Source organism: Cerasicoccus maritimus (assembly GCA_031296935.1).
Taxonomy (GTDB): Bacteria; Verrucomicrobiota; Verrucomicrobiia; order Opitutales; family Cerasicoccaceae; genus Cerasicoccus; species Cerasicoccus maritimus.
On the sequence record JAVDPD010000016.1, the window covers coordinates 1 to 112,096 of the forward strand.

Consider the following 112,096-nt stretch of genomic DNA (forward strand, 5'->3'; position numbering starts at 1 on the left):
AACAACCAAACGAAAATAGCCTGACACTTTAATCGACCAGACAGCACGATCTGTCAGATCAGATCGTGGCTACTACAATTAAAGGGAGGGGCTACACCAAAGTTTGGGGGGTGGGCCATTTGGCTTAGTAGCCTCATGTCCCCAATCTTTGAAGAGGGGGCTTGAACGCTACGGTGGCCGGTGATTATTATCTGCGCCGTTGTTGGTGCTAGATCGAAACAACGTCGACGATTTCCAGATCATAGCCATCCAGCGCGACGACACGGACGTTGCCGCTGGAGGTAAGCAGGCGAATCTTGCGTAGGCCGAGCTCAGACAGGATTTGAGCCCCCATGCCGTAGTCGCGGAAGTCCATGCCGCGGCGTTGCACGGCCAGTTTGCCTGCTTCGGATTCCACCTTCACGCCGCCACCGGGCTGCTCCAGGTAAACCACAGCGCCGTGGCCTTCCTTGGCAATGCGCTCGAGTGAGCAGTTGAGCGAGTTGAAGCCGCCCATGCCTTTTCCGCGAAAGAGGTCGCCAAGCAGGTTTTCACTGTGCACACGGACGAGGGTTGGTTCTGCGTTGAGCACGCCTAGCGTCAGGGCAATGTGTTGGCGGTCGTCGAGGAGGCTGCGGAACACATGCAGGTCAAATATGCCATACTCACTTTCAAATGTAGTCTGGGCAATGCACTCGACGAGTCGGTCGCGCTTGTGACGGTAGTGAATGAGCTGGGCGATGGAAATCAGCTTTAGCCCGTGTTCCTCCTTGAACTTAATCAGGTCGGGCACGCGTGCCATCGAGCCGTCTTCGTTAAGGATTTCGCAGATCACGCCGCTGGGATGCAGGCCAGCGAGCTGGGCTAGGTCCACGGCGGCTTCGGTGTGGCCGGCGCGCTGGAGCACGCCACCTGGGCGCGCCTGGAGCGGAAAAATATGCCCTGGCGCGACAAGCATCTCTGGCGTGGCTTTGGGATCGGCAAGGATCTTCACGGTCGCGCAGCGGTCATAGGCGCTGATACCGGTGGTGATGCCCTCAGCGGCGTCAACGCTGACGGTGAAATCCGTGCTGTGTGATTCCCGATTCTCCGAGACCATGCGCTGTATGCCGAGGCGACGCAGCTGCGGTGCGGTGGTTGGCGCGCAGATGAGGCCCCGGGCGTGGCGGATCATCATATTGATGTTTTCGGGTGTGGCTTTGGATGCAGCAATGACCAGATCGCCCTCGTTCTCCCGAGACTCGTCATCGGTCACGATTACGGGCACGCCTTTGGCCACATCGACCAGCGCGCTTTCAATCGAATCAAAATGCTCATCCTGTGGGGAGTTTTCCATAAGCCTACGTTGGCACGGTGCATGGCAGGTGTAAAGTCGCGTCCTGCGGTTTCCTTCTTTGTTTTACGGTTGCGCGCTTGGGCTCTGGAGGGATCATCCCACCTGTGCATGAATTCGACGCATACAGATAGACCGCTCGCCGAGAGGATGGGCCAGGACGCTTATCATCGACGAATGGCGGTGGAAGAGGGGTTGTCTGGGCCACATGGGCGACAAGTCGCATTGGCGCGCCGGAGCCGAAAATTGCACCAATTGATTAATTTTTTGATTAGGGTCGCGGGTCTGCGCGCGCGTGGTCGCCACAACTTTCAAAACATCGAACTCGTCACTCGTGAGCTAAAAATCCCTCGCCTCCCAACTGAGTTTGATGGCTTTCGCCTGCTGCACATGGCGGATTTACACCTCGATTTGTGTCCAGAGTTGCTGACTCCGGCGGTCCTGCGTACGCTGGAGCAGGCTGACTTTGATTTGTGTATTAATACGGGCGATTTTGTTTTGTGGCACAAAGGATGGCCATTGGCCCTGGCCGAGTTTACACGCATTGCCGAGGCGATTCATTCGCCGCATTTTGGCGTCCTTGGCAATCACGATTCAGTGGCGCATGTGGCTGACCTCGAAGCAACGGGGCTGCATTTACTGATGAATGAAGCGACGCCGATTCGCCGTGGCGATGCCGAGATCTGGTTGGCCGGGGTCGATGACCCGCATTACTTCAAGAGTTGTGATTTAGAGCACGCCCTGGTGAAGGTGCCTGGTGGGGATGTCGCCAGTCGGGCAGTAACATTGCTGCTTGCGCATGCTCCAGTTTATGGAGATGAGGCCGCGGCCAGTGGGCGGGTAGATGCGATGTTTTGTGGGCATACGCATGGAGGCCAACTATGTTTGCCGGGTGGTGCGCCGATTGTTACGCATTCCGATGGTGCGCGCGACCGGGTGAAGGGCCCTTGGCGTGCTGGCGCTGTGCAGGGCTACACTTCGCGTGGCATTGGCTGTAGCGGGGTTGCCGCGCGGTTCAATTGCCGCCCGGAAATTACCTGTCACATTTTACGAAAGGGCTAAGTGGCCGGTCAAATCAACTCATTGCCTCGTCGCCATCTACACTGGTTGGAATCTTCATGTTATCTCTCTAGCCTGCGTCGTACCGAGTCTCAACCGCATTGCGACCCAAAGACAACCCAGCATATGGAGGATCTTCATGTTTGAAATTTGGCGATAACCTTGACGCTATCGAAGGAGATTTGATTCCTGCCGATCCGATGTTCGCACTGTGCTTGTAGCACAGTTACATTGGACCAGACAATCTGGCCGGTTCCGAGGAAACCAATGCGGACTTTCATCAGTTGCCAGATAGTTTTTCAAAAAATAATGGAAAACGTTCTGAACGAGGTGATATTTATCTTTAACGATTGTTGCTTGTTAAAAATATAAATTAACACTGCGGGGCCTCGCGGGTTCTAAACATAGAAAGACCTGCGAATATGAAAAAAAAGACTCTTGGTTTCACGCTCGTGGAACTCTTAACAGTGGTCGCCATTATTGGAATTCTGTCGGCCATTTTAATCCCGGTTGTTGGCGGTGCCATGAAGAAGGCTCGTCAGATGGCCGCTATGACCAACGCCACCAGCATTGCCGATGCGCATCAGACTTACCTCATTGATTTAGGGCGCACCATGAAGCCTTCGGAAGTGACGTCCGTCGGAGATTTTGCCGCGAAGCTCGCTGAGCGCGGCTATCTCGAAACCGCCGAGCCATTTTTCATCCCGGATGACCCGTTGGCTCCCGATCCGATCCCGCGATCCCTCGCAGCCAAGAGCGGTGATAAGTGGGAGCCAACGGCACAGTTTACCGGTGTGGATGCCTACAGTGTTGATGTGGCCGTGGGGGTTGTCGGGCATCGCAGCGTGAGCACGACGCCGCTGGTTTGGTCGCGTGGACTCACGACCAGTGGAGTGTGGTCCGAAGACGGCGTGTGGGGCAGTGATGAAGGTTTCATTATCTATGGGGACGGCCACTGTGAAATGGTGGATGACTTGGGCTCCGGCGACGAGGCGCTGTTGCTTCACTACGTTAACCGCACGCCGACGAGTAATATTTTGGAAGCTTTACCAAGCCGGGCAGTTGTGCGCGGAAAGGGCGCCGGCTCGCTCGATGGGCAATCAGGTTCAGGTCAATGATGATCGCATAGCAGAAGTAATAGTAGTGCATAGTGGGAGCGGCGCCCTCGGAGGAGGGCGCCGCTTTGCGCTGTTTGCATTGACGAATGGTTTCGCCAGGTGTTTACTCTGCTTTACCAAGTAACTTTGCGTTGCAAAGTAAATTTTAAAACACCCGCCCATCATGACTACCCAGACTTCTCCGCTCGGCGTTCAACGCATTGCCCACGCCTGCATTCACGTGGCAGACATCCACCGAGCGTTGGCTTTTTATTGCGACACGCTCGGCTTCGCCAAGCAGTTCGATTTCATTAACAAGGAAGGCAACTTGTTTGGCGCGTATGTGAAGCTGGCGCCCGACACGTTTCTGGAGATGTTTCAAAATGCGGACTCGCCTAAAGGCCAGTGCCCGGTGAATCACTTTTGCCTCGAAGTGGCGGACATCGATGCGGCGGTGGCGTTTCTCAAGGAGAAGGGAATCGAGCTACAGGTGGATAAAAAGATGGGTGCCGACCACTCCTGGCAGGCCTGGTTTACGGACCCCGATGGCGTGCGCATCGAGTTGCACCACTACACCGCAGAGAGCTGCCAGCTGACAGGTGAGCCTTGCAAGGTCAGTTGGTGATAGGCTTGCCAGAGGCCGGGAGACGCCTCAACTTTGCCCGCATGCCGAAACCGACTGAACTCATTCTCGCCCTCGACGTGCCCGACAAAGCCGCCGCGATCGATATGCTCGACCGCATCGGACCCGACCTCAAGTGGGTCAAGATCGGGCTGCAGCTCTTCGTGAAAGAAGGGCCGGCGCTGCTGGACGCCGTTGCCGCGCGCGGGCAGAGCATTTTCCTCGACCTCAAGCTCCATGATATTCCTAACACCGTTGCTTCGGCGATCAAGAGTCTCAAGGGCAAGCCCGTTGGCCTGCTCACGATTCATGGTGCTGGCAGCAGTGAGATGATTCGCTATGCCGCGGACGCCGCCGCCGAAGCTTTGCCCGACGCCACGGTGCTCGCAGTGACGGTTTTGACGTCGATGAACAAAGAGCTCTTGGCCGATATCGGCATCGACGCCGAGCCGCATGAGCAAGTCCTCCGCCTCGGCAAGCTGGCGCTGGCCAACCGCGCTGGTGGCCTTGTCTGCTCGCCGCAGGAGCTCGCGATGCTGCGCAAGGAACTGGGCCCGGACGCCGTGCTCGTGACGCCTGGCATCCGCCCGGCTGGCGCCGATCTTAACGACCAGCAGCGCGTGATGACGCCTGCCCAAGCCGCCGAGCTGGGCAGCAGCTACATTGTGGTCGGCCGCCCGATTCTCAAGGCCGAAGACCCCGCTGCCGCTGTCCGTGCGATTCAGGCCGAGCTTGGCGCGTAGGCTTGTGCGCTTCGCTTTGGCGTTGAAAACGCGGCGTTAACCCCGCAGTCTATCGACCAATGGCCTCGCGCAGTAAATCCTCGCCCCTGGAGCGCATCCTGGGGCGTCTCGACGACCTCGACACGACGAACCTCACGATTCTCGTGCAGCGTTTGGCGCGCGAGCGCGAGCTGCTGGAGGCGGTGTTTAACACCATTCGCGAGGGCGTGCTGGTCATTGGCAAAAGCGGACTCGTGGAATACGCCAACGCTGCGGCGCTGACCATTCTGGGGCTCAAGGATGAAGACGTCGGCACCTTGCCTGTCTGGAAGGCCGTGCCCGACCTCGCGCGCACGATGAATCTTTCGTCGACGGGGCTCGATGGCTCGGGCCGCCGCGTCCGCCCGGCAGCGATTGCCCGCGAGCTGGAGATCACGTATCCCGAGCACCGCTTTGTGCGGATTTACCTGACGCCGTTTGAGGCGGCCGAGGGCGAGAAGGATGCGCCGCTGTTTACAATGATCCTCACGGACATCACCGAGGACAAGCTCTCGACCGAGCAGCTAATTCAGGACGAGAAAATATCCAGCATCTTCGACCTCGCGGCGGGTGTGGCGCACGAGCTGGGCAACCCGCTGAATTCAATCAACATTCACCTGCAACTGCTCGAACGTCAGGTGAAGAAACTACAGGACGAAGCGGCTGCCAAGAAAATGCAAAAGGCCGTCGATGTGTGCACCAACGAAGTGCAGCGGTTAGACGGCATTATCTCGAATTTTTTGCAGGCCATCCGTCCGCAGCCGCTCGATTTGCAGGAGGTCCTGCTGTTGGACGTGCTTGATGAAGTGCTGAACTTTTTGGGGGCCGAGCTCACGAACCTTGGCGTGAATATCGACGTGACGGTAGACGGCGAGCCACCGGTCGTGCTCGGTGACCGAAACCAGATCAAGCAGGTGTTTTTTAATGTCGTCAAAAACGCGATGGAGGCCATGGACGCTGGTGGCGAGCTGCGCATCGATTCGCGTGAGGACGACGAGTATGTGTTCCTTTCGTTTGCCGACACCGGAGTGGGCATTGCGCAGGAAGACCTCTCGAAAATTTTCCAGCCTTACCACACGACGAAGACGACGGGCAACGGGCTGGGCATGATGATTTGCCGCCGGATCATGCGCGATCACGGCGGGCAAATCGGCCTCGACAGCCGCCCCAACGCCGGGACGGTTGTCACGCTGCAGTTCCCGCAAAAACACCGTCGCATGCGCCTGCTGGAGTCGGGAGACTAGGGACTGTTTTCAAATTAAAGTTGTTGATGGCGGCATGGATTTGAAAACACTCCCTAAAGCAATTTTCATCTAATTTGGCCGAATCAGGTGGGGAAATTAGATGAAGAGTTCTCTAGTTAAAGTGAGATCATGACTCGCTGCCCGAGCGTTGGCCTCGGCTACGGCTCTTAAACGGGGTGCGCGTGGGGAACGGCGCCGGGGACTCAATGCGCTCATTCGATGACTGGAGTCGTTGACAAAGTATGCGGGAAAGGTTCAGGAACAGGCGCGAAGATAAAAACGGATTGTAGCGCTGCAGGTTCTCCAGCTCCGACCAGTTGAGCCGGAGTAGACGGGCATCAGTCGAGGCAATCACGGACGCAGTGCGTTTGATATCGCAGATCAGCGAGACTTCTCCGAACACGTCACCCAGCGTGAGTTTCGTCAGCACAATTTTATTACCATCGATCTTTTTGCTGACCTCCAGTTCGCCATCAATCACGACATACATAGAGTTGCCTACTTCGCCTTCGCGTACGACGAATTCACCGATTTCGCGTTCTTCGAGATTGGCTAGCAGAATGAGCTTTTTGGCCTGCCATTTAGTGAGGCCATCGAACATCGTGGAGCGCTCCAGCAGGGCTTTGCGAAGGTTGAAACCGAGGACGTCCCAGAGGGTGATGAGGCGCGTGGTGGAGAGTAGCACTGGCGTTAGGATGACGTCGGCGATGAGGGCAAGAACCATCACTAATGCGCTAAGGAGGCCAAACTGCATCACCGGCACAAAGCTGGAAAAACCAAGAATAATGAAGCCGCCAGCTAGGCCTAGTGAGGTGGTAATGACCGGTGTGAGTTCGGCTTTGACTGAGGACAGAATCGCCCGGTGCTCATCTTTTAGCCGCTTCAATTCTTTGTTGTAGCGAACCATCATGTGCAAGGTGTCGTCCACGGCGATACCAATCGTGATTGCCGCCACCATGCAGGTGCCTACGTTGAGCGTGACGCCGAAGGCCGCCATGACGCCAAACACCACGACCACCGGAAATAGATTCGAGAGCACGGCCAGGGTTGCAGCGCGGCTGGACACGAAGAGCAGCCCGACGATGGCGAAGAGCAGCGCTGTCATGCTGGACAGGGAAATGACCTGGCCGCTGATAATCTTGTCCACCGCGGAGGCGACCATGACGGACTTGCCGGTGATGCTGTAGCGGTGGCGTCCGTATTCGCCGGAGTTCACGGCTTGTCGAATTTCTTCGACGAGCGCATTGAGTTCGCTGCTGTCGCTGAGATTGCTGCGGATCACGATGTTGGCCGTGCCAAATTTATTCGCGACGTAGGGCTGGAGATCCGAGCTGTGGAAAAAGACGAGGTATTGCGCGATGAGGTTGTCGTTGTCCGGAATGCGACGGTTGTTGAGTTCACCGCCGGTCATGGCCTGGTTAACGAGTGAGATGTAGTCGGCGACGGAGGTCGCGGTGTCGATGCGCTCATCTGCGCTGAGCTTCTCCGTGAAGGCGCGGAGCTTTTGGAGGCTGTCATGCTTCTTGAATTCGCCTTCAGAGCCGTAGAACGTGATGTAAATGACCTTGCTGCCGCTGAGTTGCTCGGCCACGAGATCAAGCTCCTGCACGATGTCGGAGTCGGGCTTGAGGAAGCTGATCAAGTCGTTACTCACGCGGATTTGCGGGATCAGCGCCAGGCAGGGCAGGGCAATCAAGACGAAGCCAATGATGACGTTGCGCGGATGCTTAATGAGCTTTTCGCGCAGGAGATTGATAAACTTTTCACTGGGGCTGTTCGCGGGCGATTCGCCATTGCCGTGGGGGTGTTTCATTGGCTTGATGAAACGACCGAAAATCCGCAACCAGGCCGGTAGAAAAGTCAGCGAAACGAGGAAACGCGAAAGAATCGCGATGGCGGCGACCAGGCCAAATTCCTGCATGATGGCCAGCGAGCTGATGCCCGTAACGGCAAAGCCCAGCGACGTCGTAAGCCCGGTCAGGAAAAGGGTGAGTCCAATGTGCTGAGCGATGAAGACGACGAGATCAGGGCCGGTTTTACCCTGCGCCTTGGCCTCGCGAAATTCATTGAGAATGTGGACATCTTCCGTCGCGCCGATAATCAGGATGAGCGCCGGCACGATGTAAGTCAGCATGCTCAGCGGAATTCCTAAATGGACCATTGCCGCGCCGGTGAATGCCGTGCTGATAATGAAGTTGAGCACTGGGATGATTGCAGCTTGGAAGCTGCGCATCATTGCGCCCAGAAGGATGACTAAGATCAGGCACGCCAGCGGCAGCATGACTTTCATGTCGTCAAAAATATACTGAGCCATCAGCACGTGGAGCGCGGGGCTGCCCACTTGGAAGACGCGGTCGAACTTCGTGGAGTAGTCCACCGGTTCGATGATCTTGGCTTTCTTGGCGGCGATGATGCGCTCGCGGAGTGCGGGGGTGAGTTTTTCGGCACCGGGTGGTAATTCGATGTCCGGCGCTTGATTCCGGCCGAGGAGGATGTTCTGAATACCCTCGTAAACGAGTTTGTCGTATTCGTTTTTCTCCAGGGGCTCGGCTGCGGCCCCGCCTTGTTCCTTGGCTGCTTCTTCGCGCTCGATCTGGATGTCACGCGGGGATTTCAGGTAAAGCGTGATCACGGTGGCTTTGCCATCTTCGGAGATGATGGCGCGGCGCATCAGTGGGTTGTCGATGGCCTGTTGCTTTTTCTGGGCTAGCTTTTCGTCTGTCTTGGGAATCTTGCGCAGTAGGGGAGAGGTGTCGACCCAGCCATTGACCGCGCGAATGTCGTTGACCGTAAATAGAGACTCCACGCGCTGAACCTGCGGCAGGGCTTTGAGCTGCTTGCTGAGGTTTTTGAGCTGCTCGAGCTTTTCCTGTGTGAAAAGTTTTTCATCTTCCACGTAGATCAACGCTAATTGATCGGAGCCAAACTCATCGGTGACCCGCTGATATTCCAGGCGCAGTGGACTATCTGCGGGGATCAGCGACTCGGTTGAGACGTTGACGGTGAGGTTCTGTGCATGCCACAGAGAATACCCCGTCAATGCGAGGATCAGCAAGATCACCGCAAACGCGTAGTCGTAGCAGAATTTAAACAGGCGTTGCACTTGGGAGAAGCATTACTTCTCGGCGGATAAGTTCAATACCAATGCCGCTAAGCCTTCACAAAAGGCGTTCATGATGAAACTAGCTGTCAGCGTTGAACTGATCGAGCAGCGGTTTGTCCATTTCAGGCGTCCAGGCATTGAGCGATTCCGGATCGAATAATTTATCATCCACCGGCACATTCAGGCGGGACTTGAGTAGCGTCATGACGGAGACCGTGCCGTTGGCGTAGTTATTCATGCGCAGGCGGGCTGGGCGGTCGGCGTCGACGTCAATTTCCACCTCGGAATATTTATCGGCCTCTAGCACTTTGACGGGCTGGTCGTTGTTTTCTTCGTAGAATTCGACCTTCAGCACGTTGAAATTCGCTTTGTCAATGTAGAGCAGGCGGTTGGCGTAGCCTGTGGCAGTCTGGATATCGATGTCGGCCGGCGCGGCCATGACCACGTAAACCGGCATGCCGTTGACAGCGTCGTCTTGCAGTCGGTGGTAGCTGTGCTCTTGGGTGTTTTCTTTGCGGAGGTCTTCGAAAGTAAAATCCGACCCCATAAAGTAGCCGCTGCGATTGTCGCCGGCGATTTTGCGGGCTTGGCCGAGAGCCGGCATGTAAAACCACTGTTCGGGGTTTTCGGAGTTGGCCTCGTTGGTCAGCAGGGTGATACCCTTGACGTCGGAGGGGGAGAGAAAGCGGATCAAATAGCGTGCTTCGCCGTCCGGCGTCTTGCTGAAAACACTGATCATTTCGCGGACTTGCGTGTTGCCCTCGTCGTCGATGATGGCCAGTTTGATCAGCTCCAGTTCGGAGTCTGCCTTGTGGCGATTGACCACTTCGTCCATGATTTGAGGACCAGACTTGTAGGTTACTTTCTTAAACCCAGTCTGGCTGACCGTAATAAAAATACAGGCCAGAATGCAGGAAATCAGAAAAGGGCAGCGACGCATCATGCCAGACCTTATGACTTAATTTCGCGATGAGCGCAAAAAAATTATTAGGGTATTTACGGTTTATTAGCGAAATCTGTAATGACGTGCGAACATTGACTTTTGCCAATATTTCAACTGCCAAGGGTTGCAATTGCCATCTCGGGGCCTCATGGTGCAGTTATGCGTAAGTTCACGACCGCTGTTTTCTTGCTCGCCCTGACCCCGGGCATAGCTCTGGCGCACGCCAGCAATGACCTTTCCCACGGGCACGCCCACTACTTGTTTAGCTGGCATCACTTCCTGGGACTCGCGGCATTTGCGGCCATTGGCGCAGGTGCTATCTGGTATTTTACCCGCCCGGAGCACGATCACCACAACGACGATGATGACGACGATCGCGCTCGTGTCCGCGTGGATGACGATCTGCCGCGCCGCTAAAATAGCCGCCCTCTAAGACCGCGCTTTCGCTTGGCCGATGGCGCGGTTTAGTTTGCCCGAAACCAAGCCCTCGGCGTCGATTTCCACGCGGGCAAAGCCAATCGCCGCTAGTTTCGCGGTCAATTCGCCGGACAATGCTTCCAGCCCGGCAACTTCCCCGCTGGGCGCCTCGACCCGCGCCAGCTCGCCGTAGTGCCGCACGCGGCTGACCGGAAAACCCAGCTCCGCCACGGCGGCTTCCGCGGCCTCGATCTGCTTGAGCTTTTCAAAGGTAATGCGCTCGCCGTAGGGCACGCGACTCGCCAGGCAAGGGCTCGCGGGCTTGTCCCAGCACTGTAAATTAAATTCCGCCGCTAGCGCGCGGACGCCGTCTTTGCCGATCTGGCAATCCAGCAGCGGCGAGCGGACCTCGAATTCCGCCGCGGCCTTCATCCCGGGGCGGTAATCGCCGGCGTCGTCGAGATTGGCCCCGTTGAGAATCCACCAGCCCGGATAGCGCGCGCGAATGCCCGCCAGCTCATCGTAGAGCGTGTGCTTGCAGAAATAGCAGCGGTTGTCGGGGTTGTTAAAATAGTTCGGGTTCTCGAGCTCCCCAGTCATGACGACCTCCAGCGGAATGTCGTGCTCGCGAGCAAAGTCCCGCGCCAGCTCGAGGTCGGACAACTTCAGGGCAGGCGAGGCCGACGTCACCGCCAGGCAGCGCGCCTTCCCCAGGAAATGCTGCGCCAAAAACGCAACCAGCGAGCTGTCCACGCCTCCCGAAAACGCGACCAGTGCGCCCGGACAGTCATCGAACCAATTTTTAAGCTGCTCTAAAGGTTGCATCAACCGACCATGTTAGGTTTGCTGAGGGCCATGTCAACCAGCGCGGCTGGTTTGGCAAAAACACACTCTCCTATGCGAACCCTTTTCTACCAATGCCCCGCTGGTATCAGCGGCGACATGAATCTCGGCGCAATGGTCGCCCTCGGCGTGGACCCGACAGTGCTCGAAACCGAGCTACGAAAACTCGGCCTCGACGGCTGGCAGCTCAAGTTCACGCCCGACGAGCGCGGCGGCGTCACCGGCATTCGCTGCGATGTGATCCTGGAAGACGACCGCAGCCAAGCGCACGATCATTCACACGAGCACGTCCATGCCCACGCGCATAGCCACAGCCATGCGCACGATGACGGCCACCACCATCACCACGAGCATGAGCATACTCACTCGCACAGTCATGATCACGATCACGGGCATCACCACCACCGGACGTTCCGCGAGATCCGCGAAATGATCAACGCCTCAACTTTGTCGGACAAAGTAAAGGCGGACGCCATCGCCGTGTTTGAAGCGCTGGCGATTGCCGAAGGCGGGGTCCACGGCAAGCCGCCCGAGGAAGTGCACTTTCACGAAGTCGGCGCGGTCGACTCGATTGTCGACATGGTTGGCGCCGCGATTTGCTGGGACTTGCTTGGCGTAGATCAACTCGCCTGCGGTATGCTGGAGCTCGGCGGTGGCACGGTGATGTGCGCACATGGCCGCATGCCCGTTCCCGCGCCCGCGACCGCGCGCCTTGTCACGGGGCTGCCTGTCACGCTCGGCGGCACGAACAAGGAAGCGACCACGCCCACCGGCGCCGCGCTGCTCGTGGGCAAAGGCGCGAAGTTCGGCGAAGCCATCGCAGGCACGCAAACCGCAGTCGGCGTCGGCGTCGGCCAGCGCAATGATCCCAATCTCGCCAACGTTGTTTACGCCGCAATCATCGACACCGAAACGCCAGCCGCCAAAGCAGAAGACGAAGCCGCTGCCGATCCGCAGGACGTCGTCTTCGAGCTCGCCGTTAACCTCGACGACATGACCGGCGAAGCCATCGCCTTCCTTTGCGAGCAACTGCTCGAAGCAGGCGCGGTCGATGTCTGGCAAACGCAAGCCACGTTTAAGAAAGGCCGCGTCGGCGTGATTGTCTATGCGCTTGCGTCAGCGGAAGTCGTGGCCGAAGTTGAGGACGCATTCTTTGCCCACAGTTCGACGCTCGGCGTGCGTCGCCGGGAGTGGCAGCGCACCATCCTGGAGCGCCAGCTGTTCGAAGTCGAAACGCAGTGGGGGCCGGTCCGCGTGAAGCAGGCCATGCGCGGTGGCGAGGTCGTCCGCCTCAAGCCCGAATACGACGACTGTGCCCGCATCGCGCGCGAGCAGGGGCTGTCCATTTCCGAGTTCTCGCAAATGTTGGCGGGCGAGATTTTTGACTTTAACGACGACGAAGAGGAGGACGACGATGCCTGATATTCACGACATTCTGGCCCGCGTAAAAAGCGGCGAACTCTCCACCGACCAAGCCGCGATCGAGCTGCAGGGCTTCGAAGACCTCGGCCACAGCCGCGTGGATCACAACCGCGCGGAGCGCAACGGCGCGGCGGAGGTCATCTTCGGCCAAGGCAAGACGCCGCAGCAAATCGTCGAGATCATGGAAAGCCTCATCGAGCGCGGCGCCAACGTCCTCGCGACCCGCATCGACCTCGACACCGCGCACTTCATCTGCGGCAACGTCCACGGCGCGCACTACGATAAGTTTGCAGGCTTGATCACCGTCACCCAGCGTGAGATCGAGCCCGCGACGACGAAGGTCGCGGTCGTCTGCGCAGGCACGAGCGACTTGCCCGTCGCCGAGGAAGCCCGCCTGACTTGCGAATTTTACGGCAGCCCCACGCTCAAGGTTTATGACTCCGGCGTGGCGGGCCTTCATCGCCTCTTGGCGCAGCTCGATGAGATCCGCGCTTGCCGCGTGGTAATCGTCGTGGCGGGTATGGAAGGCGCGCTCCCCAGCGTGGTCGGCGGCCAGGTCAGCGCCCCCGTCATCGCCTGCCCGACCAGCGTCGGCTACGGCGCGAGCTTCGGCGGTGTCGCCGCGCTCCTTGGCATGCTCAACAGCTGCGCCAGCGGCATGAGCGTGGTCAACATCGACAACGGCTTCGGCGCCGGCTACCTGGCGAACCGGATTAACCGGCTGTAATCGATAAATATCTAGCGCACATACAGCATCGATTTCTTTATCTCGTCGCCTTCTTTGATGATCTTGTGCCAGCCGCTTTCGTCATTCATGGGAACCCAGCGACGCTCTTCATTGCGGTAGTGCCAGTCCTTGTCGTTTTGATAGAAGATCTGGATCGAGTTACCTTCTAGAATGTTGAGGATCTCGTTGTTGTGGTAGTTGTTTTCGTCGTAGTCAGTTAACGCGATTTGCCCCATCTCCGAGTAGCACTCGTTGAGGTCGAGCAGCAGGTCGTTTACATCGGGGTCCAGTGAATCCACATTTAGCCCGATGCGCTGGGCTTCGCGCATGGTGATCGGATACGAGTGCGAGGGGTATTCCGAGTTCAGGACTTCGCTAATGCGCTTGGCCTCTTCCTCCGACTCGATGTGAAAGGACAGGATTTCTTTGCACAAGCGAATCGATAGCGAGCTGGCGCGGTCGACTGCGCCAATGACCAATGGATGGATGTGGTCGTAGAGAAATTTATAGGGATTTTCGGCCTGCTCGTTTTCCTGCTCGTTCCACAGGTTGAGCAGACGGCTGACTTCATCCAGGCTGACGCTCACCTTGTTGTTATACTTGTCCATCGGAGACAGGCTGTGGGTGATCGAAGTATCAACCGCCGTTAGGTAAGACAGCGGCCCCATCAGGATCTTATCCGAGCCCAAGGCCATCATGGTGGCGGCCGAGGCGCATTCCAACGGGATTAGCACGATGATTTTTTTCGCATAGTTCCGCAGCAAGTTGACAATGCGCAAGGCAACGGTGCCATTGCCTCCATCTGACTTGATGAAGAGATAGAGCGTGTCAGTTTTGCCAATGTGATTGAGGACTTCGTAAAAGCCGATCACGTCGTTTCCGCAAACGGACCCGTTGGTGGAATTCCAATAGGTGAGGAACACTCCGTTCAGGCGCTCCTCAAGCTTGGGGATGAGCTCTTGGGTCTTTTCGAAAAGGACTGGGGGCTGCTTAACTTCAACGTCAGATTTATTCATGTTTGGCTATAAGGTGTGTTGTAATAATTGCCGTGATTGAGGATATTAGTCACTAACAAAATTGACCTGTTGCATCGCTACTCCGCTGTTGCGGCTTGTCTGGAGACTGCGCCCTACCTTGGTCAGTTCAAGTGCCGTATAGGATATTGCCGGTTAGCGGGCACTTCATTTGCTTGGCCCAACTAAATACGCGATAGCCTTCAACCGTCGATGCCGCTTGTGTTAATGGACAGTCGCTCGCCTAGCCGCTTGGTTAAAAGTCACGTCTCATTGGCTTCGTGTCCTTCGCGGTTAAGTAAACGCGTCTTTTGGAGGATTATTGGCCATATATTTAAATGTTAAAATGTTCACTTTTTGACTTGCGCAAAAAGGGCGTTTTGCATATTCTTACGTTCATCGATTTATTGATCATCTAAACGCCATTTCTCCACCATGAATTATCTCCACCCAATTTAGCTTTGCGGGGCGGCGCTTGCGCGCTGTCCCGCCCCGCATCATTTGAAGATGCGCTTTGCGTTGTCGCCACGGCGCGGCTTATTCGCGGATAAAATCCATTCCGCGACGCCGCGCGGCCTAAGCAGTTCCTGAGTCACTTTGCGCTCGGGAGTCGGCAGCGCGCAGCCATCGATGTCACTGATGATGCCAGCGTCCCGCTGGACCGAGTGATTTGCACATTGTGCAAATGGTTTGTGCGATGGCCCGTTGAAGCGGGGGTGCGCAAGTCGGCCCAAGCTCCAGCTTTGCCCTGCGAAAAACCTGCCCGTTTTTTGCCGGGATGCCCCATGTGTTCTTTCTCAGATTTGGCGGCGGTTTTACCCCCCCCCTGGCCCCCCGAGCGGGCATGGATTAGCGATATGGAGTGCGCCAGCCCTCTGGCGCTTTCGCATGAAACGAAGCCGATTCGAACCTTCTCTGTTTCCGCACAATGCTAAAAGCGCCAGAGGGCTGGCGCACTCCATATCGTAAGCTTAGCCTTCCCTTAAGCGAACAAACCTAGCTGCGACAACTCCGCGTCGCCTTCGATAATGAGGTCCGGCGCGAACTGGGTGCGGAACCACTTGCGTTGCTTCGCGATGAGGCGGCGGGTCGAGAGATTGATGTCCTCGGCGAGGGCGTCGATATTGCCCGTGCCAGCGTTGAGCCAGGCGAGCGTTTCGCGGTAGCCAATCGAGTTTGCGGCGGGTGGATTTTCTTCCAAGCCTTCGGCGCGCAGGCGCTTTACTTCGTCCACGAGGCTGGCGGCGAGCATGGCGCGGGTGCGCTGTTCGACGCGCGGGTGGAGCTCGGCGTTGTCGCGGAGCAGGAGCACGCTGCGTTTGGCGTAATTGTCGAACGGGCCGGGCAAATTGGCGAAGTCAGCTTCGAGCGCGGCGAGGGTTTTGTTGGAGATGAGGCAACGCTCCAGGGCGCGGGCCACGCGACGCGGATTGTCGCGGTCGAGCGCTCCGGTGCCTTCGTAGTTCAGCGCGTCGAGTTTGGCGAGCAAGGCCGTTACCCCCCCCTTGGCTTCGAGTTGTTGAACTTCGGCGCGGATCACGGGGTCTGGCTCGATGCCATCGACGACGGGCGCGAAGTAGCTGCGCAGGTAAAAGCCACTGCCCCCCACGACGAGCACCTTCTTGCCGCGGGCGAAGATGTCGGCCACGACGGCCTGCGCGGCGTCCACGTATTCCTTGATGGAGTAGGCGGCGCGCGCGGGCTGGATGTCGATCAGGTGATGCGGGATGCGGGCCATTTCGGCAGCCGAGGGTTTCGCGGTGCCGATGTCCATGCCGCGATAAAAGAGCAGGGCGTCGGCGTTGACGATTTCCGCGCCGTTGGCTTCCGCCCAATCGAGTGCGAGGGCGGTTTTTCCGACTGCAGTCGGGCCAGCGATAATGTTAATTGTGCGTGACACAGGGCTTATGTGCATGACAAACTGTGGAGCATCCCATAGGGAGGGGCTTCAATTTAAGCCAGTTCATGGCGGTAAGGATTTTTTTCAATAGCAAGGCGGAGTGAGCGTCAATAGGCTGGAAGCCTTTGATGCTTATGACAACGCCGCTAATGGGAAAAAGCCTTCCGTCTTTGATGCAGTGAAAATCAAAGTTCGCTTCGTTGGTTTTTCGCTTACGGGCTTCCAGCCCGCTACGCATAAAACCCCCTTGCGCTGCATTGATTTACCCTCGCACCATCAACTGGATTAAATTTAAGTCCCTCCCAATCAACGCCTTTTCTTTTAATTAAGGATCGTTATGAAGCTCGTTCTCGTTACTGAAACGTATCCGCCCGAGGTCAATGGCGTCGCGATGACGCTGGAGCGCCTGGTCGCCAACCTGATCCAACAAGGGCACCAGGTCGAGCTGGTCCGGCCCAAGCAAAAGACCGACGACGAGGCACCCGACTTTGGCTACCCGGTCCACACGGTGCCCGGCATCGCGATCCCCGGTTACGCGGACTTGCAGTTTGGCTGGTTTGCCGGCGGCAAGTTGAAGAAGCTCTGGACGGCCAATCGCCCCGACGTGGTGCATATCGCAACCGAGGGCATGCTGGGCTTTTCGGCGCTCAATGTGGCCAAGAAGCTGGGTATCCCGGTCGTCTCGAGCTTTCACACGAACTTTCACACCTACGGTGATCACTACAATTACAAGTTTGTCGCGAATTGGCTCATGGCCTACCTCCGCTGGTTTCATAACCGCACGCTGGCCACGTTTGTGCCCTCGCAGGCGACGGTGGACGACCTGGAAAAATACGGCTTTAAGAACGTTAAAATTTTCAGCCGCGGCGTCGACACCGAGCTTTTTGGCAAGCACCGCCGCCGCGATGATCTGCGGCACAGTTGGGGCGTGAAGAACGGCGACCCGGTAGTGGTGCATGTCGGCCGTGTGGCGGCGGAGAAAAACATCCCGCTCACCATTGCCGCCTACCAACGCCTGAAGACGCACCTGCCTGACGCCAAGCTCGTGGTGGTCGGCGACGGCCCCGAACGCGCTGGTCTCGAAAAGAAGCATCCGGAGATTATCTTTGCCGGCATGCAGCGTGGTCAGGAGCTGGCCGAGCACTACGCTTCGGGCGACTTCTTCCTCTTTGGCAGCACCACGGAAACCTTCGGCAACGTGCTGACCGAGGCTATGGCGAGCGAGCTCGTCGTCCTCGGCTACGACTACGCCGCCGCGCATCATCACGTGGTGGATGGCGAGAACGGTTTCAAGGTGCCGTTTAAGGACGAGCCTGCGTTTCTCAACTCGGTCGACCGCCTCGTGGCCGCTAAGCCCGAGTGGCCAGCGATCCGCCAATCGGCCCGCGAAAAGGCGCAGTCTTTATCGTGGACGAGCATCATCCAGGGGTATGCAGATGAGGTGGCGGAGTTAGTTGGCCTGAAAGATAACGCGTAGAATCTTTCAAATTCTTCCACTTTGGGCCGGTTTTGATTGATTTTCGCGCCGGGAGCATCATGGTTCGAGGTCAGTATTGCTACTGTTCTATATGAGCAGAGCTTTTCCACACTCTCACAAGGACTACCCATGGACTCCCGATATCCTTCCATCGAATGGCTCGCCGAGCGCGCGCGCAAGCGCATGCCGGGGTTTGCCTACGACTACCTGGCCGGCGGCTGCTTCTCGGAAATCAACCTGGCGCGCAACACGTCGGACATCCGCGAAGTTCAGTTCATGCCGCACTATTTGCGCGACTTCAAGGGTGCCTCGCAGGAGTGTGAGTTGTTTGGTAAAAAGTATGATGCGCCGTTTGGCATTGCGCCGGTTGGCTTGCAGGGCCTGATGTGGCCGCGCTCTTGTGAGATTCTCGCCAAGGCTGCCAAGGAGCGCAATGTGCCATTTTGCCTGAGCACCGTGGGCACCGCGAGCATTGAGACGATTGCCGAGATAACCGAGGGCGACTTCTGGTTTCAGCTCTACCACCCGGCCGAAGATGAGCTCCGCGACAAGCTACTGGAACGCGCCGCTGCCGCTGGTTGCAAAACGCTGGTCATCCTCGCCGACACGCCGACTTTTGCCTACCGCCCGAAGGAAATTCGCAACGGTTTGTCCATCCCGCCTCGCATGACCGCGCGCAATATCTTCCAGATGTGCACGCGGCCAACTTGGTCCTTTAGCCAACTGGCAGCCGGGGCACCGGAGTTCAAGACGATGAAGCCCTACATCCCGAAGGGGCTGAACATGAAGCATTTGGGCCTCTTTATGAACAAGACGTTCTCGGGCCGCCTGACGGAATCGAAGATCAAGGCGATCCGCGACAAGTGGCAGGGCAACCTCGTGGTCAAGGGCATCGTGAACCCCGAAGACGCGGCCAAGGCCATCGCGCTCGGTGTCGATGGCATGATTGTTTCCAACCACGGCGGCCGCCAGCTGGACCCCGGCCAATCGACGATCAAACCGTTGGCCAACCTCGCGAAGGAATTCAAGGGCAAGGTAAAGCTGATGATGGACTCCGGCATCCGCTCGGGCCCCGACATTGCGGCCTCGCTGGCTTGCGGCGCGGACTTCGTTTTCTGTGGTCGCGCGCCGATGTTTGGCGTTTGTGCAATGGGCGACAAGGGCGGCGATCAGGCCCTGAGCATCCTCAAGCGTCAGTTGCAGCAGGTGATGGAGCAGATCGGCTGCGAAACGCTGGAGGATCTGCCCAAGCACCTGATTACAGAATCTTAGGCCGTCTATAGTGCGTTTACTGGTTTGCTGATAGACTGGTAGAAAACGCCTAATATCTTCCACTATCTTTCAGATTCGGGTGAGTTCGCGTTGAATCGTGGCCTTTGAAGTGTCATATTCTCGGTAAAGTTTGTTACCGTGAATACCCTCGACCGCCAAGTTCCCGCCTCTAAATCAATCCAGCTCATGGCCACCTGCCTGTGCGACGCGTTCTTCGACGACGTGGCCAAGGCGACCGTGCAAGTGCTCGAATGGGCCGGCTGCAACGTGGAGTTTCCCGAGGGCCAAACCTGCTGCGGGCAGCCCGCGTTTAACGCTGGCGACTGGAAGGCGTCGCGCCAAGTGGTCCGCCACGTGATGGATGTTTTTCAGGGCGAAAAGCCGGTCGTGGTGCCGTCGGGTTCCTGCGCGGCAATGGGGTTTCATGGCGCGCTATTGGAGTTTGAGAAAGAGCCTGATCTGCCGCAGGTCAAGCAGCTCGCGAGCCGTACCTGGGAGCTGACCGACTACCTCGTGAACGGGCTCGGCATCGAGAAGATCCCGGGCAAGGTTTCGGCGCGGGTGTCGTTTCACCGCAGCTGCCACTCGCGGGGCACGTGCACCGGCCCCTCGGCCGTGAAACTGCTTTCGTCGATCGAAGGCATCGAGCTGTTGCCCTTTGGCGAGCAGGAGCAGTGCTGCGGATTTGGCGGCGCATTCTCGGTCAGCTTTCCGAATATTTCCAAGAAAATGGGCGAGCTGAAGATCGAGCACGTCCTCGCCGACAACCCCGATATCCTCGCCTCGGTCGACATGGGCTGCCTGCTGCATTTGGGCGGCATCATCGACAAGAGTGGGCGGGAAATTCCCCGTAAGCACGTGGCGCAGATCATCCGCGACGCCCTTGTGGAAGCCGGAGAAATCAAGGAGTAGGACCATGACCCCCAAGAGTTTTCAGCAGATCGACAAGTTCGCCCGCGACCTCCCCAAGGAAGTCCGCGCCACCGTTTACGACGGCTCCAAGAGCACCAGCGAGAAGCGCTACGACTCGATCTGGCGCGACTATCCGGAGACGGCCGACGTCCTCCGCGAAACTGCGGGCAAGGTGAAGCAGCATACGCTGGAGCACCTCGACCAGTATCTGGAGCAGGCCGAGAAAAGCCTGACCGCCGCCGGCGCGAAGGTCCACTTTGCCTCGACGGGCGACCGCGCCAACGAGATTGCACTGAAGCTCATGCAAGAGCGCGGCGTGAAGAAAATGGTGAAGTCCAAGAGCATGGTCACCGAGGAAACGCACCTCGTGCCTTACTTGGAAAAGGCAGGTATCGAATGCGTGGAAACGGACCTCGGCGAGTTCATCGTGCAGATCGACCACGACCACCCGTCGCACATCGTGAAGCCGATCATGCACAAGAATCGTCGGCAGATCGCGAAGAGCTTTGAGCGCGAGGGCCTCGGCGATTACAACGACGACCCGGAGACGATTACCCGCCGCGCGCGCGTCCACCTGCGCAAGAAATACTTTGAGGCCGATTGCGGCGTGACCGGCGCGAACTTCGTGTCCGCCGAAAGCGGGCGCATGGTGTTGATCACCAACGAGGGCAACGCACGCTTCTGCATGGCCGCGACCAAGCTGCACATCGCGATCATTGGCATCGAAAAACTCGTGCCGCGCGATCAGGACCTGAGCCTGTTCTTAAACCTGATTGGCCGCTCCGGCACCGGTCAGCAACTCACCGTTTACCAGCAGTTCATCAACGGGCCGAAGACACCCGGGCAGCCCGATGGCCCGGAGGAAATGCACGTTATCTTTGTGGACAACAAGCGAACGGAAGTGCTCGCCAGCGAGTGCAAGGAGATCCTGCGCTGCATCCGCTGTGGTGCCTGCCTGAACGTTTGCCCAATCTACCGCCAAGCTAGCGGCCACGCCTACCGCAGCGTTTACCCAGGCCCCGTCGGTGCGGTGCTGAGTCCGCTGCTGGCGGGGGACAAGTTCCCTGAGCTGGCGGATTTGCCCAAGGCGTCGAGCCTTTGCGGCGCGTGCAACGAAGTTTGCCCGGTGAATATTCCGATCCCAGACTTGCTCTTGTGCCTGCGCGACAAGGGCAAGCGCGAGGGCGCGAAAAACGCCTCGGCCGGCACGCCGCCGATGGGCATGTATGCGATGATGGCCAGCCAACCGAGCGCGTGGAAAGCCGCAATGAGGCTCGGCTACGCGGTCAACATCACCCCGCAAGCAATGATGAATGTCGTCCCCGCCGCGCAAGCCTGGACGAGCGTCCGCCAATTGCCTAAGTGGCGCGGCGGCAAGTTCCGCGATTGGATGGGCGAACACGACAAGGACGCCAAGTAACTGGAGTTGTTAACCACGAATCTCGCGAATGAACGCGAATCTATCTGACTGTTTGATCGAAAATGAGTTTGATTGAGACACTTACAAATCCTGATGTAAGGAAACGTCTTGGGAGGTTTATTTATAAAGTTAACGTCTCAGGTTTGAGTGATTTTGTGTCCGGCTACCAGCTAGCACTAGAGAAGCGAGGGCTTTTTGAGGAACCATTTATACCGAATGGATTTTCCGATTGGCTAACCAAACGTCTGGGTTTCCCTCTGAACAATATGGGGTGGTCTAGAATGATAATTGAACGTTATGGAAACACTCCAGAGGCTGTAGAAAAAGTATATGTGTAAGAGATGAATTCATTAATCTCAATGATCCAGAACATAGCGAGGACTATGACGATATACATCGTGCCGACTCATAGTAAAATCAACCTGAATATTCGTGAAGATTCGCGCTATTCGTAGTTCAAAAATTTATCCCCATGTCTGACGACCGATCCGAAATTTTCTCCCGCATCAAAGGCGCGCTTGAGCCGCTGCCCGAGCGCACGCCGTTGCCTGACTACGCGCGCGACTTGCCGCTGTGCACCGTGCACCCGGACTTCCCGAATGCGTGGGAGCTCTTTGCCCACAAGTCCAAGCAGGTCAATGGCACGCCGCTCAAGGGCCTGGCCGAGTTGGCCAAGTGGCTCATTGCCGACGGCCAAACGCACGGCTACTGCGACCCCGCGCTCGTGGACAAGGTCCGTGCGCTTCCGGAGTTCAACGGGATCACTTTGGAGACCGAATTTGACCGCACGCGCTTCGACGACTTCACCTTCGGCATCACGAAGGCTGCGGGCGTCATTGCGGAAACGGGCACGCTAATTCTCAAAGACCAGAGCACGTCTTCCCGACTCGGAGCGCTGGCGCCTTGGGTGCACGCAGCGATTGTTGACGAAGCCGATGTTTACCCCGATGTGCGCACAGCAATCGAAAACTTCGGCGACGATCCTTCGATCATCTGGGCCACGGGTCCATCAAAGACCGCCGACGTTGAAGGCATTTTGATTGAGGGGGTCCACGGCCCGGGCATCCAGATTGTTTGTCTGGATGCATAGCAACGTGCCGTTGCATCCAGAGATTTGCGCAGTGCGCAAATAGCTTGGGAACTGGATACGAAAACAGCCGGTGCAATGACCGGCTGTTGTTGTTTAAAACTGAAGCGATTACCTTTACTTGCCGGGCTTGAAGACGCGGAGGCGGAAGGGCGTGTCGATGGAGATGTCGAGCTCGCTGATGACCTTGAGCGCGGTTTCGATGTTGGACTCGCTGGCGCTGTGCGTGGTGAAGATCAGGCGTGCGCTGGCGGAGTCGGATTCTTCCTCCTGAATCATCGTGGCGACGGAGATGCTGTGGTCGGCAAATACTTTTGCTATGTTCGCCAAGACGCCGGGCTGGTCCTTGACACGCAAGCGAATGTAATACGGGCTGCTGACCGACTCGGGCCCCGCTAGCTGCACTTCGTCGGCAAGGGCCTTGTAGGTCTCTTCGTCTTCCTCCGAGATCACGGGGGGCGGGGCACCGAGCAGCGCAACGACGGCGTCGGCGATGTCGCTGATCACGGCGCTCGCGGTGGCGTCTTGTCCAGCGCCGCGGCCGACGAGGATTGTTTCGCCGACGACATCGCCAGTGAGGCTGATGCCGTTGAAGACTTCGTCGACCTGCGCGATGATTTCGTTCTTCGCGATGAGGGCCGGGTGCAGGCGCACGGACACGGCGTTCTTGTCGAAGTCGCGGCGGATAACGGCGAGGAGCTTGATCTTGTAGCCGAGGGACTTGGCGTAAGCGATGTCGCCCGTGGTGATGTCGCGAATGCCTTCGACGACCATCTCTTCGAGTTTCACCCAGCGACCGTGTGCAAGGTAGGCGAGGATCACGGCCTTGTGCGCGGCGTCGTAGCCATCGAGGTCGAGGCTTTCATCGGCTTCCACGTAGCCGAGGGCGCGCGCTTGGTCGAGCACGTCGCCGTAGCTGATGCCTTCGCGCTCCATGCGCGTGAGCATGTAGTTGGTGGTGCCGTTGAGGATGCCGTAAATGAGCGAGAAGCGATTGGCCACGAGGCCTTCGCGCAGCGTCTTAATGATCGGAATGCCGCCGGCGACGCTGGCTTCGAAAAAGTAATGCGTGTTGCAGTCGCGCGCGGCGTTGAAGAGCTCTTCGCCGTGTTCGCAAATGAGCGCCTTGTTGGCGGTGACGACGGTCTTGCCGTTCTTAAAGGCTTGCAGCGTGAGCTCGCGGGCGAGGGTGGTGCCGCCGATGAGTTCGCAGACGATGTCGATTTGCGGATCGTTAACGATGCTGAAGTTGTCGTCGGTCAGTTGGCCGGGGCCGACTTGGACATCACGCTGCTTGGTGATGTCGCGCGCGGATGCGCTGACGAGCTCGAGCTTCGCGCCAAGGCGGTATTCGAGCGCGGAGAGGTCGGCTTGCAGGTGTTTCCAGACGCCTTGGCCGACGGTGCCGAAGCCAAGGATTCCGATGCGTATGGTGCGCTTGCTTTTCACCTCAGTAAGGAACGTCGGCAGAGGGAGCCTTGGCAATGCTAAATCTGATCTTGGATAATTAGGCCGCCTAAGTATCGCTAGAATCTAATTTGCTAAAAGATTATTTAATCTCAATAAGCGGTTAATGGTTGCTTGTTGGGCCAATTTGTCTAGGGTAGATTGACTACCTTTTAGTCCTGCTAGATTAACTCCAACTGCTATTCTTAAATTATGAGCGACGGTACAAACGAAGGCGAACTGGTGGATCGTCTGATCGAAGAACTGCAATCTGCCCAGCGAGATAAACGCAATGCTCGCAATATCATGACCGTTTTGGTCCTGATCATTGTAGTCTTCTTCATCTTCCTGGGCATACAGGAAGTGAAAAAATTCCAAGAAGAGGAACTGGATGACTTTGCTACGGCTCTCAGCGACGAGGCAGCCGAATTAGTCCCGGTTCTGGGCGAGGATTTGAGCAACTCCTTCAACCGTTTGGTCCCGGCTTACGAGACGGCTTTTGTGGATGTATTCCAGGAGAACGAAGAGCTTTATTATGAAGTTCTTTCCGATGAATACATTGGCCTACAGGTTCACGCGCAAGATGCGTGGCCGCAGATTGAAGAAGCCTTGGCGGAGCTCGTTGTACAGCAGGAAGAAACCGCCAGCGCTGAGCTTTCCAAGTTCATTCCACGCGATAAGCTTGCCAATCTGAGCGTGTATTATAACGAGGCACTGGATAACTACCTCACCGAATACATGGAAGGTAAGTTCGCGGTTAACCTCGAGGTCAGCCAGGACATTATCAACAAGCTCACGCAGATTGCTGAGGAAGATCAAACCATGCAGCCGACGGATGTGCGTTTCACTTTGGGCCTGATGCTTGAGCTGTTGGGCTTGGAAATCCAGCAGGCATCTGAAATCGAATCCGAATCCTAACCACGGAGCCAACGAATATGAGCAACGAAAAGAAGCTAATCGATTTCATGCGGGAGGAAATTTCTCGCACTCGTAAAGGTGTAGGCCAAACCTACATTTTCGGCATCATTGCCGCCGTGATCGTGGCCGGTTACATGTCTTTTATCCTGACGATGGTTAAGGAAGCGACCGATGGCGAGTTCCTTGCCATTGCAGTTCGTCAGCAGGTAGAAGCTGCCGTGCCTGAAATGATACGCAATGGTGAGGCGACGCTCGCGGATAATGCGCCTATCGCCGCCAAGAAACTGAGCAACCGCTTCCTCAAGCTGGTGCCAGAGCTGGCAGCAACGGGCAAGGAGCAGATCGATATGTCTCACGAGGAAATCATTCCGTTTCTCAGTGACGACTTCTCCCAGCGCATGGTGGAATACATTAACTCACACCAAGAGGCGCTGCGCGAGTTTGCCGCGCAAAACGATTCAGAAGCGTTTGCCGAAGAGTTCACTCGCCAGATGATGACCGAGCTGAAGCTGAACATCGACGCCGAGATGAAAGATGCCACGGGAGCAGGCTTGGACTACTTCAATGAAAATCTGCTGCAATCGCTGGTGGCGATGGACACCAAGCTCGAAGAGCTGATTAATACGCCCGAGAGCGAACTGACGCAGCGTGATCGTTTACAACGCCGGATCCTCGCACGCATGGTGTTGCACGTGACGGCGCATACGCCTCAGTCGTAAAGCGAAACAAACTTTGCATCGCAAAGCTCCCCGCTGTTCGGGGAGCTTTTTTTGTGCGTTGCTTATCGCTACAAAGCCTGATTAAAGCGCTCATTGCGGCGCAGCATGGCGAACATCGCGCTGGACAGGAAAATGCAACCGGCGCTCAGCCAGCCCACGGCCGGCGGCGAAAAGGTGGTCAGCACGAGGTAGCCAATGAACGGCGCACCCACCCCGCGCAGTCCAGTCATCATTGTGTGCACGCTCATGTAAGCCGAGACTTTATCCAGCGGCGCAATTTTGGTGACCCAGAGATTCCAGCCAATGCGGCCACCACCCATGCCCAGACCTAGCAGGACCGAGCCTACATAAACCACCCATAGGCTTGGGCCGTTGAAATACAAAATCATGCCCAGAAAGAAGCAGCTATTCACACACAAGCGCCAGAAGATGAAGTTCATCCGGTCGAAAAGGGCGCCCCAAACTTTTGCGCTCAGTAGCCCGGCGATTTGCGGGATGACCATCGTTGCGAGCAGGACTTGCTCGTTCGTGGCGTTGATGCCGTATTCGGGGTTGGCGAGGATTTCCACTCGGATGGGAATCGTCATCAGGTTGGCAAACCCCATTATCATCCAACTGGCCAGCAGCCAGCCAAACAGGCGGTCACTCCAAGCCAGCTTGATACTACGCAGTGGGTTGCCTGTTTCCTTTTGTTGAAGTGGGCGTGAGGGGATGCGACGCACGAGTAGGGCATTGATCACGCAAGCGATGCCCATGCCGATGAGGATGGTGGGAAACCAGTCAAACTTCCAGTCCAACAGCCGTGAACTGAGAAAGGAAAACGCTGCGCTGCTGCCTGAGCCAATCAGCAAAATAGTGGAGACGCGTTGCCCGCGCTCCTGTGGCGTATAGTTGTTTGAGTAGGCTTGGATCATCATTGGAGCCTGCTGGGCAAAGATAATGTAGGCCCCGACAAAGCAGGCCGTGAAGCCGATCAGGCTACCCGTGACGGACGAAAGCATCAGCAGGCCGCCGCAGATGATCAAATAGAACGCGACAATGCTGGTGGCGCGTGCGCCAGTCTTGCCCGCGATGGCAATGAAGATAGTGGTCAGCAGCAGCCCGATGAACGGCGCGGCATTGAGCAGGCTTTTAATGATGTCGACATTGCCGCCGGCATCAGCGCCAAATCCGCGAATTGCGATTAGCGTAGCAATGGCCGCAGTGGATTCACACACTCCATGAAAAGGGGCGCGCCAGATATCGTAGCGATAAGTTGTCGCTGCTCTGTCTGGGTTTGGGCTCAAGCGTCTAACGATGGGCCGAAGCGCTTTGCAGACAAACTAATTAGCTGATTTTTCCAAAACACGCCCTAGAAATCCACGATCCAGAATCCGCCTTGGGAGACCTGTTCGGCTTGCTCGGCGGGTACCCAACGCTCGGCGTATTGCGGGCCCCAGGAGTCACTGATTGCGATTTCATCGGTTTCCGAATTGTAGCCAATGATCATGCAGATGTGGGCGGTTTCTCGATTTGGTATGAGCTCAGGAGCGCTGCGTAATTTCTCCTTAAGTGCTTTCTTCCAAGCCTCGGCATTGTCGTACTGGCTGCGTGCCTGAGTGTTGCTGTTGGCCAGGTCGTTGAATTCCCGCGTCGAATAAAGCGTCCACAAAATAGGCTGACCGTCGTCGATGTATTTTGCGATGCTGCGTGCCTTGAGCTTGAATTGCTTGCGTTCCATTTCGCGGCCCGCACTTTTCAGGTAGCCTTCGGTGCCATTGATGAGATCGGACACGCGGGTGCCGCCACCGATTTCCGTTTGTCCTGCCATCGCGAGCAAATACATATCTGCGCTGACGCCCATGTACCGCAACACGCGCTCCAGCGTTGCCGGCACGCAGTAGCCTTTGGGGCCTTGGTTGACCATAGGAATGTTCGTAATGACCACATCGCCATTGGTGCGTTTATCGAGGTTGGCTTTTGCCTGTTCGCGGAGGGCAGAGCTAGCGATGCGTTCGGGGCGCCCGCGGTTAGCTGCTTGTTCGGGCGGGATGATGCGCAGCGCAACGTACTCGCCATCTTGGACGGCGAGCGTGAAAACATGCCCGCTCCATTCCCAGATATGCAGGCGTTCCTTCAGATTACGTCCGGTGGCGGTGGTGAGCTGCTCAGGTTCGCCCAGTGCGGCAAGCTGCTTGCTAATGGTATCGCCGTCGCGGGCAATGGCGTCGGCGATTTGTTTGATTGCCTCTTTGCCAATGACGGTGTCTTTGCTGATCGAGTCGCCCTTGTTGGCAAAGATGATCGAAATCATGTCCACCCTGCCATCTTTGCCGTAAAGCACCGAAGAGAACGGCCGTGCGCCAAACAGGCGGTCATTCGGCTTGTTATAAATGCGGTAGCTGGACTGCGTGGCGGTTTGTGATTCCTGGGGCCAGCCGAGGCGCTGAGCAGCGTCGCCGGGGGCATCATCCCAGAGGTTGCCATCGGCAAAAAGTTCGGCACCAACGATCTTATTGATTCGATTTAAATCATTGGCCGTGGCGATTTTTGCAGTGGGTGCCTCGGGCGTTTTCCACTGGCGGATGTAGTCTTGGTCGGCGGCGGAAAGCTTGTTGAGCGGCAGGCTGAATTCCAGGCCGTCACTTCGTTTGATGGTCACGCTGTCACCAGAGTCATAACTAACAATTTCGGCTTCCATCGTGCGGCCTTGTGTGTCGGTAAATGTCCGCGCCTGTAGGGGCGGTGCCAGCGAAATGCTAGTTATGATTGTCAGCAACAGGGGGGATTTCATCTTGCCTGAATCGTCGCGAGAGATGTTTCTCTTGGCAAGGTTTGTACTAAATTGAGATGCGATAAATCATCCTCGTAATGATTACTTGATCGACAGTTTACTGTGCTTGTGGCTTTTCAAGCCAAGGCTCGACCAGACTCAGGTAATCGGGGCCTGGGACGATGACTTCGTCGCCAGGATTCGGTTTGCCCTGCGCGACCCAGAAGCCAGCCGAGCGACCATCCTGCTCACCCGAGGGCAGGAGCACGCCGGTGGTTTCCAGCTCATAATTGCGTGTTACCATAGGCATGTTCGCGCGGATGTAACGCGTTTGCAGCCAGCAGACTGCGATCTCGCGATCCATATCCACAGAGACGAGTTTGCCGATGGACATGTTGGGCGTTGGGTTGATCGGGGCTTCCTCCACCCAGTCTTCAGGGTTGAATTTTTCAACCACGATTTTTTCTGGCGGCTTCGGTGCGCTGATTCGCTTGCCGCGGTTTTTGCTGGAGTAGAAATTGCGGGTGTTGCTTTCAGCCTCTTGTTGCAAGTAGCGCTGAAATTCCGGGCTCTGCTTGAGGGCTTCCATCTCTGCGGCGGTCAGTGGCTTATTCAGATCGATGACGACTTCGTTCTCGCCGACTTCTTCTTCCTCTTCGGAACCAAAGAGGAAATCAAATAAGCCGCCGCTTTTCTTTTCCTCGGTCTTGGCATTATCCGTTGGCGCCTCGGCTTCTGTGGTTTCATCTGCTGCCTCCTGCGCGGCGAGCAGGCCTGAGAAATCCGGGCCCTCGGGGGCTATGGATGCGGGATGTCGATTGGTTGCGGGCGCTTGCTGGGCGGGCATGCTCGCGCCTGCTTTTACCTTCACGCGGAAAAAGGGGACCATGGTTTCCGCTTGGCCTTCGCCGGTGCTGATCTTGCGCAGACCGATGGGAATGAGCTCAATTTCAGACGGTAAATTCGTAACGGACTGCTTGGTTTCTGGGTCGACGATGTCGCCATCGATAATCGTCACGACTTCCGGCCAGTTGCCTCTGGGTGGTGGGGGCGCCGTTGAGGTGGCGGGTGCATTGGAGGCTGTCACACTGGTGTCGGGCACCTCATAGGTTCGGCCATCAGTGGTCTGGACGACTTGCCCGTTGACGATCGTTTTATAGCCCTTGGTGAGGTAGCCTGGCCCGATGAGCATGACTTCCTCTGGTCGTGGTTCGTCGTCTTCTTGCGCGCACAGTGGCCCTGCCCAAATGGTGAGGGCAAGTGTGGCGATGGCGGTGGCGCGCACGGGTAATTGGGGAAACATAAGCAGCTCAGCTTAGGTCACTGCGACAGCGGAATCAAGCAAGGGTGTTGTTTGGAAAGTATAAATTCCCAAGCACTGCCTACGCCTTTTTCCACTCATGCATGGCGCTGTAAACGACGGGCACTACGAACACGGTGATCAGCGCCACCAGCATACCACCCACGGTCGGGATCGCCATGGGGATCATCACGTCCGAGCCGCGGCCGGATGAGGTTAGCACCGGCAGGAGGGCGAGGATCGTCGTAGCGCTCGTCATACAGGCTGGCCCGATGCGACGGTTGGCGGCTTCGAGCACGGCCTCGCGGACACTGGCCTTGTCTTTGGGCTCGTCTTTAAAACGCTCCTGAAGGTAGGTGCCCATGAGCACGCCGTCGTCCGTGGCGATGCCAAACAGCGCCAGGAAGCCGACCCAAACCGCAACGCTCAGGCTGACCGGTTGCACTTGGAAAATCTCCCGCATGTGCCAGCCTAAGAGGTTCACGTCGAGAAACCACGGCTGGTTGTAGAGCCAGATTAAAATGAACCCGCCGGACCACGCCACGAACACGCCGCTGAAGACCAAGAAGCTCATCGCCACGCGCTTGAACTGCATGTAGATCAGCAGGAAGATGCACAGCAGCGCTACGGGCAGCACGAGGCGCATGCGCTCCATTGCGTGCACCTGATTTTCGAACGTGCCAGTGACGCGGAAATAGGCACCAGCTGGTAGCGCAAACGCGCCTTCGGCCTGCCGGTTGTCAAGGATCTCCTCAGTGGTCTGGGCGACATCCACTTCGCTGTAGCCAAGCTCGATGTCGAAGATCACATACGCGGTCAGGAATGAATTTTCGCTCTTGATCGACTGCGGGCCGCGCACGTATTCGATCGTCGCAACCTGCTCCAGCGGGATCTGTGCGCCGTCTGAAGTGGGGATTAAAATTTCGCGCAAGCTCTCCTCGTTGTTGCGCAGTTCGCGCGGATAACGCACGCGAACGGGGTAACGCTCGCGGCCCTCGACGGTGGTGGTGATCGTCTTGCCGCCCACAGCGACTTCAATGATATCGTTGAGGTCCTTGACGGCCAGCCCGTAGCGCGAAAGCTCCTCGCGGTTGGGCGTGATTTCCAGGTAGGGCTTGCCGACGACGCGGTCCGCAAACACGCTACTCGGACGAATGCCGGGAATGTCCTGAAGCTGCTCTTCGAGCGTGAGCGCGGCTTGTTCGAGTTCTTCCAAATTTCCCGCAAATACCTTAATGCCCATTGGCGAGCGCATGCCGGTTTGCAGCATCACCAGGCGCGTTTCGATCGGTTGCAGTTTGGGCGCTGAGGTGACGCCGGGCATCTGCGTAACGCTTGCAATTTCGTCCCAGATATCGTCCGGGGTTTTGATTTCGTCGCGCCATTGGCGGACGAGTTCACCGTCTTCATTGCGGACGTACTCGGGCTTGTAATTGATGATCGTCTCGACCATCGAGACCGGTGCCGGGTCCAGTGGGCTGTCCACACGGCCGATTTTACCCACCACGCTATCAACCTCTGGAATGCCCTTGATGGCGCGATTTTGCAGGGAAAGAATTTCCGTCGTCTCACCAATCGAGGCGTGGGGCATCGTGGTTGGCATGAAGAGGAAGGAGCCCTCGTCGAGCGCGGGCATGAACTCTTTTTGCAGGCCGGGGAACATGCCGCGTAGCGGTCCAGGGCCGCCTAGCCAGCACATGCCGCCCAAGGCGATGATCGCCACGACACCGATTAAAAATGGCGCTTTGAAGCGCAGCAGCACGCTGAGGATCGGGATATAAAAATAAACCAGGGCTCGAAAAAATAACAACACGCCGCCGACTACGACGAAGACGAAGAGCGCATTGCCTACGGTGTGTGTGGGCCCGAGTGGTTGCCAGGTGGCGGATAAAAACAAGGCGACGACGAGTGCAATTGCGCCGTTGAGCAACAGGGTGGGCCAGGGCAGGTTGCGCGAGAAAAAGCTGCGCTTGCTGGGCGTGGCTTCCTTAGGCTGATTGGCGGCGCGCAGCAAGATCAGCGCGAGCACGGGCACCAGCGTGAGGCTCACGATGACACTCGCAATCAGTGCGTAGGTTTTCGTGAACGCAAGCGGCTGAAACATTTTGCCCTCGGCGCCCGTCATGAAGAATACCGGCAGGAAGCCGATCACGGTTGTCATGACGGCGGTCAGCACCGCGCTGCCGACCTCGCTGCTGGCCTCCCAGACGATCTGCAAACGAGGTGCGCCGGTGGTGTCCTGATCGAGCTTTTCCTGTATGTTGCCGCAAAGCACGATACCCATATCGACCACGGTGCCGATTGCGATGGCGATGCCCGCCAATGCGACAATGTTCGCGTCGACGCCGGTCACCTTCATTGCGATAAAGGTGATCAGCACCGCGAGTGGCAGTACCGACGAAATGATGATCACGCTGCGCAGGCGCCAGACGAGGAGGATGATCACCAGCACTGTGACGAGCACTTCGAGGCTCAGCGCGTCTTCGAGTGTGCCGAGGGTTTCGAGGATCAGCCCGGTTCGGTCATAAAATGGCACGATGGTCACCTGACTGACCGTGCCGTCATCGAGCGTTTTGCTTGGCAGGCTACGGGAAATATTCTCCACCTTCGCGTGGATGTTTTTAATGACCTCCAGTGGGTTCTCGCCATAGCGTGCTGTCGCGACGCCGCCCACAGCCTCGTGGCCATCCTTGTCGAGCACGCCGCGACGCAGTGCGGGGCCACGTTCGATTTCGGCAACTTGGTCTAGCGTAATCGGCGCTCCGGCGTGAGCTTTGACGACTGTCTGGCGCAGGTCTTCCAGTGACTGGACCCAACCCAGCCCGCGGATCACATACTCGACTTTATTGACCTCAATGGTGCGCGCACCGACTTCGTCGTTGGAGTTGTTGACCGCGCTGTAGATGTCGTCGAGCGTGATGTCGTAGGCGCGCATGGCGTCGGGATCGACATCGATCTGGTATTCATTGACGTAGCCGCCGATGGAGGCGACTTCAGAGACGCCGTCCGCGCTCTGCAAAGCATAGCGCACGATCCAGTCTTGAATGCTGCGCAGCTCCTGCGGGTCCCAGCCTCCGGCCGGGTTGCCCTCGGGATCGCGGCCCTCAAGCGTATACCAATAGACTTGGCCGAGGCCAGTGGCGTCCGGGCCGAGCGTTGGTTGGACATCGCTGGGCAAAGCGCCGGGGGGGAGGCTGTTGAGTTTTTCCAGGATGCGGCTGCGCGCCCAATAGAAATCCACCGAGTCGTCGAAGATGATGAAGATCGTGGAAAACCCGAACATGCTGTTGCTGCGGATCGCCTTGACGTCAGGCAGGCCGAGAAGCGCAGTGGTCAGCGGGTAAGTGATCTGGTCTTCGATGTCTTGCGGCGAACGACCGGACCATTCGGTGAAGACGATCTGCTGGTTTTCACCAATGTCGGGAATAGCGTCCACCCCCACCGGGTTACGAGTGAGGCCGGGAATTTCCCAGTCAAACGGCGCGACTGTCACGCCGCCGACTGCGAGCATGAGGGCGATGATGCCGACGACGAGCCGGTTATTCAAACACCAGTGGATGAGCGCGTTAATCATCAGGCGAGTCGGCTATTGGTAGTCATCCCAGCGGGCTTCCTGGGTATTCCACACGGCGAGGACTTCGCCGCAGGTGAGCATGTCGGGGCCGAAATACGGATTGGTGACGTCGGGCGTATTTTGCAGCCAGCGTGCACCCGTGTCGCCGTAGACCATCGGGCAGTGCATCAGGTAAAGCGGTTCATCGCCGCGCCATTTAAAGGTCTGCACTAAGGCGATGAGTGATTCAGAGAGGGCATCGATGTTGTTCGCGCGGTTGGCCTGGGCGTCCTGCGCAATGGTCTGCGCGCTGCTTTGGCCGGTGGCCTGAAATTCCATGAAAATGGGCATCTCTTCATCGGAAAGGCCCATCATGGGGATCGCCTTGATCTGCGCGGCGACTCGCTCCGCCTGGGCTTGGGCGTTTACGAATGAATTGGTGTCGTAATCACTTTCCAAGGTAAAGTAGCTTTGCAGCGTTGAGCTGAGCGCGGCGTTAAACTTGTCGCTGGCATCGAATTGTAGCGGGATTTTTTTATGCAGTGAGTAAATGTCGACTGGCTCGCTTTGGGCGGTGTCATCGCTTTGCTCGTGCTGGTCCATTGCCATGCCTTCGTCGGATGGATTCATCATGCTGGGCTTGGCCTTGATCTGCAATTCGCTGTCGAGGCGGAATGCGCCATTGGTAACCACGACATCGCCTTCCTTGAGGCCACTTTGCACGACAAAGTAATCACCTGCACGTGGCCCGAGATTGATCGCCCGTCCGGTGAACTCGCCTTCGCCGGTTTTTAGATATACCACTGCGCGGGCGCCGGTGCGGAGGACCGCAGAAGCAGGGACAATAAGCGGCGGCTCGCCGGGCTCGTAGGCGGCGTAGCCCAGTTGTTCTGCGGGCTCGAGCGCCATGCCGCAGATTGGACAGTCACCGGGCTCGTCGGAGAAGATCTCGGGGTGCATCGGGCTAATCCACTTGCCCGCAAACTCCGGTGCGATGACTTTACCGCCGTCGCCTAGATGGGCCTCAACCTTGCCCCGCACAAACATGCCCGGGCGCAGCTTGCCAGTGGGGTTGTCCACATTGACGCGGACTTTAATCGTGCGCGTTTCGGGATCGAGCATCGGCTGGATGAAGGCGATGGTTCCGCCGAACGTCTCTCCGGGAAATGCCTTGGCGCGAATCTCGACGTGTTGTCCGTAGCGCAGCCAGGGAAGATCGGTTTCGTAGGCGTCGAAATGGACCCAGAGTTTGGACAGATCCGTGACTTCAAACATGCGGCCGCCGGCGCCAACGAAGTCGCCTTCGCGCACGTCTAGCTTGGTGACGACGCCGCCGGCAGGGGAGTCGATGCGCACGCGGTGAACCGGCTTGCGTGTGCTGTCGATGAGGTCGATTTGATCCTCGGGAATGTCCCACAGGCGCAGGCGCTCCTTGATGCCCTCGGCGGACGTCGCATCGCTGTCGTAACGCAAAGCTCCGATGAGCTCACTTTGGGCCTCGACGAGCTCGTCACTATAGATTTCGGCAAGGTGCTCGCCCTTGCGCACTTGGGTGCCAACAAAATTTACAAACAGCCGCTCGATGCGGCCGGGGAAGCGGGCGGTCACGGTGGCCACGCGTGTGTCATCTGGGGCTATCACGCCAAAGAGGTCAATGGTGCGCTCCACCAACTCACGCTTGACCACAGAGGTTTGGATGTCGGCCAGGGCCTGGGCCGCCTCGGAGAGTGACAGCGCACGCGGATCGGCGGCGTCACCTGACTTCATGGGGATCAGGTCCATGCCGCAGATTGGGCAATCTCCCGGTTTATCCTGCTGGATTTGCGGATGCATGGAGCAAGTCCAGATCGTTGGTTTGGCCCCCGCAGATTCCGAATTCGGGGTGTTCTGGCCGCCGCAACCGCTAAAGGTGGCTACAGCAATGCAGGCTAAGCCCGCGATGAAGAATTGAGTGGCTCGATTCATCAGAATGATTTGTCGCAGAAATTGAATCCTGCTTACAGCTGTAGCGCAAACTTTTGTTAGGCCTCGAGTTTCTCGGTGAGGCCGTCGAGTGCGCTGCTGAAATTGCTGAGATCCTGGCAAAGCGCACTGATGCGGTGACGGAGATCGGCATCGGTGATGCTGGGCCCCTCGAAATGTTTGCCAGTGGCGTAAACGAAGCGGGGGACGATCACGGAGCGGAAATCGAGCATGAGGCTATTGGCAACTGCCATGACGGACATGTAGCTGCTGTCGCCGCCCGCGGCGCAGAGGAAGCCGACGACCTTGCCGGTCCAGTGGCGACCGGTCAGCTCAAGCATATTCTTGAGCGCGGCGTTGACGTCGTAGTTGTAAATGGGAGTGGCAATGAGGATACCCTTGGCGGCCTTTATCTTCTCCGCGATGAGCGAGACGTTCTCATGGCCGTAGGCGGCACCGCCATCGCAGAGCGGGAGCTCGCTTTCCGCCAAGTCGAGCCATTCGGCGTTGGCAAGGTCTTCTTGGGCGGCGCGCGCCATGATGCGGCTGCGGCTGCCAGGATTCAAGCTGCAAGAAATAATCAGTAGGGGGACATTATCATCACTCATAGCTGGAGCGTGCTTTCCTTTACGCTGAGTGTCAACTGCCTTGGGCGGATTACCACTCAACAAAAAACCCCGGCGTGTGCCGGGGTTTGTCGAAATAAATTATTTTAAAGACTTAGGCAGGCTCTTCGACATTCTTTGGAGTTGTCTGCTCGGGATCTTCGGAAGGCTGCGGATTGCTTTGCGACGGATCGGTGCCGGATTCATCAGTGATTATCGTCGTGTTGGGCTGCGACACGATAGTCGCATTGTTGGTCACTGTTACCTCGAAAGGAGTTGCACGTTCGATTTGTGCTGCAACGGTTTCAGCTTTAGCGATCGCTTCCGGTGAAGCCGGGCCTGAAGAGCCGCTGTCAGTCACGTTGAGAATGATGTGGGTTTCGCCTTCTGGCACACTGATGGTTTCGCCAGTGCCGGTGATTACGAACACGTCTCCATTAACGTTGGTGGTGGAGAATTGGCCAGTGGCAACATCGTAAGTGACGACCCAAACGGTGCCGCGGATGCCAGCAGATGCAACCGGTGTGTTGATCGTGAAGCTGGAGCCGGCTTCGAGGTCGAGCTTACGGACTTCACCGATGATCTCACCATAGGCGAGGCTGGTATCAGTGGTGGACATGCTTGGGTCCTTTTTAAGACGCAGGTAAGAGCCGAGGGCCGGATCGTAGGCAGCCTGTTCGAAAGTGGTCACGTCGAACTTTGAATTCGGAGTCACGTTGACGGAAGCGCCGTTGGAGAAGAGTAGCAAGGCGGTTGAGTTATCACCGGTGATGACGGTGTAGCCTTCGGAGAATTCCTGACCACGCTTGAGTGGGGTTGCGGCACCGGTATCATTCTCAACCAACTGGACGTTACCCTTAACGAGGAAGGCCTTGATGAGGCCAAGCTTCTCTTGGGCGGATGCAACATTCGCGAGACACAGCGCAGTAGCTGCGAGAGTGATAAACTTTAGGATTTTCATGGTCAGTACGTTAGAAAAATGGGTAATTTTGTGGCTGAAGGTTAGCAGTGTGTGACTGGCTGTTCAAGGAAAATCAACTCATCCCGGCATTAACAGATTGATGCGCGGAGTTGATATAGGTTTGCATTTCATTGAACACCGTTGTCATTATGCCGTCGCTGGTCAATGATTGATTCATCTAAGGTCTGAGATTTTAGCAAATTGTAACCTAAATGAAAGCATTGGGAATCGATGTGGGGGGCTCAGGCACCAAAGCCGCTTTGGTGGATGTGCAAACTGGAGATTGGCTCACCGAGCGGCTGCGAATCGAGACGCCGCATCCGGCTAAGTACGAGGATTTACTTGAGGCTCTGCAAGCGATCATCGCTCACTTTGAATGGTCAGGGCCGGTAGGTTGTGGGTTCCCTGGCGTGATTCGCCAGCAAACCATCTTCACCGCGGCTAATTTGCACAAGTCCTTGGTCGGAAGTCGATTGGGAGAGGCGATGACCAAGGGGAAACAGCCTGCTTGGCTAATCAATGACGCCGATGCGGCTGGCCTCGCTGAAGTTCGTTTCGGACTGGGCAAGGAAAAGCCTGGTGTCGTCCTGTTCCTGACGATTGGTACGGGCATTGGCACGGCGTTCTTTGTGGATGGCAAGCTCGTGCCGAATGCTGAGTTAGGCCATCTGCTGATGCAGGTGGGGAAAGGCAAGGTGATGGAGGCCGAGCATTATGCGGCGGATTCGGCACGCCATCGTGACGAACTTAAATGGCCGGAATGGGCCAAGCGATTCGACGAGTTTTTACACGTGATACATGCGCTCACGCAGCCGGATGAGATCATTATTGGTGGAGGCGTGGCGAAAAAAGGGCATAAATTCTTGGATCACATTGATCCGCCGTGTCCACTTCATTTGGCGCAATTACAAAACCGCGCCGGAATCATCGGCGCGGCTTTGGCGGCGGCTGAGCGAGTTGCCAGTCGCTGATCTCTAAAAGGGCGTTAGACGTTGTGCTCGATCACGAGTACGGACGCTTCACCTTCCTTCTTCTTGTCCTTGTCTTTCTTTTGGCAAGGGCAGGCAGCAGCGATGCTGGCTCCGAAGGCAAAGATGGAAATGATAGCAATGAACTTTTTCATGATTTTGTTTATTGGAGGGTTGCTTGCTTGGTGAGTATTAGGCTGCACCAAAGTCATTTTTGATAAAACAGCAAGTCGCGGAATAAGTTTCCTGAATTTATCGATGCAGGCTTACTTTTATCCTTCGTTGATGAGATCCAGGCAGTCTTCGAGTGGGTAGGACCAGATCTCGCTCAGTGTAGGGTGATACCAATGCACTTTGAGCAAATCCGCCAGCGTGGTGCCCAGGCTAACCCCGACCGCGAGTGCATGAATCAGCTCTGAGGCATCCTTACCAACGCATTCTGCGGCGAGCACTTTGCCAGTTGCCTTGTCGGCCCAGGTCTTCACGTAGCCGTATTTGGCCTCCATGAGGATGGACTTGCCGTGGTCGTCGAACGGGTAATCCGCCGAAACAAAGTCGATGCCGCGCTGGGTCATTTCGGCCTCGGTTAGGCCGACGTGGCCGATCTGCGGGTCGGTAAAGACCACGCTCAGCAGCGTATCGTAATTAACTGGCTCCACTGGCTGCCCGAAGGCGTGCTTAGCGGCGAGCTCACCCTGCATAATGGCGATGTGGACAATTTCGTGCGGCCCGGCGACGTCGCCTGCGGCGTAAATGTGCGGGTTGGTTGTCTGCTGGTTGGCGTTGGTGACGAGGTGTCCGCTCTGGCGCGTTTCCAAACCGGCGGCTTCGATGGCCAGGCCCGCGGTGTTCGGTTTGCGGCCGAGGGCGTTGAAGAGGTGCTTGGCTTCGCGGACAACTGTTTCGCCTGCGTGTTCGAAGGTGACGCGATAGCCGTCGTCCGTTTTTTCGACCTGTTTCAGAGCGGTGTCGGTGATCAGCTCGATGCCTTCGTCGCGGAAGGCTTGCTCGACGACTTTGGCTGCTTCGGGCGAGACTTCTTTTAAAATATGGGGGCTACGTTGGATCTGGGTGATCTTACTGCCAGCGCGGTGGAGGAACTGCGCCAGCTCGCAGGCGACGATTCCGCCGCCGAGCACGATGACCGACTCCGGCAGGAAATCCAGCTCCAGCACGTCGTCACTCGTCCACACGGGCACATCGCTCAGGCCGGGCACGGGCGGGAAATTGACCACCGAGCCCGTCGCCACCATGATCTTGTTGGCCGTGAGGACTGTGCCATCGTCAAGGGTGACCTCGCGTTCGCCGGTGAACTTCGCCTGGTTGCGATACAGCGTGAACCGGTCGCTCTGGAGCTGCTCTTGGCGGTATTCGGAAAACTCGTCGATCATCCGCAACTTGCGCTGATGCAGCTCGGACATGTCGACCTTGGCGCTGGGGATATCCAGCCCGAACCGCTTGCCTTGCTGGGCGAGGTGCAGGACTTCGGCAGAATAAATCAGCGTTTTTGAGGGCATGCAGCCACGCAGGATGCACAGGCCGCCGAGGGTTGCCGCGCCGTCGACGATGGCGACGCGGTCGCTGTGTTCACGGGCTGTGCGCGCTGCCGCGTAGCCTCCGCTGCCTCCGCCAATGACGAGAAAATCGAAGTGGGTGCTCATTGGATGACAGTTGAGCCAGTTTACGAGCAAAAGGCAAGCGGTGCGCTTGATCTTCTCGCGCACGCAGAATCAGGTAAATTTTTGCGATTTTCTGCGGTTTAAGGTCCTGAAAATGCGTTAGTTCTATAAGTTGATGGAAATGAATGACTTAAGGAAAATGGAACTTTAAAACTAGCACTTTTATGCCATTTTTGGGGCTATTTGGGGCAAAAACATGGCATCTAAAGCAAACTTTTGGCCTCGGGAGGTGGCTTTGGCGGTTGATCGAAGTGCCTTTTTTTCAGCTAACCGCATGATGGCTGGCTTGCATGCTGGCGGGGAGATGTGGGGCAGGACGCGACAATTTCTGGGGCTGAGCTTGCTCGCCAACACTTGAATCCAGCTTGTCACTGCTTGAAAAGTCATCAACCATACCTGCATGGGAGACGCCGTTGACGCCGAAAGACCAGAGCTCGCCGCTATCGATGCATTTTTGCGGCACCTCAGCAGCGAGCGTCGGGTCTCTGAATACACGGTGCGGAACTATGGCGCTGCGTTGAGGCGGTTTGCAGATTTCCTGCGTGGTCGTGGGTGGGAGGGCGACTGGAATGCAGTGGTCCCGGCCCAGGCGCGTGGCTACTTGATTGAATCCCAGCGGGATCTCTCGCGTCGCACGGTGCACAACCATTTTTCCGGGTTGCGAACCTTTTTCCATTGGCGGCGCCAACGCGGTGCTACGGCTAATCCGCTGGCGGGCATCAGCTTGCCGAAGCTGCCGAAATCGCTCCCCAAATTCCTCACGGAGAAGCAGATGAAAACCCTGCTCGACGGTCCGATGCGCCTCCTTGATAACGAGTCCATTGAGCCCTTCATGGCTTGGCGCGACCGTCTGATGATGGAGTTGCTTTACGGCGCCGGTCTGCGCGTCAGCGAGTTGGTGTCGCTCAACTACGGCATGATTGACCCGCAGGGTGTCGCGCGCGTCGTGGGCAAAGGGCAAAAGGAGCGCCTGTGCCCGATTGGTAAAGTCGCACTCGTAGTCATGGAGAAATTTAAGCGGGAGTTTGCGCCACGCACTGACCGTGACGCGGCAATCCTGGTCAGCGAAAAGGGCAAGCGCATCACTGTGCGCCAAGTCCAGCTGATACTGAAAAAATACCTTGGGCTGGCCGACTTGCCGATGGATCTTTCGCCGCATAAGCTGCGTCACAGCTACGCCACGCATTTACTCAATCATGGGGCCGACTTGCGCATCGTTCAAGAGCTGCTCGGGCACGCCAGCCTCTCGACCACGCAGATCTACACCCATGTAGGCGTCGCCCGTCTGCAAGAAGCCCACCGACGCGCACACCCTCGCGCCTGAGCGCTGTTCATCTATGTTGGCCGATGAGGCCACAGTGGTTTTTCGCGTCCAGCAAGGTGCCTTGAGCGCGGCGTGCTTCCAGTCAACGGCTCGCGTGCTTGGGGCGTCAAAAAACAACGGGCGCAAACGATTATACAAATACCAGGCGCAGGCGGGTTTTGCGGGAGGTGTATTGGGCGGCGAGCTGCTCGATGTAGTCCTGCGAGTGGTTGTAGGTCTGCTGGCGTTTGCTGGTGAAGTAGCGTCCGGGTGGGCAGACGGTGCGACGCAGGCCGGTGATCAGGATGATGGCTTCGCGGCAGCCGCCGACGGTGCGCAGGGCCTGCATAATGGCCGGGCGCAGGAAAATGGGATCGTTGTCGCAGCCCTTCAGGTCGCAGTGGGCGACGCCGGTGTGGCGGCTGCCCGCCAGGTGGAGGCTGAGCAGTTTTTCGACGACTTTGTTGAGCTCGGTCAGGTCGCTGTCGTTGTTGCGCTGGGCAAAGTCGACCGCGGACTGCACCTGCCGCGCCAGCTCCGCATCGCTCTCCGTGGCCAGGTGGAGCAATTGGTTGAGCGCCTGCAGGTTGATCTCGGGCTCACTGTCTGTTTGGCGTTCTGACATGTTGTTTATCCCGCAGAGGCGCGGAGGCGCAGAGCGGGGTTGGGGCTAGAGACCATTCACACAGCGTGTGATCCCTTCTTTCAAGAGGGATTCATTGAAATTGAGTAGATAGCCAAGTTTGCAACCGGTGAGACGGAGGTAGGTTTGGGTTTGCTTTTTGTGTGTCGGAGAAACCTTCTCCACCGATTTTAATTCGATCAGGACCTTGTCGTTGACGATTAAATCGGCGCGAAAACCTTCGTCGAAGACCACATTCTTATAGCGAATCTTGATGGGGACTTGTCGCTCGGCGCGTAACCCACGTTCAGCGAGTTCACTGGCCAGCGCGATTTCATAAACACTCTCCAGTAAGCCGGGTCCGAGTTCACGGTGAACTTCAATTGCGGCCTCAATGACCTGCGTACCGATGTCGTTTTCGTTCATCCCCAAATCTCTGCGTCTCTGCGCCTCAGCGGGAAAAATTCGTTCGCTGGGCTCGCGTTACTGGACGATTTTGAGGTCGCTGATTTCCTGGGCGAGCTCCTCGATGTCGCGGAAGTCTTTGTAGACGCTGGCGAAGCGGACGTAGGCGATCTGGTCGATTTCCTTGAGGCGGCGCATGATGTGCTCGCCGATGGATTCGCTGGGGATCTCGCTGCCGTGCTCGCGCTCGAGCTCGTCGATGATCTCGACGATCATCATTTCGATTTGTTCGGCTTCGATGGGGCGCTTTTCAGCGGCGCGGCGGATGCCGGCCAACATCTTGGCGCGATCGAATTCCTCGCGGACGCCATTGCGTTTCACCACAACGAGGCCTTCGCGAAGGATTTCCTCAATGGTGGTGAAGCGGTAGCCGCATCCGAGGCACTGGCGCCGCCGCCGGATGGAAAGGTTGTTTTTGCCGAGGCGGGTGTCCAAGACCTTGGTGTCGGCGTGGGTGCATTTGGGACACTGCATGATCTAAACGTTGAGCAATCGGGGATGGCTGCGGCCTGCTCAATTGGCCGATAGTTGTAGGAAATTCTCCAGTAGCTTCATGCCGTGCGCCGTGGCGTAGGATTCGGGGTGAAACTGCACGCCGTAGACGGGCAGCTCCTGGTGGCGCATGCCCATGATTTCGTTGGCGCTGTCGGCGTAGTCGGGGTCGTCCACCCAGGCGGTGACTTCGAGGCAGTCGGGGAGGGTGGCCTTTTCGACCAAAAGCGAGTGATAGCGCGTGGCGGGGAAGTCTTGCGGAATGCCGTTGAAGACATCGCTGTCGGTGTGTTTGACGGGAGACGTCTTGCCGTGCATGAGGCGGTTGGCGCGAATCACGTTGCCACCGAAATACTGGCCAATGCACTGGTGGCCAAGGCAAACGCCCAGCAGCGGGACCTTGCCCGCAAAGGCTTCAATCATCGCCATGCTGACCCCGGCTTCGGTCGGTGAACAGGGCCCCGGCGACAGCAAAACACGGTCTGGCTTAAGCGCCACGGCTTCCTCCGGCGTGATCTCATTGTTGCGGAACACGCGTTGCTCCACCCCGAGCTGTCCGAAATACTGGACCAGATTGTAAGTGAAGGAGTCGAAATTGTCGATAACCAGAAGCATGATTGGAATCGGCTAGACTGCATTCTGCCCCACAAATAGTCAATATCCTACTTTCCCCACTAAATGTAGGGTTTTTGGCGCTGTATTTCCGGAACGCGAAGCTTCAGCGAGTGTTATTTCGGCGCATAGACCCAATTCCTTTGAAAATCTAACTTTGGTGTGGCCCCAGCGCAAACACTCGCTGAAGCTTCGCGTTCCTTTTTATGACGAACTCCTTCCAGCTTCTTCAAGGCGAGGCCAATGGGCCGCGGCGCGGACGCGTCTTTACGCGTCATGGCGAGATCGAAACGCCCATTTTCATGCCCGTGGGCACGCAAGCCACGGTCAAGGCGCTGACGCCGGCGCAGGTGGAGGAAGTCGGTGCGCAGATCATCCTGGGCAACACCTACCACCTGAATTTGCGTCCGGGCTCGGAGCTCGTTGCGCAGTTGGGCGGCTTGCACAATTTCATGAGCTGGAACAAGCCCATCCTCACCGACAGCGGCGGCTTCCAGGTGTTTTCCCTGGCCAAGCTGCGTAAGATTACGGACAAGGGCATCGCGTTTCAGAGCCACATTGATGGGCGTAAAATCTTTCTTGGGCCGCGTGAGTGCTTCGACATCCAGCGCAATCTCGGCACGGACATCGCGATGGTGCTCGACGAGTGTCCGCCGTTCCCCTGCGACGAAAAGGACTGCCGCTCCGCGGTCGATCGCACCATCCGCTGGGCGCGTGAGTTTAAGGAAATTGCCGCCGGTGAAGGCTGGCTCGAGGCCGGGCACCACGCCTTTGGCATCGTGCAAGGCTCTGTTTTTGAAGATCAGCGCAAGGAATGTGCGCAGGCGCTGGTGGACATCGGTTTTCCCGGCTACGCGGTGGGCGGCGTGAGCGTGGGCGAGCCCGAGCCCGAAATGCTGCGGCAGGTCGCGGCGAGCATTCCCGAGCTGCCCGCCGACAAGCCTCGCTACGTGATGGGCGTCGGCACGCCGCCGCAGCTTTTAAAGATGATTGCGCTTGGCGCGGATATGTTTGACTGCGTGATGCCGACGCGTTTGGCGCGCCACGCCAATGTCTTTACGCCCGATGGTACGATCAATTTGCGCAATGAACGTTTCAAATTTGACGAGTCTCCCATCGTCGAAGGTATGGATAATTATACCTGCCGCACGTTCAGTCGCGCCTATTTGCGTCACCTGGTTATGTCGAACGAGTTGCTTGCGCACACGCTCTTGTCGCTGCACAACGTGCATTTCTTCCTCGATTTGATGCGACAGGCGCGGGAGCACATTGAGCTTGGGGATTTTGCTCAATGGTCTGGGCAATGGATTGAGCGCTACAATTTTCCAAGGTAATTCCCCGTCATTAGTATACGTAATTATGCAAAATGTATTAAGGGGTGGACTTTAGGAGAGAATTATTGCAGTTTTGTCATTATCGCCATTCTCCGAAATGTCTCCCATTAGAATACTGATAGTTGAAGGGGTGGAGCTGACTCGCATCGGCCTCCGCACCTTGTTAACGGAGCGAACTGACTACGAAATCGTCGCCGAAACCGGTGATCCTGACGAAGCTCAATCGCTCTACAATGAAACAAAGCCAGATCTGGTGATCATGGATTCCATGCTCCCAGATTGTCGAGGCCTCGAGTTCTGCCGTAATGTGAAGGCTGCTGAGCACCCGGCAAAACTGTTCCTGATTAGTTCCTGCACGGATCGTGGCTGTCTGATTGATACGTTCTCGCTCGGCGTTGAAGGCTTTGTGCTCAAAGATGTTACCAGTGAAGATCTGCTGCTGTCGCTGAGTCAAGTGGTCGCCGGCAAATCCGTGTTGGCACCTGAGATCGCAGAATGCGTCGTAGAGCACATGCGTTCAGGCAGCGGCAAAGGCAGTGGCCAACATGCTCACGAGATTGAATCGCTCAGCGTGCAAGAGCGCCGGGTGTTGGAGCTCGTCGCACGGGGCAAGTCCAACCGCCAGGTAGCCGATCAGTTGGGGCTGAGCGAGAAGACGGTGAAGAATTACTTCAGCAGCGTCTTGAGCAAGCTCAATGCGAATCGCCGCACCGAGGCTGCCGCCATGTTCTGGGACTACCAGCAAAAAGGCAATCCGACCGCCAGCGCTCTCTCAGGCGTTTGCTAATCAGCTCACTTCTGCCCCCGCAGCGCGCCTGCGCTAATAGTCTTTCTTGGAAGACACCGCTTCAATGGCTTACTTATTGGGGTAGGTTTGTGTGTGCCAGTGTGGCACCCGGCAACGGGGTGCGGGGGGAATTGCCAACGGCGTGGAAAGCAGTCTGCTGGCCCATGAGGCGCGTGCACTTTTTTCTCTGAGTGTCGATCAGGCCTTCGCTTATGATCTTGGACAGCGGCCAGTGCTTTCGCCTTCGAATAATTGGGCCGGTATGACGATGTCCTGAAAATAGCTGACCTCGGTTTCATCATAGATCAGGTCACCAGCCACGCGGCCAATTTCTTCAGGGGTAGAGCCCGAGGACGTGATCGATGGCCATTCCGAATCACGCATGCGCGTGTAGTCGAGCGCCGCCAAGCTGATGTCTTTTCCAACTTCATAACCGTGCTTGAGGAGGCAATTGACAGCGCCTCGCGCCATCAGTCCATTAAAGCAAATCCACGCCGTGGGTGGTTTGTTCTTGGTATGTTTGAGCAATGCTTCCGCGCAGTCATAGCCTTCGCGCCGGTCAGCGCCGCCGGTCTTGTCGTCCTCCAGACATTCCAGGGTGAGGTTGCGGCGCTTGAGGGCCGCAATCACGGACTGGTGGCGCACATTGTGTCGCATGGTGCCCGGAGAGCCGCCGAGCCAGGCAAAACGCTGATGGCCGAGCTCGATCAGGTGGTCGACCAGCTTTTCGGAGGCATCGGCGTCATTGGCGACGACGGAATGGCAGACGCCAGGTAAGCGTGCTGCCGCATAAACTACCTTGGGAAATACATCGGACAAGCGCCGGACGACATCTTCTCCGACTTCCCCCATGATGACCAGCCCGCGCATGTGAATGCGGGTCTTGGCGAACTGGGCGTAATCCTTATCGCAAAGGATGTCTTCCGAGCCAAGGAACACCGTTTTGGCACCGTGTTCAGTTAAGCAATCGTGGAGCCCCTGGTGGACATGGCTAAAGAAGTTACTCTTGTTGGCCAGTCGCAGTGGCGCGCGCAAAATGTAACCCACGGTCGCCATGCCCATAGTCAGGCTGTTGGACAGCACGGCGTCCATTTTCATGCCGCGAGGTGAATAGCCGTTGACGAGGGCGTAGTTCCAGATTCGTTCAAAGGATGATTTTGCAATGCCATCGGCGCGGCCATTGAGCACCATGGAAACCAGTGTCTGGGATACGCCTAGGTCGGCGGCAATTTGTTTTTGGGACAGTCGTTTGGGTTTCTTGCTGGGCGTCGTCTTCATTGCTTTGAATAAATATTAAAGCGAATTTAACGACTCATGCAAGGCGCTACTTGCTACGATTGAGATATCCTGGGCTCATCGGTTGTGAAGTCTATGGTCATTGCTTCGCCGTCTGGCAGAGTGAACTTCACGGAATCCGGTTGGCAACTGAGAATCTCTGGTGGATGGTTATCTCCTTTGCTGGCATAGAGAACGGCATAGATGACTGTGGTGTCGGATGCTTTTTCGGTGGTTGCGGTCAGATGATATTGCGGATCATAGCCTTTACTCAAGTACTTGGGGTCGACGGGGGTTGCGAATTGGTTGGAAATGCTGATGTCCAGCGTATTTCCGGGGGATGCCATTGTCGCCAATAGCTCGGCGTTACCTTGTGTAATCTTTATTGTGCGATTATTAGATTCGGGTTGGTCCACACTGTGTAGCAGCCATTGGACTGACTCAGGCTGCGCGGTGTGGATCACGTCGCGGATAACGATTGCGCCAGATTGAAGCATGATCATATCCCTCTGGGCCAGAGCCAAGTTTTTGAGTTTGGGGTTCGCTCGGTAGGCTTCGGTGGCGTCACCGCGCACCCAGGTTGCGTCTTTGCTGCTCTGGTAGTGGGTGATCTTTCCTATCGCGCTGGCGTCTTGTGCTGGTTGACCTTCACCTCCGATGAGCACGGCGTTTTTAGAAAGTGTCTGGCGGGTGTGTGCTTTGTGATGTGGGCTGCGATGGTACTCGCGGTAGCCGGAATTGATTGCGAGTGGCTCGCCAAAGGCGCTTAGAATGAAGGCATTTTGGTCGGCGTGGCTGTGGCTAAATGAGCCATAGGGGCTACTTTTAAATTGCACGAAAATGTCGTTGTCCGGGTTGCCGAGATCGGTGTGGATCGCGACCCACCCAATGCTTTCCAGGTATTTGCTGTGGGGGAGCTCACTGAGGTTTTGAGGCGTGGGCAATGGCCTGTCGTTCACGAGAAAATCGCGTAGCAAGTATTCGATTGGCGTGGGGTATTTGCGCCAGAGCTTGAATTCGAGTTCTTCCTCGGGCAGGGCTCTTCGGTCCACATATTGGTCGGCGTAGGCGCGGAGATAGCCGTCTTGGTAGACCTTGGCGCCGTGCATGATGAAGTCGCGAATGCCGGGCTCCATACCGATTACGCCAGCGACTGGAGTATCGCCAAAAGCGGTTGAGCGCCAAGGCGTCAAGAAATACACAGGGAAATAGAATGTGTTTTTCCAAAAGGGTTGGGCATAGGCTTCGGGCGCATTGATCAGCAGTAGCGCATCTTGAAACGATGCATGCTCAATGACACCGCGCCAGTAGGCCATGCCTTCGGCCCAGCCGCCATCGTCGCCGCCCCAGGGAGAAAAGCGGTTTTCATAAAACTCATAGGCAAATGCAAACCAGTCTCGTGCTTCGGGTAAGTCGTCCCACAGGGCCAAGCCCATCATGCCCAGCATAGGTATGAATCGCACGGGGTGGCTGGAGGGTTCTACGGCGAGAGAATTGCGAACGAGTTGGCCTGTGCGTTTGCGTAATATGTGGTCGAAGCTCGTTTGCCCGCGCCTTTGTAGCATGGCCAGCACTTTGCTTTTTTCTTCTGGGCTAAGATGGTCGCGAATCTGGTCATAAACTTCTGGCATGAGTCGCAAGAGGCGGAAGTTGGTCTCGTCGTTGTACTCGATGCCGGTTGTGCCTTCGGCGTCCCATTCGCAGAGTTTGACGAGAAATTCGCGTGCTTTGTCGAGGTAGCATTGCTCGCCGTTTACACGCCAAATGATGGTGGCGGTCGAGGCGATGCCTGCGACGACATTGCAGGTGTCCTGAGCTTGGCGCCAAGAGTCGATTTTGGCGGAAGTGCGCTTCCTGGGATCGCTGTCGCCGAAGGATTCCGGTTCGGCTGGGAAGGGTAGGTTTAAATACTTTTCATCGAACCCTTCTTTGATACGGGCATAGAAGGGTTGGCCCTCTCCGCTGGTGCAATATTCGCGAAACGCGCTTTGCTGGTTGGCTAAAATCCACGTGCGCGGAGCTTCGGCAGGGACTTCGGGTAACTGTGCGGGGCGTGTCCAACGCTCTTGCCCCAAGGCGGGCAGGGTGGCAATTGCGGCAAGGGCGAGCGTTGCGGCTGATTTTCGAAAGGTTTTAAACATGAGTGGGGTTCCAGTCATCATAAAGGGGGTGGGTGAAGAGTAAACTGTTGTTGTTATTGTGGGCCGTCCATTGGCTGGCTTGTGCGCCGGTGGGGCCAAAGTAAATCAGGCAGGCTAGCGTCGATTTGCCTGCCGCTACTGATGCTTCTGTCGCAGGGATCAGGTGATGCTGGCAGAGGGTGTGGCGGCGCTTTGAGCCGACGCAATCCGGCGTGCTAAAGCAGGTTTGGAAGCCATCGATGGTTTGCAGCACCGACGTCGATTGCAGGCCGGTAATTGCAATGCGATCAACTTGATGGTTGTCAGTCGTCACTGTCTTGAAGTCATCAAAGCCCAGTGCAAATCCGCCCTGCTTCAGGGTGCAGGGGGCGCTTGCATGAATGTTGTGGGCCACATACAGCCAGGGACCTCGCCATGCCAGATGCGTTTCGACAGCGACCATTTCGTCAAACGTCTTGTGTCCGAGGGTGTAGGCGCAGCGGGCGAAGTCAGCCCCAAACATAATGGGGTAGGTCAGGTGACGTCCGAGGCGTAGATCGCCAAACTCGGCGACGAGTGAGAGGTCAAGTGGGTGTGGGTTTTCTTGGTCGGGCAGCACGGTGCCTGCGGATGCGCGATAGGCTAGCTTAGACCATTTGGAGGCGAAGTAGCGCAGGTTCATCAAGGCGATTGCAGAGCCTGTATTGATGATTTCGGTGTCGCCGCTAAAGCGCCTAAAAGTCAGCCCGACACTAGCGACCTGTTGGTGGCCATCGGGGTAGGCTTCAGCTTTGGTTGCCGCTTCTGTTTGCCAGAATGGATGCTCGCGAGGCAATAGCAGTAGAGAAAATCCCTTGGCAGCCCAATAGGTGCTGGATACGCAGGAATAAGTTTCGGCGATGGCGGGATTTTCATCCGTCCACCCAATGCTTAGCCAGCCTTCCGGAGTAAGGACATCTTTTTGAAGGAAGAAGTCGAGGTGGTCTTCGGTCAGGCGGCGAACCTGACTGTGGACGGTCGGGCAGCAATCGAGCATGATGGCTGGACCGTAGGGAGCAATGGTTGCGAAGCGGTAGGTTTGGGAACGTCCAAAGTTTGGCACGCCTCCATCTTGGGCAAACAGGTATTGGAAACCGCTGAGGAATTTCTCGGCGCGGTTAGTCCAGTATTCACACTGTTCGGGGTCGTTGTGGCCATAGAATAAGGCCCAGTTAAGCCCGTAGTAGTGAAAGGCGTAGGCGTTGTAATAATCGGCGGAGTCGTTCAAGCCATCGCGAAACCAGCCTCCACCGCGATACATGGTTTGCAGCTCGCGCAGCCAGCTCTGGATGAGGGTTTTGTCGCCTGGGCGTGCGCGTCCTTCCTTGTGTAAAAACTCCAGTGCAAAAATGCCAAAGAACATATGGTTGTTCCAATGCATTGCTACGCTGCGTGTTGATTCCAGCCAATCCAGGACTTTGCTTTGCGTTGCAAAGTCTAGCTTCGACCAGAAGTAAGGGCGTGATATTTCCAGACTCAAAACCAGTAGCCCCATTTCCACGACATGTTGATGAAAATTCGTGGATGGCCCCCAGTAGGCGGGGTGGTCTTGGTCGGCGCCGTTGCGTAAACACTCGCTAAGCTGAGTGCGCCAAAGTGTTGCTTCGGCCGGCATCTCCTCTCCTAAATGGCCAAGGAGCAAGGCGTATAGGTGAAAGGGGCGGGCAAAGCTCTCCAGTCGATCCGCTCGCGCATCGTGGTCTGAGGCGCGACCTTGCAGGCTGAGCATGGCTGCGTCAGGTGCGATGCGCGTCATGAGTGGGCGAAGGAGCTTGAGTGCTCGATCTGTCAGCCAACTGGAAGCTTGGCACTGGTCAGGTGGCGCGATCATAGATTTCAAGGGTCACAATGCTCTCAAGGTCTTCACCGCGCAGGTAGCGCTCGATGTTGGCCAGGCCGTAGGCGCCGGCGGTCTGGCGCTGGTCAACTGTCGGGCCGCCCAGGTGTGGCAGTAGGAGTGCATTCTCCAATTGGCGCAGGGGTGAATCCAGGGGAAGGGGTTCAGTGGTGTAGACGTCCAGTGCTGCGTGGATATGGCCATCGGCCAATACGCGGATCAATGCGTCTTCATCCACTACGGCGCCGCGTCCTATATTTACGAAGAGCCCCCCGTCAGGAATCATGCGCAGCAAGCGCTCGTTAACGATGCCTTCGTTTTCCGGTGTGTACGAGGCGAGCTCAACGATGATGTGATTCTCTGAAAAGAGCTCTTCGAGGCTATCGCATCGACCGACGCCATACTCAGCCAAGCCTTCGTCGGGGACGCTCGGAGAGTAGGTGGTGATTTCAACGCCGAAGGGTTCCAGGAGGTTTACCAGGCAGCGACTGATCGCGCCAAAGCCATGTATGCCGATTTTGCGCCCAAACAAAGACTGTGTGTCGAGGGCATCGGTTTTCCATAAGCCATCGTGGTGCATGGCGTTGTTCCAGTAGCCTGCTCGTCGTAAGCCGGCGATGATGAGCATCAGTCCGCACTCTGCGACTACGTGGCTGATTGAGCGCCCCCAGTTACTAACTATTAGGCCGTTTTCGATCCAAAGTCGTGGGATGAGTTTGCGTACAGATCCAGGAAGGTGGCAAAGGTATTGGACGCCGGATTCCTGAGCCAGGCCAACCTCAGGTGGAAGTGGTGGCGTACGCCATCCAGTGACTAGTATAGTGGGTTTTTGGCGACTGAATGTTGCTGCCCAGCCTTGCTCTGTGACTTCATCTGGAGTCAGGTAATTAAGGTTTGGGGCAATGCTCTCAAGCCTTTTCCAAAGAGGGGCTGGGAGGAAGTCAGCTTTTTCCCACTCGTTCAAAACTACGAGTAAATTTTCCGTTGACATGCCCTATTTAATTTTTATTAATCGCTCCAATGTCAACGAAAAAGCTTACCCCCTTTGTATTGATTTTAACTGCGCTTGCTTCATCGCCCCTTGTTGCCAATGCGGAAAATCTGCTGCAACCAGCAGGATTTGATAGCACACAGCCAGGCAGTGAAATTGGAGAACCGTGGCGGATTCGCACACGTGGCGAGCACACGGCGATCGTGGCGAAGGCTCCAGATGGAGACGCGTCCAAGGACTGGGCTTACATCAAGGATTTGGATGGCGTTGAAAAGGTCTATATGCAGACGGATTTTTCGCCGATCAGCAGTGGTGTTTTATCATTCCGGCTGTTCTTCCCCAATCCAGATGCAACGGTTGGCATTTACTTGCGCAATAGCGAGCTGGATAAAAGCGCGTGCAACATTGTAGAGTTTAAATCTTTAGAGGGGTCTGGAAATATTTATGTAGGCGCGAATGGAAACCGCCAGCGCTTGCCAGTAAAAATTTCCGGTCCCGAGTACATGCAGTTCGATATCGAGTTTTCTGCAACGGATGCTGGTGAAAAAATCGATGTGTATATCATCGATACATCAGGACGACATTTGATTCATAGCACGACGGAGCCAACCGCGCATCCAGTTGATACTGTCATGATTACTACCGATACGAAGACTGAGCTTACCGAGTTTTACGTAGGCCAGCTCGCACTGAATCGTAGCTGAATTCACCCCAACTAAAAAATATCCCTAACCCTCACATATCCATGAAAAAAACACTACTCACCACCTCATTAGCTGGCCTCTTAAGCGTTGGCAGCGTATCTGCACAGATTCTTTTTGTTGAAGACTTTGAAGGTCAAACTCCCGGAGATAAGCCGACTGCGACAGCGGTCCGTCCATCAACGAATTCGGCGACCGTATTTACAGAAGTTGTTGAAAATGCCGCTAACGGAGCGGGTGGTGGCGCCGGTAATGGCGTTGAGTTATTTGACAACGAATCTGGAAGTGGCGGTGCGTTCGTCTTCGAGAATAATTTTGTCGCAGATACAGCAAGCCAACAGTCTGCTGTGCAAGTAAGCTTTGATTTTGCCTGGCAACAAGATTTGGGAGTCACTGGCTCTTACGGTCGTTTTGGCGTCGGGGTTTATGACGCATCAACTGCGGCGACTTTGAATACCAGCGGTAATATCTTTCTGGAAGTTCGCTTTGGCAGTGACGGCATTTTTCGGGTAGTTGGTAGTGGTGGCAGTACGCCTTCAGTGCTGAGTGCCGGCCAAGCATATTCCTTCGATATGTTCATTAACGATTTGGATTCCAGCACCATTGACTATACCGCACCTGGAGGTGGAACGGTAACTCTGGCTGCTAACAGCTTCGCAGTCTATTTGGATGATGTTTTGATTCGCACCGATGGGCTGAAGAACGCAGCATTGTCGGGTGATTCTAACCTTGGGCGCTTCGGCATTGATTCGTTCACGAGCCACACAGGGGTAGATTATACTTTCGATAACTTTGTAGTGAGCACGGTCGTGCCAGAGCCGAGCACTTACGCCCTGATTGCAGGCGTTACGATGCTGGGCCTCGCGCTAGTGCAGCGTCGCCGCAAGTAGCATCTATTTGGGGGAATAATCACACGATTAGGACAAATGCTGTCCGACTGAAGACGAGGGTTCCTCATCAGTCGGGCAGCATTGCTGTATCCACTATTTTGAATGTCATGAAGCTGACCGCCGTTCTTTGTGTCTTGCTCTGTAGTCCTAATTTTCTGCCTGCGGAAATGTATCAGGTAGGATCGACTGATGAGCTGCGACAACTGCTTAAGTCAAAGTCCATTGTGGCTGGTGATGAGATCGTATGGGCTGACGGTGAATACGATCAGGTGGATATCAATCTTTCTGGTGTAAATGGTGAGCCCGGGTATCCCATTGTTCTCCGTGCAGAAACACCGGGTGGCGTTGTTTTTACTGGTGATAGTCGGTTGAGAATTGGCGCTGACCACGCAGTGGTGTCAGGTTTTCATTTTAAGGCGACATGTGGTTCCACTTTGCCTGACAAAGTTATTGCGTTTCGAGGAACTGGTGGTGATTTTGCGAATTTTTCTCGGTTGACAAACGTTGTCATTGAGGAGGCCGATCCGGGGCATCCGGTTTTGAGAAAGTCAAAATGGGTGGTGCTCTATGGGCAGTTTAATCGAGTAGATCACTGTTACTTTTCGGGTAAGCGTTCGCATGATAACTTGATGACTGTTTACCTGGATGAATCCAGTGAGCAACTGCCCGCGTATCATCAAATCGACCACAATTATTTTGCGAATCGTGCAGATGGCGCGCTTGCCGGGGGCACGACGAATGGATGGGAGATCATTCGAATTGGCGACAGTAAGACATCGCTGCAAGAAGCGCTTTGTCGCGTTGAAGCAAATTACTTTGAGCGTTGCAGTGGGGAGATCGAAGTTATTTCCAATAAGTCGGGTAGTAATGTCTACCTTGGTAATGCATTTGTAGAATGTTCAGGGCAGTTGACGTTGCGGCATGGGTTTGGCTGTTTAGTTGTGGATAATGTCTTTATTGGCTCGCCGAAAAATAGCGCGGAAGAAAGTGGCGTGCGCATCGTTGGCCCGGATCATACCGTTGTTGGCAATGCATTTTTGAACTTGGACGGAGAAGGGACGCGTGGCGCGATCGTGCTCACTGAAGGCGTTCGTGATGGATTGATCAACGAATATGAGCCCGTGACCAATGCGTTGATTCGCGCCAATGTGATCATCGATTGCCGGTCGCCGATCGTGGTGGGCGCCTTGCACGGCCGTAAGGCAAAGCATGCGAAAGTGAACGATGTCCCGCCCAGCTCGGTGTCTATTGATGGCAATGTGATCGTTGGTTCGTCACTGGTATTTCAATATTTCGGCGACTCTGCTCCGGGCATTTCATTCAGTAACAATGTGGCATTTACGCCGTTCTCTTCCGTTGAAATTCCTTGGGAGGATGAGGCGTCGAAAGGCTTTGTGGCTTTTCCATTACTTGCAGCGGATGTTGATCGAAAAGGGATTCAAGATCGCGCAGATTTTATTAGGCAGAAGTCTGGTCCTGAGTGGCGCTAGTTGCGGTGGGTGCTTTTACTTTGCTTTGCAAAGTGAATGCCCTGGCTCCACGTTTGAGTAACAGCGCAATTACGATTAGCGAGCCGCCGCAGAAGATGAACGCCAGTCGACCAGTCAAGGGGTTTGGAATCAGCGCCATGATGAGCATGAACCCACCGTAGGCCAGGGCTACGCGGCTAATCAGAGTCACTTGCAGGCTGGGGTCGTCTTGCCCGGCATCGCGATCTCCTTCTTCGACCGGTTGCTCTACATCGGCGAAGAAGGCCTTAACCTCGCTTTCACGTTTGGCGGGTATGTGCTTACTGAGAGCAGTGGCGATGAAGAACCAGCCGACGCCGACGATTAGATTGCTGAAGACGCCAATAATCAGTATCAAGTCGCTCATTTCTCGCGACGTTAAATCACCGCCGATAATTGCGCTAAGGCGTGCCTCCGTAGCGAGCGTCTTTACAGCGAACGAGTTGATGAGCCCAAGTAAAATGGCCGACCAGGCGGCCCAGTCAGGTGAGCGTTTCACGAATACCGCAAGCATGGCCGGGATAATCAACGGCATGGCTACCAGGGTGCCGAACTGCAGCATGATGTCGAACAGTGACATGTCTTTAAGCTGATTCAGGCCAAGCGCGATGACGATGATGAGCGCGCCCAAGGTGATCGTTGTTAGCTTGCCCGCGAGCATGAGTTCTTTCTCGTCTGCCTGGGGGCGACAAACAGAAAAATAAAAGTTGCGCACGAAGATGCCTGCGTTGCGGTTTAGTCCGCTATCCATTGAAGACATGGTGGCGGCAAACATGCCAGACGCCAGCATACCCATCATGCCGACAGGCAGTATTTCCAAACAGATGGCGACGTAGGCGACTTCATCTGGCTTGCTGAGGTTGGGAAAGACGGCTGACATATCGGGGATCATCGTTGCGGCTGCCATCGGTGGAATGAACCAGATGACCGGCCCAATGAAGAAGAGCACCGTCGCCAAAAGCGCTGCCTTCCGAGCTTCCTTGGTGTTTCGCGCGCTCAAATACCGCGAGGAGTCCAGCAGGTTGTTGACGTTGACGACCTGCTTGACCGCAATGGCAATGATCCACACGTAGACAATACTTGAACGAATTTCGAGTCCATTGCTCTTACCCGTTAGTGGAACCGTTTCAAAGAATGCGTCTATGCCGCCTAGTTTTCCGAGCGTAAATACCGCCGCGACAATAGTAATGAGCATGAGCACAACGACCTGAATAAAGTCACTTGCTGACACCGCCCAGGCGCCACCAAACAGACTAACCAGCAATACGGCGGAGCCGGTTAGGATGATCGTTGTATTCACATCGAAACCAAAGACCGCTGCGAAAAAGAGCCCCAGCGCATTCAGCCATATGCCCGCGTAGATCGTGCCTAGCGGAATTTGCAGCCAAGTGAAAACTTGTTCGTTTACTTTGCCGAAGCGGCGACGGATTGCCTCAACTGCGGTGATGACCCGAGCTTGGCGAAACTTGGCGGCAGTTAATAAATAGTTACCCAGAAAGCCCAGGCCATTGGCAAAATATAGGGCCAGGATGATCGCGCCATCTTCATAAGCTTTGGCGGCTGCTCCAGTAAAAGTCCATGCGCTGAACTGTGTCATGAAGGCTGAGCTGCCGGCCATCCACCACAGCATACTGCCGCCACCGCGAAAGTAATCACTGGTGTTGGATACTGCGCGGCGGAACACCCAGCCGATCAGTAGCATGAAGGCGAAATAGGCGCCCAGTACAACGAGGTCGTATGTGGAAAAGGTAGAATTCACGGGGATTTTGTCGCTTGACAGAACGATTTAATAAATATTAAAAACATAGGCGCAAGAGAAAACTACCCATGACCCCTCAAGAAATTTCTATACCGCAGACGCCTCTTTGTCTGAGCGCCAACCGTGTTTGGCGTTCTTACATAGGTGGACGTTTGCTGGATCGTAATGAAGGCAAGGCGAGCCCTGAAGACACTCACTTTCCGGAAGATTGGATTGGCTCTGCCGTGCGAGCGATCAACCCCGTGGAGCATGCCCGGACTGACGAAGGTCTTGCTGTAGTCGATTTGGGGGGCGAGCCGGTTCGGCTGGATGAGCTTCTGTCGGAATTTCCTGAATACTTTTTGGGGCGCGATCATTTTTCCCTGTTTGGTGCGCAGCCTGAATTCTTGGTGAAGTTCATTGATGCGGCGGAGCGTTTGCACTTTCAATGTCATCCCAGCAAAGAGTTTTCGCTTGAAAGATTAAACTCCTGCTATGGGAAGTTCGAGGCTTATTATGTGCTCGATGTCAGGCCCGATGTCCCGCAGGGAGAAGTCTTTGTGGGTTTTCAACGTCCTCCTTCGCGAGAGGCGCTGAAGGCGCTGATCGAGCGTCAGGATATCGATGCGATCCGTGACTGCTTCGATCCAATACCGGTTAAATCTGGCGATGTGGTCATTGTCCCCGGTGGCGTGCCGCACGCTTTGGGTGCTGGGGTCTTGCTGGTGGAGATCCTGGAACCATCAGATTGGGTGGCGCGATTTGAGTTCAAGCGCGGTGAGTTCCTTTTGCCAGAGAAGGATCGTTTTATGGGGCGCAGCTTGGACTTTGCCCTGGATATGTTTGATCTGCGTGAAAAGAGTTTTGAAGACGTGCGCGAGAACTACTTCTGTCGCCCTGAGTTACTTTGCGATGCAAAGCATGCGCGTCGTGAGCGCCTGATTGGGCCTTCGCACACTGATTGTTTTCAAGTTTGCAAAACCACGTGGACGGGACGCGCTCAACGCATCGTTAATTCTTATTGCATCGCGATCGTCGTTAAAGGCGCTTGTCGACTGGCGGGGCCTGATGGTTGGACGCAGGAGTTGGGACTTTACGACCGTGTGTTGATCCCTCATGGCATGGGGCAATTGACCCTTGAGTCGACTGACGAATGTAAGCTGCTTGAGTGCTACCCGCCAACTGCCCAAGTTGAATCCGAAACTTTATCCCTATGAGAACTATCCTATCCCTATCTGTCTTGAGCTGCCTGCTGTGTGTTGGTGCTGAAGCCAAGTTGGTTTTAAACCCGTTGATTGGCGACAATGCCGTTTTCCAGCGTAACGCGCCTATCAAGATTTGGGGCGAGAGTGATGCAGGCGCGACTGTGCATGCAGAATTTTCGGACCAGAAATTGTCAGCGCGCGCCGGAGACAATGGCCAATGGCTGATTGAGTTTCCTGCTCAGGAGGCCGGTGGCCCATATCAGCTCACTGTTCATGCGGGTGACGATACCTTGATTATCGACAAGCTACTCGTTGGCGATGTGTGGGTATGCACCGGGCAGTCCAATATGTATTGGCCCGTTGATCGAACGACTGGTTACAAAGAAAAAATTAAAACTGCGGGCAACGAGAACCTGCGTTTATTCACGGTCAAGCGCGCAGCTGCTGATGAGCCTCTGGCTAGCGTTCAGGGGGCATGGCTGCCTTGTAATCCCTATACGGTTGGGGGCTTCTCCGCAGTTGGGTATTTCTTCGGCAAAGAACTCCAGCCCAAGGCAGACATTCCAATCGGGCTCATCATGTGTACCGTGGGCGGTACTTTGGCCAGCAACTGGACGAGCCGCGAAGTGCTTGAAGCCAACCCTGCTTCACCGCCGTATTTTGAACGCTATGAGCGTGAGCGCGCGGAGTATCCTGCTTTGGTCAAAGCCTACAAGGAAGAGGTGAAAACGAACCCCAAGGCGGAGAAACCGCGTGACCCGAGCAAGCGACAGCCCAGTGGCTACTACAATGCCATGCTGGCGCCGCTTTTTCATTATCCGGTGGCCGGTGTGATTTGGTATCAGGGCGAGTCTGATTCCTGGAAGCATTGGGACTACGACCGATTTCTGCACGACTTGATTGCTGATTGGCGCATGGGTTGGCAGCAGTCGGATATGCCGTTTCTCATCGTTCAACTTGCTGGCTTTGAAGGTAAAAAAGGTGTCGACGAAAACTACCCGGAGATTCGAGAAATCCAGCGTCGCACTTCACAAGAAGCAAACAGCGGACTTGCTTTGGCAATCGATGTCGGTGAGGCGGACGACATCCATCCGCGCAATAAGGAACCGGTTGGCCAGCGTTTGGCGCGCGTTGCATTGGCCAAGGTTTACGGGCACGACATTCCCTTTCATGGGCCTGAGCCCAAACAAGTCATGGCTGATGGCGGTAAGGTCGTGGTTGAATTCGATTCAGGCGGCGGCCAGGTCATTGACAAAGATGGCGGTGATTTGCCTGGTTTTGAAGTGGCCGGCGCCGATGGAATTTTTCATGCCGGTGAGGCTCGCCTTTCGGGCAATACGGTTATAATCTACAGTCCAGACGTTGATCAACCAACCGTCGTGCGTTACGGCTGGACCGGGTTCCCGAAGATTGACCTCTACAACGAGGCTGGTCTGCCCGCTACCCCTTTCAAGGAATCCATCAATGCTCCGAAGAATGAAACACTGTAAGAAAACCTACCCCGGCTTCACACTCATCGAATTGCTAACGGTCGTCGCGATCATTGGCATCCTGGCGGTTATTCTGATCCCCGTTGTTGGCGCGATGCGTTCCAAGGCGCGCATGGCGGAAGGCATCAGTAACCTGCGTAGTATTGGCTCAGCGATCGCTCTCTACAGCGCGGATAACCTGAATTTTTTGCCCTATCCAACCATCAAAAAGAATGACTGGAATGCGGCGCATCCGGACCCGGATGATCAGGTGACGGGCGATCAACAGTGGCATAAGCAACTGCGCGATTACCTGCCGCAGCAAGGGAGTAGTTTGACGTCCAAAGGTCACGAGCTTTTTATCTGCCCGAATGCGGTTTACCATACCTCCAGTGGTGATGAATTCGCCGAAGACGACATGTCTTTAACCTACTCTGCAACGGATGCCATGTGGGGCGTGCAAAATGGCAAGCGCGCGCCTAGTGACGTGCAGCGCAACTTCAACACCATCGCTTCACCGGCCAATACATATCTGTTGGTGGACGCCAAGCAAAATGGCTCAACCTATGCGAGCTGCCGTTCGTCGGTAGTGTGGTCACAGTTCCAGAAGAATGCTTCGTCGAGCTCTGAAGAGTCGACGCCAGATCTAGATTTCCGCCAACCCGGAGAGCTGATGAACGTCCTATTTGCAGATGGGCATACAGGTTCGAAAACACTGGAAGAAGCCAAGAAGATTACCGAGCAACAATGGAGCGGTCGTGAAAACTAAACAACTATTGACGGATGTTTCGCCACTGGCCTGGTGCTTCTCAAGCATGGGCTGTGAAGAGCTGACTTTGCCAGAAATTGCTGACCTCGCACGTCGGCATGGAGTAGGGCAGGTTGAACTCCGCGCTGTCGGTGGCCAAATCGATATCCCCGCGCATGCGGCCGATGCGCATTGGCTGGAGCAGCGCCCTCAGGCGTTTCTGGGGGGCAGTGATGTGTCCATTGCGGGCTTTAATTCCTCGGCAAAAATCTCGCAGTCCTTTGAGGATGCCTCGCGTGAAATCAAAGCCTTTGCGCCGCTCATGGAACACTTCGGGGCGATGAGCTTGCGCGTGTTTGATGGTGTCCTGGACTTTGAACAGGGCATGGATGATGTATGGTTCTGGCTCGATGCCTGGGAGGCGCTGCGCGAGGAGTTTGATTGGTGCTTCAGTCTTGCGATTGAAACCCATGATTCATTGCTCGAACCTGAAGACATCGCCAAGTTTTTTAGTCGTGGGCACCAGCACGTCGGCTTGCTCTGGGACTCGCATCATACTTGGAAAAAAGCTGGCTCCGACCCAATACAGACTTGGCGTGAGGTCCGCCGTTGGACAACGCACATTCATGTAAAGGACAGTATCAGTGAGCCAAGTGCGCGGCATCCCTACACCTACGTTTTGCCGGGTCATGGAGAATTTCCACTGCTGCCGCTACTGAATCAATTGGCGCAGGATGGCTTTGCTGGGCCGGTTAGTTTGGAATGGGAGCGGCTTTGGCATCCATATATGCCGAGTCTCGATGCGGGCTTGGATGCATTGACGGAATTACTCACGTAAACTCTCTCCGTTGAGTGATTCAGGGTTCTTTGCCGGATTATCGTTCGATAACTTCTGGAATGGGAATTGCTGACACGGTTGCGTGCAGAAAGAATACCTATCTTGGGCTGACTTTGGTGAGCTCTTATCTCGTTTAACGGCCGCAGTGGCGGTGATTCATCAGGAACGCCCCCTGGATCGCATTGTTGGAATTAGCCGTGGCGGGCTACCCATTGGCGTGAGTCTTTCCCATCGGCTGGGCGTGCCTTTCACGCCGGTCGAAGTCAAGAGCTACAAGGACGACAACAGTCAGGGCGATATCACGCTGGATACGCCACAGGAGGTCCTGAGCCGCTGCACCGGCCACGTGCTACTGGTCGATGACCTCGCAGACAGCGGTAAGACCACGGACTTCCTCATGAAGCACCTGCACGAGCTGACGAGCCCGGAGATCACCATCGCGACGCTCTACTATAAACGAACCTCAATTGTGAAACCGCAGTGCTTTGTGGAAGAGACGGCCAAGTGGATCGTCTTTCCCTGGGAGGCCTAACTGCGAGCTGACTATGGAACATTTTCTTGATCGCTCAGTGGTGGTGAATCGTTGGAACCGCGACTATCCACCCCGGCTGGCTATTCAGCCGGGCGACACAATCACTTTCGAGATGCGTGACTCCAGCGACGGGCAAGTCCAGCCCGGCATGTCGGCTGAGGATTTTGAGCAAATCGACAAAACACGCATTCACGCGCTGACGGGGCCGGTCTACATTGAAGGTGCTGAGCCGGGTGACCGTCTCGTCTTAGACATTTTGGAATACCAGCACGAGGGCTGGGGTTGGAGCGGGCTGGTTGATGGGCTTGGCCTGCTGGCAGAGGATTTTTCCGGGCCGTATTTGCATACCTGGAAATTGGAAGACGGCGTGACTAAGTCGATGCCCGGGTTGACTATTCCGCTGCGACCGTTTTGCGGAATCATCGGCGTGCAGCCAGCGGAAGTTGGTGAGTTTCGCACCCGGCCTCCGGGCGCCTTTGGCGGTAACCTGGACGTGCGGCATTTGGTCGCGGGCAGTCGCCTGCATTTGCCAGTGCAGGTTCCCGGTGCCGGTCTTTGCGCGGGTGATGCGCATGCGGCGCAAGGCGATGGCGAGGTCTGCCTGAACGGCATGGAAGCGCCGATGACGGTGCGCATGAAAGTCAATTTGCTAAAAGATAGCCCGCTGCCGGGACCTTACCTGGAGTGCCCCGGCGAGCTTGAGCCTAAGGAGTTTGCCGAGCACGGCTACCATGTATTTATCGAGTCGGATGAAGACCCACGCGAAGCGAGCAAACGCGTGGTCCGCCGCGCGATCGATTACCTGGTCAAGCGTTTGGGGATTTCCCGGCAGCAAGCTTACATCACTTGTAGTGTGGTGATTCGGCTCAAGATCAGCCAATTGGTCAACGCGCCAACGATGACCATTTCGGGCTATTTTCCGGAAGCGGTATTTGATGAACGATCGGAGGTTATGCCATGATTCGCATTGAAGAGGAAGACTCCTGGCTGCTGCTGGGGCATTGCGCGCACGCAAACTTGGCGGGAGAGTTTGCCCGCCACTGGAAGAACGAATGCTTTCTGCCGCCCGATCCGTTCGTGCATATTCTCGATGCAGTGTCGCGTCACGATGACAGCTGGGGAGACGTCGATGCCAACCCTGTCCTGACGCCCGAAGGCAACCCCTCAGCTTTCTCGAGTGAGCTCGTGGGAACCTATGATGCGTTCGAGGAAATTGATCTAGACGATTACCTGCGTGTACGCGGTGAGGCGACGGAAAAAGCGGCCGCGCGTGATCCCTATGCAGGCATTCTAATTTCCATGCACACGGTAAACCTGCTGACCGAGCAGGCGGACTTGAGCACGCTGACGCCCGACGAAGCGAAGATTCACTCTGCGTTTATCGACGGCCAACTGAAGCGTCAGCAAGAGCTGATTGTCTTACTCAAGGAAACTGGCTTTGTGGAAAGTGCGTTATCGGAAACCGCGCTACGCCGAGGCTTCGAGTTTTTGCAGGCGTGCGATAGCCTCTCGCTGTTGGTAGGTGTGGATTTTGTCGAGCCTTCGCAGCTTCGCCATGCGCAGCCGATGCGCGATGGGGAGAAGGCGATTATTAAATTTACGCCTCAAGGCAACGGCGTGTTCGAGCTCGATCCATTTCCGCTCGATGAAGTCGGGCTGTCGTTCGAGATCCCCTATGTGCGCGTCCCCAAAACGGCGACCGTAAGTTTAGAAGCATACCAAGCGGCTTACCGAGTCGCAGAACACGTTGCGAAGAAAATAACCTTTATCGCGAAAACCAAATGAGCAGCCCCGAAAGCAAACTCGCAGCGTTGAATATCACCCTGCCGCCGCCGCCTCAGCCCGGCGGAAATTACCTACCGTTTCGACGCGAGGGGAACTTGGTTTTTCTTGCTGGCGTGATCAGCGCTTCGGCAACGGCGGGCGAGTACCTTGGTCAAGTCGGGGACGAGCTCTCACTGGACGATGGCTATCAGGCCGCCAAACTTTGTGCCCTCAATGCGCTCGCAGTGATGAAGTCGATTACCGGTTCGTTGGATGATGTGGAAAAAATTCTTTACGTCGGCGGCTACGTAAATGCGATTCCCGCTTATGGCAAAAGCCCGTCCGTGATCAATGGTGCCTCGGACCTTTTCGTAGAGCTTTTCGGCGAGGATGGGCAGCATGCTCGCGCGGCTGTTGCTGTAGCCGGCTTGCCGAAAAACGCCGCAGTTGAAATTCAGGTAAACCTCAAGTTGAAGGCTTAGCTATCTGCGTCGAGTAGCGATCGGATTTGCCTGTGAAGTAATTCCACAACAGCGCTCAGCCATTGCTCGCCCTCGGATGCGGTGGCCTTGGTTGCGTCGCCCAATGTGCCGCTGGGCGATAAGTCCGCGGTCTTCCAGGCAAAGGTAGCGGGCGCATTTTCTGAAGCAATATTGCCCGCCGGAAAGCGCTCATCCATCCAGTGGCAGTCAGCTTTTTCCATGTCGACTAGCTCCGGCTGGATGGCCAACATCAGCGCCGTCTCATATTGTCCCGCGTGAATGCCAAATCGCTCTTCGCGCGGATTGAGTCCGGTCTTTGGATACGAGGAAAGAATACTGGCCTTGATGGACATTGAATTTTCGATCTCGCAAACCGTTGTGCGTAGGACCGGCGAGTTACCTCCGTGGCTGTTTAAAATTGCGACTCGCCGAAAGCCCCAACGCTCGAGTTGCTTCACCGTTGTCAGCACTTGATTGCGGAGAGAGTTTGCGGAGATCGTCAACGTACCGGGAAAGCCATCGTGTTCATTGCTTTTGCCGACCCAAATCGGTGGTGCGATCCACAATGGATCGTCGTCGGAAAGCTCGCTTAGGATCCGCTGTAGAAAGGCGTTGCCGAGCAGTGAGTCAACGCCCACGGGAAGGTGAGGACCATGTTGTTCGATGGCTGCCGTCGGTAATAAAACGAGCGCATTGGGATCACTCGCCGCCGCGGCTATCTGCGAAGGTGTCATCGACATCAAGTAGCGCTCTTTACTCATCTGAGGACGCCTCCGGTTTGAATGGAGTTATCGGTGGAAACGCCAGCGCTTCGCGGAGCAGTTCCTCTAGTGGCGGATGATTCGCCGTTTCGTTCGGATCGACGAAGAGATTAAACGCCTGCAAATTCGAGTTCACCCGCAGTTCGCGTGCAATCGTGTCGACCCAATCACCGAGCGATTGGTTGGTGTGGATAAACGCAAGCTTCGGCACGTTTGATCGTTGGACTGATGTGGCGATTTCGGCGATGGACTGAGATGCCTGGGAAAGTTCTGCGCCGAATACCACATCGGGAAGGAAATCCGGAACGCGCTGAAAGGTCGGCAATACACGGATGGAGGCATCGGCCGACAGAGAAGAGAGGGCTTCAGTCGCTGTGCTGAGCCGCTGCCAAAGAAAGCGCTCGTCGTGGTCCAATGCGCGATCTGCTTGCGCGATCAGTGGGCAAACGGGTAGGATTGCCATCGCGGGACGCGTTGTTGAGTTCAGCTGAAATGCCGTCCAAGGCAATGCGTGCCATGCATGAAGGTGATCGACTGGAAGCAAACGGGTCATCGTTAGCGCTGGTGGATTATTTTTCCATCGCGGACAGTTCGGATGATATCCGACGGCTGACATCGGGTTACGATCGTGGCGGCGCAATGATAGGACGTGCGGAGATTCGGCGACGAAAAGTCAAACGCCACAAACGACGCAGGTGCGCCAACGGTCAGCTCGCCCGGAAGCTCGGTACCCCAGCGGGTTTGTCCGACATTGCTCGTGACCATTTTAAGTATGTCCGTCGGATCAATCCGATCTTGGTTCCCGCATTGCGAGCGCACGAGTTTGTAGGTGAAATCGAGCTCCGCCAAGAGGTTTGGTCCGTTGAGCATAGCGTTGTCCGTGCCGAGTAAAATGGGAATATTCGCTTTGAGTAGCTTGGCAACGGGCGGCAGGGGGAGGCCGAGCGTGGCGTTGGCACGCGGGTTAATGGCCACGGGGATTCCGGCCTTGGCGATGCGTGCGATCTCTTCGTCGTTCGCTACGGTGAGGTGGACGATTAAATCTGGCTCCAATATTTCTATTGCGCGTTGCAGATCACCGAGTCCGGTGCGCGAGAAACTAGTATCGCGATACGATTCGTCTTCCAAGCAATGAATCGTCTTCGCGCGATGCTTTGCGACGCAAAGTTCGGCAATGGTTTTCCATGCCGCGTCGGTTTGGTCGTTCATCGTGCTCTCCGAAAAACCGTCGGACTCTTCGAGCATTTCCGTTAGCTCTGCGATGAATGCTTCGGGCAGTGGCGCGACATTGGCCTCCAGTTCTGCTTGCGTAAACGGAACGCCGTCGAACTGGCTCAGAATCACGGAACGCACGCCGACGTCTTGCGAAACTTCGCGCAGGCGTCGGCAGCCTTCCAAGCCTTGCTCGCGGTAATCGATGTGCGCGATCGTGCCCGATGCCGCCATTCCGCACAGGAAGCCTTCCATTGCCTCCATGTGTTCTGCCCGAGACGTTTTTGCGAGTGACTGATATTTGAATCCGTTGGGGCGAAAGAACGCTTCGGCGAGCGTTAAGTTGGTGGCGGCGTCGGCGAGGAAGCAGTCGCCCACATGCGTGTGGCCATTGACGAAAGCGGGCGCGATAACGATGCGCTTGCCGATGGGGTGAGGCGCTTTGCCGATGACATTGATCTGCGTGATCTTGCCGTCCTCATACTCAAACGACGAGCAAAGCATCGGCTCCAGTTCTGGACCTATGAGGACCACACAGTCTTCGATTCGTCCAACGCCTTCAGTCATGGTTCGTCGAGGTTAGCAGTTGGAAAAAAGCTGGCAGCACCAGTTGCCAGCGGTCTGCTGGCATTAAGCACTGTAGGCCGAGGCTTGTTGAGGATTCGCCGCGCAGTGGTATGGTCACCACGGGGAGCCCGGCGAGGCTGGCTGGCGCGGTTTGACGCAGAAGTTCTTCGCGTTGGTCCTCGCTCATCGCATGCTGCGGTGCCGGAGATTCCGAGACCGGCAAGAGCACTATGTCGAAGTTTTCAAAGACCGGCTCTAACGCTTCGAACGCCGAGGTGCGAACCGCGTGCGCCTCGGTAACTTCTGCCTCGGTCCAAGCTTCCGCGCGGAGAATACGTTTCAAGACTGCTGGGTCGTAGTGCTCGCGAAAGTCCGCAATCCATGGTTCGTGCATCGCGTAGGCTTCCTTACTTTGCAATACAGAGAAAGCCTTGGCGACGTTCGGATTGAAGAGATCGTGCTGGGCGCTTCTTTGGTCGGCGCAGTCGGGAAAGCGTTTGCTAACGGCGGTAAAAAATTGATCGCTCATCGGTCCGATAGCAGCGCAGCGAAGCGTGGATGAATTGGCGGTTGGAGCCAGGTCGAGTAAAGCCAGTGAGGCGTCGACGAACGTGAAAAGATCGTATGCCATCCAACCCGTGGTGTCGAAGGATGGCGCGAGCGTTACGCAGCCTTCCGTGGCCCAAGTGCTCGGCGTTAGCCGCAAGCCATAAAGTCCGCAAAACGCGGAGGGCACGCGAATCGAGCCGCCGGTGTCGGTGCCGAATCCGATGTCCACGAGTTGCTTGGCCACTGCCCAGGCGCTGCCACTGCTCGACCCGCCGGAAATCAATTCAGGATCGAAGGGATGCGGGCAATTGCCGGTGTGCGGGTTCGCGCCATCGAGCCCGTAAGCAAACTCATTCATCTGCGTTTTACCGAGAATGGTCAGGCCCTTTGCTTTGATCGTTTGGACGAGCGGGCCGTCGACGTGCGGCGCTGGGCGGACGAGTTCAAGGAAGAGTGACGATGCATGCGTGGGAAACCCCGCGAGGTCGAAGTTGTCTTTGATGAGGCAGGTGAGACCTGCGAGAGGTTGACTCGACGAAGTCGCAACTTCGGCAGCTTCGATTGCTTGAACGCACGGAATGATTTCCGCAAATACGGAGTCCATCGTTGCCTGATCGAACACCTTAACACCTTCGTAGAATTGGTGAATACTGGGGTGCTTGATGGGTTCCTCGACGACCGGGTTAGTGAGCACGCCTAGGTGATCAATTTCGATTTCTACCACATCACCAGCTTGCAAAAAACGCGGTGGCGTGCGTGCGGTCCCAACACCTTCCGGCGTGCCGGTGAGGATGATTGTTCCGGGCATTAGCGTGGTGCTGCCGCTGAGGAACACGATCAGTTCTTCGACGGTAAAAATCAGATCGCAGGTCGACGAGTCCTGGAAGGTCTCGCCGTTGAGGCGGGAGCTGATGCGCAAGTCGTTGGGATCGGTGAGTTCATCGGCTGTGACGAGCACTGGGCCCAGCGGGCAGAAGGTGTCAAAGCCCTTGCCTTTGCACCATTGGCCTCCGCTGTAAATCTTCTGCCAATCGCGTGCGCTCACGTCGTTGGCGACGGTGTAGCCGACCACGTAGCTGAGCGCGTTGTCCAAGGTGGCGTTCTTGCACGTCTTGCCGATGACAACGGCGAGCTCCGCCTCGAAATCCACACTGTCGCTGCGGAGCGTTCGCGGTAGCTCGATCGATTCGCCTGTGGCAATGATCGAGGCTGGCGATTTCATTGTAACGACCGGGTGATCGGGATTGGGCTTGTTCATTTCCCGCGCATGCTCGCGGTAGTTCAGGCCGATTGCGTAAATGGTGTTGCCGGGGGGGACGGGGGCCAGGATGCGCGCGGCGTTGACTTGCTCTTTGGTGGGCGTGAAGCCATCGCCAAAACCACCTTCGTAGCGAAAGTAGCAATCGCCTTCGCGCGTGGCAAAAACGGTTTCGCCAGTAGTGGTTTCGATGCGAAATAGCCTCACTCGCAGGCGTCCTTTCCAGAGAATGGTTCGTTGAGCGCATAGCCTTCGCCATCCTGGCCTTTGCCCGGCCAATCAATGAGGTTGGCACCAGAGCGCCGTGCGGCTTCGACGACGATGTGATTCAGGACGCTCTCGTAATAGAAAATCGCGAAGGGTTCGGGGAGGGGCGACATGATTACTTGGGCGGGACTGATGCGGTTAAAGAGTCCAGCAGTGTCGGCGATTAATTTGCATTCCGCCTCGTAGTCGGTGCCAAATATCCAGCGGTTGGCTGGTGCCAGTGTTTCGGCCTGGAAAGGGCCATGCGAGTAGTCGAACACATCGCGTAAGCACGGCGCGGGGCGAAACGTCGTCTCAAGTAGCTTTGCGGCGAGGTTTTGTGAGTAGAGTAGGGTGGGGTTGGCGAAGTAGAAGTCGACGCCGGAGAGTAGCTCATCGGCCAACTCGCTAAGCGAAAGTTCGGCTGGGAGCTCTTCGGAAAAGGCAGATAAGATGTCAGCAGTTGGCAACGTTTGCTCACCGAGCTTGGCTGCGATGACCAAGGCTGCTGCTATGGCGCAGACGGGGCCAATGACACGCGGTAGGATTTCGAATTCGTTTTCGAGCGGATGCCGAATGATCGTCGTGCCTTCGTTGGCTAACGCTTGGAGTAGCTTCGCGCGGTCCCCTTTGCCGGCGTTGATTTGCCCTTCTTCAGTGGAGGAGGTGACCAGCGTTAGGCCGGCATACTGTTTGCGTTGGGCGAGTGCGATTTGCGCATTGGGCGCGAGCCCTTGGGTGAAGACAACCAAGTGGCGGTCGTCTTGTGCGGCGGCGTTGTAGAAATGGTTCAGCGGGAGAAACTCGGCGCGAATTGGCGTCCACAAATTCAGCAAACGCACCAAGTAGCGCGCTGCCGCTTCCGAGCTGCCCAAGCCGGTCGCGACCACGCCTTTGGCTGCCGCTAGTTTATCGAGTGAGGGCAGCACAAGCCCCAGTGTCTGCTCGAGATACTGAGGAATTTGGGTAAGCCTTTGACTTAAAATTTCGTGACCCAGCGGATCGGGCATGCATCAGTCCTCGGTCTCCAGGAAGATCCAGTTGACGACGTTGAGGCCACTGCGGTGAAGGGCTTGGGCGTATTCGTTTTTCTGAACCAGACTGTTGGGGGAATTCATCACCATCTGAATATTCAGGCTGGGGAGGTGACTCTTCAAGACTTGAAACACGACCTCGTAGTCGCGCTGGTCGAAGGGGATGCCCAGCTTGCGGTAGGAGTCGCGGGTGCCGAGGCTAAGGTTTTGCTCCATGAGCATGCGGTCGATGGCAAACGCGCCAAAGCCGGCACCGCGACCATCTTGATAAACGAGCACCACCGCGCCACTGCCGTAGCGCACGATGTGCTGGATGGCGCGGTTGTATTTTTCCTTGTTGTCGTCGACCTTGACCGGGAAGCGGTTGAGGATCGATTCGCTTTGAATGCGCACAATCGGGCTTTCGTAAGACTTCGGGTTACCGTGCGTGAGGACGACTAAATCGTCGCCCGTAACGACGTCGTAGTAAACGTGCACACGAAACCAGTAGGGCTCGACCAACAGCGCGCTTAGCGGATTACCGCCCTCGGTTTTTTCCAGGGCCTTCATTTCGGCGGGGTCGATCTTGAGCATCAACCGGTTGCCGCGGAGCGATTCAAATTTCTTCACCAGCGGATGAACGCCCTGGGTGTATTCGTCGATCTCATGGTTGCCGAGGATGCCACGCAGTGATTCGTAGGTGACGACAATTTCATCGTCGATCGGACGCACAGGCAGCAGATAGCTGGCCATGTAAATAAAGCGCTCGGCCTGTTTTAGGCGGCTGGGCTTAAAGGGGACAACCGGCTCCGGAAGCTTGATTTCAGCCAGCGGAATTTCGTTGGGCCGCGTCAGCGTATGGCCGGACTCTTTCTTCGACTTGAGGTAGAATAAATTAAAAGGACCGGGCTCGAATTCAATGGCTTCGGCGCGGGCGACCTTGAGGCCATTGCGCTCCATCGCGGCAACTTTGTCTGGGTTGTTCGTGAGAATGACCCACTCCGCTTCAATGCCGAGGATGTGGACAATGTCGGCAATGTTCTGGTATTGGCGGTAGTCCTTTTTCAGGCCGAGCAGCTTGTAGGCGTCAAAGGTGGACAGCGTGTCGCCGCTGGCTTGCACAAGCATGCGGTCGCGGGCTTTGGCCGAGTAGCCGACGCCGCGGCCTTCCTGCAAGAGGTAAAACAAAACGCCCTGGCCACTGTTGGCGATTTTCTCCATAGCACCCTCAAGCTGCTGCACGCAGTCGCAGTCGCAACCACCTAGTGTTTCGCTGGTTACGCAACTGGAGTGGAGGCGCGTGTGGAGCAAATCAGCATTGACGACATCACCAAAGGTAAGGGCAATGATGTATCCCTTGTGGATAATATCTTGGAAAATGCAGGCACGAAAATCTCCGAATCTGGTGGGCACGGCCGTGTGTCCTATAAAGACAGTAGCGCCATGGACCGGGTGGTCGTAGAAATTTCCGCGCTCCAGCTTGGAGGCATATTGGGAATATTCCTGGAGTGTGGCGCCCAGGTCTTTGATCTCAATGGTTTGGGTGTCGCCAGATTCGGTATGGGTGTGGTTAGCTTGATAAGGGCGACTCATGCTTTGAGTTTAAGCAACCATTGTGCCATAAATCAAAGCAGCTAATCCGATTACCTACAGTAACTTTGCTCTAGCCCGACTGGGCTCATTGCTCGATTTTCCAGATATCGTTATTTCCCACAACTTCTTCACGCGTTAGCAAGGCGACGCTGCCGTCGAAATGAACCACGTTGGCTTGGCCGTTATGACGATAGGCAATTGCATGTTGCGCGTACTTCTCACTGCCTTCTTCGTATTTTTGGGCACCCCAGCTGGCAATTTGCAAATCCAAGGCGTCTGCAAACGCGATAATCTCCGTTGGATTAATGACTTGGACAACGAGCGCCGTGCGCGGCCCTTCGTCGCCCCAGCCCTTTTTAAGGTTAGTGAAGTTCATGCCATAGCTATGGTTGCCGGCACCGCTGGGGTCTGCTTCCTTGGTGGCTTGATACACAGGGCATTCTGGGATCGCATCATGGCCCAAGTAGTCGAGAAAGAGTTCATTCTCGTTCCAGTAACCCCGGGTCTCTTTGCCACTATCTGAGATTTCTAAAATCTGTACCGGGGCAAAGTAGCCTTTCTCAGCTGCATAGGAAATACTGGCCAGCTGCATTTGGCGTAAGTTACTTGCGCATTTGGTTTGATCGGCGCTGGCGCGGGAATTGCCCAACACGGAAAATAATATACCCGCCAACACGGCGATGATGCCAAGGACGGCGAGAAGCTCTACCAGCGTGAATGCTTCGCGAGCATCGGATACCGCGCGGGAAGTATGATGAGATAGGGGAGCCATGAGCTTGATTGTGATGAGGTGAAAAAGGGATAGGGAAAATGTAGAAAAAATCTGAACTGCTGGCTAATGCGGGTCAGAAGCTCTATTATAGGGGAATTATCGGTAAAACTGCCACACATTTAATCATGCGAAGCGTATTTAACTGAGGTTAAGCGGGTCTGGATGTTCGAGAAAAGGGGAGGAAGGTAGATCGGCCTTAGTTTACGGCGATGGTCTGGTTTTATCTTACATTGATTGGGGTGTGAAGAAAATGAGCGATGTTACGGTCACAATGCTAAATTTGAGTTACTTTAGGCTCAAAAAAAGCGGGGCCTTTGCTGACCCCGCCTTCACAATGATAGTTTACACAGTGTAGCTAGCTCTTCTGTGCCTTGAGCAGCTCGGATACCGTGACGAACTGGTAGCCCTGCTCCTTGAGTTGCGGGATGATGGTACGGAGCGCCTCAAGGCTTTTGGGTGACCAGTCATGCATTAGCATGATGGTGCCGGCTTTGGTTTTCTCGGTCGTGGCGCGTTCGATGATGAGCTCAACGGTCGTGCTTTTGTCCCAATCTTTGACGCCCACATTACAGTCAATCGGCTGAAGCTGCTGCTCTTCCAGAATGCTCATCAGGGCTGGCGTGTAGAGGATGTAGGGCGCGCGGAAGAGGACGGGGGTGTAGCCGGTGGTTTCCTGAATGATCGCCTGAGTGTCCATGACCTCCTTCAGTGCTTCTTCATCGGTGAGCTTGTTGAAGTGGGGATGGTTGTAGGAATGATTGCCTGCTTCGTGGCCTTCGGCGAGTATGCGCTTGGCCAGCTCCGGGCGGGAGGCGACGCTTTTGCCCTTCCAGAAAAAAGTGGCCTTAACGTCTTCTTCTTTGAAGAGCTTCAGGTATTCCGGCGTGAGCTGGTTGGGGCCGTCATCAAAGGTCAACGCAATGAGCGGTTGATCCGTATCGACTGACTTGATGCGCTTAAACGTCGAGTCGTTGGCTTGTAAGCTGACGGCGGTCAGCAGGCTGAGTGTCGCGATAAGTGTTTGTGGAAACTTCATAACTAAGAGGGTGCGTAAGAAATTTTAGTTTACGGGCGTGACGCTCAAACCGTCCAGGCGGGCATTGCCTTCGCCAGACAGGATGAAGGCCAGGTTGACCTTGGAGGAGCCCTCGGGAATGGTTACCGTGCGGCTAAATTCCAGGACCTTGCCGTTGGGGGCGAGGTGGGCTACGTCGATCCAGGCGATTTGGTTGCCGTTGGCATCAAAGCACTGTAGAGCAACCTTGATGATGTCCATAGTGTTATTAACGGCGTAGCCCGACACGGTGGCTTTGCCACTGTATTTGAAGGCCATGGAGATGCTGCCGTTTACTTTTTCACCCATGACGGCAATTTTCAGGCCTTTGCCGGACTTAATGCCTTCGGGGTCGGTGGACAGCTTGATCTCGCCGGATTGGTTCCACTTATACCAGCCGGCGGCTCCGTGTTCGCAGTCGCCATGTGTCAGGAGGTTGGTCGAAGTGTCTTGCGCCAACAGGCTATTGGCCATCAGGAAGACGAGGAGGGCGCTAAATAAACGATAGTGAGGTGCTTTCATTACAGGCTTGTTTGGGTGTTTTTAAAATGCAGTTGTAGAAAATTCTTGAGCCTTGGGTTCTTGAGGCTGAGCGACACTAGACAGCGGCAGGTAGAAGACACCGTTGCCCGGGGTGCCGACCACGAGGCGATCACCCGCAAAAGCCAGCTTAAGGCGGTGGCGCTGGGGAATGTGGTTGTCGAGCGCTTGCCAGGTTGCGCCACCATCAGTGGAGAGCAGCAGTCCCTTGTTGCCGTGCAGGGAGACGGCGAGGCGTTGGCTGTTGTTGAGATCAATGGCCATGGACTCAACACCGCGGTCGAGGACTTGGGTCCAGCTCACGCCGCTGTCGTCGCTGCGGTAAACCCCGCCGCCTTGCTCCGATACATAATAGACGCCGGTTTCGCTCGGTGAGCTAAAGACCTGCATGAACTTGCTCCAGCTGCTGCTCGGGCTGAGGTCTGCGCGCTGCCAGGGGGCGTCGTCGCTGCTGCGGCGATAGACCGCTTTATTCTGCAGGGCGATCATTGAGCCGTTGCGGTTGCGGGCGAGTTGGTAGCCGGAGTCCCAAATGGAGCTTTGGAAGAAGCCGCCGCTGGGAAGCCCTTCGCTGTCCCAACGCCAGGTGGCGCCGAGATCGGTGCTGGTCCACACGCCGCCCTTGCCGGGCTTTACGTTGCCGCTGACACCGATGTAGAGCTTGTAGGGGTCGGTTCTGTCGACGGCGATGGAGTTCACGCGGAAATCGTCTTTGCCCTTGGGCACGCCGCTCATGCCCATGCGCTTGAAGCTCTCGCCGGCGTCGCTGCTCATGTAAACGGTGTCGGCATACCAACCGTGCGTTTTGGGGGCCAGCAGGTAAACCATGTCGGTGTCCGACGGCGCAACGACGATGGCTTTGCAATTGTCGAACGAGCCCGTGGTGTGCTGAAAGGAGGCAGCACCGTCATCGGAGCGGAAGTAGCCGTTGTCGGCCATGCCCATGTGGACGATGTCCGCGTCGTGCGGCATTTGGACGACGGTGTGGATGACGGTGTTTTCAATGCCGTCGATGGTCAGCGTCCAGGTTTGCCCGGCATCCCAGCTTTGATAGACGGTGTAATAATCCGTGAAGAACCAGTGCTTCGGGTCATTCGGATCGACAACGATGCTTGCGGTGGCGCGGCCAAATTTATCCCACTTGTTCGGTTGGCTGCGGGCAAACCAATCGCCCTGAATGCGCTCGGATTCCACTTCGACCCAAGGGCTGTTTACGGAAGTCTTCAAGAAGAACTTGCCGCTGCCGTTGGCTAAAACGAGGAAGTTCGGGCCAGCGCCGATCGCGCGGTAGCTGTTGCCGGCGGTTGGTTTGGGGCGGGAGTCAGCGAGGTCCAGGCCCTCGGAAGCGTCGATCCACGTGCCGCCGGCGTCATTGGTGTATTTGACGCGCATGGAGTCGAAGATGCCATACCAGCGGCGGGGCTCCATTGGGCTTTGAATGATCTCGATGGGGGCTTCGTCGGCGAGCTTGCCCCAGGTGTGGCCGCCGTCATCGGAGCGGAAAAGGCCGCCGCCAAGCTCGTGCTTGGTGGTGGAGCCGCCCCAGGCTTGCCGGCTGGACATGTTGCTATTCTGCGCGCAGATGAACAGGTATTGGCCGTTGGTTTGATCGATCTTAAAGTCGTTGACGTAGAGGCCGCCGATGCCGATCGATTCCCATGTTTCGCCATCGTCGTGGCTGACAAGTAAGCCTTCGACGCCGGGCGCCGCATAGATGGTCTGCGGCTCGTCGGGCGAGCGCTGGAGGATGCGGCCGGTGCTGCGGTTGGGGCCGTTGCCAAACACCTGCGTGCTGTGGACTTCCTTCCAGCTCTGGCCGCCATCGGTGCTTTTATAGATGCCTTGCATCGGCGTCCACTGGTTGCCCACGGCGGCAATGACGATGTCCGGATTTTGCGGATCGACCAACATATCACGCACGCAGTCGAGGCTTTGTGGCTCGACGTTGTTGTGCAGCATGCGCCAGTTGCGGCCGCCGTCATCCGAGCGGAAAATCCCGCCCACGTCGCTGTGCGTGTAGAGAATGTCGGGGTTGACGTCGTTCGTGATGACGTTGAGCAGGTAGCCGCCGCCGCCGATTTTACTCGAACGCCACGGGCCGTATTCGGCGAGGTTTTCCTGCGGGTCAAAAACTGCCTGCACGACGCCTTCCGCGTCCGGGCGCAAGGGCTCGCCAACGGGCTGTGCCGCTGCAATGAAAGGGATGAGGAGGGGGAACAACAATGGGCGAAGCATTGAATACTTTCGTGTTAAAGGCCCACTTTGGGGCCATGCGTTTAGGAAATCCCATAACTTTAACGCAAGTCGTCGCCCATTAGAAACTAGACTTTGAATGTTACTGTAACGTAAGGAAGGGCGCATGGCTCGGAAAAGTGCTTCCTGAACCATGCGCCATCCTCCCGGAGAACGCGAGCCTATCAGTTGCTCGCTTGGAGCGAGACTTCCTGAGCTATCTCGAGCTCGCCATCACTAACGCAAAAGCGAATCACGTAACTGCCCGCCGTGCTCAGCACGACTGAGGCATTGGCGGACGTGGCGTTGGTAAACGTCGCTGCGCCGGGGCCGCTGACCAGCTCCCACTGGTAGCTCAAGCCGGGGGTGGCGGGAATGCCGTCGTCGGTCGCTGAGCCGTTGAGCGCAATAGCGGCGCCGGTGGAAACATCGGCCGTGGCAATGCTGCCGGAGGTGGCGGCGGTGAAGTCCGCCGCGGCTTCGGCTGGCCCGGTGCCTGTTGGCGAGGCGCTGCTGGTCGACAGGTAAAGATTGTCGAAGTAAACGCCGTCTTCGCGCATCCAGACGTTGACGGTGTATTCGCCCGCGCTGGGGATGGTGATCTTCGCCGCCTTGTAATTATATCGGTTGCTCCACGACCACGCGCCATCGGTCGGCGTATCGACGCCATACAGGCCGAACGTTTGGGGGCTGCCATCGAGCCCATAGTGCACCGAATCGTCCACGTTGCTAGCGCCATACAAACGCGCCCAGACGTAGTAGGTTCCCGGTTCGCTGAAATACAGGGTGTAGTCCAGGCGCGGGCCGGTGGTGGTGTCGCCGGAGTTTTTACCGGTGTTCGATGGGCTGGTCAGCACGCCGCTGCCGGAGTAGCCGGATTGCGCGGTGGTGAAGGTCCAGCTGTCGCCAGCAAAGTCGCCCGAGCCCGCAATGGAGGCAGCGAAGTTTTCCGCTTCGATGGCAAACGTCGAGCCGACCGTGTATTCCGGGATGTCAATGTCGGTCGTCGGCGGGGTGTTGGTCAATATGCCGTAGCCAACATCGCCAGCGCCGGTGGGCGTGGCGCTGCCGGTGGTCAGGTAAAGCTTGTCGAACCACACGCCGTCTTCGCGCATCCAGATGTTGATGGTGTGGCTACCCGCGCTACTGATTGTGATTTTCGTTTTCACGAAGTTGGCGTAGGTGCTCCACGACCACTCGCCATCGGCGGGCGTGTCGACGCCGTAGCGTCCGTAGGTCTTGGGGCTGCCATCGAGCCCGATGTGGATTGAGTCATCGACATTGCTGCCGCCATATAAACGCGCCCACACGGTGTAGGTGCCCGGCGTGGTGAAATACACTTCGTAATTCAAGCGCGGGCCGATGGTGGTGTCGCCAGAGTTGTTGCCAACATTGCTGTCGCTGGTCATCGCGCCGCTGCCGGTGTAGCCCGGTTGCTGATCGCTAAAAATCCAGCTGTGCCCGGCAAAGGCGCCCGTACCGTCGGCGATGCTGCTGTAGTTCTCGGCTTCAATCGTCAACGCGCTGCCAAACTCCACATGGTCGCCAACGGGTTGGCTGTCGAGCACGGTCAAGACCGCCGTGCGCGTGGTCGTGAGGCCGTCGCTGGAGACCGCCGTCAGCAGCACGTTGTAGCGTCCTTCTGCGGTGAAGCGAACGCTCGTGCGCGCAGCGGTTGGCTGATCGATTTGCGCGCCGCTGGGGGCGTCGACAATGCTCCAGCTCAGTGAAGAAGGCGTATCGTAATCTGCCCAGCTGGCTTCGAGCACGGCGAGTTGATCCGTGGTATAAACGCCATAGTCGTGCGCCGGTTGAGCGATCTCCAACGTTTCAATCGTCAGCGGAATGTAGAGCGTGCCGTTGCCTGGCGTGCCGACCACGAGGCGCTCGCCCGCAAAGGCCAGCTTGAGGCGATAGCGTTGGGGCAGACCATTATCGAGCGTGAGCCAAGTCGCGCCGCCATCTTCGCTGAGCAGGATGCCGCCTGCTTCGTCGAGCGAGACCGCGATGCGGTCATTGAGCGGATCGACGGCCAGGGACTGCACGCCCTGATTGAGCACGCGGGTCCACGTTTCGCCATTGTCGCTGCTGCGATGCAGACCATAGTAAGATTCGCCTGCGTAGTAAACGCCGCTCTCGGTGGCGGATGCATGCACCTGCGTGAATCGCCCGCCATTCAGGCTGATCGTTGCCTGGGCCCAGTTGTCATTGTCGCTGTCGCGGTAGTAAATTTTACCACTGGTCGTGGCGACCATCGAGCCGTTGAAATTGCGCGCGAGCTGATGGCCGGTATCCCAAATCGACGACTGGAAAAAGCTCGATGAAGACGGTAAACCGGCGCTGTCCCAAGACCACGTGTCGCCGCCGTCGGCGCTGGCCCACACGCCGCCTCCGGTCGAGGAAACCGCGCCTGCCACGGTGATGTAAATTTTCTGCGGGTCGCTGGAGTCCACGGCGATGGAGTTAACGAGCCACTCGTCGATATCGTCGCCATTCGTGTCGGGATCCTTGGGCACGTTGGTCATGTTTTGGCGGCCAAAGCTCACGCCGCCATCCGTGCTTTGGTAAACCGTGTTGGAATACCAGCCGACATACCAGTTATGGTTGCCCACGATGTAAACGGTGTCCGGATCGGACGGCGCCACAGCGATGGCCTTGCAATTCGTTGTCGAGCCTGCGCGCGTGGGAAAGGAGTCCGCGCCGTCGGTCGAGCGGTAGTAACCGTTGTCGGCCATCGCCATGTGCACGATGCTGGCGTCGCTTGGGTCGGTCGCCACATCGTGGATGACGGTGTTTTCAATGCCGTCGATGGTCAGCGTCCAATTGGCGCCGGCGTCCCAGGTTTGGTGGACCGAATAATAATCGGTGAAGAACCAGTGGTCTTCGTCGGTCGGGTCGATCACCACCGAGGCCGTGGCGCGGCCAAAGTGATCCCACTCGCCGGCAACGGTCTTCGCATACCAGTCGCCTTGATAACGACCCACGTTGCTGACCAAATTCCAGTCTGCACTCAGCGGTTGCTTGATGTAAAACGTGCCGGAACCGCTGCCGACCAGGAGAAAGTCAGAACCTGCGGCGAGGGCTTGATAACTGCTGCCCCACATGGGCGAGGGAGACGACGAGCTCGTCAACGAGAGGCCGGTCGAATCGTCTGTCCACGTCACGCCAAGGTCGTCGGTGTATTCAATGCGGCGCGCGTCGCGGATCGCATACCAGCGACTGGCGTTGGTCGGGCTTTGCACCATTTCGCGCGGCGCGGTGCTGGCGACGGTTGTCCAAGTGGAGCCGCCGTTGTCCGTGCGAAAAAGGCCGCCAGTGAGCGTCGTGTATTGGCGGGTCGATGTCCACGTATCGATGGTGGACATCGTCCTCGCTTCCGCACACACAAAGATACGGTTGGCGTTGGCGCGGTCGATCTTCAGGTCGGTCACGTAGTGGTTCTGCAAGTTCAGCGAAGTCCACGTGGTGCCGCCATCAGTGCTTTTGTAAACATCGCTGCCGGGCGCGACGTAGATGGTGTCGTCGTCGGCAGGCGAACGCTGCATGATGCGACCGGCGCTGCGGTTGCCACCGTTGCCATAGACTTGGCAGTCGAGCGTCTTCGTCCAGCTTTGCCCGCCATTGCTGCTGATGTAGATGCCTTGGCGTGGTGCCCAGCGCGTGCCGCCGGCGGCAATGAGCTTGTCCGGATCATCGGGGTCAACGAGCAGGTCGCGCACGCAGTCGAGACTTTGAGGGCTCACGGAGTTGTGGACCATGTACCAGTTGCGGCCGTTGTCATCGGAGCGGAAGATGCCGCCCACGTCGCTGTGCGCGTAGAGGATGTCGGGGTCGGCTTCGTTCATGACTACATTGAGCATGTAGCCGCCGCCGCCCATTTTGCTGGAGAGCCAGCGGCCATTGACAGCTTCGTTGTAGTCGGGGTTGAACACTGTATCCACAATGCCGTTGGCGTCGGGACGCAGGGGGTTGGTCGCAAGGCAGATCGCGGGGAGTGCGATGCTTGCGAGGAGGGGTAGGACTATTGGTTTGAGCATAAAGGGGAGAACCGCACGACGGTGCGCGCAATCGAGCTCATTGGGGGCGGGGCTGATTACTGGTAGAAGTTTTCCAGCAGCTTATTGAATCTGGCGTATCGTTAAAATTTTTTGTCCGTGTTACAGTCACAGTCGATCATGCGACTCGCCAACGAATCGGCCGCCTCCATGACTCACCAGCTTTCCGTTCTTCCCGATCTTCCTGTTTAAAAAGAAGTGGCTGGCCCCTCTATTCGTAGCGCGGCTTGGCCCAAAGTATCTTCAGGAAATGCGCCACCATCTTGGGCTGACGCTCGCGCGTGAAAACGCCCTTCTTGTTGCCGCCCACGCGCACGAAATTTTGCGCGGTGCGGAAGTCGGCAAAGTTCCAAATGTGCTCGCCGATGACGAAGTCCATTTCGCGCATGACGCCAATCAGCTCCATGATGAGCTCGGTCTGATATTCCTCGCTCCATTGTTCGGCGGGGAGGCTGTGCAGGCCGGCAATCGTATCCGCGCCAAACTCCGTGATGAAGATCGGCTTTTGAAACTTTTCGTAGAGTGACTTTAAGTCGTGGCGCAGGTTTTCCTTCGCCTCGGCGACTTGCCCGGGGATGTTATACCAGCCCGGATAAACGTTGATGCTCATCACGTCGAAGAACTCGGTAACGAGGTCATCCATGCCCTTGCAGGTGACCATCGTGACGGGCCGCGTGGTGTCCATCGAGCGTACGAGGTCGGCGAGTTGCTTAAAGTAGGGCACGGCCACTTCGCGGTCGCTCGTGGCTTCGTTGGCCACCGACCACATGATGACGGACGGGCTGTTGCGGTCGCGCTCGATCAATTCACCGAGCACTTTCAGGTGAGCCTTGAGCGTTTGCTCGTTGACGTATTCGAAGTTGATCGACACTGCGGGCGCCTCGGAAATCAGTAGGATGCCTTGCTCGTCCGCGAGCTGAATCATCTCTTCTGAATACGGATAGTGCGACGTGCGGTAGGAGTTTGCGTTGATCCACTTGAGCAGCTCGTGGTCGCGGATATTGACCGAGTGGTTCAGCCCCTTGCCGATGATGTGAAAATCCTCATGCCGCCCGAAGCCTTGCAGGTAAACGGGTTTGCCGTTCAGCAGTAGGCGGTTGCCCTCCACCTTGACCGTGCGCACGCCGAAGCGCTGAGTGTATTCGTCGAGCAAATTACCCGCGGCATCCAAGAGCTGAATCTTCGCATGGTAGAGATTCGGCTGGTGGACGTCCCACAGCACAACATCGGGAATTTCCAAGGCAGCTGCGAATGCGCCATCGCTAATTTCCACTGTTGCTTCGGCATCGGTGTTAAGCACCGAGATGCGTGCTTGTGTCGCCGCGCCGTTTACTTTGCATTGCAAAGTAAGTTGGCCAACGCTGCCCGTGTAGGTCGTTTCGACGTGCACGGTGTCGAGCCACGCTTCCTTGGCGGTGGTGTATATCGCGACCGGGCGCTGGATGCCGGCATACGGGAAAAAGTCGAAGGGCGTGTCCGGGTATTGTCCGGCGAACTGGCCGGCTTCCGGCGAGTTCTGCAGGTTGCCCATGGGCACGGTTTCGTTGGAGAGGGTGTTGTCGCCGCGCACGCAAAGCAGGTTCGGCTTGTCGAACTTCACGCAGTCGGTGATGTCGAATTCAAACGGCGTGTAGCCGGTCTCGTGTCCGCCGAGCAGTTGCCCGTTTAAGTAAACTTCCGCGCGGTAGCTGACCGATCCAAACCGCAGCACGATGCGTTCGTTTCGCAGCATGCGCGGCAGCGTGAACTCGCGCGAATACCACACGCCGACGTGCCAGTTGCGGAATGCCTCGTCGGTAAATAGGTCGTTGTAGCTGCTCGGGACGGCGACTTGTTTTTCGGCCGTGAAGCCCGTGGCGTAAGTCGCGTCAGTGTTTTCGCGGGCGAAGTTCCAGACGCCGTTCAGTTCAAACAGGTCGCGGGTGCGGGTGCGCTGTGGATAAAGCATAAAGGAAAATTAATTTTGCGAAACTTGCGCGGGGTCGTCGTTGCTCACGTTGACTAGGTAGGGGGCGGACCACTCAGCGCCGTCCTTAAGCGCGCGAATTTTCAGCGTGTAGGTGCCGGGCGCGAGGTCGCTGATTTTCGCTGCGCCCTTGAGGCCGCGCACTTCGAGTGTTTGCGTGGCACCGCCGTCTTGCTGGTAGGAGATTTCGTAATCGTCGTTTTCGTCGACCACGCTGTAGCCGACCATGATCGCGTTGGGCAGCGGGACGGCCGCCAGGATGTAAACCTCGTCCACCGGGCGCTCGGCCGGGATGAGCGCCATCGTGGGCAGCGGTTCGTCGTTGGCTTCGTCGGTAAAGAGCTCGCGCATTTCGTAGGCCACGGCCTTGGGCTGGCGCCACACATTGTAGACGCCCCACGCGCGGTTTTCAGTGGCCGGCGTGCCGCCGAAGTGGCTGCGGTAATCGTTGTAACTCCAGATCGCGCAACCGACCACGTAGTCGTAATTTTTCAACGCCACGATCTCTTCCTTGAGCTGCTCGTGGAGCTTGCCTTCGTCGAGGTGATTGCCCACCTGGCTCTTGCCGAGCTCGGACACAAAGATTGGCTTGTCCGGCCAAATCTTGTGCAGCTTTTCGACCTGGCCCGGGGCGCCGCCGTAGCTGTTGTGCATCATGATGTCCACCACGTCGTTCGGGTCGATGCCGGGTCCGTTGGCGCCGGTGGCGGTGTTGCTCACGTAAGTCTTGAGGCGGGTTGGGTCGAGCGTGCCGACGTATTCAATCATCGTGCGAACGTATTCATACACGCGCCAGCTCATCTGCTGGCCCTTGTGCTTTTGCTCGGCGAGCTCGTTGCCCACGGACCAGCCAATGATCGACGGGTGGTTAAAGTCGCGGTTGATCATTTCCTTGAGCCAGATTTTCGTTTGCTCGTTGTTAGGCCACACCTGCGGGTCGGTCTTGCTCCACACCGGAATTTCCTCGATGAGCAGGTAGCCCACTTCGTCGCAATAGGCGAGCAGCTCGGGCGTCTGCGCGTGGTGGGCAATGCGGGAGAAGCGCGCGCCCATCGCCATCATCGCATCGATGTCAAACTTCACCAAATGCTCGGGGTCGGTCTGCCCGTAGGCGCGGTGCGTGGCCACGCGGTTGAAGCCGCTCACGTGCAACTCTTTGCCGTTGAGCAACAGCTTGGCGTCGACCGTGGCAATCTTGCGAATGCCGAAGCGGTCGCTCTTTTTGCTGATGATGGTTTGGCCCTGCTGCACACGCGTGAGCAGCTCGTAAAGATACGGGTTATCCAAGTCCCACAGCGTTGTCTCATCGGCGCTCAGCGCGAACTTCAGCTCCACAGTTTGCGTGGAGCCGGGCTCGAGCGAAATCTTTTTCTGGGCAAGTTTGCCATGCGGCTTTTGGCTCTTCCAACTGACGATGCGCGCAAGCACTTCGCCGTGGAAAGTGGTGTCGCCGAGATTGCGTAAAACCACGCGCACATCGACCTGCGCCGTGCCGTTTGCGAGGTCGGGCTCGGCAATGATCATCTGCCGCTCCACCTGCACTTGGCCGCCGCGAATCAACTCCACCTTCTGGTGAATGCCGCCCCACTTCCACCACGCGCCGCGGTTGTAAGTGTTGTCCACGGACACGGCCAAGGTGTTTGTTTCACCGGCGCGCAGCACCTGGTCGACATCGAATTCAAAGGGCGTGTAGCCGCCGACATGCTCGCCGAGGTATTGGCCGTTGAGCCATACTTTGGCCGTCTGATATACCGCGCCAAAATGCAGGCGCACAAAGCCGCTTTTCCAGTCCGCTGGCGTGGTGAACTGCGTTACGTAATACGCTGTGCCCTTGAAGTGCGCGTAGTCGTTTTCCGTGTCCCAACTGCCGGGCACTGCCATGATGGCCCAGCCTGCGGTGTCGTAGCCGGGCTGCGTCCACGCGTCGTTGTTAGCGAGTGATTTGTCGGTGGAAAACTTCCACACGCCGCCGAGGTTTTGCGTTTGCTCTGCATTGCAAAGTAAGGCGGCGAGCAACAGCCACGCGAACGCCAAGGCGCGGGCAGGGTGCAAGTGAACGGAAAAGTTTTGCGGCAAGCGTCGCATGACAACGGGTGAGGGGATCGGTTCGCGGGTTAATTAAGTCTATGAAGCAAACCACAAATTGCCATGCGAACGTTGGCGAAGAAATCTACCTGCCGCTGATACTGTCACATCGTGAGTGGGGATTCCATCTGAATAAAAGGTAGCGACCAGCGTCCTCGCTGGCCAAGGGTGGAACCAATAGAAGGAATAGGACCGCGCTAGCACCGTATCCGTGAATGGCGATTTTCTGTTCAACCATCTGTTATCAGCCTACATCGTGGCCAGCGGGGACGCTGGCCGCTACCTCAGTGTGATTGATTCGAACGAAGAGGCAGCGTGGCGGCTTGCTTTGCCTGCTATGACCTTGGGCAAATGGCAAGCCGCACCCGACCTCGTACAGCTCGATTAGCCATTTGCCCAATGGGCAAATCCGGATGCAACGCATCCGCCGGTCCAGCCGGAGGCTGGCTGGGTTAGCGGGGGAAGTAGGTTTCGAAGTGTTGGATGATATCTTTGGGCGGCTTGAGCGGGCGGCCTTCGGGGCTCATGAACGCATGACGTGAGCTGCCGGTGACAAGGAGCTCGTCGCTGCGGCGGACCTCGTAACTAATGTTGATGCGCAGCGTGGGCGGCTCATCGATGAAGCAGGTCACGGTGAGGCGATCATCGAAATGGGCGGACTTTTTATAACTGGCGCTGATGTCGAGCACGGGCAGCAGGTAGCCGCGGGACTCGAGGTCGCGGTAGCTCAGGCCGATGTTGTCGAGCATCTCCACACGGCACATTTCGAACCACACGAAGTAGTTGGTGTGGTAAACAATGCCCATCTTGTCGGTTTCAGCGTAACGGACGCGGATGTTGGTGGTGGATGAAATCACGCTGGCAGGATGGCCCCCTCACGCCGTTTGCCAAGCATTTTGACTTGGCGTAGCGAACTTCAGCCGCGAACATGAGTCTTTTTACGAATGCTTATTTCATCTAAATTGCCGGGTTATGTTAAGTGGCCGCTGCGTTTCCTCGTCTACTTCCTCGGCGTAGTCACGTTTCTGGGGCTCTCGGGGGCCGTGGTGTTCCTGCTGGTGGGCGCGATGACGAACCCGGATAAAGGTGCGCTCGAGCGCTTCTTCTACGGCTTTCGCCTCGGCGCGGAGCTGGGCGGTAAGGTGTGGGCACCGGCCATTAGCCTCGTGCTCTGTGTGATGCAGGCCCACAACGAAAAGCAAAAGCGCGCGCAGGCTCAAGTGGAGCAGGACCATGAAATTTAAGCAGCGCCTCATCATTTTTGGCTTCGGTGCGTTGATGGGTGCCGTGATCGTTACGGTGATTAAGGCCCAACGCGCGCGCGACAACAAGCCCAACGAGCTCGCGGCCATGACTGCCCCGAAGACCGACGTGGAAATCCAGCGCGAGGTCGTGCCCGGCATTCTCCAGGCCTACAAGGAGCGTCAGGTGCCGATGGAGTCGGACTTCATCAAGGCATCGAAACTTTACCCGCACCCGGACGAAAATACCTACCGCCGCGTGTTGATTCTTCAGGGCCAGGAAGAGCCGCAAACCCTGCGCATTGAGGAAACGATCCTGAAAAAGCCACAGGGAGAATTCGTCGACAGCGTGCGCGTGATGTCCGCCGACCGCCTGGTGGTGACCCTCGACCCCGGCGCCAGCAGTAGTGACTTCTCGCATGCCATCCGCGACTGGGGCTACCGTGTCAAAGAACGCGCCGACAGACCCGACGCCTACGTTGTCACGCTTGGCGCCAAGGAGCCCGGAACTGTCTCCGAAGCCCTCACGCAGATCAAGGGCGTCTCTCGCGTGGTGAGTGCGCAGCCGCTTTACTTGGATCGTTAGTCGGGTTTCTAAAAGCCGCCTTGCTGGACACGAAAAGTCACTGCGGCCTGATCGGCCAAGTTAGATGAAAACTGCTCTTAGCGCTCAGTTGAGCTTTGCCGGGGAGGGGCGTTGAGGTCGAAATTTCACCTCCCCCATACATACCCCGGTTTCTATATATCCTATAACCAGTCACGCGCTGGGCGATTTTTGTTGCCTCCGGCAAAGGTCTGCCAAGCAATGGCGGCGTGAATTGGATCATCGTTGCTTTTCTCGTTTTGATCATCGCCAAGACTGCGATGGAGCTGCGCCTGTCCGGCCTTAACCGCAAGGAAGTGCGCGCCAACCAAGACCGCGTTCCCGAGGCCTATCGCGACGTCGTCGACGATGAGACCTACCGCAAGTCCGTCGACTACACGCTGGCCAAGAATGCCCTTGGCAAGAAAGAGCTGATCTACGACGCCATTATGCTCGCGCTGATCGTCGCCACCGGCTTCCTCGCCTGGCTGTATAACACGCTCACTGGCGCGCTCGGCGAAGGCGTCTGGGGCCAAGCCGTGGTGATGTTTGCCACGTTGATCATCATCAGCCTGCCGAGCCTGCCCTTTGAGTGGGTCAATACCTTCAAGCTAGAGGCGAAGTTCGGTTTTAATAAATCAACGGTCGGCCTGTGGATCAAAGACAAGCTGATGGGGCTCGCCCTCGGCGCCGCACTCGGCATCCCCGCGCTGGCGCTCTTGCTGAGCATTTTCAACTGGCTGCCGAACAGCTGGTGGTTCTGGGGATTCATTGCGTTTTTTGCGCTACAGCTGATCCTCATGGTGCTGGCGCCGCGCATCATCATGCCGCTCTTCAATAAGCTCACGCCGATGGAAGAAGGCCCGTTGCGCGACCGCCTGCTGGCTCTCGGCGAACGCACCGGCTTTTGCGCGAAGACCATCCTCGTGATGGATGGCAGCAAGCGCTCCGGCCACTCCAACGCCTTCTTCACGGGCTTTGGCAAGTTCCGTAAAATCGTCCTTTATGATACCCTGATCGAGCAGCTGGAGCCCATCGAGCTCGAGGCCGTGCTTGCGCACGAGATCGGCCACTACAAGCGCGGTCACATTCCGAAGATGCTTGGCATCGCGTTCTTTGCCGGGCTGATCTGCTTCGGCGTGATGGGTTGGCTGGTGCAGCAGGATGTCTTTTACACAAGCTTTGGTTTCGACCCGGAGTCCGGCATGGCGCCGGTATTGCTGCTCTTCATGTTGATCAGCGGCCTGTTCACTTTCTGGCTGAGCCCGCTGTCGAACATCATGTCGCGCAAGCACGAATACGAGGCCGACGCCTATGCGCGCGAGATGATGAACAACGACCCAATGCCGCTTGTCACCAGCCTGCACAAGATGCATGAAAAGAACCTCAGCAACCTGACGCCGCACCCGACCTTCAGCTGGTTCTACTATTCGCATCCCAACCTCCGCGAACGCGAGGCTGCACTCCGCGCGGGATAGCTTTTAAAACGACGAATCACGCGAATGAACACGAATCAACTCCTGAAACATTCGCGGGCATTCGCGCTATTCGTCGTTCTGTTTTTCGCCAGTTCTTTGTCCGCCGAAACGATCCGCGTCGCGAGTTACAATCTGTATAATTACCTCGATGCGAACCGCTGGGTGGAAGGCCATTATCGCATGGCTTACCCGAAGCCCGAGGCCGAAAAAGCCGCCGCGCGCAAGGTCATTGCCGCTGTGCATCCGGACATCCTCACGCTACAGGAGATCGGCGGACCGCTCCACCTCCAAGAGCTACAAACTGACCTAAAAAAAGCGGGCGTCGACTACCCGTATGCCGAGTGCTTGATCGGCCCGGATGAGGATCGCCGCATCGCAGTCTTGTCGAAGATTCCGTTTGAAGCCGTCGGTCACACCGAACTCGATTTCAAATACTTCGACGGACGCGAGCTCATCAAGCGCGGGCTGCTGGAGCTGCGTTTCGGCAAAGGCGATACCGCGTGGACGCTGTTCGTGGTGCATTTGAAAAGCCGCTGGACCACCCGCGATGACGACCCCGAGTCCGGCAAGCGCCGCACTGGCGAAGCCCATGCCGCGCGCAACTTTATTCGCGAGCAATACCCGCCAGAAACGAATCCGCGCTACCTCGTGGTGGGCGATTTCAACGACACGAAACGCAGTGCGCCGATCCGTCGTTTTCTCGAAGTCGGCGACACGCAGCTGACGCAACTTTTGCCCGCTGGGGACTCCCGAGGCGAAGCCTGGACTTTCCATTACCGCGCCGAGGATAAATACGAGCGCGTGGACTTCATCCTCGCCTCGCCCGCGCTGGCGCCCTTCGTCGAAGGCGGCGAAACGCACATCTACGACAGCCAACCCGAAACTAGCAACGCCAGCGACCACCGCCTGATCTACGTGGACCTGAGCAACCTCCCGCGATCCGGTGGCTAGAGCCCTCACTGCATCTGCATGTTAAGGCCTCATGCATCCGCATCGAGCGTCCAGGCATCAGCTGGTGTCCAGTAAGGTTTTGCTCCGAATCCAGGCGTGGTTTGGAGCGACATCCGCAGCTGTGTTGGTCCTTACGTCCACGGACGTAGCGCATCTACGTCCCGGGACGTAACCTCTCTACGTCTATGGACGTATGGCGGCTACGTCCGTGGGCGTAGGGACCAACACAGGCAGTGGTCAGATGACAGCAAACGCCTGCATTCAGGGCAACAAAGGCCTAGGATCAGGGCTGCAGACGTGCGTCACTGCGCCTTGGCAGACTTCGGTGCCGCGAAAATGACTTGATATTCGGCCAAGTCCAAGGCGCGCTTGCGGATGCGGCGCATGAACTCAAGTTGGGAGAGTATCTCGCCTTCGCGCCCGATTTTGAATCGCAACTCTCGGTCCGCGAAGAAAAACTGACGATCAGCCTCATAGGCTAACTCCCATGCTTTTTGGGAAATTTCGAGGCGTCGCGCATCGTCATGTTTAAGTGAGTCCAGTAGCTCTTTATAGGTTGCTTCCATCTGCGCCCACCAATCTTTGGAGGTCTCCCCGATGTTAATGGCCATCTCGGAGTTGCCTTCCAGAAAATCCAACTTTCCCTCGTATTTCTGATCGAGCGGATGAGGGTCTTGGTCACCTTAGCCTTCCATCAAATATTGGGCATGGGCTAAAGTAGTGAGGCAAATTAAAAGGAAGACGATGAGTAGGCGAATCATTCGCTCAGGATGACGCGGGCGCTACCTGTTAGGCAAGATGCATTCAGCCATCACGCTTTTTCGGGGGCATGTTAGGTGCGTGCCTTCACCAGTTCCATCTTGTAATTAATCAAGTCTACGCCGCGGATGTTCACGTGGTTTTTGTAGAGCACATCGAAGCCCTGCTTGGCAAACACCGGTTTCGAGCAAATGGAGGCCTCGACGTGCAGGCGGTCGAGTCCGCGCTCAAAGGCCACCGTAATCGCATGCTGGATCAGCGCCGTCGCCACACCCTGGCGCGCGGCCTTCGGATGGACGTAGGCGCAATCGATGTGGCCATCGGGGTCCAGCTCCAGAAATCCAACGACCTCGCTATCGCGCTCATAAACGAAGGGCTGCTTCCGCTCACAGCGTCGCCGCCAATGCTCGGGATTGGGCTTATTCACGGTCCACGCGTGGCATTGCTCAGGTGTGTAAACGGCGCACGCGATCTCGTGCACGGCGCGCGGAAATATCTCCGCAATGGCGAGGTAGTCATCGGGCTGATAGGGGCGAATCATGTGGTGGTGGCAATACACGACAATCAGCAGGACTTTATTGAGCTTTGAGCTCGATTCACCTGCTTCCTGTATAGGTTACGTCATCATTATGAAGATTAATGTCTCGTCTTATCTCAGATAGAAAAATTAGCGCTTTGTTTCTGAAGGTAGAGAATTCCCATGTTTGTTTTCCTTCAAAAGAATCATAGATATAATCGATAATCAGGTTATACTCTTCAAAAACTTTATTTGGCGCAAACATGCATAATAGAGCGGCAGTTTCGAGCCTCTGAATATCAAATCCTTCAAGATCCTCATTCGTTAGATTATTCTGATGCTTTGCTTTTACGATCAGCGCAATAAGAGGGGACGAGACTTGCTTGTATAGTTCTATTTTCTGAATCAATAGGTGATTTTTATGCTCCAATTCTGAAGTGAGCTGAATTCTGATTTCAGATAATTCGCGGTCGTGCCTAGCTTTATAGCTAGCCATTAGTTTATCGGCCCATATTTTGCCCAACCAGCTTGAGAGGCCTACAAGTAACACACTTATTCCGCCAATTGAAATTACGATAGTTTTTATGGTTTCGATCATGACTTTTGGGGTAATCCTAGAATAATCAACTTATGTTATTATTCATGTATACTCACAAAGAAGTGACCACCTAAAACTTCTAGTAAATAGCAGCCGGTCTTGTTCGAACCATTTTACATCGCCCCTTTACATCCGCGCGTCTTTGAGCAGAGCACGTTCGGCAGGGAGGAGTTGGTCCGCGTTGACGCCTTCCATAATCGATTGCGATTCCTGCTTGTGGCCGTTGGCGGCGAGGATGGCGGCGTAGATGGCGCGGTGGCGCGGGCGGACCTCGCTCCAGTTGATCGGCAGCGTGTAGAGTTGCTGGAGGGCGAGGTCCGGCTTGCCCGCCTTGTAGAGGCCGAGTGAAAAGGTGATGATGTTGGCCAGGTAGGGGCGATCAGCGTCCTGGATCAACTGAGAAGCGGTTTGCAGCGACTGCTCGACATGCTCTCCTTTGAGCAGGTTGATGTAGGCGAGGTCATTGGCGACGTCGGTGTCGTTCGGATATTTCTCGGCCATGCGAGCCAGTGCGCTTTGGAGGGCGTCGATATCTCCAGAACGTTGGGCCAAGCTGATCATTTCCTCAAACGCGCGGCGCTGCGAGGCGGGCAGCAATGCGAGCTTCTCCAAGACCTCTTGCGCGCGCTCGGTCCAGCCAAGTTTAAGCGCATATTCGTAGGCAAAGGTGAGCATGCTGATGTCCTCATTGGCCTTAATCAACGCCTGTCCCCAGATGAGGTCGCTCAAGCGGTCGTTGCCAAGCTCCTGCTGGATGCGGGAGCGAAAGAGCACGACGGTAAACGGCTCCAGCGGCAAGCGTGGACGCTCGATGATTTTCTCCAATTGCTCCCACTGGCCACTGAGCGCCATCGAATCAAGCCAGACTAAAAGGAGGTCTTTACGTTGAACGGCCGCGTCGAGATCGACAATGGTCAGGAAGTCATTGGGGCGGTTGTGTTGGTTGAGCCAGCGCCCGATTTCAACCAATTCGGCGGGGTCTTCGAGGTTGAAGTTTCCCTTCACCTCGGCGAGGATCTCTTCCATCGCCTGCTGACGGACTTTGCGGCGAATGGAGATTTCCGCGAGCTTATCCTCGCGCTCAGCCAGCGGGTGCTCGGCTAGATTCTGCGCGGCGGCAAGTTGTTCCTCGGGCGTTAAGATCGGTGCGTTGAGTAGCTCGCGCGCAGCTTTGAGGCCTATCTCGTCCGTGCGCTGTGCCATTTGCCGTAGCCACGCGATGCCGGTGGCGCGGACAGCTTCATCTTCGCTGCCCTGACTGAGACTCACGTAAGCAAACTGGACTTTGATCGAAGCTCCGGGCGCGGCGGCAGCCTGCCGAGCGAGCTCGATGGCGCGCTCTGGCTGTTTATTGATGAGCGCGTGCTCCGCACGGCGGAAAAGGGCATCTGGAGAATGAGGAAAGTCGTGCATGAGCCGCTGAGCGATGGCGTTGAGCTGCTCCTCGTCTTGCAACCGCATGACGCTGTCGAACCACTCCAGCAGGTCTTCCTCCTCGCCGCTGAGGGCATAAGTTTTCTCCCAAAGGCCGGGCGCATCCAGGGGGGAGGCTTGGTTTACAATGCCCGCCAGCGTGCGAGCGACTTCGGGGTTTTCCGGATCGAGCGCGTAGGCGGCTTTGGCGGCTTCCCACGCTGCGCCGTAGTTTTTCTCCTCCACCTGCGCTTGGGCGTCTTCGGCCAGGTTGATGGCGCGCTTCTGCTTGACCACCTGCCAGAGGAAGGGCGTGGCGACAACGAGCAGCGCGATCAGGACACCGCCGATGATCGCGAAACGCTTGGCCTTGGGACTGAGTGGCATAATGGTTTATTAAATAACGACTTGCGGGACGCCAACTTAAACCGACGCTTCCAGCACGCGGCCACCCACGGAGTCGGCCAGCAGGCGCCCGGCATCGGTCAGGCGGAGGCGGTCGCCGGTCTGTTCGACCACGCCTTCAGCGAAAAGTTCGGCCCAAAGCGCATTGTAGGTCGCCCAGTCTGCGGCGGGAAAACGCGCCCGCAGCGCCGCGAGGTTCACGCCGTCGTTGAGGCGCAGGCCGAAGATTAACGCATCGGAGGCGACGATGTCGGTGCTCAGTGGGACCACGTCCAAGGCGGAATCAGCGAGCTGCCCGAGTTGGTAATTTTCCAGTCCGGCGAGCCATTGATTGAGGTCACTCGGGTTGCTCCAGCGCCGGGGGCCCCATTGGCTGGCGGCCGAGGGGCCGACGCCGCGCCATTGCCCCATGCGCCAGGTGGAGAGGTTGTGCGCACATGCGTAGCCCGGCTTCGTGAAGTTGGACACCTCGTATTGCGGGTAGCCGGCGGCGGCCAGCATTTCCCAGGTAAATTGATAGAGCTCGGCCTCCTGCTCAATGTCGCGCTTGAACTCGCCCTTGGACAGCTTGACCCAGAGCTTGGTGTCCTCCTCGAAGGTCAGGCAATACGTGGAAATGTGCTCGGGCTGGAGGTCGATCGCGCGCTGGAGGTCGTCACGCCACTGTTCGAGGCTCTGGCCGGGGACGGCGAAAATCAGGTCGAGGTTGACGTTGTCGCAACCGCCGTCGCGCAGCTCCTGATAAGCGCGGAGCACTTGCTTGGGGTTGTGGCGTCGGCCGAGCTTTTCGAGCAAAGTCTCGTCAAAGCTCTGCACGCCCATGGAGATCCGGTTCACGCCAGCCTCGCGCATGGCGGCGATTTTGTCCGCCTTCACGGTCGACGGCGCCATTTCCACGGTCCATTCGGCAATTGGTCCGGGGGCGCGCTCGCGGACGGCTTGGCAAAGGCGGGCCAGGTCGGGCGCGGCCAGGAGGCCGGGCGTTCCCCCGCCAAAGAAGACAGTCAGGCCCGCTTGGGCGTCAAGGGCTGGTAAAAAGTCGGCGGCGGCGGTATGGGCGTCCCACTCGGCGCACCAGTGGTCGAGTTCGCGCTCAATGCCTTCTAAATAACGTAGGAGGTCCGCGCGGCGTGGGGCCTCCTGATAGAACGCGCAAAAATCACACGTGGTGGCGCAAAAAGGCACGTGCAGGTAGAGTCCTGGGTGAATCACCTTGTCGGACTGACTATTTACGAGTTTTGCTTGCGAACAGTGCACGTACGCTGTTTGTCTTAGCATTAAGTTAAATGAAAGCAAAACTTTACCTGATTCTCGCTGCGACCGCCGCCTTGCTTACAGGCTGCGGCCCCTCGATCAATAACCTGACCAGCGAGCGTGTGCCGCAGAATGCCTCCGGCATTTACACGCTTAGCATGACCGTGACCAGTGACGACGGCGCGATTTCCACCAGCTCCTATGCGCCCAAGGTCGTCATTGATGGCGTGGAGCGCGACATGATCCAGAGCGACGTCGGCAAGAACATCTTCGAATACGACTACGCGATTCCAGAAGGGCGCACCGAGGCTAAGTATTACTACCTCCTCGATTACAAGCGCGATAACGAGCACTACGAGAAGTCGAAGATCTACCTACTCAACGTGACCGACCGCTACGTGACCGCCATCGAGTCCGTGCGTGGCCCCGTGGGCGCGGAGATCCCCGTCGTTGGACGCGGCTTCACTGACTTTGACAAGATCGTGATCGGTGGTTTTGAAGCCGACACCACCTATCAGTCGCCGACTTCGTTGACTTTCATTGTGCCGGCCCTCAAGCCGAATCAAGCCTACCGCGCTGAGCTCGTGAGCGGCAACGGCGTGAAAGATCTGGGCAAGTTCCACGTCGACGCCTCCAAGCTGACCGTGGTGCCGTCCATCATCCGCCTCAACCCGGGCGAGCGCACCTCCGTTGCTTTCGGTGTCGAATACCCGACCTCCGGCGTCGGCCTGCCGATCAGCGTCATGACGAATGTTCCAGACAGCGTGATTATGCCCGAAGTGGCGATCCCCGCCGGCGCACGCTCGGTCAGCATTCCGATCGAAGGCGGCAAGAAGGGCTCCGGTCTGCTTTACGTAACGGCCCCCGGCTACAACGAGCTGCAGGTTCCAGTCTTTGTTGGCATGGGCTCCGGTTCCACGACCGATTGGCAATATCCGCCTGCTGGCAGCTCGGTCAATGATCAGCCAAAGGAAGTCATTATCGAAGAGGAAACCTCCATCATCGAAATCTTCGACTAGGGCACATTTCATCTAAGTTGGCCCAAGTGATTCACTGAGGAGTCTGCACGCCAGCTTCGTTGGCGACTCACTCCCATACTTCGCTTGGGTAGACTCAGGCCGAACCCAGCATGCGGAGGATTTAGCAGGAAGATCGGAAAGAGCGGGAAGCAGCAAGAGACTTCCCGTTTTTTCCGATCTTCCTGTTTAATATTAGTTTTATTACACCAAGTGATACTGCGAAACGCTCAAATTTTTTGAGAAGCGGTATTACATATCCAGCAGCCGGAGGAATTCGGCGTTGTTCTTGGTCGTGCCCATGCGCTCAACGAGTGTTTCGGTGGCGTCGAGGGGCTTCATCGGAGAGAGCGCGCGGCGGAAGAAGCCGACCTTGTCCAGGACGTCCTTGTCGAGGATGAGCTCTTCCTTGCGGGTGCCGGACGCATTGATATTGATCGCGGGCCAGAAGCGGAGCTCTGCGGCCTTGCGGTCAAGGACCATTTCCATGTTACCCGTGCCCTTGAACTCCTGGAAAATCAGGTCATCCATACGGGAGCCGGTTTCGATCAGCGCGGAGGCAATGATCGTGAGGCTGCCGCCTTCTTCGGTGTTGCGGGCGGAGGAAAAGAGCTGGCGTGGCTTTTCGAGGGCGCGGATGTCCAGACCACCGGTCATCGTGCGGCCGCCGCCTCCCTTGGAGGAGTTGTGAGCCCGGGAAAGGCGGGTAATGCTGTCGAGCAGCAGGATGACGTCCTTGCCGACTTCCACCTGGCGCTTGGCGCGCTCAATGGCGATTTCGGAAACGCGAATGTGGTTTTCGATATTTTCGTCGTTGGACGACGCGTAAATTTCAGCCCAGGGCAGGTCGCGCTTGAAGTCGGTGACTTCCTCGGGGCGTTCGTCGACGAGGAGCACCATGACGAGCATTTCCGGGTGGTTTTCGTGCGCGCCTTCGGCGATGTCTTTTAAAAGGGTGGTCTTACCAGTGCGGGGCGGGGCGACGATGAGGCCGCGTTGACCTTTGCCCACTGGACAAAAGAGGTCGAGCACACGGGTGGTGAGGCGTCCGTCCTTGCACTCCAGTTTGATCTGGTCTTCGGGGGCGATGGTGGTCAGTTGCTGGAACGGGTAGCAGTCCTTGCGCTTATCGACGGCAAGGCCATCCACCTTCTCAATATACTTAATTTTGGGGTTGGGGAAGCGGTCGTCGTGGTGGGCGCTAGCGGTGATCCAGTTACCACGCTTGAGCTTGAAGCGGCGGATCATTTCGCGCGGGACAAAGGGGTCCGTCTTGCGTGGGCGCCCGTTTTTGGCGGGGTCGAGCAACTGCCCGGTCTTGTTGTTAGACGGTTCGAAGATGCCTTCTACGATGACGGAGTTATCCGACGTCTCGCTGGTGGCGTTGGTGGTCACTTGAGTTTCGCTCATAAGTTGAGGCAAAGTAAGACGATAGACGGAGCCCGGGGAGGGTCGTTTCATAGCAAATGACCACAGAGAATGGTCGTAAGCAGCGGTAACGGGCGAAGGTTTGATCATGCAAACTTGGCCTTTGCGCTACAGGGCGGCGCCGCTTTCGCTATCGTGTCACATTTCATGTAGTAGGGCGCCGTCGGGCGCAAGCATTAATTTTTAGCATGGATTTAACGATTGGCGAGTCACAGTGATGCGTTATGCTGATGTCCGAAGGTTAGCACTATGCGAATTTACAGTTTAGCCGGGTTTGTTGCGTTGCTGTTGGCAGCGCTGCTCCACGAAAAGCCATTTCAGGTTGTGCCGCTGTTTTACGGGCAGGTAATGCGTGTAGGCGATGGTGAGACTTACGTAGCGCCTGATTCGCCCAATGGCTTGGGCATGGACAGCGATTGGATTGTGATCGCGGAAAACACTTGGACAGTTCCCAACTGTCTTAAGCATGGCATCGGCCTCGAAATTGGCATTCTGAATGTGCCAGACGGCGTCGACAGCCTGCAATTAGTGGTCGATTATCCGCCGATGACGCTGCCTTCCGGCGCGGTGAGCACCCAGTTGGATCGCTTGCAGCCGATTAATGCGCAGGACGGCTTTGGTTGGTTCGATTTCTATTACTTTTTCGACGAAGAATACGAGCGCACCCCCGGCGAATGGCGGTTCCGTCTGTATCATAAAGACAAGCTCCTCTACGACCAGGCCTTCACAGTGGTGGCCTGTGAGGAGTAGGGAACCTGTTAGCGATATACTCCGACCCAGTATTTGCCGACCTTGGCTAGGTAGATTTGCACACGTTTGCCAGCGTAGCAGATGGAGTGCTTGTCAATGCTTTCGGCCGTGAGCGGGGTGCCTATTTTCTCGTAATGCTCGTAATCCCTCTCATTGGGGACGCAGACCGTGTCGTGGAACTCCTGCTCTTTGCCGTGGATGACATACACCGCATTGATCGCTGTGCCCTCGGGCTTAGGTAAGATTGACCAGGAGTTGTCGCCCTTAGGAACTTTGTCGCAGGATGCATCGATGTCCTCCAGGGGGCCGTAAACCCGAAAAAGTGAGAAATTCTCTTTATGGGGAACGCCAATGTTGGTGCCTTGATCTACCTGAAAGCCGTCCCCGAAATCAATGGTAATGAGGCGTCCGTTTTCCAGTTCGCCGTTTCTAATCCAGTTGCCGTAGCCGTATAGGTGCTTGCCGGCATGGCTGAGAGTGGTAGTGGACAGGCAGAGGAGGGCGACGATGAGGACTTTCATGGGAGAGATATAGCTATGTGCTGTCCCCCATTGCGTCAAAATTAGTCCGTTTAGCAATCACATTATAGGTGATTACTAAACTTGGGAACTTCGTAATTGCGTTACTACTGCTGATGGCGGTCGGAATTGGGATCGTAGAGGTCCCAGCGGTGACGCCGAAACCAAGAGTGTATCGCTGCATGAGTGTCGAGGGCTTCTCCGGTGCGCTTAACTTCATTAGCCTGATGGCGGCGAATGTCTTCGCGCTGCTCCTTGATAAATCGGAAGAAGCTGGACCGGTTGATGTCGAACCGCTTGTTAGCGTTACGTCGCATTGAACTGTTGGGGTGAGGTGACATGGGGTGTCTAATGTCTGTTGTATAGTTTATCGGCTGAAAATCTAAATTTCTAAGTGGAGTATCTATTAAACGAACGATTATGCGGGATTATTCGTTGGCTTTTGTAGCAAGGTGCTTTTTTCAAAATGGTGCCTAAGATCGTTCTTTCGCGGGTTTCTGGCTTGCCCTCAGCGGCGTAGCGTGTACTTATATACGCACATTTTGGGAGGCGAAGGAGAACCCCCGAAAAACCATAAGATTTTCAAAAAAAGCGCTTGCATTGAAGCATGTGAAGCGTAGTCTCGCCCCCTTTCCCTGAAACCCGCTGGTTCAGGCACATGTGTGTTTTGACTTCGGCGGGCCTTTTCTTTTACCGGAAAACCCTCTTTTTCAATGCCTACAATCAATCAGCTCGTCCGGAACCCACGCGTTCTGCAGAAGACCAAGTCGAAATCGCCGGCCATGGCCAGCAATCCGTTTCGTCGTGGCGTATGCGTGCAGGTCATGACCCGCACCCCGAAGAAACCGAACTCCGCTATCCGTAAGGTTGCCAAGGTTCGCCTCACCAACGGCTACGAAGTCATCGCCTACATCCCGGACGAAGGTCACAGCCTTCAGGAGCACAGTGTTGTTCTCGTTCGTGGTGGTCGCGTGAAGGACCTTCCGGGCGTTCGTTACCACATTGTTCGTGGCGCTCTTGACTGCCAAGGCGTGGAAAAGCGTCGTCGCAGCCGTTCGAAATACGGTGTGAAGCGCCCCAAGGAAGCTAAAAAGTAAACTTTAATTACTATGTCACGTCGTCGTAGAGCCGTTAAGCGGGATGTCCCCGTTGATCCCCGTTATCAAAGCCAGCTGGTTGCCGGCCTGATTAACCTCGTTATGCAGCGCGGTAAGAAGTCCGTCGCTGAGCGCATCGTTTATGGCGCATTTGAGCGTGTCTCGGAAAAGCTCGAAAAGGGCGACCCGATTGACTTGCTGCTCGGCGCGTTGGAAAACGTCCGCCCGAAGCTGGAAGTGAAGTCCCGCCGTGTCGGTGGTGCCACTTACCAAGTGCCGGTTGAAATCACTTACGAGCGTCAGCAAAGCCTCGCTTTCCGCTGGATGGTTGACGCAGCCAAGAAGCGCAAGGGTGTCCCGATGGGCGAAGCGCTCGCTTCTGAGATCATCGACGCCTACAACAACACCGGCGGTGTTGTTAAGAAGAAGGAAGAGACCCACAAGATGGCCCAGGCGAACCGCGCCTTTGCTCATCTTCGCTGGTGATCGCCTTTTTCTGGCTCTCCCAGTTTTTCCTGTTCTTTGACTTCCCTTTCCCATGTCCACCACGATCCAGTTGTCTCCAGCGAATGCTTCCGATCGGAAGTACCCGCTTGAGTATACCCGGAACATTGGGATCGCGGCACACATTGACGCAGGGAAGACCACTACCACCGAGCGCATTCTGCTTTACTCGGGTGTGGTGCACAAGGCTGGCGAAGTGCATGATGGCACCGCCGTAACTGACTGGATGGAGCAAGAGCGCGAGCGTGGCATCACGATCACTTCCGCAGCTATCTCATGCCATTGGACCACCAAAACTGGTGACTTCTCCGGCGTTGAGCAGCAGATCAATATCATCGACACCCCTGGGCACGTCGATTTTACCGCAGAAGTAGAGCGATCCCTTCGCGTCCTCGATGGCGCAGTCGGCGTATTTTGCGCAGTCGCAGGTGTCCAGCCGCAGTCCGAGACTGTCTGGCGTCAAATGGACAAATACCACGTCCCCCGCATCGCGTTCATTAATAAGATGGACCGGACGGGGGCCGATTTTTTTGCGGCAATCGACTCGATCCGCGAAAAGCTGGGCGCGAATGCCCACCCGATCTGCCTGCCGATCGGCGCTGAAGACCAACTTCGCGGCCTGATCGACCTCGTCCGCATGCAAGCGGCGGTTTACGATTCGTCCGACGAGACTGGCATTACTTTCAATTGGGAGGAGATTCCCGCTGAAGAACTCGAGCAAGCTGAAGCTCACCGCGAAAAGTTGATCGAAGCCCTTTGTGACTTCGACGACGCGCTGGCCGAGAAATACCTTGAAGGCAAAACCATTGAAGCTGCGGTGCTCCGCCGCGCGATCCGCAAGGCAACGATGAGTCTCGACTTCATGGCTGTCATCCCCGGTTCTGCTTTCAAGAACAAGGGTGTCCAGATGTTGATGGACGCTGTGGTCGATTACCTGCCGAGCCCTGTTGACGTGAAGCCCATGCCGGCGCACGACGAAGATGGCGAGAAGGAAATTGCCCCCGTGATGGCGGACGACGCCGGCAAGACCGCCGGCCTCGCGTTCAAGCTGATGAACGACAAGTTTACCGGCGGTAAATTGGTTTTCTTCCGCATGTATCGCGGCACGCTCCGCAAGGGCGATCAACTTTACAATCCCCGCACCCGCCGCTCGGAGCGCATTTCGCGCCTCATGATCATGAAGGCGGACGCTCGCGAGGATATCGACGTTGCTTATTCGGGCGACATTTGCGCGCTGGTTGGCGTTAAGGACGTCAAGACCGGCGACACGCTTTGCGCCAAGGACGAAGTCGTCACGCTGATGCCGCCGTCGTTCCCGGATCCGGTTATCTCGATGTCGATCGAGCCCAACACCAAGGCTGACCAGGACAAGCTCTCCACCGGTTTGCAGCGTTTGGCTGACGAAGATCCGACCTTCAAGGTAACTGCCAACGAAGAAACCGGCCAGACCATCATTATGGGCATGGGCGAGCTGCACCTTGAAATCATTCGCGACCGTTTGTTCCGCGAGTTCAAGGTCGAAGCCGAAGCTGGCAAACCACAAATTTCCTACCGCGAAACGATCCTCACCGCAGCCGATGGCGAAGGCAAATTCGTCCGTCAGTCTGGTGGTAAGGGCCAGTATGGCCACGGCATTATCAAGCTTGAGCCCCAAGAGCAGGGCAAGGGCATTGAAGTCGTCAATGCGATCGTCGGCGGTGCCATTCCGAAGGAGTTCATCAAGCCCTTCAGCGACGGCATTAAGGAGGCAGCCAATTCAGGCACCATCGCCGGTTACCCGGTGGTGGACTGGAAGGCGACCATCGTCGATGGTTCGTTCCACGAAGTGGACTCTTCTGAAATGGCCTTCAAAATGGCAGGCATTTTCGCTTTCCGCGATGCGATGGACAAGGCTTCCCCGGTTCTTCTCGAGCCGATCATGGAAGTTGAAGTCAACGTTCCGGAAGAATACCAGGGCGATATCGTGGGCGACATCAATCGTCGTCGCGGTCAGATCCAGGGCATTGAATCCAAGGCCAATCTCGCCGTCATCGACGCCAAGGTGCCGCTGGAAACAATGTTCGGATACGCCACCGACGTGCGTTCCCTTTCCAAGGGGCGTGCAGATTACAGTATGCAACCACTTTGCTTTGAGCAGGTCCCGAACAGCGTGCTCAAAACAATCACCGAGGGATCGGGTTACGCACCCGCCCGTTCCTAGTTTCAGTTCCTTTACCAATCATCCTCTAACCTTTCACTATCATGGCAGGTCCAAAAATTCGCATCAAACTCCGCGGTTACGACTATCGCATCATCGATCAGTCTGCAGCTGACATTGTGGACACCGCAAAGCGCTCCGGCGCTCGCGTCAGCGGTCCCGTCCCTATGCCCACGCGCATTGAAAAAGTAACCGTCAACCGCTCTCCGCACGTTGACAAGAAGTCGATGGATCAATTCGAGCTGCGCACCCACAAGCGCCTCATCGACATCATCGAGCCGACCGCACAGACGGTTGACGAGCTGAAAAAGCTCAATTTGCCGGCCGGTGTGGACATCAACATCACTGTTTAGCAAACTTTTTTCACATTTTTGAAGATTTTGCTTAACAAATGGGAAAAATCAGCGATGCTTCCCGGCTTCTCTTCATTAATTTTCCGCATTTTTAGTTCTTAGAACAACTAACTACACAGTCTAAACCTTCACGCAGGTCTCTCGAAAACGGAGACGAAGCTCACGCCAAGTTTCCACCTGCCTCTGTCATTATGAGCTTTACCCTAATTGGTAAGAAAATTGGGATGACCCAGATTTTCGACGGTAACGAGCTAGTGCCCGTAACCGTTGTTGAAGCTGGCCCATGCCCAGTCGTTCAAGTAAAGTCGTCCGATAAGGACGGCTACGAAGCCGTTCAGATCGGCTATTCTGCACAAAAGGAGCAACGCGTCTCCAAGCAACTCCAAGGGCACTTCGCTAAGGCGAAGGTTGCACCTACTAAGGAGCTGCGCGAATTTCGCACCGGCGACCACGATGGTGAATACAACGTGGGCGACGTGCTGACCGTATCCAAGTTCGAAGCCGGCCAAAAGGTCGACATTATCGGCACCACCAAAGGTAAGGGCTTCCAGGGCGTTGTTAAGCGCTGGGGCTTCGGTGGTGGTCCTGCTTCGCACGGTTCGATGTTCCACCGTCGTGGTGGTTCCTACGGTCACTGTCAGTGGCCGGGTGAAGTCTGGAAGGGTAAGAAGATGCCGGGTCACACCGGTGCCAAGCGCCGCACCACCCAGAACCTGAAGGTCGTCAAGGTCCTTGAAGACAAGAACCTGCTCCTCCTGAAGGGCAGCGTCCACGGGCACAATGGCGGCACGGTTTACGTTCGCACCGCTGTCAAAAAGAAGCGTTCTGCATAACTTTAACGTCTGAGAGGAATCATAGAAATGAAGCTCAAAGTATTTACTGCCGACGGCGCCTCCAGCACTGAGAAGGAGTATGCCATCCCCACTTTCGAAGGCGACAAGGGCCTGCAAGCCCTGAAAGACGTCGTCGTTGCTTACCAGTCCAACCTGCGCCAGGGCAACGCGAAGTCCAAGACTCGCGGCGAAGTTCGTGGCACGGGCAAGAAGGTTTATCGCCAGAAGGGCACCGGCCATGCACGTCATGGTGACCGCCAATCCCCGATTTATGTTGGTGGTGGCACGGCGCACGGCCCGAAGCTCCGCGACTGGACCAAGCACGCCAATAAGAAGGTGAAGACCCTGGCCATGCGCCGCGCGCTCTTCGATAAGGCTACCGACGGTGAACTCTCTGTAATTGAGAAGTTCGAACTCGCCGCCCCGAAGACCAAGGACTTCGACAAGATCATCAGCCAGATCAAGCCGGAAGGTAAGATCCTGATCGTTGATCAGCAGTTCGACGACAACACCGCACTTTCCGCGCGCAACCTCGCACGCGTCCACATTACCGACTCCGCCTCCCTCAACGCTTGGGACCTCGTTCGTTTCGACAACGTAGTCATCAGCGAGAAGGGCATCGAACAAGTGCTCGCCCGCACCGGCGAAGGCAAGTAACCGCCAACTACGAAATAGATAAGGCGAAATCATGTTTTCACCCAGCAACATCATCAAGGAATACCGCGTGACGGAAAAAGCGGCCGATCTGACCGCTAACACCAACAAGTACACGTTCGAAGTATTCCCTTCCGCCAATCGCCGCGAGGTAGCTTCCGCCGTTGAAAAGCTTTTCGACGTGAAGGTCGTGCGCGTGAACATCATTAACCAGCGCAGCAAGTCCAAGCGTAACCGCATGGCGCGTGGCCGTTCCGGCTCCACTGCTGCTATGAAGAAGGCTATCGTTACTCTCGCTGAGGGCGAAAGCATCGAACTGGTCTAACTTTATTAGGAGCTTAGAAATCCAATGGCTTTAGTTAAAACCAATCCGACCACCCCGAGCCTGCGCTTCCGCGTTCAGAACAAGCAAGACCTTGCGCCGAACAATCCGGAGAAGAGCCTCACCCAGTCGATTCACGACAAGAAGGGCCGTAACTGCTACGGCCGCATCACGTCGCGTCACCGTGGTGGTGGTCACAAGCGTCTTTACCGTTTGATCGACTTCAAGCGCAACAAGCTCGAGATGGAAGCCGAAGTGCTGACGATCGAATACGATCCCTACCGCTCGGCCAACATCGCCTTGGTGCAATACACCGACGGCGAAAAGCGCTACATCATCGCTTCCCGTGGCCTGAAGGTCGGCGATAAGATTCTGAACACCAACGAAAAGGTGGAGGAATTCGTTTCCGGTCTGTGCATGCGCCTCAAGGACATCCCCCCCGCAACCTTCATTCACTGCATTGAAATGTTGCCAGGGCAGGGTGCCAAGATCGCTCGCAGCGCAGGTCAGTATGGCCAGTTGATCTCGATCGACAAGGACTATGCTACGCTGAAGATGCCTTCCGGCGAAATCCGCAAGGTCAACTCCAACTGCCGCGCTACCATTGGTCGCGTAGGTAATGAAGAGCACGGCGACGAAGTAATTGGTAAGGCCGGCCGCAATCGCTGGAAGGGCAAGCGCCCGAAGGTCCGCGGTATGGCAATGAACCCGGTCGACCACCCAAATGGTGGTGGTGAAGGCCGTTCGAAGTCCGGTGGTGGTCGCCAGCATCCTTGCTCGCCTTGGGGCCAGCTCGCCAAGGGCTTCCCGACCCGCAAGAAGTCCAAGACTTCCAACTCGCTTATCGTGGTTCGTCGCAATGGCCGCAAGGTCAAGAAGCGCTAATCGCTCTCTCTTTTCAAAACGTAAATTTATTAAGCAACTAAGCTATGGCACGTTCGATCAAAAAAGGCTTCTTCGTTGACCCGAAGCTGATGGACAAGGTTGAGGCCGCGCAAAGCGCCGGCTCCAACAAGCCCATCAAGACCTGGTCGCGCCGTTCGACGATCACTCCCGAATTCGTTGGCCTCAACATGTCCGTTCACAATGGCAAGGGCTTCATGCCCGTCTACGTGACTGAAAACATGGTTGGCCACAAGTTGGGTGAGTTCGCTCCGACGCGCACCTTCAAGGGTCACCAGGGCGTCGGCAAGAAGTAACCCGCTAACCGCTTTCCACGTTAATCCAATGTTCCGTTTCCTCCAGCACGCACTTCTTGTTTCCGGTCTCATGATCGGCGGGTTGCTGCATGCCGAGACGCAAACGGACGCCCGCTTCGATCTGCGCGTCATTGCGCCGGACTTTGAAGGCCAGTGGGCAGAGATTAAGGTGGAAGAGGAAAAGCCGGCAGCGCCGATTAATCCACAGGCAATCGCCAAGCCCCAGGAAGAAGTCGTGGTCTATAACGACCTGACTCCTGCCGAGGCCGCCGCGCTACGCTCCACGGGCCGTGAAGAAGTTCCCGGTCCGGAGTTTGCCTCCAGCAGCATTTACCCCTCCGGCCAAGCGGTCGTGTTCGGGGTTACTGAAAACAAGGCCGCAGATATCGTCATCCTCGACGACGGCCTCGACCAAGGTTTCCGGGTCGGCATGCTTTGCGATGTGCTTCGCGGCGAAGTCGTAGTGGGAACCATCATCTTAGTGGCAGTCGAAGCAGATCGCTCCGCCGGCCTCATCGTTAATCTTCAACCGGGCCGCACAATCGTATTTGGCGACCTGGCCCGAATCAAGACCGTTCAATTTTCTTAACAGCATAGTCATCATGGAAGTTTTGGCATTAACCAAATACGCGCGCATGTCGCCCAAGAAGGTTCGTGAAGTCGCCCGCGAAATCCAGGGCCTTCCCGCCAATGAGGCGATGGACCTCCTCAAGTTCATCCCGCGCAAGTCCGCACGCCTGCTCAGCAAGACGCTGGCCAGCGCTATCGCCAACGCGGAAAACAACCACAACCTTTCGTCCGACGATCTCGTGATCAAGAGCGCGATCATCGAAGAAGGTCCCGCCTTCCGTCGTTTCCAGCCGGTAGCCCGCGGTTCCGCTCACCCACTCCGTAAACGCACCTCGCACATCCGCATCATCCTCACTGACGAAGTGACGGAAGCGGCCGCCAGCTAACACCTCAATCGCAATTTCCTATGGGTCAGAAAGTAAATCCTAAAGGCTTCCGCCTCGCCGTCCGCCGCGACTGGGACAGCCGTTGGTTCGCCGACAAGAAGCAGTTCCCCGAGTTCATCCACGAGGACAACAAGATCCGCACGTTCCTCAACGAGCGCCTGCGTTTCGCCTCCGTGCCGAAGATTTACATTGAGCGCGCCGGACAGCGTGTTCGCGTCAAGATCTACACCGCCCGTCCGGGCATCGTCATCGGCCGTAAGGGTGCCGAGCTGGACAAGCTCAAGGCTGACCTTTCGAAGCTGGTGGATCGTGACGTGTTGCTCGACATCGCTGAAGTGAAGAAGCCCGACCTCGTGGCTCAGCTCGTCGCCGAAAACGTCGCCCTCCAGCTCGAGCGTCGCATTTCCTTCCGCCGCGCCATGAAGAAGGCCGTTCAAACGACCATGCAAATGGGCGCTGATGGTATTCGTATCCAGTGCGCAGGCCGTCTCGGCGGCGCGGAAATCGCCCGCACCGAGCAGCAGCGTCAAGGTCGCGTGCCTCTACACACCCTGCGTGAAAACATCGACTACGGCTTTGCCGAAGCGCGCACGGTTTATGGCATCATCGGCATTAAGTGCTGGATCTGTAACCCAAGCCCCGAAGAAGGCCTCTAAGCCTTCGCGCCAAGAGAACACTTAATCATTTAGACCAATGGCTAAACTTCTTCCATCCAAGACCAAGTACCGCAAGGTGCACAAGGGTCGTATCCGCGGACGCGCTAAGGGCGGCGACACACTCGCCTTCGGTGAATTCGGCATCCAGGCTCTCGGCCGTGGCCGTTTGACCGCTGCACAGCTCGAAGCCGCACGTGTTACCATCAACCGCTACCTCAAGCGTCGCGGCAAGGTTTGGATCCGCGTCTTCCCGCACAAGCCTGTCACCAAGAAGCCTCAGGAAACCCGTCAGGGTAAGGGTAAGGGACCGGTTGAATACTGGTGCGCCATCGTTAAGCCCGGCACGATGCTCTTCGAAGTATCCGGCTGTGGATCCCAGGCTGCTCGTGAAGCCATGCGTCGCGCTGACGGCAAGCTGCCGTTCCCGTGCCGTTTCGTGAGCCGCGAAGAACTCGAAACTTACTAAACTCCGCTCGAATAGCGCCGACAATATACGCTCGCCATGAAAGCCAAAGAAATTCGTGAACTTTCCCCCGAGGAACTCAACAAGAAGCTCCGCGAAGCCCGCGAAGAGCTCGTAAATCTCCGCGTGCGCAAGCAAGTTGGCCAAGTCGAAAACCCGGCCCAACTGCGCACGATTCGCCGCGACATCGCCCGCATCGAAACCATCCTGAAGCAGAAGGCCGCCACCGCCGCCTAAGCAGCTAACTTATTACCACAATGTCCGAATCAGATACTCAGGCCACGGCTCGTAACAGCCACCGTAAGGACCTCGTGGGCGTGGTCACCAGCCGCACTGGCGACAAGTCCGTCAAGGTTACTTTCTTCTACAAGATTCCGCACCACCTCTATAAGAAGGAGATTAAGCGCAAGACTGTAGTCCACGTTCACGACGAAAGCAACGAATGCGCCGTCGGCGACAAGGTGGAAATTATGGAAACACGCCCGCTCAGCAAGCTGAAGCGCTGGCGTATCGTTAAGATTTTAGAAAAGGCCCCGATCGTCGGCTAACGCCGAGCGGAAGCCGCTTTAACCATTAAAGGGAACCCGTTCCAATGATTCAGCCGGAAAGCAGATTAGAAGTAGCCGACAACACGGGCGCTAAGGAAGTGCTCATGATTCGTCGTCTTGGCCAAGCGAAAGTTACCGCCTCCGTAGGCGACATTATCGTTTGCGCCGTTAAGGAAAGCAGCCCCGAGGCCACCGTTAAAAAGGGCACTGTGGTCAAGGCAGTGGTTGTGCGCACCAAGGCACCGATCCGTCGCGCCGATGGCAGCTACCTTCGTTTCGACAAAAACGCGTGCGTCGTCCTCGACGCCAACAGCAACCCGCGCGGCACCCGTATTTTTGGGCCGGTGGCTCGTGAGCTTCGTTCCAAGAAGTTCATGAAGATCATCTCCCTGGCGCCGGAAGTACTGTAAACCCACCAGACACATTTAGTCATGAAATTCAAAATCAAGGCAGGTGACGAAGTCGTCGTAATCGCAGGCGCTCATAAGGGTCAGCGCGGTAAGGTGCTGCAGGTTCTCCGTGAAAAGCAGCGCGTGATCGTCGAAGGCGTTAACATGATCAAGAAGCACCAGAAGGCCACTCAGGAATCTCCTGAAGGCTCCATCATCGAACGCGAAGGCACCGTTCACTACTCGAACGTGATGCTCGCAGAACGCTACGAAAAGAAGAGCGCGTAACTTTTTAAATGATGAATTCTGAATGCAGAATGATGAACTCATCAGGATGCAGCGAAAGTAGTTCACATCGACACGACCTTTCATACTTCATAATTCTCAATTCATAATTAATTAATCTTAGCCAAGACCTGAAGGGCCGGAAATCCTCAGGCTAAAAAACCAATGAGCCAAGAAATCGCATATTTGAAGAAGCACTATAACGACGTCGTAGTTCCTGAGCTGAAGAAGTCTCAAGGCTATGCCAACGCGCACCAAGTGCCGAAGGTCACCAAGGTCGTTATCAATTCTGGCTTCAATGCCACCAAGGACAAGAACTGGGCCGCTGAAGTGCAGAAGGAAATCTCCTCTATTGCCGGTCAGCACGCAGTCATGACCAAGGCCAGCAAGAGTGTTTCGAACTTTAAGCTCCGTGAAGGCATGCCGATCGGCGTGAAGGTCACCCTGCGCGGCGAGCGCATGTATGACTTCCTGTTCCGCCTGATCGCAGTTGCTCTGCCGAACATCCGTGACTTCCGCGGCATCTCGCGCAAGCTTGACGGTCAGGGTAACTACACCCTCGGCGTCACCGACAGCACCATCTTCCCGGAAATTTCCGCTGACACCGGCGGCCGTGAAGCCATTGGTATGGACATCACCATTGTCACCTCGGCAGATAGCGACGACGAAGGCCGCGAGCTGCTCCAACTCATGGGCATGCCTTTCCGCAAGCCAACCACCCCTAAGCCTGAGGAAACGCAGGCTGCCTAAGCACAACCAATCTTTTATTTACTAAGTTATGGCCAAGAAAAGCGCAGTAGCCCGCAACAAGAAGCGTGAACGCATGGTGGAAAAGTATGCCGCCAAGCGCGCCGAGCTCAAGGCGATCATTAAGAATCCGGAAAGCTCAGATGAAGAGTTCTTCCAAGCTCAGCGTCAACTCACGCTGCTTCCCCGCAACTCTGCTCCGACCCGTTTGCGTAACCGCTGCTCGGTCACCGGTCGTCCACGCGCACATATTCGTAAGTATGGCCTGAGCCGCATCACTTTCCGCGAATTGGCGCTTGCTGGCCACATCCCCGGCGTCACCAAGTCGTCCTGGTAATTTCACCCATCAATATCAATCCAATAAACAACACCCTATAAGTCATGGCATCCCACGATACTATAGGAGACTTCCTCACTCTCTTGCGCAACGCCAGCACCGCTGGTCAGGAATCCTGCACGACGCGCTTCTCCAAGTTGAAGGCTGGCGTCGCCGCCATCCTCAAGGATGAAGGCTATGTTCAGGATTTCGGCATCCGTGAAGAAGGACCCGGACACAAGTTCATCGACATCGCTCTTAAGTATGTCGACGGCCAACCCGCGATTGTCGGCATCGAGCGTTTCTCGAAGCCCGGTCGTCGTCTCTATTCCGGATACGAAGAGATCCCCAAGGTTCTCGGCGGTCTCGGCATCTCCATTCTCACCACTTCCAAGGGCATCCTCAAGGATCGCGACGCCCGTCGCCAGAAGGTTGGCGGCGAGGTGATCTGCAAGGTCTGGTAAGCCCAACTATAAGGAGATCATTATCATGAGCAGAATTGGTAAACTTCCCGTTCCGATCGCCGACAAGGTTAAGGTCGCCGTAAATGGCCAGACCGTAAGCGTTGATGGCCCCAAGGGCAAGCTGAGCAGGACTTTCGACAGCGACGTTAAGATCACCGTGAACGACAGCGTTGTTGTCGTTGAGCCGAGCAATAGCTCCCGTCAGGCCAAGGCCATGTGGGGCACTGCCCGCTCTATCATTAACGGCATGATCATCGGCGTCACCGCGCCTTATAAGAAGCAGCTCGAAATTGAAGGCGTTGGTTTCAAGGCCAACCTTCAGGGCAACATCCTCGACCTTGCACTTGGCTACTCGCACGAGATCAAGTATCCGATCCCGGCCGGTGTCACCGTAACGGTCGACAAGAGCGGCACGAAGATCGACGTCGAAGGTGCCGACAAGCAGGCCGTTGGCCAAGTCGCAGCCGACATCTTCGGCTACTACCCGGTTGAACCTTACAAGGGCAAGGGCGTCCGCATCGTAGGTCGCTACGTCCGTCGCAAGGAAGGTAAGAAGACCGGCTAAACCAACTCAGTTGGATCGAGTCATTCTTAATAATTGAAATTTGTAAGACTGGATAAGTCATGAAACTTGCAGAAAAACTTCGTCAAAACCGCCAAAAACGCCGCTGGCGCATCCGCAAGCGCGTAGTGGGCACGGCCGCACGTCCGCGCCTGACGGTTACCTTCACCAATCAGCACATCCACGCGCAGTTGATCAACGACGACGAGGCCAAGACCATCGTCGCGGCTTCCACACTTGCCAAGGATGTTCGCGAGGACAAACTCAAGCCGAATGTAGCCGGCGCCACCGCCTTGGGTAAGAACCTGGGTGAGAAGGCCAAGGCAGCAGGCGTTGAGGCAATTGTATTTGACCGCGCAGGTCGCCGTTACCATGGCTGCGTTAAGGCTTTCGCCGACGCCGTTCGTGAAGCCGGCCTTAACTTCTAAACGGACCACCGAAATATGAGCAACATGCCAAACACACAGCAAGGTCGCCAAGGCGGCGGCAATCGCCAGGGCGGCGAGCGCGGCGGACGTCGTCGCGACCGCAACGACCGCAATCGCGGTCAGCAGCAAGAGCAAGAGGGTCCTGAGTTGATCGAAAAGGTGGTTCACATCAACCGTTGCGCTAAGGTCGTTAAGGGCGGTCGTCGCTTCAGCTTTGCAGCGCTCGTCGTTGTCGGCGACGGCAAGGGCAAGGTAGGCCTCGGATACGGTAAGGCCAAGGAAGTGCCGGAAGCGATCCGCAAGGGCACTGAGCGCGCACGCGCTAGCATGGAAGAAGTTCGCCTGAAGGGCACCACGATTCCGCACGAAGTATTCGGCGTGAAGGATGGTGGCCGTGTGCTGCTTCGTCCGGCCACCGAAGGTACTGGCGTTATCGCTGGTGGCGGTGTTCGCGCCGTCCTTGAGGCCGCAGGCATCTCCAACGTCCTCTCCAAGAACCTGGGCTCTAATACGCCCTTTGCCATGGTCAACGCGGCTCTCGACGCACTGCGTCAGCTTCGCTCGGCCGAAGAAATCTCTCGCCTCAAGGCTAAGGAAACTGAAACGGCTCCGGCGGAGTCTATCGTCTAACACTTTGAACAACTGCTAAATTGGCAGGTCCAACCTCCCAGCAAGCAACGTCATGAAACTTCATAATTTGAAAAACGTCCCGGGTGCCCGTAGCCGTCGCAAACGCGTCGGTATCGGTGAAGGTTCCGGTCGTGGTAAAACCTCCTCGCATGGTCAGAAGGGGCAGAAGGCCCGCTCCGGCGGCAGCATCCGTATCGGATTTGAATCTGGTCACATTCCGCTGTATCGTCGTCTGCCGCACCGTGGTTTCAATAACCACAACTTCCGCACTGATTACGCGATTGTTAACCTCAGCGACCTCGAACGCGTTGAAGGTGACATCGTTGATCGCGCGACACTCGTCAAGGCCGGGCTCATCCGCGCCAAGGCAAAGCTGATCAAGGTCCTAGGCGATGGTGAAATCACCCGCGCTGTAACCGTAACCGCTGACAAGTTCTCGGGTTCGGCCAAGAGCAAGATCGAAGCCGCTGGCGGCAAGGTCATTGTTGCCGACGAAGCCAAAGCTGAATCTCAGGAATCGGCAGAATAGCGCTACGCAGCACTTACCGAGGGAGAAGGCAGAAGCAAGAAAGCAGGGCGGGGACCTTTCGTAAATGAAAATATCCCCGGTTATCGTAGATTAATATCTCGACACTTCTGCCATCTGCCTTCTGCCTTTTCTCTTTTGAAACCCACCCGCTGTCATCCAAATGACCAACGCTTTCGTCAACTGCTTTAAAATCCCCGAACTGAGGACCAAGATCCTCTTTACGTTCGGGATGATCTTCATTGCGCGTGTAGGCGCGAACATACCGCTGCCTGGCATCGACCCGCGACCGCTTCAGAATTTCTTTGAAGCGCAGGCCGACGCTGGTTTGTTCGGGCTTTACAACATGTTTACTGGTGGCGCGCTGCTCAACGGCGCGGTCTTCGCGCTGGGCATCATGCCGTACATCAGCGCGTCGATTATCCTTCAGCTCATGGGCGCTGTGGTGCCGACCCTCGCGCGTTTGCAGCAGGAGGGCGAAACCGGTCGCCAGAAGATTACGCAGTACACCCGTTACCTGACGATTGCGATCGCCCTGGTTCAGTCTGTATTGCTGAACCTCACCCTGCTCCGCAACCCGGGCGAGTTCTTCCAGGGCTTTTCGGTTGAGCAGTATGGCAGTATCGTTTTGATCGACCCGACCTGGTTCCTGATCACCTCGACCATCTTCCTCACCGCGGGCACTGTCTTGCTGATGTGGATTGGTGAGCAGATTACCCAGCGCGGCATTGGCAACGGTATTTCACTTTTGATCACCATCGGCATTCTTGCCGACTTGCCCTCAGCCGTAGGCTTTGCCTATGAAGGCCTCACTGCTGGCGCTGGCGCTGCTTACAAGATTAGTTGGGCGCAGTTCGCTGCAATGATGATTTTCCTCGTTGCCGTGATCGCCGCAATTGTCTCCGTGACGCAGGCCACCCGAAAGATCCCGGTCCAATACGCCAAACGTATGGTCGGTCGACGTGTGATGGGCGGTCAAAGTTCTTTCCTGCCACTGAAGGTGAACTACGCCGGTGTGATGCCGGTCATTTTCGCCAGCGCGATTCTGATGTTCCCGACCTATTTGCTTGGCGCTCTTGCTGGCGCAACAGGTCAGGACTTCTTCCGCGACATTGGCGCATGGCTCAGCCCAGACCACTGGTTTTACTATGTCTTCTACTCGATGCTGATCCTGGGCTTCTCGTATTTCTGGGTATCCATTATGTTTAAGCCGATCCAAATTGCAGACGAACTTAAGCGCAATGGCGGCTACATTCCTGGCGTTCGCCCCGGCGAACCGACTGCGAAGTTCCTCGACTTTGTTATGACCCGCCTGACTTTGGCTGGCGCACTTTTCCTGACTTTGATTGCAATCCTGCCGCTTATTCTCGGCCAATGGCTGCAGATTCCTTGGAAGGTGACTCAGTTCTTTGGTGGCACCGGCACGCTGATTGCTGTTGGTGTGACTCTGGATACGATGCGTCAGATCGAAACCTATCTCTTGAATCGTCACTACGACGGCTTCCTGAAGAAGGGCAAGGCCCGCAACCGTTCTAAGTCCCGCACCCGTCAGTTGGTGGACGTGTCAGAGGTCAAAACCATGAATGTTGGTATGCTCTGGACTGCATGTGGCGTTCTTTTGGTGGTTGGCCTCGTTTCGTGGATCTTGCTCAAACTCAACGTAGTTTCCTAAGACGCATTCCACGTCGTTCATTCGTAAGCACTTAAATTCATGCTCCGCAAACGCAGTTACCGCTCCATCCGTCCCGACGAAGAAGTCGAGGCTGTGCGAGAGTCGTGTGTGATTGCGGCAACCGTTCTGGACAAGCTTTGCCAGATGGTTGCGCCGGGTGTGACGACATACGATATTGACCAAGAAGGCAAGAAGCTGATCGCGGATATGGGTGCCGAAAGCGCCTGCTACAACT

Annotated in this window: 109 protein-coding genes (1 of these 109 cut by a window edge); 62 read left to right on the forward strand and 47 right to left on the reverse strand. The window is 56.5% G+C overall.

Annotated elements, in window-relative coordinates:
• Window positions 1-208 precede the first annotated feature (208 nt).
• Window positions 209-1,315, reverse strand: coding sequence for a 3,4-dihydroxy-2-butanone-4-phosphate synthase (ribB, locus tag RBB62_RS11465; RefSeq protein ID WP_309398990.1), 1,107 nt, complete (start codon window positions 1,313-1,315; stop codon window positions 209-211).
• A 264-nt stretch (window positions 1,316-1,579) separates the two neighbouring features.
• Between ribB and RBB62_RS11470 the strand changes: the two genes are divergently transcribed.
• The 5 genes from RBB62_RS11470 to RBB62_RS11490 all read left to right on the forward strand — a co-directional run bounded on the left by RBB62_RS11470 (window position 1,580) and on the right by RBB62_RS11490 (window position 6,095).
• Window positions 1,580-2,374, forward strand: coding sequence for a metallophosphoesterase (locus RBB62_RS11470; RefSeq protein WP_309398991.1), 795 nt, complete (start codon window positions 1,580-1,582; stop codon window positions 2,372-2,374).
• Window positions 2,375-2,793: 419 nt separating this feature from the next.
• Entirely contained in the window at window positions 2,794-3,489 is a 696-nt protein-coding gene (locus RBB62_RS11475) for a type II secretion system protein (protein WP_309398992.1), read from the forward strand.
• 163 nt (window positions 3,490-3,652) lie between these two features.
• Entirely contained in the window at window positions 3,653-4,093 is a 441-nt protein-coding gene (locus RBB62_RS11480) for a VOC family protein (protein WP_309398993.1), read from the forward strand.
• 41 nt (window positions 4,094-4,134) lie between these two features.
• Complete coding sequence (pyrF, locus tag RBB62_RS11485) at window positions 4,135-4,833, forward strand: orotidine-5'-phosphate decarboxylase (protein WP_309398994.1); 699 nt, start codon at window positions 4,135-4,137, stop codon at window positions 4,831-4,833.
• Between the two features lie 59 nt (window positions 4,834-4,892).
• Entirely contained in the window at window positions 4,893-6,095 is a 1,203-nt protein-coding gene (locus RBB62_RS11490; RefSeq protein WP_309398995.1) for a sensor histidine kinase, read from the forward strand.
• 127 nt (window positions 6,096-6,222) lie between these two features.
• Here the strand turns inward: RBB62_RS11490 and RBB62_RS11495 are convergent, their stop codons facing one another.
• Window positions 6,223-9,198: an MMPL family transporter gene (locus RBB62_RS11495; RefSeq protein ID WP_309398996.1), complete on the reverse strand. Its 2,976-nt coding sequence runs from the start codon at window positions 9,196-9,198 to the stop codon at window positions 6,223-6,225.
• A gap of 79 nt (window positions 9,199-9,277) precedes the next feature.
• Window positions 9,278-10,141 carry an outer membrane lipoprotein-sorting protein gene (locus RBB62_RS11500; protein ID WP_309398998.1) on the reverse strand — a complete coding sequence of 288 codons (864 nt, stop codon included), beginning with the start codon at window positions 10,139-10,141 and terminating at the stop codon, window positions 9,278-9,280.
• 159 nt (window positions 10,142-10,300) lie between these two features.
• Here RBB62_RS11500 and RBB62_RS11505 point away from each other — a divergent pair, with 159 nt between their 5' ends.
• Complete coding sequence (locus tag RBB62_RS11505) at window positions 10,301-10,558, forward strand: hypothetical protein (RefSeq protein WP_309398999.1); 258 nt, start codon at window positions 10,301-10,303, stop codon at window positions 10,556-10,558.
• A 12-nt stretch (window positions 10,559-10,570) separates the two neighbouring features.
• Here the strand turns inward: RBB62_RS11505 and larE are convergent, their stop codons facing one another.
• Window positions 10,571-11,383, reverse strand: coding sequence for an ATP-dependent sacrificial sulfur transferase LarE (gene larE / locus RBB62_RS11510; RefSeq protein WP_309399000.1), 813 nt, complete (start codon window positions 11,381-11,383; stop codon window positions 10,571-10,573).
• A 72-nt stretch (window positions 11,384-11,455) separates the two neighbouring features.
• Here larE and larC point away from each other — a divergent pair, with 72 nt between their 5' ends.
• A complete protein-coding gene (gene larC / locus RBB62_RS11515; protein WP_309399001.1) occupies window positions 11,456-12,823 on the forward strand; it encodes a nickel pincer cofactor biosynthesis protein LarC in 1,368 nt (455 codons plus the stop codon).
• On the forward strand, window positions 12,816-13,550 hold the full coding sequence (gene larB, locus RBB62_RS11520; RefSeq protein ID WP_309399002.1) for a nickel pincer cofactor biosynthesis protein LarB: 735 nt from the start codon (window positions 12,816-12,818) through the stop codon (window positions 13,548-13,550). Before larC ends, larB begins: the two co-directional genes overlap by 8 nt.
• Before the next feature lie 11 nt (window positions 13,551-13,561).
• Here larB and RBB62_RS11525 read toward each other — a convergent pair whose 3' ends face one another.
• Both RBB62_RS11525 and miaA read right to left on the reverse strand, forming a co-directional pair.
• Window positions 13,562-14,566, reverse strand: coding sequence for an SDH family Clp fold serine proteinase (locus tag RBB62_RS11525; protein ID WP_309399003.1), 1,005 nt, complete (start codon window positions 14,564-14,566; stop codon window positions 13,562-13,564).
• Between the two features lie 979 nt (window positions 14,567-15,545).
• On the reverse strand, window positions 15,546-16,463 hold the full coding sequence (gene miaA / locus RBB62_RS11530) for a tRNA (adenosine(37)-N6)-dimethylallyltransferase MiaA (protein ID WP_309399004.1): 918 nt from the start codon (window positions 16,461-16,463) through the stop codon (window positions 15,546-15,548).
• Window positions 16,464-16,800: 337 nt separating this feature from the next.
• Here miaA and RBB62_RS11535 point away from each other — a divergent pair, with 337 nt between their 5' ends.
• The 5 genes from RBB62_RS11535 to RBB62_RS11555 all read left to right on the forward strand — a co-directional run bounded on the left by RBB62_RS11535 (window position 16,801) and on the right by RBB62_RS11555 (window position 22,634).
• Window positions 16,801-17,940 (forward strand): glycosyltransferase family 4 protein, encoded by a 1,140-nt coding sequence (locus RBB62_RS11535; RefSeq protein WP_309399005.1) that lies wholly within the window; start codon window positions 16,801-16,803, stop codon window positions 17,938-17,940.
• A 129-nt stretch (window positions 17,941-18,069) separates the two neighbouring features.
• The gene (locus tag RBB62_RS11540; RefSeq protein WP_309399007.1) at window positions 18,070-19,212 is read left to right on the forward strand and encodes an alpha-hydroxy acid oxidase; all 1,143 of its coding nucleotides are present in this window, start codon (window positions 18,070-18,072) and stop codon (window positions 19,210-19,212) included.
• Window positions 19,213-19,350: 138 nt separating this feature from the next.
• Window positions 19,351-20,124: a (Fe-S)-binding protein gene (locus tag RBB62_RS11545; RefSeq protein ID WP_309399008.1), complete on the forward strand. Its 774-nt coding sequence runs from the start codon at window positions 19,351-19,353 to the stop codon at window positions 20,122-20,124.
• 4 nt (window positions 20,125-20,128) lie between these two features.
• The gene (locus RBB62_RS11550) at window positions 20,129-21,544 is read left to right on the forward strand and encodes a LutB/LldF family L-lactate oxidation iron-sulfur protein (RefSeq protein WP_309399009.1); all 1,416 of its coding nucleotides are present in this window, start codon (window positions 20,129-20,131) and stop codon (window positions 21,542-21,544) included.
• Between the two features lie 472 nt (window positions 21,545-22,016).
• On the forward strand, window positions 22,017-22,634 hold the full coding sequence (locus tag RBB62_RS11555; RefSeq protein ID WP_309399011.1) for a LutC/YkgG family protein: 618 nt from the start codon (window positions 22,017-22,019) through the stop codon (window positions 22,632-22,634).
• Between the two features lie 114 nt (window positions 22,635-22,748).
• On the opposite strand, the gene RBB62_RS11560 is transcribed toward RBB62_RS11555, so the two are convergent.
• Window positions 22,749-24,080, reverse strand: a complete 1,332-nt coding sequence (locus RBB62_RS11560) for a homoserine dehydrogenase (RefSeq protein WP_309399012.1) — start codon at window positions 24,078-24,080, stop codon at window positions 22,749-22,751.
• A 210-nt stretch (window positions 24,081-24,290) separates the two neighbouring features.
• Here RBB62_RS11560 and RBB62_RS11565 point away from each other — a divergent pair, with 210 nt between their 5' ends.
• Together RBB62_RS11565 and RBB62_RS11570 are read left to right on the forward strand one after the other, a co-directional pair.
• Window positions 24,291-24,995, forward strand: coding sequence for a hypothetical protein (locus RBB62_RS11565; RefSeq protein ID WP_309399013.1), 705 nt, complete (start codon window positions 24,291-24,293; stop codon window positions 24,993-24,995).
• A 17-nt stretch (window positions 24,996-25,012) separates the two neighbouring features.
• Window positions 25,013-25,714 carry a hypothetical protein gene (locus tag RBB62_RS11570; protein WP_309399015.1) on the forward strand — a complete coding sequence of 234 codons (702 nt, stop codon included), beginning with the start codon at window positions 25,013-25,015 and terminating at the stop codon, window positions 25,712-25,714.
• Between the two features lie 68 nt (window positions 25,715-25,782).
• Here the strand turns inward: RBB62_RS11570 and RBB62_RS11575 are convergent, their stop codons facing one another.
• The 7 genes from RBB62_RS11575 to RBB62_RS11605 form a co-directional block, all read right to left on the reverse strand.
• On the reverse strand, window positions 25,783-26,931 hold the full coding sequence (locus RBB62_RS11575) for an MFS transporter (protein WP_309399017.1): 1,149 nt from the start codon (window positions 26,929-26,931) through the stop codon (window positions 25,783-25,785).
• A 134-nt stretch (window positions 26,932-27,065) separates the two neighbouring features.
• Window positions 27,066-28,487 (reverse strand): C39 family peptidase, encoded by a 1,422-nt coding sequence (locus tag RBB62_RS11580; RefSeq protein ID WP_309399018.1) that lies wholly within the window; start codon window positions 28,485-28,487, stop codon window positions 27,066-27,068.
• A 97-nt stretch (window positions 28,488-28,584) separates the two neighbouring features.
• Entirely contained in the window at window positions 28,585-29,769 is a 1,185-nt protein-coding gene (locus tag RBB62_RS11585) for a hypothetical protein (RefSeq protein WP_309399019.1), read from the reverse strand.
• A gap of 79 nt (window positions 29,770-29,848) precedes the next feature.
• A complete protein-coding gene (locus RBB62_RS11590; RefSeq protein WP_309399020.1) occupies window positions 29,849-33,340 on the reverse strand; it encodes an efflux RND transporter permease subunit in 3,492 nt (1,163 codons plus the stop codon).
• 12 nt (window positions 33,341-33,352) lie between these two features.
• The gene (locus RBB62_RS11595) at window positions 33,353-35,284 is read right to left on the reverse strand and encodes a heavy metal-binding domain-containing protein (RefSeq protein ID WP_309399021.1); all 1,932 of its coding nucleotides are present in this window, start codon (window positions 35,282-35,284) and stop codon (window positions 33,353-33,355) included.
• A 56-nt stretch (window positions 35,285-35,340) separates the two neighbouring features.
• A complete protein-coding gene (locus RBB62_RS11600) occupies window positions 35,341-35,889 on the reverse strand; it encodes an NADPH-dependent FMN reductase (RefSeq protein WP_309399022.1) in 549 nt (182 codons plus the stop codon).
• Between the two features lie 112 nt (window positions 35,890-36,001).
• Complete coding sequence (locus RBB62_RS11605) at window positions 36,002-36,847, reverse strand: FecR family protein (RefSeq protein WP_309399023.1); 846 nt, start codon at window positions 36,845-36,847, stop codon at window positions 36,002-36,004.
• Between the two features lie 212 nt (window positions 36,848-37,059).
• On the opposite strand from RBB62_RS11605, the gene ppgK reads away from it, so the two are divergent.
• Window positions 37,060-37,818: a polyphosphate--glucose phosphotransferase gene (gene ppgK / locus RBB62_RS11610; protein ID WP_309399024.1), complete on the forward strand. Its 759-nt coding sequence runs from the start codon at window positions 37,060-37,062 to the stop codon at window positions 37,816-37,818.
• A gap of 14 nt (window positions 37,819-37,832) precedes the next feature.
• Here the strand turns inward: ppgK and RBB62_RS11615 are convergent, their stop codons facing one another.
• Together RBB62_RS11615 and RBB62_RS11620 are read right to left on the reverse strand one after the other, a co-directional pair.
• Window positions 37,833-37,970 (reverse strand): hypothetical protein, encoded by a 138-nt coding sequence (locus tag RBB62_RS11615; RefSeq protein ID WP_309399025.1) that lies wholly within the window; start codon window positions 37,968-37,970, stop codon window positions 37,833-37,835.
• A 117-nt stretch (window positions 37,971-38,087) separates the two neighbouring features.
• A complete protein-coding gene (locus RBB62_RS11620; RefSeq protein WP_309399026.1) occupies window positions 38,088-39,476 on the reverse strand; it encodes a dihydrolipoyl dehydrogenase family protein in 1,389 nt (462 codons plus the stop codon).
• A 418-nt stretch (window positions 39,477-39,894) separates the two neighbouring features.
• Here RBB62_RS11620 and RBB62_RS11625 point away from each other — a divergent pair, with 418 nt between their 5' ends.
• The gene (locus RBB62_RS11625) at window positions 39,895-40,818 is read left to right on the forward strand and encodes a tyrosine recombinase XerC (protein WP_309399027.1); all 924 of its coding nucleotides are present in this window, start codon (window positions 39,895-39,897) and stop codon (window positions 40,816-40,818) included.
• 130 nt (window positions 40,819-40,948) lie between these two features.
• Here RBB62_RS11625 and RBB62_RS11630 read toward each other — a convergent pair whose 3' ends face one another.
• Genes RBB62_RS11630 through RBB62_RS11645 form a run of 4 tightly spaced genes read right to left on the reverse strand, consistent with a single transcriptional unit; the run spans window position 40,949 to window position 42,991 of the window.
• Window positions 40,949-41,422 (reverse strand): hypothetical protein, encoded by a 474-nt coding sequence (locus RBB62_RS11630; RefSeq protein ID WP_309399029.1) that lies wholly within the window; start codon window positions 41,420-41,422, stop codon window positions 40,949-40,951.
• Between the two features lie 45 nt (window positions 41,423-41,467).
• Complete coding sequence (locus RBB62_RS11635) at window positions 41,468-41,845, reverse strand: GxxExxY protein (protein ID WP_309399031.1); 378 nt, start codon at window positions 41,843-41,845, stop codon at window positions 41,468-41,470.
• Between the two features lie 57 nt (window positions 41,846-41,902).
• Window positions 41,903-42,358 carry a transcriptional regulator NrdR gene (nrdR, locus tag RBB62_RS11640; protein ID WP_309399032.1) on the reverse strand — a complete coding sequence of 152 codons (456 nt, stop codon included), beginning with the start codon at window positions 42,356-42,358 and terminating at the stop codon, window positions 41,903-41,905.
• 39 nt (window positions 42,359-42,397) lie between these two features.
• Window positions 42,398-42,991 (reverse strand): anthranilate synthase component II, encoded by a 594-nt coding sequence (locus RBB62_RS11645; protein WP_309399033.1) that lies wholly within the window; start codon window positions 42,989-42,991, stop codon window positions 42,398-42,400.
• Window positions 42,992-43,194: 203 nt separating this feature from the next.
• Here RBB62_RS11645 and tgt point away from each other — a divergent pair, with 203 nt between their 5' ends.
• The gene (gene tgt, locus RBB62_RS11650) at window positions 43,195-44,322 is read left to right on the forward strand and encodes a tRNA guanosine(34) transglycosylase Tgt (protein WP_309399034.1); all 1,128 of its coding nucleotides are present in this window, start codon (window positions 43,195-43,197) and stop codon (window positions 44,320-44,322) included.
• Window positions 44,323-44,419: 97 nt separating this feature from the next.
• Window positions 44,420-45,109, forward strand: coding sequence for a LuxR C-terminal-related transcriptional regulator (locus tag RBB62_RS11655; RefSeq protein WP_309399035.1), 690 nt, complete (start codon window positions 44,420-44,422; stop codon window positions 45,107-45,109).
• Window positions 45,110-45,319: 210 nt separating this feature from the next.
• Here RBB62_RS11655 and RBB62_RS11660 read toward each other — a convergent pair whose 3' ends face one another.
• The 4 genes from RBB62_RS11660 to RBB62_RS11675 are packed head-to-tail and all read right to left on the reverse strand — an operon-like array spanning window position 45,320 to window position 51,371.
• Window positions 45,320-46,387: a LacI family DNA-binding transcriptional regulator gene (locus RBB62_RS11660; RefSeq protein WP_309399036.1), complete on the reverse strand. Its 1,068-nt coding sequence runs from the start codon at window positions 46,385-46,387 to the stop codon at window positions 45,320-45,322.
• 53 nt (window positions 46,388-46,440) lie between these two features.
• On the reverse strand, window positions 46,441-48,546 hold the full coding sequence (locus RBB62_RS11665) for a heparinase II/III domain-containing protein (RefSeq protein ID WP_309399037.1): 2,106 nt from the start codon (window positions 48,544-48,546) through the stop codon (window positions 46,441-46,443).
• Window positions 48,518-50,374 (reverse strand): DUF2264 domain-containing protein, encoded by a 1,857-nt coding sequence (locus RBB62_RS11670; protein ID WP_309399038.1) that lies wholly within the window; start codon window positions 50,372-50,374, stop codon window positions 48,518-48,520. The genes RBB62_RS11665 and RBB62_RS11670 overlap by 29 nt, the downstream gene beginning before the upstream one ends.
• Entirely contained in the window at window positions 50,358-51,371 is a 1,014-nt protein-coding gene (locus RBB62_RS11675; RefSeq protein WP_309399039.1) for a hydroxyacid dehydrogenase, read from the reverse strand. Before RBB62_RS11675 ends, RBB62_RS11670 begins: the two co-directional genes overlap by 17 nt.
• Before the next feature lie 29 nt (window positions 51,372-51,400).
• On the opposite strand from RBB62_RS11675, the gene RBB62_RS11680 reads away from it, so the two are divergent.
• The 3 genes from RBB62_RS11680 (at window position 51,401) to RBB62_RS11690 (ending at window position 54,452) form a co-directional block, all read left to right on the forward strand.
• Entirely contained in the window at window positions 51,401-52,075 is a 675-nt protein-coding gene (locus tag RBB62_RS11680) for a hypothetical protein (protein ID WP_309399040.1), read from the forward strand.
• 41 nt (window positions 52,076-52,116) lie between these two features.
• Window positions 52,117-52,962 (forward strand): PEP-CTERM sorting domain-containing protein, encoded by an 846-nt coding sequence (locus RBB62_RS11685; RefSeq protein WP_309399041.1) that lies wholly within the window; start codon window positions 52,117-52,119, stop codon window positions 52,960-52,962.
• 107 nt (window positions 52,963-53,069) lie between these two features.
• Window positions 53,070-54,452 carry a polysaccharide lyase 6 family protein gene (locus tag RBB62_RS11690; RefSeq protein WP_309399042.1) on the forward strand — a complete coding sequence of 461 codons (1,383 nt, stop codon included), beginning with the start codon at window positions 53,070-53,072 and terminating at the stop codon, window positions 54,450-54,452.
• Here the strand turns inward: RBB62_RS11690 and RBB62_RS11695 are convergent.
• Entirely contained in the window at window positions 54,421-56,229 is a 1,809-nt protein-coding gene (locus tag RBB62_RS11695; RefSeq protein WP_309399043.1) for a sodium:solute symporter family transporter, read from the reverse strand. The genes RBB62_RS11690 and RBB62_RS11695 overlap by 32 nt on opposite strands.
• 68 nt (window positions 56,230-56,297) lie before the next feature.
• Between RBB62_RS11695 and RBB62_RS11700 the strand changes: the two genes are divergently transcribed.
• The 8 genes from RBB62_RS11700 (at window position 56,298) to RBB62_RS11735 (ending at window position 63,246) form a co-directional block, all read left to right on the forward strand.
• Window positions 56,298-57,425, forward strand: a complete 1,128-nt coding sequence (locus RBB62_RS11700; RefSeq protein ID WP_309399044.1) for a class I mannose-6-phosphate isomerase — start codon at window positions 56,298-56,300, stop codon at window positions 57,423-57,425.
• Window positions 57,422-58,903, forward strand: a complete 1,482-nt coding sequence (locus RBB62_RS11705) for a sialate O-acetylesterase (RefSeq protein WP_309399045.1) — start codon at window positions 57,422-57,424, stop codon at window positions 58,901-58,903. Before RBB62_RS11700 ends, RBB62_RS11705 begins: the two co-directional genes overlap by 4 nt.
• Window positions 58,890-59,651 (forward strand): type II secretion system protein, encoded by a 762-nt coding sequence (locus RBB62_RS11710; protein ID WP_309399046.1) that lies wholly within the window; start codon window positions 58,890-58,892, stop codon window positions 59,649-59,651. Before RBB62_RS11705 ends, RBB62_RS11710 begins: the two co-directional genes overlap by 14 nt.
• Window positions 59,641-60,468 carry a sugar phosphate isomerase/epimerase family protein gene (locus tag RBB62_RS11715; protein ID WP_309399047.1) on the forward strand — a complete coding sequence of 276 codons (828 nt, stop codon included), beginning with the start codon at window positions 59,641-59,643 and terminating at the stop codon, window positions 60,466-60,468. The genes RBB62_RS11710 and RBB62_RS11715 overlap by 11 nt, the downstream gene beginning before the upstream one ends.
• An 82-nt stretch (window positions 60,469-60,550) precedes the next feature.
• Window positions 60,551-61,000 (forward strand): phosphoribosyltransferase, encoded by a 450-nt coding sequence (locus tag RBB62_RS11720; protein WP_309399048.1) that lies wholly within the window; start codon window positions 60,551-60,553, stop codon window positions 60,998-61,000.
• Between the two features lie 13 nt (window positions 61,001-61,013).
• Window positions 61,014-61,961 carry an acetamidase/formamidase family protein gene (locus tag RBB62_RS11725; protein WP_309399049.1) on the forward strand — a complete coding sequence of 316 codons (948 nt, stop codon included), beginning with the start codon at window positions 61,014-61,016 and terminating at the stop codon, window positions 61,959-61,961.
• Complete coding sequence (locus RBB62_RS11730) at window positions 61,958-62,785, forward strand: DUF3891 family protein (RefSeq protein ID WP_309399050.1); 828 nt, start codon at window positions 61,958-61,960, stop codon at window positions 62,783-62,785. Before RBB62_RS11725 ends, RBB62_RS11730 begins: the two co-directional genes overlap by 4 nt.
• Window positions 62,782-63,246: a RidA family protein gene (locus RBB62_RS11735; RefSeq protein ID WP_309399051.1), complete on the forward strand. Its 465-nt coding sequence runs from the start codon at window positions 62,782-62,784 to the stop codon at window positions 63,244-63,246. Before RBB62_RS11730 ends, RBB62_RS11735 begins: the two co-directional genes overlap by 4 nt.
• Here RBB62_RS11735 and RBB62_RS11740 read toward each other — a convergent pair.
• The 14 genes from RBB62_RS11740 to RBB62_RS11805 all read right to left on the reverse strand — a co-directional run bounded on the left by RBB62_RS11740 (window position 63,243) and on the right by RBB62_RS11805 (window position 84,006).
• Complete coding sequence (locus tag RBB62_RS11740) at window positions 63,243-64,007, reverse strand: creatininase family protein (protein WP_309399052.1); 765 nt, start codon at window positions 64,005-64,007, stop codon at window positions 63,243-63,245. The two genes, RBB62_RS11735 and RBB62_RS11740, sit on opposite strands and share 4 nt — an antisense overlap.
• Window positions 64,000-64,470, reverse strand: a complete 471-nt coding sequence (locus RBB62_RS11745; RefSeq protein WP_309399053.1) for a hypothetical protein — start codon at window positions 64,468-64,470, stop codon at window positions 64,000-64,002. Before RBB62_RS11745 ends, RBB62_RS11740 begins: the two co-directional genes overlap by 8 nt.
• A 92-nt stretch (window positions 64,471-64,562) precedes the next feature.
• A complete protein-coding gene (locus RBB62_RS11750; protein WP_309399055.1) occupies window positions 64,563-65,786 on the reverse strand; it encodes an amidohydrolase family protein in 1,224 nt (407 codons plus the stop codon).
• Window positions 65,779-67,800, reverse strand: a complete 2,022-nt coding sequence (locus tag RBB62_RS11755; RefSeq protein WP_309399056.1) for a fumarylacetoacetate hydrolase family protein — start codon at window positions 67,798-67,800, stop codon at window positions 65,779-65,781. The genes RBB62_RS11750 and RBB62_RS11755 overlap by 8 nt, the downstream gene beginning before the upstream one ends.
• Entirely contained in the window at window positions 67,797-68,849 is a 1,053-nt protein-coding gene (locus RBB62_RS11760) for a hypothetical protein (RefSeq protein WP_309399057.1), read from the reverse strand. Before RBB62_RS11760 ends, RBB62_RS11755 begins: the two co-directional genes overlap by 4 nt.
• A gap of 3 nt (window positions 68,850-68,852) precedes the next feature.
• On the reverse strand, window positions 68,853-70,445 hold the full coding sequence (locus RBB62_RS11765) for a hypothetical protein (RefSeq protein ID WP_309399058.1): 1,593 nt from the start codon (window positions 70,443-70,445) through the stop codon (window positions 68,853-68,855).
• A gap of 85 nt (window positions 70,446-70,530) precedes the next feature.
• A complete protein-coding gene (locus RBB62_RS11770; RefSeq protein WP_309399059.1) occupies window positions 70,531-71,217 on the reverse strand; it encodes a type II secretion system protein in 687 nt (228 codons plus the stop codon).
• Window positions 71,218-71,572: 355 nt separating this feature from the next.
• Window positions 71,573-72,253, reverse strand: a complete 681-nt coding sequence (locus RBB62_RS11775; protein WP_309399061.1) for a polysaccharide deacetylase family protein — start codon at window positions 72,251-72,253, stop codon at window positions 71,573-71,575.
• Window positions 72,254-72,277: 24 nt separating this feature from the next.
• Window positions 72,278-72,793 (reverse strand): hypothetical protein, encoded by a 516-nt coding sequence (locus tag RBB62_RS11780; protein WP_309399062.1) that lies wholly within the window; start codon window positions 72,791-72,793, stop codon window positions 72,278-72,280.
• A gap of 21 nt (window positions 72,794-72,814) precedes the next feature.
• Window positions 72,815-75,046, reverse strand: a complete 2,232-nt coding sequence (locus tag RBB62_RS11785) for a WD40/YVTN/BNR-like repeat-containing protein (protein WP_309399063.1) — start codon at window positions 75,044-75,046, stop codon at window positions 72,815-72,817.
• Window positions 75,047-75,228: 182 nt separating this feature from the next.
• Entirely contained in the window at window positions 75,229-79,080 is a 3,852-nt protein-coding gene (locus tag RBB62_RS11790; RefSeq protein ID WP_309399064.1) for a PKD domain-containing protein, read from the reverse strand.
• Between the two features lie 229 nt (window positions 79,081-79,309).
• Entirely contained in the window at window positions 79,310-81,046 is a 1,737-nt protein-coding gene (gene uidA / locus RBB62_RS11795) for a beta-glucuronidase (protein ID WP_309399066.1), read from the reverse strand.
• 9 nt (window positions 81,047-81,055) lie between these two features.
• Window positions 81,056-83,149, reverse strand: coding sequence for a glycoside hydrolase family 2 protein (locus RBB62_RS11800; protein ID WP_309399068.1), 2,094 nt, complete (start codon window positions 83,147-83,149; stop codon window positions 81,056-81,058).
• Between the two features lie 452 nt (window positions 83,150-83,601).
• On the reverse strand, window positions 83,602-84,006 hold the full coding sequence (locus RBB62_RS11805; RefSeq protein ID WP_309399069.1) for an acyl-CoA thioesterase: 405 nt from the start codon (window positions 84,004-84,006) through the stop codon (window positions 83,602-83,604).
• Between the two features lie 87 nt (window positions 84,007-84,093).
• Here RBB62_RS11805 and RBB62_RS11810 point away from each other — a divergent pair, with 87 nt between their 5' ends.
• The 4 genes from RBB62_RS11810 to RBB62_RS11825 all read left to right on the forward strand — a co-directional run bounded on the left by RBB62_RS11810 (window position 84,094) and on the right by RBB62_RS11825 (window position 87,402).
• Complete coding sequence (locus RBB62_RS11810) at window positions 84,094-84,393, forward strand: hypothetical protein (protein ID WP_309399071.1); 300 nt, start codon at window positions 84,094-84,096, stop codon at window positions 84,391-84,393.
• Entirely contained in the window at window positions 84,383-84,976 is a 594-nt protein-coding gene (locus RBB62_RS11815; protein ID WP_309399073.1) for a hypothetical protein, read from the forward strand. Before RBB62_RS11810 ends, RBB62_RS11815 begins: the two co-directional genes overlap by 11 nt.
• A gap of 227 nt (window positions 84,977-85,203) precedes the next feature.
• Window positions 85,204-86,451, forward strand: a complete 1,248-nt coding sequence (locus RBB62_RS11820; RefSeq protein WP_309399075.1) for a M48 family metallopeptidase — start codon at window positions 85,204-85,206, stop codon at window positions 86,449-86,451.
• Between the two features lie 24 nt (window positions 86,452-86,475).
• Complete coding sequence (locus tag RBB62_RS11825) at window positions 86,476-87,402, forward strand: endonuclease/exonuclease/phosphatase family protein (RefSeq protein WP_309399076.1); 927 nt, start codon at window positions 86,476-86,478, stop codon at window positions 87,400-87,402.
• Window positions 87,403-87,704: 302 nt separating this feature from the next.
• On the opposite strand, the gene RBB62_RS11830 is transcribed toward RBB62_RS11825, so the two are convergent.
• The 5 genes from RBB62_RS11830 to hemW form a co-directional block, all read right to left on the reverse strand.
• Window positions 87,705-88,013, reverse strand: a complete 309-nt coding sequence (locus tag RBB62_RS11830; RefSeq protein WP_309399077.1) for a lysozyme inhibitor LprI family protein — start codon at window positions 88,011-88,013, stop codon at window positions 87,705-87,707.
• 221 nt (window positions 88,014-88,234) lie between these two features.
• A complete protein-coding gene (locus RBB62_RS11835) occupies window positions 88,235-88,702 on the reverse strand; it encodes a GNAT family N-acetyltransferase (RefSeq protein WP_309399078.1) in 468 nt (155 codons plus the stop codon).
• A 55-nt stretch (window positions 88,703-88,757) separates the two neighbouring features.
• Window positions 88,758-89,276, reverse strand: a complete 519-nt coding sequence (locus tag RBB62_RS11840; protein ID WP_309399080.1) for a hypothetical protein — start codon at window positions 89,274-89,276, stop codon at window positions 88,758-88,760.
• Between the two features lie 126 nt (window positions 89,277-89,402).
• Complete coding sequence (locus RBB62_RS11845) at window positions 89,403-91,076, reverse strand: hypothetical protein (protein WP_309399081.1); 1,674 nt, start codon at window positions 91,074-91,076, stop codon at window positions 89,403-89,405.
• 36 nt (window positions 91,077-91,112) lie between these two features.
• On the reverse strand, window positions 91,113-92,372 hold the full coding sequence (hemW, locus tag RBB62_RS11850; protein ID WP_309399082.1) for a radical SAM family heme chaperone HemW: 1,260 nt from the start codon (window positions 92,370-92,372) through the stop codon (window positions 91,113-91,115).
• Between the two features lie 8 nt (window positions 92,373-92,380).
• Between hemW and RBB62_RS11855 the strand changes: the two genes are divergently transcribed.
• A complete protein-coding gene (locus RBB62_RS11855) occupies window positions 92,381-93,367 on the forward strand; it encodes an IPT/TIG domain-containing protein (protein ID WP_309399084.1) in 987 nt (328 codons plus the stop codon).
• 249 nt (window positions 93,368-93,616) lie between these two features.
• Here RBB62_RS11855 and rho read toward each other — a convergent pair whose 3' ends face one another.
• Window positions 93,617-94,774, reverse strand: a complete 1,158-nt coding sequence (rho, locus tag RBB62_RS11860) for a transcription termination factor Rho (RefSeq protein ID WP_309399086.1) — start codon at window positions 94,772-94,774, stop codon at window positions 93,617-93,619.
• Between the two features lie 267 nt (window positions 94,775-95,041).
• On the opposite strand from rho, the gene RBB62_RS11865 reads away from it, so the two are divergent.
• Window positions 95,042-95,542 carry a DUF3859 domain-containing protein gene (locus RBB62_RS11865; protein WP_309399087.1) on the forward strand — a complete coding sequence of 167 codons (501 nt, stop codon included), beginning with the start codon at window positions 95,042-95,044 and terminating at the stop codon, window positions 95,540-95,542.
• A gap of 8 nt (window positions 95,543-95,550) precedes the next feature.
• On the opposite strand, the gene RBB62_RS11870 is transcribed toward RBB62_RS11865, so the two are convergent.
• Both RBB62_RS11870 and RBB62_RS11875 read right to left on the reverse strand, forming a co-directional pair.
• Window positions 95,551-96,063 carry a hypothetical protein gene (locus RBB62_RS11870; RefSeq protein ID WP_309399088.1) on the reverse strand — a complete coding sequence of 171 codons (513 nt, stop codon included), beginning with the start codon at window positions 96,061-96,063 and terminating at the stop codon, window positions 95,551-95,553.
• Window positions 96,064-96,167: 104 nt separating this feature from the next.
• The gene (locus RBB62_RS11875; RefSeq protein WP_309399089.1) at window positions 96,168-96,377 is read right to left on the reverse strand and encodes a hypothetical protein; all 210 of its coding nucleotides are present in this window, start codon (window positions 96,375-96,377) and stop codon (window positions 96,168-96,170) included.
• Window positions 96,378-96,773: 396 nt separating this feature from the next.
• Here RBB62_RS11875 and rpsL point away from each other — a divergent pair, with 396 nt between their 5' ends.
• The 26 genes from rpsL to map all read left to right on the forward strand — a co-directional run.
• A complete protein-coding gene (gene rpsL, locus RBB62_RS11880; protein WP_309399090.1) occupies window positions 96,774-97,157 on the forward strand; it encodes a 30S ribosomal protein S12 in 384 nt (127 codons plus the stop codon).
• A gap of 12 nt (window positions 97,158-97,169) precedes the next feature.
• The gene (gene rpsG / locus RBB62_RS11885; RefSeq protein ID WP_309399091.1) at window positions 97,170-97,643 is read left to right on the forward strand and encodes a 30S ribosomal protein S7; all 474 of its coding nucleotides are present in this window, start codon (window positions 97,170-97,172) and stop codon (window positions 97,641-97,643) included.
• A gap of 52 nt (window positions 97,644-97,695) precedes the next feature.
• Complete coding sequence (gene fusA, locus RBB62_RS11890) at window positions 97,696-99,861, forward strand: elongation factor G (protein ID WP_309399092.1); 2,166 nt, start codon at window positions 97,696-97,698, stop codon at window positions 99,859-99,861.
• 41 nt (window positions 99,862-99,902) lie between these two features.
• Window positions 99,903-100,211: a 30S ribosomal protein S10 gene (gene rpsJ, locus RBB62_RS11895; RefSeq protein WP_269541527.1), complete on the forward strand. Its 309-nt coding sequence runs from the start codon at window positions 99,903-99,905 to the stop codon at window positions 100,209-100,211.
• Between the two features lie 191 nt (window positions 100,212-100,402).
• Window positions 100,403-101,044, forward strand: coding sequence for a 50S ribosomal protein L3 (rplC, locus tag RBB62_RS11900; RefSeq protein ID WP_309399094.1), 642 nt, complete (start codon window positions 100,403-100,405; stop codon window positions 101,042-101,044).
• Between the two features lie 27 nt (window positions 101,045-101,071).
• Window positions 101,072-101,701, forward strand: a complete 630-nt coding sequence (gene rplD / locus RBB62_RS11905; RefSeq protein WP_309399095.1) for a 50S ribosomal protein L4 — start codon at window positions 101,072-101,074, stop codon at window positions 101,699-101,701.
• Window positions 101,702-101,732: 31 nt separating this feature from the next.
• Window positions 101,733-102,023, forward strand: coding sequence for a 50S ribosomal protein L23 (rplW, locus tag RBB62_RS11910; RefSeq protein ID WP_309399097.1), 291 nt, complete (start codon window positions 101,733-101,735; stop codon window positions 102,021-102,023).
• Window positions 102,024-102,047: 24 nt separating this feature from the next.
• Entirely contained in the window at window positions 102,048-102,905 is an 858-nt protein-coding gene (gene rplB, locus RBB62_RS11915) for a 50S ribosomal protein L2 (protein ID WP_309399098.1), read from the forward strand.
• A gap of 44 nt (window positions 102,906-102,949) precedes the next feature.
• Window positions 102,950-103,219 carry a 30S ribosomal protein S19 gene (gene rpsS / locus RBB62_RS11920; RefSeq protein ID WP_309399099.1) on the forward strand — a complete coding sequence of 90 codons (270 nt, stop codon included), beginning with the start codon at window positions 102,950-102,952 and terminating at the stop codon, window positions 103,217-103,219.
• 28 nt (window positions 103,220-103,247) lie between these two features.
• On the forward strand, window positions 103,248-103,808 hold the full coding sequence (locus RBB62_RS11925; RefSeq protein WP_309399100.1) for a hypothetical protein: 561 nt from the start codon (window positions 103,248-103,250) through the stop codon (window positions 103,806-103,808).
• A gap of 13 nt (window positions 103,809-103,821) precedes the next feature.
• Window positions 103,822-104,175, forward strand: coding sequence for a 50S ribosomal protein L22 (rplV, locus tag RBB62_RS11930; protein ID WP_309399102.1), 354 nt, complete (start codon window positions 103,822-103,824; stop codon window positions 104,173-104,175).
• A gap of 20 nt (window positions 104,176-104,195) precedes the next feature.
• Window positions 104,196-104,831 (forward strand): 30S ribosomal protein S3, encoded by a 636-nt coding sequence (gene rpsC / locus RBB62_RS11935; RefSeq protein WP_309399103.1) that lies wholly within the window; start codon window positions 104,196-104,198, stop codon window positions 104,829-104,831.
• 37 nt (window positions 104,832-104,868) lie between these two features.
• Window positions 104,869-105,297: a 50S ribosomal protein L16 gene (gene rplP, locus RBB62_RS11940; RefSeq protein ID WP_309399105.1), complete on the forward strand. Its 429-nt coding sequence runs from the start codon at window positions 104,869-104,871 to the stop codon at window positions 105,295-105,297.
• A gap of 36 nt (window positions 105,298-105,333) precedes the next feature.
• Window positions 105,334-105,531, forward strand: a complete 198-nt coding sequence (gene rpmC / locus RBB62_RS11945; protein WP_309399106.1) for a 50S ribosomal protein L29 — start codon at window positions 105,334-105,336, stop codon at window positions 105,529-105,531.
• Window positions 105,532-105,551: 20 nt separating this feature from the next.
• Entirely contained in the window at window positions 105,552-105,842 is a 291-nt protein-coding gene (rpsQ, locus tag RBB62_RS11950) for a 30S ribosomal protein S17 (RefSeq protein WP_309399107.1), read from the forward strand.
• A gap of 44 nt (window positions 105,843-105,886) precedes the next feature.
• A complete protein-coding gene (gene rplN, locus RBB62_RS11955; RefSeq protein WP_309399108.1) occupies window positions 105,887-106,252 on the forward strand; it encodes a 50S ribosomal protein L14 in 366 nt (121 codons plus the stop codon).
• A gap of 21 nt (window positions 106,253-106,273) precedes the next feature.
• Window positions 106,274-106,519 (forward strand): 50S ribosomal protein L24, encoded by a 246-nt coding sequence (gene rplX, locus RBB62_RS11960; protein ID WP_309399109.1) that lies wholly within the window; start codon window positions 106,274-106,276, stop codon window positions 106,517-106,519.
• Between the two features lie 162 nt (window positions 106,520-106,681).
• Window positions 106,682-107,266 (forward strand): 50S ribosomal protein L5, encoded by a 585-nt coding sequence (gene rplE / locus RBB62_RS11965; protein ID WP_343219087.1) that lies wholly within the window; start codon window positions 106,682-106,684, stop codon window positions 107,264-107,266.
• 28 nt (window positions 107,267-107,294) lie between these two features.
• Window positions 107,295-107,600: a 30S ribosomal protein S14 gene (rpsN, locus tag RBB62_RS11970; RefSeq protein ID WP_309381508.1), complete on the forward strand. Its 306-nt coding sequence runs from the start codon at window positions 107,295-107,297 to the stop codon at window positions 107,598-107,600.
• Between the two features lie 44 nt (window positions 107,601-107,644).
• Window positions 107,645-108,043: a 30S ribosomal protein S8 gene (rpsH, locus tag RBB62_RS11975; RefSeq protein ID WP_309399110.1), complete on the forward strand. Its 399-nt coding sequence runs from the start codon at window positions 107,645-107,647 to the stop codon at window positions 108,041-108,043.
• 25 nt (window positions 108,044-108,068) lie between these two features.
• Window positions 108,069-108,608 carry a 50S ribosomal protein L6 gene (gene rplF / locus RBB62_RS11980; protein ID WP_309399111.1) on the forward strand — a complete coding sequence of 180 codons (540 nt, stop codon included), beginning with the start codon at window positions 108,069-108,071 and terminating at the stop codon, window positions 108,606-108,608.
• Window positions 108,609-108,667: 59 nt separating this feature from the next.
• The gene (rplR, locus tag RBB62_RS11985) at window positions 108,668-109,033 is read left to right on the forward strand and encodes a 50S ribosomal protein L18 (RefSeq protein WP_309399113.1); all 366 of its coding nucleotides are present in this window, start codon (window positions 108,668-108,670) and stop codon (window positions 109,031-109,033) included.
• Window positions 109,034-109,057: 24 nt separating this feature from the next.
• Window positions 109,058-109,663, forward strand: coding sequence for a 30S ribosomal protein S5 (gene rpsE / locus RBB62_RS11990; protein ID WP_309399114.1), 606 nt, complete (start codon window positions 109,058-109,060; stop codon window positions 109,661-109,663).
• A gap of 52 nt (window positions 109,664-109,715) precedes the next feature.
• Complete coding sequence (gene rplO / locus RBB62_RS11995; RefSeq protein WP_309399115.1) at window positions 109,716-110,192, forward strand: 50S ribosomal protein L15; 477 nt, start codon at window positions 109,716-109,718, stop codon at window positions 110,190-110,192.
• A 160-nt stretch (window positions 110,193-110,352) separates the two neighbouring features.
• A complete protein-coding gene (gene secY, locus RBB62_RS12000) occupies window positions 110,353-111,861 on the forward strand; it encodes a preprotein translocase subunit SecY (protein WP_309399116.1) in 1,509 nt (502 codons plus the stop codon).
• A 39-nt stretch (window positions 111,862-111,900) separates the two neighbouring features.
• Window positions 111,901-112,096, forward strand: partial view of a type I methionyl aminopeptidase gene (gene map, locus RBB62_RS12005; RefSeq protein WP_309399117.1) — the beginning only. It continues 590 nt past the right edge of the window; the window shows 196 of its 786 coding nt (coding positions 1-196); the start codon lies at window positions 111,901-111,903; its stop codon lies off the right edge, out of view.

What these genes read in the sequence shown, in the direction of transcription:
- RBB62_RS11710 (WP_309399046.1), top strand. Translation starts at nt 58,890, where the DNA reads ATGAAACACTGTAAGAAAACCTACCCCGGCTTCACACTCATCGAATTG.
- RBB62_RS11845 (WP_309399081.1), bottom strand. Translation starts at nt 91,076, where the DNA reads ATGCCACTCAGTCCCAAGGCCAAGCGTTTCGCGATCATCGGCGGTGTC.
- RBB62_RS11580 (WP_309399018.1), bottom strand. Translation starts at nt 28,487, where the DNA reads ATGAAATCCCCCCTGTTGCTGACAATCATAACTAGCATTTCGCTGGCA.
- rpsS (WP_309399099.1), top strand. Translation starts at nt 102,950, where the DNA reads ATGGCACGTTCGATCAAAAAAGGCTTCTTCGTTGACCCGAAGCTGATG.
- rplW (WP_309399097.1), top strand. Translation starts at nt 101,733, where the DNA reads ATGTTTTCACCCAGCAACATCATCAAGGAATACCGCGTGACGGAAAAA.
- RBB62_RS11750 (WP_309399055.1), bottom strand. Translation starts at nt 65,786, where the DNA reads ATGACTGAAGGCGTTGGACGAATCGAAGACTGTGTGGTCCTCATAGGT.
- RBB62_RS11655 (WP_309399035.1), top strand. Translation starts at nt 44,420, where the DNA reads ATGTCTCCCATTAGAATACTGATAGTTGAAGGGGTGGAGCTGACTCGC.
- RBB62_RS11680 (WP_309399040.1), top strand. Translation starts at nt 51,401, where the DNA reads ATGTCAACGAAAAAGCTTACCCCCTTTGTATTGATTTTAACTGCGCTT.
- RBB62_RS11810 (WP_309399071.1), top strand. Translation starts at nt 84,094, where the DNA reads ATGCTTATTTCATCTAAATTGCCGGGTTATGTTAAGTGGCCGCTGCGT.
- rplV (WP_309399102.1), top strand. Translation starts at nt 103,822, where the DNA reads ATGGAAGTTTTGGCATTAACCAAATACGCGCGCATGTCGCCCAAGAAG.
- RBB62_RS11785 (WP_309399063.1), bottom strand. Translation starts at nt 75,046, where the DNA reads ATGCTTCGCCCATTGTTGTTCCCCCTCCTCATCCCTTTCATTGCAGCG.
- rplD (WP_309399095.1), top strand. Translation starts at nt 101,072, where the DNA reads ATGAAGCTCAAAGTATTTACTGCCGACGGCGCCTCCAGCACTGAGAAG.
- rplB (WP_309399098.1), top strand. Translation starts at nt 102,048, where the DNA reads ATGGCTTTAGTTAAAACCAATCCGACCACCCCGAGCCTGCGCTTCCGC.
- hemW (WP_309399082.1), bottom strand. Translation starts at nt 92,372, where the DNA reads ATGCTAAGACAAACAGCGTACGTGCACTGTTCGCAAGCAAAACTCGTA.
- RBB62_RS11835 (WP_309399078.1), bottom strand. Translation starts at nt 88,702, where the DNA reads ATGATTCGCCCCTATCAGCCCGATGACTACCTCGCCATTGCGGAGATA.
- RBB62_RS11565 (WP_309399013.1), top strand. Translation starts at nt 24,291, where the DNA reads ATGAGCGACGGTACAAACGAAGGCGAACTGGTGGATCGTCTGATCGAA.
- RBB62_RS11870 (WP_309399088.1), bottom strand. Translation starts at nt 96,063, where the DNA reads ATGAAAGTCCTCATCGTCGCCCTCCTCTGCCTGTCCACTACCACTCTC.
- RBB62_RS11500 (WP_309398998.1), bottom strand. Translation starts at nt 10,141, where the DNA reads ATGATGCGTCGCTGCCCTTTTCTGATTTCCTGCATTCTGGCCTGTATT.
- rpsJ (WP_269541527.1), top strand. Translation starts at nt 99,903, where the DNA reads ATGGCAGGTCCAAAAATTCGCATCAAACTCCGCGGTTACGACTATCGC.
- RBB62_RS11630 (WP_309399029.1), bottom strand. Translation starts at nt 41,422, where the DNA reads ATGTCAGAACGCCAAACAGACAGTGAGCCCGAGATCAACCTGCAGGCG.
- RBB62_RS11490 (WP_309398995.1), top strand. Translation starts at nt 4,893, where the DNA reads ATGGCCTCGCGCAGTAAATCCTCGCCCCTGGAGCGCATCCTGGGGCGT.
- RBB62_RS11775 (WP_309399061.1), bottom strand. Translation starts at nt 72,253, where the DNA reads ATGAAGTTTCCACAAACACTTATCGCGACACTCAGCCTGCTGACCGCC.
- RBB62_RS11620 (WP_309399026.1), bottom strand. Translation starts at nt 39,476, where the DNA reads ATGAGCACCCACTTCGATTTTCTCGTCATTGGCGGAGGCAGCGGAGGC.
- RBB62_RS11590 (WP_309399020.1), bottom strand. Translation starts at nt 33,340, where the DNA reads ATGATTAACGCGCTCATCCACTGGTGTTTGAATAACCGGCTCGTCGTC.
- RBB62_RS11740 (WP_309399052.1), bottom strand. Translation starts at nt 64,007, where the DNA reads ATGAGTAAAGAGCGCTACTTGATGTCGATGACACCTTCGCAGATAGCC.
- RBB62_RS11730 (WP_309399050.1), top strand. Translation starts at nt 61,958, where the DNA reads ATGATTCGCATTGAAGAGGAAGACTCCTGGCTGCTGCTGGGGCATTGC.
- rplF (WP_309399111.1), top strand. Translation starts at nt 108,069, where the DNA reads ATGAGCAGAATTGGTAAACTTCCCGTTCCGATCGCCGACAAGGTTAAG.
- larC (WP_309399001.1), top strand. Translation starts at nt 11,456, where the DNA reads ATGCGAACCCTTTTCTACCAATGCCCCGCTGGTATCAGCGGCGACATG.
- RBB62_RS11830 (WP_309399077.1), bottom strand. Translation starts at nt 88,013, where the DNA reads ATGGCCATTAACATCGGGGAGACCTCCAAAGATTGGTGGGCGCAGATG.
- pyrF (WP_309398994.1), top strand. Translation starts at nt 4,135, where the DNA reads ATGCCGAAACCGACTGAACTCATTCTCGCCCTCGACGTGCCCGACAAA.
- RBB62_RS11700 (WP_309399044.1), top strand. Translation starts at nt 56,298, where the DNA reads ATGACCCCTCAAGAAATTTCTATACCGCAGACGCCTCTTTGTCTGAGC.
- RBB62_RS11475 (WP_309398992.1), top strand. Translation starts at nt 2,794, where the DNA reads ATGAAAAAAAAGACTCTTGGTTTCACGCTCGTGGAACTCTTAACAGTG.
- RBB62_RS11865 (WP_309399087.1), top strand. Translation starts at nt 95,042, where the DNA reads ATGCGAATTTACAGTTTAGCCGGGTTTGTTGCGTTGCTGTTGGCAGCG.
- RBB62_RS11705 (WP_309399045.1), top strand. Translation starts at nt 57,422, where the DNA reads ATGAGAACTATCCTATCCCTATCTGTCTTGAGCTGCCTGCTGTGTGTT.
- rplN (WP_309399108.1), top strand. Translation starts at nt 105,887, where the DNA reads ATGATTCAGCCGGAAAGCAGATTAGAAGTAGCCGACAACACGGGCGCT.
- RBB62_RS11790 (WP_309399064.1), bottom strand. Translation starts at nt 79,080, where the DNA reads ATGCTCAAACCAATAGTCCTACCCCTCCTCGCAAGCATCGCACTCCCC.
- tgt (WP_309399034.1), top strand. Translation starts at nt 43,195, where the DNA reads ATGACGAACTCCTTCCAGCTTCTTCAAGGCGAGGCCAATGGGCCGCGG.
- RBB62_RS11525 (WP_309399003.1), bottom strand. Translation starts at nt 14,566, where the DNA reads ATGAATAAATCTGACGTTGAAGTTAAGCAGCCCCCAGTCCTTTTCGAA.
- rpsQ (WP_309399107.1), top strand. Translation starts at nt 105,552, where the DNA reads ATGTCCGAATCAGATACTCAGGCCACGGCTCGTAACAGCCACCGTAAG.
- RBB62_RS11670 (WP_309399038.1), bottom strand. Translation starts at nt 50,374, where the DNA reads ATGATCGCGCCACCTGACCAGTGCCAAGCTTCCAGTTGGCTGACAGAT.
- RBB62_RS11550 (WP_309399009.1), top strand. Translation starts at nt 20,129, where the DNA reads ATGACCCCCAAGAGTTTTCAGCAGATCGACAAGTTCGCCCGCGACCTC.
- RBB62_RS11540 (WP_309399007.1), top strand. Translation starts at nt 18,070, where the DNA reads ATGGACTCCCGATATCCTTCCATCGAATGGCTCGCCGAGCGCGCGCGC.
- nrdR (WP_309399032.1), bottom strand. Translation starts at nt 42,358, where the DNA reads ATGCAGTGTCCCAAATGCACCCACGCCGACACCAAGGTCTTGGACACC.
- ppgK (WP_309399024.1), top strand. Translation starts at nt 37,060, where the DNA reads ATGAAAGCATTGGGAATCGATGTGGGGGGCTCAGGCACCAAAGCCGCT.
- rpsN (WP_309381508.1), top strand. Translation starts at nt 107,295, where the DNA reads ATGGCCAAGAAAAGCGCAGTAGCCCGCAACAAGAAGCGTGAACGCATG.
- RBB62_RS11625 (WP_309399027.1), top strand. Translation starts at nt 39,895, where the DNA reads ATGGGAGACGCCGTTGACGCCGAAAGACCAGAGCTCGCCGCTATCGAT.
- RBB62_RS11505 (WP_309398999.1), top strand. Translation starts at nt 10,301, where the DNA reads ATGCGTAAGTTCACGACCGCTGTTTTCTTGCTCGCCCTGACCCCGGGC.
- RBB62_RS11555 (WP_309399011.1), top strand. Translation starts at nt 22,017, where the DNA reads ATGTCTGACGACCGATCCGAAATTTTCTCCCGCATCAAAGGCGCGCTT.
- RBB62_RS11690 (WP_309399042.1), top strand. Translation starts at nt 53,070, where the DNA reads ATGAAGCTGACCGCCGTTCTTTGTGTCTTGCTCTGTAGTCCTAATTTT.
- RBB62_RS11535 (WP_309399005.1), top strand. Translation starts at nt 16,801, where the DNA reads ATGAAGCTCGTTCTCGTTACTGAAACGTATCCGCCCGAGGTCAATGGC.
- rpsE (WP_309399114.1), top strand. Translation starts at nt 109,058, where the DNA reads ATGCCAAACACACAGCAAGGTCGCCAAGGCGGCGGCAATCGCCAGGGC.
- rplO (WP_309399115.1), top strand. Translation starts at nt 109,716, where the DNA reads ATGAAACTTCATAATTTGAAAAACGTCCCGGGTGCCCGTAGCCGTCGC.
- rpsC (WP_309399103.1), top strand. Translation starts at nt 104,196, where the DNA reads ATGGGTCAGAAAGTAAATCCTAAAGGCTTCCGCCTCGCCGTCCGCCGC.
- rplP (WP_309399105.1), top strand. Translation starts at nt 104,869, where the DNA reads ATGGCTAAACTTCTTCCATCCAAGACCAAGTACCGCAAGGTGCACAAG.
- rpsL (WP_309399090.1), top strand. Translation starts at nt 96,774, where the DNA reads ATGCCTACAATCAATCAGCTCGTCCGGAACCCACGCGTTCTGCAGAAG.
- RBB62_RS11570 (WP_309399015.1), top strand. Translation starts at nt 25,013, where the DNA reads ATGAGCAACGAAAAGAAGCTAATCGATTTCATGCGGGAGGAAATTTCT.
- rplC (WP_309399094.1), top strand. Translation starts at nt 100,403, where the DNA reads ATGAGCTTTACCCTAATTGGTAAGAAAATTGGGATGACCCAGATTTTC.
- RBB62_RS11600 (WP_309399022.1), bottom strand. Translation starts at nt 35,889, where the DNA reads ATGAGTGATGATAATGTCCCCCTACTGATTATTTCTTGCAGCTTGAAT.
- rpsG (WP_309399091.1), top strand. Translation starts at nt 97,170, where the DNA reads ATGTCACGTCGTCGTAGAGCCGTTAAGCGGGATGTCCCCGTTGATCCC.
- RBB62_RS11725 (WP_309399049.1), top strand. Translation starts at nt 61,014, where the DNA reads ATGGAACATTTTCTTGATCGCTCAGTGGTGGTGAATCGTTGGAACCGC.
- RBB62_RS11840 (WP_309399080.1), bottom strand. Translation starts at nt 89,276, where the DNA reads ATGATCGAAACCATAAAAACTATCGTAATTTCAATTGGCGGAATAAGT.
- RBB62_RS11825 (WP_309399076.1), top strand. Translation starts at nt 86,476, where the DNA reads ATGAACACGAATCAACTCCTGAAACATTCGCGGGCATTCGCGCTATTC.
- rpmC (WP_309399106.1), top strand. Translation starts at nt 105,334, where the DNA reads ATGAAAGCCAAAGAAATTCGTGAACTTTCCCCCGAGGAACTCAACAAG.
- RBB62_RS11815 (WP_309399073.1), top strand. Translation starts at nt 84,383, where the DNA reads ATGAAATTTAAGCAGCGCCTCATCATTTTTGGCTTCGGTGCGTTGATG.
- rplX (WP_309399109.1), top strand. Translation starts at nt 106,274, where the DNA reads ATGAAATTCAAAATCAAGGCAGGTGACGAAGTCGTCGTAATCGCAGGC.
- RBB62_RS11615 (WP_309399025.1), bottom strand. Translation starts at nt 37,970, where the DNA reads ATGAAAAAGTTCATTGCTATCATTTCCATCTTTGCCTTCGGAGCCAGC.
- RBB62_RS11875 (WP_309399089.1), bottom strand. Translation starts at nt 96,377, where the DNA reads ATGCGACGTAACGCTAACAAGCGGTTCGACATCAACCGGTCCAGCTTC.
- RBB62_RS11585 (WP_309399019.1), bottom strand. Translation starts at nt 29,769, where the DNA reads ATGTTTCCCCAATTACCCGTGCGCGCCACCGCCATCGCCACACTTGCC.
- RBB62_RS11665 (WP_309399037.1), bottom strand. Translation starts at nt 48,546, where the DNA reads ATGATGACTGGAACCCCACTCATGTTTAAAACCTTTCGAAAATCAGCC.
- uidA (WP_309399066.1), bottom strand. Translation starts at nt 81,046, where the DNA reads ATGCTTTATCCACAGCGCACCCGCACCCGCGACCTGTTTGAACTGAAC.
- RBB62_RS11765 (WP_309399058.1), bottom strand. Translation starts at nt 70,445, where the DNA reads ATGAGTCGCCCTTATCAAGCTAACCACACCCATACCGAATCTGGCGAC.
- rplR (WP_309399113.1), top strand. Translation starts at nt 108,668, where the DNA reads ATGAAACTTGCAGAAAAACTTCGTCAAAACCGCCAAAAACGCCGCTGG.
- larE (WP_309399000.1), bottom strand. Translation starts at nt 11,383, where the DNA reads ATGCAACCTTTAGAGCAGCTTAAAAATTGGTTCGATGACTGTCCGGGC.
- RBB62_RS11605 (WP_309399023.1), bottom strand. Translation starts at nt 36,847, where the DNA reads ATGAAAATCCTAAAGTTTATCACTCTCGCAGCTACTGCGCTGTGTCTC.
- secY (WP_309399116.1), top strand. Translation starts at nt 110,353, where the DNA reads ATGACCAACGCTTTCGTCAACTGCTTTAAAATCCCCGAACTGAGGACC.
- RBB62_RS11645 (WP_309399033.1), bottom strand. Translation starts at nt 42,991, where the DNA reads ATGCTTCTGGTTATCGACAATTTCGACTCCTTCACTTACAATCTGGTC.
- RBB62_RS11855 (WP_309399084.1), top strand. Translation starts at nt 92,381, where the DNA reads ATGAAAGCAAAACTTTACCTGATTCTCGCTGCGACCGCCGCCTTGCTT.
- ribB (WP_309398990.1), bottom strand. Translation starts at nt 1,315, where the DNA reads ATGGAAAACTCCCCACAGGATGAGCATTTTGATTCGATTGAAAGCGCG.
- RBB62_RS11480 (WP_309398993.1), top strand. Translation starts at nt 3,653, where the DNA reads ATGACTACCCAGACTTCTCCGCTCGGCGTTCAACGCATTGCCCACGCC.
- RBB62_RS11925 (WP_309399100.1), top strand. Translation starts at nt 103,248, where the DNA reads ATGTTCCGTTTCCTCCAGCACGCACTTCTTGTTTCCGGTCTCATGATC.
- rho (WP_309399086.1), bottom strand. Translation starts at nt 94,774, where the DNA reads ATGAGCGAAACTCAAGTGACCACCAACGCCACCAGCGAGACGTCGGAT.
- RBB62_RS11780 (WP_309399062.1), bottom strand. Translation starts at nt 72,793, where the DNA reads ATGAAAGCACCTCACTATCGTTTATTTAGCGCCCTCCTCGTCTTCCTG.
- RBB62_RS11685 (WP_309399041.1), top strand. Translation starts at nt 52,117, where the DNA reads ATGAAAAAAACACTACTCACCACCTCATTAGCTGGCCTCTTAAGCGTT.
- RBB62_RS11735 (WP_309399051.1), top strand. Translation starts at nt 62,782, where the DNA reads ATGAGCAGCCCCGAAAGCAAACTCGCAGCGTTGAATATCACCCTGCCG.
- RBB62_RS11635 (WP_309399031.1), bottom strand. Translation starts at nt 41,845, where the DNA reads ATGAACGAAAACGACATCGGTACGCAGGTCATTGAGGCCGCAATTGAA.
- rpsH (WP_309399110.1), top strand. Translation starts at nt 107,645, where the DNA reads ATGGCATCCCACGATACTATAGGAGACTTCCTCACTCTCTTGCGCAAC.
- RBB62_RS11660 (WP_309399036.1), bottom strand. Translation starts at nt 46,387, where the DNA reads ATGAAGACGACGCCCAGCAAGAAACCCAAACGACTGTCCCAAAAACAA.
- RBB62_RS11800 (WP_309399068.1), bottom strand. Translation starts at nt 83,149, where the DNA reads ATGCGACGCTTGCCGCAAAACTTTTCCGTTCACTTGCACCCTGCCCGC.
- rplE (WP_343219087.1), top strand. Translation starts at nt 106,682, where the DNA reads ATGAGCCAAGAAATCGCATATTTGAAGAAGCACTATAACGACGTCGTA.
- RBB62_RS11760 (WP_309399057.1), bottom strand. Translation starts at nt 68,849, where the DNA reads ATGCCCGATCCGCTGGGTCACGAAATTTTAAGTCAAAGGCTTACCCAA.
- RBB62_RS11770 (WP_309399059.1), bottom strand. Translation starts at nt 71,217, where the DNA reads ATGGCTCCCCTATCTCATCATACTTCCCGCGCGGTATCCGATGCTCGC.
- larB (WP_309399002.1), top strand. Translation starts at nt 12,816, where the DNA reads ATGCCTGATATTCACGACATTCTGGCCCGCGTAAAAAGCGGCGAACTC.
- RBB62_RS11595 (WP_309399021.1), bottom strand. Translation starts at nt 35,284, where the DNA reads ATGAATCGAGCCACTCAATTCTTCATCGCGGGCTTAGCCTGCATTGCT.
- fusA (WP_309399092.1), top strand. Translation starts at nt 97,696, where the DNA reads ATGTCCACCACGATCCAGTTGTCTCCAGCGAATGCTTCCGATCGGAAG.
- RBB62_RS11745 (WP_309399053.1), bottom strand. Translation starts at nt 64,470, where the DNA reads ATGGCAATCCTACCCGTTTGCCCACTGATCGCGCAAGCAGATCGCGCA.
- RBB62_RS11675 (WP_309399039.1), bottom strand. Translation starts at nt 51,371, where the DNA reads ATGTCAACGGAAAATTTACTCGTAGTTTTGAACGAGTGGGAAAAAGCT.